This is a genomic window from Methylomagnum ishizawai (assembly GCF_019670005.1).
GTDB lineage: Bacteria > Pseudomonadota > Gammaproteobacteria > Methylococcales > Methylococcaceae > Methylomagnum > Methylomagnum ishizawai.
This window is the reverse complement of record NZ_AP019783.1, coordinates 2449712-2565054: the sequence shown is the minus strand read 5'-3', so window position 1 is coordinate 2565054 and position 115343 is coordinate 2449712. Positions and strand designations below refer to the sequence as shown.

The following is a 115343-nucleotide window of genomic DNA, read 5'->3' as shown; positions in this document are numbered from 1 at the left end:
ACCGCGGGATTGGTCCAGGAAATCGCCGCCGGTTCCGAGGAGCAGGCTTTGGGAGCGAAACAAATCTCTGGAGCCATGAACCAGCTCAACAAGACCACCCAGCAGAACGCTGCGGCCGCCGAGGAACTCTCGGCGACCGCCGAGGAAATGACCAGCCAGGCCGAGGCTTTGCAACGCACCCTGGGCTTTTTCAAAGTCGCCGACGGCGTGGCCAGGGAGCGGATACCCCACAAGGGGCCGTCTCGCCACGCGAAGGCGGCGATAAGCGTGGAGGCTTCCAAAACGGCGAGGGGCTTCGACGGACGCGGATTCACCTGTTTCTAAGCGGAAGGCGATGGGCCGGGATTCGGGCATCAACCGCCGTCCGGTCCCGGCCATCCGGCAAATAACTTCCGTAGATGTTTAGATGGATTATTTAGAGATTTTTTGTTTTCTAAATAAAGATAACTCACGGGGGGTCCGGGATAACGCGGCTCTAGGGACGGTATCTTGCGCACCCAGCCAATTGCGCATAATGGATATTATGTTAAATCATAAGGGCCTAGGGCCTGCGGCGGGATTGCCCCGCCGCGCCCGGCTACACGTTGAACCGGAAATGCACGACGTCGCCGTCGCGCATGATGTATTCCTTGCCTTCCAAACGCCATTTGCCCGCGTCCTTCGCGCCCTGTTCGCCGCGATGCGCGATGAAGTCCTCGTAGGCGATCACCTCGGCCCGGATGAAGCCGCGCTCGAAGTCGGTATGGATCACGCCCGCCGACTGTGGTGCCGTGGCCCCGACCGGGATGGTCCAGGCCCGCACTTCCTTGACGCCCGCCGTGAAATACGTCGCCAGGTGCAGCAGCTTATAGCCGGCGCGGATGACCCGGTTCAACCCCGGTTCCTCCATGCCGATCTCGGCCAGGAAGTCCGCCTTGTCGGCCTCGTCGAGCTGGGCGATCTCGGCCTCGAACGCCGCGCACACCGGCACCACCATCGAACCTTCTTCTTCGGCATAGGCCCGCACCCGGTCCAGGAAGGCGTTGTCCTCGAAGCCGTCCTCGCGCACATTGGCGATGTACATCGTCGGCTTGGCGGTGATCAGATGCAATTCTCGCAATAGCGCCTTTTCCTCGTCGGCCATGGGCAGGGTCCGCACCGGTTTGCCGCTGTCCAAATGCGCCAATACCCGCTCGAACAAGGCTTTTTTCGCCAATTCGTCCTTGTTGCCCGCCTTGGATGCCTTGGTGGCCCGCTGTAGCGCCTTGTCCAAGGTGCCGAGGTCGGCTAGCGCGAGTTCGGTGTTGATGACCTCGATATCGGATACCGGATCGACCTTGCCCGCGACATGGATCACATCGTCGTCCTCGAAACAGCGCACCACATGGGCGATGGCGTCGGTCTCACGGATATGGGCCAGGAATTGGTTGCCCAGCCCCTCCCCTTTCGAGGCGCCGGCCACCAGCCCCGCGATATCCACGAACTCGATGGCGGTGGGCACCACCCGCTCGGGCTTGACGATCTCGGCCAAAGCATCGAGTCGTGGGTCGGGCACCGGGACCACGCCCACGTTGGGATCGATGGTGCAGAACGGATAGTTCTCCGCCGCGATGGCCGCCTTGGTCAGCGCGTTGAACAGAGTGGATTTGCCGACATTCGGCAGGCCGACGATACCGCAATAAAGCGTCATAGGTTTCGTTCGATGGATGGCAGTGGATTGAAAAGCTAGGATTCCAGCCGGTTATAGCGGTCCTCGAAGCGGACGATATCGTCCTCGCCGAGGTAGCTGCCCGACTGGACCTCGATGATCTCCAGCGGGATGGCACCGGGATTCTCCAAACGGTGGCGCACGCCCAGCGGGATGAAGGTGGATTCGTTCTCGGTCAGCAGGAAGCTCTCCTCGCCCCGCGTCACCCTGGCCGTGCCCTTCACCACGATCCAGTGTTCGGCGCGGTGATGGTGCAATTGCAGGGACAGCGTGCCGCCCGGCGCGATGGTCAGGCGCTTGACCTGGTAGCGCGAACCGTTGCCGATGGATTCGTAATTGCCCCAGGGCCGGTGGACCTTGGCATGGAAGACATGCTCGGAACGCTCGGTCTTCTTCAAATGGTCGGTGATGGCCTTGACATCCTGGGCGCGGTCCTTGTGGGCGACCAGCACGGCGTCGGTGGTTTCGATCACCACCACGTCGGTGATGCCCACCGCCGCCACGAACCGGCTCTGCGAATACAGCACCGAATTGTGGGTGTCCTTGGTGAACACATCGCCGATCATGACATTGCCGTCGTGGTCGGTGGGACGCACCGAAGTCAACGCCGGCCAGGAACCCAGGTCGGACCAGCCCACATCCAGCGGCAGGACCACGGCGCGGGGCGTTTCCGACGGGAAACCAGCCAGTCTTTCCATGACCGCGTAATCGATGGAATCGCTGGGGCAACGGGAGAACGCGGCCTTGTCGGCGCGGATGAAATCGCCGTCGCGCTTGCTCAGCGCCATGGCCTGGGCGCAGGCTTCGAGGATATCCGGCCTATGGGTGGCGATTTCCTCCAGCCAGGTTTGCGCCCGCAGGATGAAGATACCGCTATTCCAGAAGTATTCGCCGGAGAACAGATACTCGGAAGCCGTGGCGGCGTCGGGTTTTTCCCGGAACCCGCCCAGGACGAAGGCGTTATCCCCCAAATCCGCCCCCCGATGGATATAGCCGAACCCGGTTTCGGGTTTGTCCGGGACGATACCGAAGGTCGCGATCACGCCGGTGGCGGCGAGTTTGATGGCTTCCGCCAAACGTTGCTGGAAACCTTCCAGGTTGGCGACATAATGGTCCGAGGGCAGCACCAATAATACCGGATTGGCCCCTTGCTCCACCGCCTGCAAAGCGGCCAGGGTCAGGGCCGGGGCGGTGTTGCGGCCCATGGGTTCCAGCAGGATCGGGCTTTTTTCCAAGCCCAATTGCCGCAATTGCTCGGCCACCAGGAAGCGGTGCATTTCGTTGCACACCACCAGGGGCGGCAGCACTTGGAACAAGCCGCTGTCCGCCGCGCCCCAATCGACCACGCGGGTCACCGTGTCCTGGAACAGGGTGCCGCTGCCGGTGAACGATAGGAATTGCTTGGGATAGGATTCGCGCGAAAACGGCCAGAGGCGGGTGCCGGACCCGCCCGATAATACAACTGCCTGGATAGCGATATTCATGTGATCCCCTATTTGAGGTGGGCAAAATCTGGCGAGGAAAAACCAGGGTCGGAGTATAGCCGAAACCCGCGCCGATTTAGGTATCGATGGTCCGGCCCGAATCCAGGCGGCTTTGTAGCAAAGCCGAGATGGGTTCCACCACACGGGCCACGGCCCCACGGTTTCCATCCACGAAAGCGGAGGCTTTGGCACCTATTTCGGACCGGGTATCGAAATCGGTTAGCCAATCCATCACGGTCGCCGCCAATCCGTCCGCATCGGCGACGGAACGGGCACCGCCGCTGTCTTCCAGCCGCCGGGCGATCTCCGCGAAATTGAACATATGCGGCCCGAACAATACCGGAACGCCCGCCACCGCCGGTTCCAGTACATTATGTCCGCCCTGCGGAATCAAGCTGCCGCCGACAAAAGCCACATCGGCGGCACCATAGAAACAACGCAATTCCCCCAGGCTGTCGAGCAGGAAAACCCCGGTCCCGGCTTCGCAAGGCAAGGATTCGCCACGGCAGCGCAGCGGGATTCCGGTTTTGGCGCACAAGGTCCGCACTTCCTGGAACCTATCGGGATGGCGCGGTGCCAGGATCAACAAGGCATCGGGCAACACCGACCGCACCTGGGCGTGGGCGGCGAGCACCTGTTCTTCCTCGCCCGGGTGGGTGCTGCCCGCGATCCACACCGGACGGCCCGGAAACAGGGTTTCCCGCAAGGCCGTGGCCTGTTCGCGCAGCGGGGCCGGGAATTCGATATCGAATTTGATATTGCCCGTGACCGCCACCTTGCGGGGATCGGCCCCGAGGGCGACGTAGCGCTTGGCGTCCAGCGACGTTTGCGCCGCGATCCAGCCCACGGCGGCGAGGCTTTCCGCCACCAGGCCGGCGATACGGCCATAGCCCCGCGCCGATTTCTCGGACAGCCTGCCGTTGACTATCGCCAAGGGAATCCCCCGGCGGGCGCATTCGCGGTAGAGGTTGGGCCAGATTTCGGTTTCGAGGACGACACCGAGACAGGGCCGGAAATGATCCAGGAAGCGGGCCACGACGCCGGGCAGATCATACGGCAGATAGACATGGGCGACCGTATCGCCCAGCACGGCTCCGATCCGGGCCGAACCCGTGGGCGTGGTGCAAGTGACCAGGATAGGAAGCCCGGGATGGCGGGCGCGGAAAGCGCGGATCAGGGGGAAGGCGGCTTCGGCCTCGCCCACCGAAACGGCGTGGAACCAAGCCATGCCCTCCCCGCCCGGAACCGGGGCATAACGGGCGAAGCGTTCGCCCCAGCGCTCCCGGTAGGCCGGCAGCTTGAGGCCGCGCCAGGCGAGGCGGCCCAGGATGAAGGGCGTGGCGGCGTAGAACAACGCCGTGTAAAGCCGCCTCACGCGGAGCCACCCGGCCAGGAATGATCGTGAAAGCCCGCACGGCGAGCCGTGCGGGATCGGCTCCGCTTACTCGGGAACCACATGCAGGGACAGCTTGGCGGCCACATCGCCGTGCAACTGCACCGTGACTTCGTACTCGCCGGTATGGCGGATCGGGCCGGCCGGCAGGCGGACTTCGTTCTTGTGGATTTCGATGCCGGCATGGCTGGCGGCGTCGGCGATGTCCTTGGTGCCGATGGAGCCGTACAAGCGGCCTTCCTCGCCCGCCTTCTGGGAAATGGTGATGATGATTTCGCCAATCGCCTGGGCTCGGGCCTCGGCGGCGGCGGTGGTCTCGGCGGCTTTGCGTTCCAGTTCGGCGCGGCGCTGCTCGAACTCGGCCAGCTTGGCGGCGGTGGCGGCCACGGCCTTGCCATGGGGGATCAGGTAGTTGCGGCCATAGCCGGGCTTCACGGTCACTTTGTCGCCGAGGTTGCCCAGGTTGGTGATTTTTTCCAGGAGAATGATTTCCATCGTCGAATGCCTCAATCTTTTTTAAACAATGAATCCGAATTAGGCCACACGGGGGCGGTTGCGCCAGTCCATCCAGGTATCGCTATAGCCGAGCAGCGCGATCAAGACGATCAAGGGCGAGGCGAACACCAAGGCCACATAGACCCCGGCCAGCCAGAATCCGCCATTGGCCTGCCGCCCGAACACCGCGTGCAACACCGAAAATCCGGTCAGCAGGAACAGCATCGAGAGCGGGAGGGCGAGGTTCCAGGCGAATTCCGCGAGGCCCCCGTCGGCGATCCCGGCCAGGGCGAACAAGCCCAGGCTGGCGTAGGCCCAGGCGGAAGCCGGGCGCAATCCTTGGAACTCGGCCCGGAAACCGCCGGGATTGAACAGGGTCGCCTGCCACCAGCGGGCCAGCAGCAGGCTGAACCCCACGGTCAGCATGGACCCCGCCGCGATACCGCCGGTCATGTAGCGGGCGAACAGTTCCACGTTTTGCCGCAGCAAAGCCTGCTCGGCGGCGGGCCTGCCACCTTCCACGAACGCCTTGGAGAACTGTCGCAATTCCTCCAGCCACAGCCGCATGGGATCGCCGTAGACCGCGTAGAGTCCCAAGACCAGCGCCATGGCGAGCAACGCGGCGGCGCCCAAGGTCCAGTCCAGCCGCGCCGTCTCGCGCAACAGCACCGCCAGCAACCAGACCGGACCCCACAGGGCCAGCGCATAACCCGCCGCCGGCAGTGGATTGCCCAGCACCAGCCCGCCGATCAACGCCATGATCGCCACCGCCATGCCCAACAGGAGACCGCCTTCGGCGGCTCCTTTACGCAAGGTCGGCAGGGCCAGGGCGGCGGCGGCGAGCAAGCTCGCCAGCGATACGATCCAGGACAATACCGTCAGGGCGCAAATGGCCGAAACCGCCTGCGCCCTGCCCCGCATGATATAGGCCGCCAATCCGCGCATGAGCGGCCTAGGACCGTGTCCGTTTAGCCGTGCGAATCGCAGAACGGGATCAGGGCCAGGAACCGCGCCCGCTTGATGGCGGTGGCGAGCTGGCGCTGATACTTGGCCTTGGTGCCGGTGATGCGGCTGGGCACGATCTTGCCGGTTTCGGAGATGTATTCGTGGAGGACTTCCAAGTCCTTGTAATCGATTTCCTGGACGCCTTCCGCCGTGAAGCGGCAGTATTTCTTACGCTTGAATTGACGAGCCATGGTGAGCCTCTTGATAACGCTGCTGTGGATTGGGCCGGGATGGGCGCGGGCGGTGGATTATTCCGCCGCTTCGCCCTCGTCGCTGTCGTCGCTGTCCGCCGCGCCGCCGCGGCGGCCGGATTCGGAATGGCCTTCCCGCGCCATCGGCGAGGGTTCGGTGATGGCGGCTTCGCGGCGGATCGTGAGGCTACGCAGGATGGCGTCGTTGAAGCGGAAACCGCTTTCCAGCTCGTCCAGGGTGGGCTGGTCGCATTCGATGTTCATCAAGACATAGTGGGCCTTGTGAATCTTGTCGATGGGATAGGCCAGTTGGCGGCGGCCCCAGTCTTCGAGGCGGTGGATTTTGCCATTGGCTTCGATCAAGGCGCGGTAACGTTCCAGCATGGCCGGAACCTGGGCGCTCTGGTCCGGGTGGACCATGAAGACGATTTCATAGTGACGCATAATCGCTCCTTACGGTTTATGCAGCCTCCCGTGGGAACGGTGAGGCAAGGAGTGGAAGGCCGGGGGGCCGTCCGGTAAAAGCCGCGAATTCTAGCGGGGGGCGGGACGGGTGGCAAGGCATTCTTTGTGCCAGTCCACCCAGGACGGACGCTTCCGGCCCGGAGGCGGAGCCCCGGGGCTTTGGCTTGCGAATCTCCGGGAATTCCAAGGATACTGCCCGCAAGGAGGTTATGCCATGCAGGTCGCCATCGTCGTAGGGGTCGCGCTGTTCATGATCGGCATCGGCGGGTTCGGGCTGGTGTCGCCGCCCGGATTGGCGCTGTTCTTGGCCCGCTGGGAATCCCGGCGGGGGCTGTGGACGGCGGCGGTGTTCCGCATCGGCTTCGGCCTGATCCTGGGCGGGATCGCCCCGGCTACCCGGACCCCGCTGGCCTTCCAAATCCTCGCCGCGCTGACGGTTTGCGCCGGGCTGGCCCTGCCCTGGCTGGGATTGGCGCGGTTCAAGCGCATCCTGGCTGGGTGGCGGGGTTTGCCGCCGGGTTGGGTCCGGTTGTGGGCGGCTTTTCCCGTGGGCCTGGGAATTTTTTTATTGTGGTCGGTGCTGGCCTGATGCGGCGGATCGCCGCCCTCCTCTTCGGACTCGCGGGTCCGGCCGCCCACGCCGCCGATCCCAGGACGTACACCGTCCTCCTCGACAAGACCGGCGATGCCGCGCTGGACCAAGCCCTCGCCGATTCCTCCATGCTCATCGGCTTGCGCGAACGGGCCCCCGTCGGTCCTTTCGCCCTGTTGGTCCGCGCCCAGGAAGACCAAGGCCGCTTCGGGACCGCCCTGCGCAGTTTCGGCTATTACCAGGGCGGGGCGCGCATGGGCATCGCCGGATATCCGCTGGACGATCCCGGTTTGGCGGAATTCCTGGAACGCAGTCCCGCCGACCCGCCGCTGCCGGTCAATATCCACATCGAGCCGGGCCCATTGTTCCATCTCGGCCAAATCGATATCCAAGGCTTGCCCGAAACCGCGGCCCGGCCCGATATCGGCATCGCCACCGGGGTCCCCGCCCGCGCTCCCCCGGTCCTGGCGGCGCGGGAAAAACTGCTGGACGGGTTGCGCGGACAAGGCTACGCCCTGGCCAAGGTCGAAGCGCCGGTGGCGTTCTTGCATGAAGACCGGCAAACCCTGGATATCGAATTCCAAACCGATCCCGGCCCGCGCCTGGATTTGGGCGCTATCGGCATCAAGGGTTTGAACCGTGTGGACGAGGCTTTCGTGCGCCAACGCCTACAGGTCCATAGCGGCGAACGCTACGACCCCGCCGCGCTGGACGCCGCCCGCCGCGATTTGGTCGCGCTCGGCGTGTTTGCGTCGGTGCGGGTGGTCGATGCCGACAAGCCGGACCCGGCCGGCCGGCTACCTATCGCCTTCGAGGTAAAAGAGCGCCCGCGCCGCGCCGCCAACCTGAACGCCGCCTACTCGACCGACCTCGGTGGCAGTTTCGCCGTGCTATGGCAGCACCGCAACCTGCTGGGCCGGGCCGAGCAACTCAACCTCACGGCGGGCATGACCCAGCTTGGCGGCAACAGCACCACCGGCATCGGCTACAACTTCCTGGCCGCGTTCCTCAAGCCGGATGTCTGGCAACGCGACCAATCCCTCCAGACCAGCCTGGGCGCGGTCAAGCAAAGCCTCACCGCCTACGACCGCCAAGCTTTGACCGGCGACCTCCTGCTCAGCCGCAAATTCGCCCAGCACTGGAGCGTCAGCCTGGGGCTGGCGGCGGAACAGGAGCGCGTCACCCAGGAAGGCGAAACCCAGGACTACACCTTGCTCGGCCTGCCCGGCACCCTGAAATACGACGATACCGACAATTTGCTCGACCCCACCCGTGGTTTCCGGGCGGCGGTGTTGGCGACCCCCACCCAACCCCTGGCCGGGCCACAGACCGAAGCCTTCCTCAGCCTACAGGTTTCCGGTTCCGGCTATTTCGACCTGGGCGAGCCGGGGCGCAGCGTGCTGGCCGTGCGTGGTCTGATCGGCGACGTGCTGGGCGCGAGCGCCGACGCGCTGCCACCCGACAAACGGTTCTATGCGGGCGGCAGCGCCACGGTGCGCGGCTACAAGTTCCTGTCGGTAGGCCCGCAATTCCCCGACCACAAACCGCGGGGAGGAGCCGCCGTGGTGGCGGGCACGGTGGAATTCCGCCAGCGTTTCTTGGATTCGTATGGGGCGGTGGTGTTCGTGGACGCGGGGCAGGTCGCCGCCAATAGCGCCCCCTTCACGGGAACGGCGGGGATGGGGGTGGGGGTGGGTGCCCGCTATTACACTTCGATTGGGCCGATCCGCCTGGACGTGGCGGTGCCGGTGGTGCAGGTGCCCAATAGCGGAAATTTCGAGATATATATCGGTTTGGGGCAGGCGTTTTAAAGCCGCGTGATGCCCGCCTGCTTGAACTTGAGTTGCCGGGCGATCCATTTGTAATCGCAGGCATGGCAATAATATTTGCGCAGGGGTTTGAACAGGGTCGATTCCGGGGCATGGCGGCCGATCGTCAGTTTGCTTGGATCGGTATTGCCACATTTGGGGCAGGCCAACAGGGGTTTGGGGTCGGCTTTGCCCTTGGGCTTGGCGGATTTGCCGGTGGCTGGCGATGGGCTGGCCGGAATACCCGCCCCGGATTCCGGCGGATTAGCCACCGGCTGGGTATCGCCGCCCGCCGCCGCCCCGGCCACGGCGGCTTGATATTTCAATCTACGCCTGACCCTCATCACATTGCGGATATGCCACCCACCCGCTAGCGCCCCCCCCAACGCCAATAACACCCCCAGCGCCGGAATCAAAGGGATTTGCTGTTCCAATAGATGGCTCCAGGAAAACTCCCAGCCCTTGGACGCGCCGTTCCCGCCGGAGTCACCGATAGGGGTATTCAGCCGCGCATAGGCCGACCATTGCTTGAACTTGGGGATGTGTTCCACCACATTCTGTAATTGGCCGATGATATCGGTGCGGTATGGATTGCTCGAATTATAAAGCGAATAAATCTTATCTTGTAGCGCGGCATCCAGTTGTTGGAAATCCTCGTCGTTCCAGTCGGCCACCGGTTTTCCATAAAGCACGCTCCGGGGCGAGGACCAGAATTCCTCCGACAAAATATTTTCCTTGTTTTCGAGGAAATCGAAGGCGTTGAAAAGAGAATGCACCTGGCTATCGGCCCAGGCGAAAGCTCCATGGATAAGCAATGACAGCAGGAGGGCGATATGGATTCTTTTCATGGGTATCTTCGTCTTGGATATGCGCCGCCGTGGATTATCCAGGCTTATCCTGAACCGCTGCCGACCGGGTTGTCATAAACCGGCGCGGGAGCGGTTCAAGCCTCGCGCCATTCGATTATTGGAGCGGGAGGCGCCTACCGTTTTCCGATGGGCCGGTAGGGTACACCGCTTCGGTACCCCCCACAAGACAGCCCGCCGGGCATCGCAGTATCGGGAACGCAAGCATGGCCCGGGCGCTAAAAAAAATCCCCAAGCCTCCTATGATCTATGGCATACGATCCCGGACAGACCGCGAGGGCCGCAAACATGAGTGTCGTGTCGGAAGAAACCGCCTATTGGAAGGAACGTTATTTCACCCTGCTCAACGAGGGCGAAAAACGGCAAACCGAACAGAACGAGTACGAAAACCTGCTGAACCGGGCCGTGATCCGCCTGACCCAGGCGGTGTCGGGATTGGACGCGGCCTTGGACCCGCATCTACGCGCCATCCGCGAAGTGATGCGCAAGGGGGAAAACAGCACCCTGCGCCGGGAGTTGGACGCCCTGCTCGACACGTTGATACGGACCCCCAAACTGGGCCATCCCACCGCGACCACCGGCCAGGGCCGGGAATTGCTGAGGTTTTTGGAAGCCCTGTGCGCGACACCGGAGGAAAAGGCCGCGTCGGAGGCGGTGTGCCGCCGGTTCGAGGCCGGCGGCTACGCCACCGAACAAGAATTATTCGACGCCGCCGCCCGCGTGCTGCGGAACCGCAAAGGCTCCTCCGCCACCGGCGTGATCGGCAAGCTGTTCGGCAAGGGCCAGGCCGCGACCGCCGACATCGACACCGCCAAGCTGCGCCGCCGCCTGGACGAACTGTTGCGGGCGCTCAACCTGTCCGCTTCCTTGCAGGAGCGCCTGGAGCAACTCAAGGCGCGCGTCGTCGACGACACGGAGGACTTGATCGCCTTGTTCGACGCGGCGGCGGCTTTGATCGCCGATATGGACGCGGGCTATTGGCAGGAGCAAAAGCAGTTCGGGGATTTCCTCGCCGCCCTGAGCGGCAAGCTGGGCGAACTGGAGGGGAAGGCCCTGCGGATGGACGCCCTCAACCAATCCTCGGCGGAGGATCGCCGCCTCACCGAAAAGGCCGTGGCGGGCGAGGTCGCGGGGCTGAGGGCCGACGCCTCGCAAGCCACCAACCTGGTGCAATTGCGCCAAATCATCAATATGCGCCTGGATATCATCTCCCAGCGCCTGGATAGCTTCGACCACGCCGAGGAAGCCCGTTTCACCGAGGTCCAGGCCCAGGTCCAGGATTTGAGCGGCCGCCTGCGGACCCTGGAGCAGGAGGCGGAGGATTTGCGCAACCGCCTGGCGCTGGCCAACCAGGCCGCCTATATCGATCCCCTGACCAAGCTCCCCAACCGCAAAGCCTATCTGGAGCGGGTGGACCTGGAGGAAAAGCGCTGGCGCCGGTTCCAACAGCCCTTGACCCTGGCGGTGTGGGATATCGATTTCTTCAAGAAGATCAACGACCGTTTCGGCCATGCTTCCGGCGACAAGGCGCTGGCGATGATCGGCCAGGTCTTGGCGGCGTCGATCCGCAACACCGATTTCGTCGCGCGTTATGGCGGGGAGGAATTCGTCATGCTGTTGTTGGGGAGCGACGATAGCAACGCCCTGGAAATCGCCGAGGGCATCCGCCAGCGGATCGAGGATTGCGAATTCATCGGCAATGGCAAACGCATCGCGGTCACGGTGTCTTGCGGTATCAGCCAGTTCAAAGGGCGGGACGGCTTCCAGGATGTTTTCGAGCGGGCGGACAAGGCCCTTTACCAAGCCAAGAAAAAAGGCCGCAACCGTTGCGAGATCATGTCGCCGGTTTGACCGGGGGGACGTCCGGGTGCCGGGATCAGATGAACCGCCGGGGATCGATTTTCCAGCGCAAGGGATTCTCGAAGCCGACGATGCGGTCGGCGCTGCCGGGGGCGGCCAGATCGATATCCTTCGGTGTGATGAAACCCTCGGCCCTGATGCTGAAGATGGCGCGGATCTTCGGGCGGAGCAAATCCTCGCGCCGCTGTTCGATCACCACCGCCAAATGCTCGCTTTCCAGCCGCACCAGGCTCCCCACCGGATAAATCCCCAGGCTGCGGATGAATTGCTGGATCAATTCCGGCTTGAAATGGCGGTCGCTCTTTTCCATGAGGAGTTGCAGGGCTTCGGTCGGTTCGCGGTGGCGTTGGTAGGCGCTATCGGAGGTCATGGCGTCGTAGCTGTCGACGATGGCGGCCATCTGCCCGTAGATCGACAGTTCCTCGCCCCGCAGCCGGTACGGGTAGCCGGAACCATCGAGGCGCTCGTGGTGCTGGCCCACCACGTCCAGCACCACGGACGATAGGCCCGTGGCTTTGCACATGAGGTCCAGGCCGTATTCCACATGCCTTTGCATGAGCTTGTATTCGGCCTCGGTGAGCTTGCCGGGCTTGGCGAGGATGTAGGAAGGCAGCCTCACCTTGCCGATATCGTGCATCAAGCCGCCGATGGCGGCTTGCTCGACGAGTTCGCGGTCCAGCTTCAAGGCGTGTCCGAAGGCGACCAGCAAGGTGGAGACGGCCACCGAGTGCTGGAAAGTGTGCTTGTCCGCCTGCTTGACCCGGAACAGGCTGATCATGGCGTCCGGATTGCGCAGCACCGAGCCGGTGATGGCGGCGATGGTCGGCTGCATGCGCTCCAGTTCGATGGTCCGGCCCAGGCGGGCGTCGATCAGCACGCTCTGCACCGTGGCGCTGGCTTCGCCGTAGATGCTCCTGGCCCGCGTCATCTCGCCGTGCAGGGAGATTTTTTCCGGTGGCAGTATCCTGCGGCGCTTGTCTGGAAGCGTGGGCGCGGACGGGGCGGACTGGGCCTCCGGCGGAGGGACGGATTCGGGTGCTGGCAGTGGCGGCGGAGCGACATCCAGTCCTTTATCGGTGTCGATATCGACGAGGGCCAGGTCCAGATCGATGATCTTCCGGAGCTGGCTCTCGGTCTTGATGAGGAAGCGCTTGCGGAAAAAGGGATGCTTGCTCCAATCGGCGTTGAGGCTATGGATATACATCCCCAGCACGAGTTCGGAGGGTTTGATTTTCTTGATCACTGGGCTGCTTCAACACTGGGTGGCATCGTTCGTTCCCGCCGGGAACCGTGCTGGATGCCCGCCCTTTCCGGGCTGGCCCCCCTAATTCTATGTGCTTTTGACCGTTTTATGCGGCTGAGGGGTCAGGCGAAAACATTGACCAGACCCAGGCCGGTGGATGGACGGGTGGATTCGATCCCCGTTGCGCCCTCCGCCATCGCCTCCCCTCCCCCTGGGTTGCCGGCGGACCGGGTACCGGAACCTTGGGGCTCGTGGCCGGGTTGGCGCTGGAAATCGAATCCCCGGCTATCGGTTTGGGCGGAAGGCTGGGGCGGCGCGACGCTGACCTCGTTCAGAGGGATCTGCTGGGTATCGAACATTTCCCTAAGGCGCGGCACCGCGGCTTCCAGGGCTTCGCGGACCCCGGCGTTCTGGGCGGTGAACTGGATCGAAGCGCCTTCCCCATCCAGTTGGATGCGGACATCCACGGGACCGAGATGCTCGGGATTGAGCTTGAGTTGGGCCGCGCCCAGCTCGCGTTGGGTCAACCATACCATTTTCTCGCCGACTTCGTCGTGCCAGCCGGGCTGCCCGAACGGCGTGGGCAGGTCGTGGGCGGTGGCCGGGGTTTTGGCCGGGGCGGTGCTGTCGCGGAGTTGCGGTGGTAGGGGCGCGGCATCGAGCGCCAGGGCGGTGGCCGGGTTGGGTCCGGGTTCGCCGCTGGCGGTTTCGAGCTTGCCGGTCCCCTCCTCCGCCGGGTTTTGGGATACGGTCCCGCCATCGATCAGATTCGCCAATCCTGCGGCGGTGGTGGCCGGGGGTGGCGCAGTGGCCGGTGTGGTGGAAGCGGCCCGTGGTTGGGTCGCCTTGCCCGCCGGATCGGGCTGGACCGGGACCGTCGATCCGGCGTCCGGGTCCGTGCCCGCTTCGGTTGGCGGCGGGACCGGGGTCGCGCCTGGGTTCTGGAAGAATTCCGCTACCATGGCCCATAGTTGTTCCGGCGTGGTCCCGGCTTGCGGCGCGGTGGTGGGTTCCGCAGCGGCCTGGGCGGTGGCCGGTTCCGCGTTATCGCTATCGGTGACGGCTTGATCCTGGACGTCCAACTTGCGCTGTAACATGGCTTGGAAATCGGTGTCGCCCCCGCCCGTGGCGTCCCTGCCCCGCCCCGCCGGATGGCCGATGTCCTGGGCGGAAGCCGACCGCGCCGCGCCGTGCGCCTGGATGGAATGGGAGGTCATGGCCCCTGCTCCTGTTCAGTAACCCATCGACAAGGCGTCGTCGCCGCGCCCGCCCCGGCGGCTGGCCCGCTCGTCCTCCTCGGCTTGGCGGCGTCTTTCTTCCAGGTGGCGTTCCTCGGTGCGGGCCTTGTCCACCACCGTTTTCATCCCCAGGGTTTGATGGCGGGTGGCTTCCCAACGGGCCCGGCCTTGCGCCAAGGCTTTTTCGACATTGCCGACGATCCTCTCCTGCTCCAGCACCGCGCCATTGATCTTGGCGAGGAACGCCCGGTATTCCAGCAATTGCCGCATCCCCAAGCCCTGATCGCCGGTGTCGCGGAATTTCTGGCTATAGTTGGCCTGGAAAGTCCTCAGGTTATCGAGGTTGCGGCGGGCGTTTTCCAGTTTGCGGGTGATCTCGCCGAGTTGCTGGGCGGCTTCTTGCTCGCGGGCTTCGGCCAGTTCGAGGATGTTGTTCAAACGTTCGGAGCGTTTCATGGGGCGTGTTCTCTGGTTTCGTTGTGCGTTGCGGTCCGCGTCCTTGTGCCGGTGCGCCCGTTTTCTCAGCCGAGCAAGGTTTCCAATTCGTCCAGGCTGCGCCGGAAATCCACCGCTTCCTCGATGCCTTGCTGTAGGAAGGCCACGATCTTGGGATTCAAGGCGATAGCCTCGTCGATGCGCGGGTCGGCACCTTGGCGGTAGGCACCGACGCTGATGAGGTCGCGGTTCTGCTGGAAGGTCGAATACAGCCGTTTCAAACGCCGTGCCAGGTTCAGATGGCGCGGTTCGGCGATGTCCTGCATGACGCGGCTCACCGAGGCTTCGATATCGATGGCGGGATAATGACCGGCATCGGCCAGGGCGCGGGATAGGACGATGTGGCCGTCGAGGATGCCCCGCGCCGCATCGGCGATGGGGTCGTTGGTGTCGTCGCCCTCGGCCAGTACGGTGTAGAACGCCGTGATGGACCCCGCGCCCCGGTCGCCATTGCCCGCCCGTTCCACCAATTGCGGCAGCTTGGCGAATACCGAGGGCGGATAGCCCTTGGTGGCGGGCGGTTCGTCGATGGCGAGGGCGATTTCCCGCTGGGCCTGGGCGTAGCGGGTCAGGGAATCCATCAGCAGCAGGACGTTCAAACCCTTGGCCCGGAAGAATTCGGCGATGCTGGTCGCCAGCAAGGCACCGTGCAACCGCATCAGCGGCGGATAATCGGCGGGGACCGCCACCACCGCCGCGCGGGTCAAGCCCTCTTCGCCCAAGATTTTCTGGACGAACTCGTTCACCTCGCGGCCACGTTCGCCGATCAAGCCGACCACGACCACATCGGCGGTGGTGTATTTGGTCATCATCCCCAACAGGATGCTCTTGCCCACGCCGGTACCGGCGAACAGCCCCAGGCGCTGGCCGCGCCCGACACTGAGCATGGCATTGATGGCCCTGACGCCCACGTCCAGGGGTTCGCGGATCGGTTGCCGGGCCAGGGGGTTGATGGCCAATCCGGTCAGGGGGACGTGGGCTTCGGTTTCGACCGGGCCTTTGCCGTCCAGGGGATTGCCCGAGCCATCGACCACCCGGCCCAACAGGCCGAAGCCCACCGGCACCGTCGAGCCGCGTTCCAGGGGAATCACCCGGCAATCCGGTTCCAGCCCGTGGATATCGCCGATGGGCATGAGGAACAGCCGCTCCCCGGAGAAGCCCACCACTTCGGCTTCCATTTCCCGGCCCTGTGGGGTCTTGACGATACAGCGGGCACCGACCGCCGCCCGGCAACCCACGGCTTCCAGGGTCAGGCCGACCATACGGTTCAGTTTGCCCTCGACCACCAGGGCGGGGGGCTCGGCGAGGCGGGCGCGGTGGGTCGCCAAGAGGTTGGCCCAGCGTCCGGTATGTCGTTGGGGGTTCAAACCGTTGTTCATAGCACGCTATCCCCTTCCCGCTCGCCGCCCAGCACCTGGGCGATGACGGCCATCAGGCGTTTTTCCAGGGTGGCGTCGATATGCGAGGTCTCGGTCAGGACACGGCAACCGCCGCGGGTCGTCAAGGGGTCTTCGACGATTTTCCAGCGCGGGCCGGAATCCCGGAGGGCCAGGGCATGGCGGACCAATTCGGCATCTTCGGGATGCAGGTGCAGATGTACCCGCCGCGCCGAAGCCGGCAGCGCCGACAAAGCTTCCCGCGCCACGGCGACGACCTGGCCCGGATCGGTCTTGAGTTCGCGCCGGATCAATTGCTTGGCGAGGGCGATGGCGAGCGTCACCAATTCTTGCTCGACCTGCTCGTCCATCAGGGCCAAGGGCTCGTCCAGGCAATCGATCAAGGGTTCGAAGCGGGCCGCCACCTCCAACATGACCTTCTGGCCTTCCGCGTGGCCTTGCTGCCAGCCTTCGTCGTGGCCCCGCTTCCAACCTTCCTCGCGGCCTTGTTGCCAGCCTTCGCCGTGGCCTTGTTTGTGTCCCGCGTCGCGGCCTTCGTTATAGCCTTGTTCCCGTCCTTCCCGGTGACCGCATTCATAGCCCTGCTCATAGCCTTCTTGGCGGCCCAGCGCCGCCGCTTCGTCGTGGGCCTGCCGTTGGATGGCCTCGATTTCCTCGGCGGTGGGCATTTTCGGCAGTTCGACCGGTTCTTCTTCGGGTTCGGGTTCCGGCTCCGGCTCCGGCGCGTCCATGACCGGCAATTGCCAGGGCGAGAGCGCTTCCAATTCCTCGCGGGTGAAAGGCTTCAGCCTGCTGGATTTAGATGAGGTCATCGCCGCCACCTAAGGAGATTTCGCCGGCTTCGGCCAAGCGGCGGGCGATGGCGAGGATATCTTTCTGGGACGCCTCGACATCGCTGAGGCGGGCGGGCGGCGCGGCTTCGAGATCGTCGCGCAGCATTTCCGCCGCCCGCCGCGACATGTTGTTGAAGACTTTTTCCTTGAGTCCGTCGTCGGCACCGCGCAGGGCCAGGAGCAGGGCGTCGGTGGAGACTTCGCGCAGCAGGGTTTGGATGCCGCGGTCGTCGATGCTCACCAAATCGTCGAACACGAACATCTTGTCCTGGATTTTCTGGCTGAGGTCGGGATTGGCCTCGGCGATCTGCTCCATGATGGAGACTTCGATATTGCTGTCGCTGAAGTTGAGGATATTGGCCGCCGCCTCGATGCCGCCTATCGTCGAAGATTTGACGTTGGTATTGCCGCTCAGTTGTTTTTCCATGATGTCGTCCAACTCTTTCAGCGCCGCCGGATGCACGCCTTGCAGGGTCGCCACCCGCATGATGACATCGGAGCGGCTGCGTTCGGGGAGGTGGGCCAGGGTTTCCGCCGCTTGGTCGCTATCCAGCAGCGAGAGGATGATGGCGATGATCTGCGGGTGTTCGAGGCGGATCAGGTCGGCGATGGCGCGGGGGTCCATCCATTTCAGCTGTTCCAAGCCTTTGCTGTTGCGGCCCAGCAGGATGCGGTCGATGATGTTGGCCGCCTTGTCCGCGCCCAGCGCCTGGGTCAGCATGTTGCGGATGTAATCTTCCGAGTTGACGCCCAGGGCGGTTTGGTTACGGATTTCCTCGATGAAGCGGCGCAATACCCCGTCGATCATGTCCAGGGTGATATTGCGCATTTCCGCCATGGCCGCGCCGATCTGCTGGACCTCTTTCGGGGTCATGTGTTTCAGCACCTCGGCGGCGCGGTCCTGGCCCACTGTGAGGAATAGCAGGGCGGCTTGTTGGGTGCCGTCCATTTTGAGGGTGTCTAGCGCTTCGGCCATGGGAGTGGTCCTAGGGTTTGGGGTTGGAACCCAGCCAGTTCTTGACGACCAGGGCGGCCCGCTTGGCATCCTGGTCGATGGCCTGTTGCACCAGCGCCATACGCTTTTCGTAGCTTTGGGCGGCGGGTTTCAGCACGGCGGGGAGCGACGGGTCGGCTTGCCGGGTGTTTTTGGTGGTAGGGGTGTCTAGCGCTTCGGCCATGGTGCTGCGTCCTGTGGTTCGGGGTTAGCTGGTGGAACCCATCCAGTTCTTGATGACTTGGGCGACCCGCTTGGAGTCCTGGTCGATGGCCCGTTGCACGAACTCTATCCGTTTCTCGTGGCTTTGGGGCGCTTCGAGCATGAGCAATTCATCCTCTTCGATGGCCTCGGTTTCCTCTTCCGACGGCTCGCCTTCCGGCCCGGTCAGGACGCCTTCCCGGGCTTCACCGCCTTCGGTAAGCGCCAGGGTTTCGGCGGCTGCGGCGGCGGCCGCCGCCGCAGCTTCGGCCTCGGCCTCGGCGGCGGCCTTCGCGGCTTCTTCCGCTTCCTTCTGCCGTTGCGCTTCCCCGGTCAAGCCCCTGATGATGGGTCGTATCACCCCGAAGATTAGCAGCAATAGCACCAAAGCGAGGGCGGCGTATTTGAGCAGTGGAATGAACCACGGTTGCTCCCAGAGCGGTACCGGCGGCGCGGCTTCCTCGGGGCGGAAAGCCGCGTGGGTGACGGTCACCCGGTCGCCGCGGGCGGCGTCGTAGCCGACGGCTTCCTTGACCAGGTTGGTGAAGCGCCCGAGTTCCTCGTCGCTATAGGCTTGGGTGGTGATGGTGCCATCGGCTTGCAAGACTCGCTTGTTGTCCACCACCACCGCCGCCGTGACCCGGCGCACCACGCCGGTGCCGAGTTTGGAATGGCTGATGGTCTTGTCCAATTCGTAATTGCGGGTGGCGCTCTTGTTGGTGGTGGTCGGGCCGGCTTGTTGGCCTGCGGTTTGACCGCCCTGCCCGCCCGGTTGTCCGGGCTGGTTGGCATTGGTAACTTCCGGGGCCACGCCGGCGGGGGGCGGTTGGTTCGACAGGGCACCGGGCACGCCTTGTGGTCCCGCGCCCCGGCTTTGTTCCTCGCGGTTTTGTTCGCTGCGGAGGGCGGGCTGGTCGGGGTTGTAGACTTCCTGGGTGCGTTCGGTGACGGTGAAATCCACATCCGCCGAAACCTGGGTCCTCATGCCGTCGCTGCCCATCACGGGGCTGAGGATGTTTTCGACCCGCTCGATCAGGTGTTCTTCGATCTGCCGTTTGAAATCGAATTGCTTGAGGGTGAGGTTGTTCTCGTTTTCTTCCGCTGTCCCCAACAACAGATGGCCGCGCTGGTCCACCACGCTGACCTGTTCGGGCTGGAGTTGCGGGATGCTGGACGCCACCAAGCGGGCGATGGCATCGACCTGGAGCGGTTCCAGCGTATGGTTGGGTTGCATGTCCAGCACCACCGAGGCGCTGGGTTGCTTGGGCTGGCGCACGAACACCGACTCCTTGGGTAGGGCCAAATGCACCCGCGCGGCCTTCACGCCCTTGATGGTCATGATGGAACGGGCGATCTCGCCTTCCAAGGCCCGTTGGTAACGGGCACCTTCCACCAATTGGCTGACCCCGAAGCCGTTTTCCTTGTCCAGTATCTCGAAGCCGGTGCCGTTTTCCTTGGGGAAACCCATGCTGGCGAGTTTGAGCCTGAGTTCATGGACCTTGTCCGCCGGAACTCGGATGCTGCCGTTGTCGGGGTCGATGTAATGCTCGACTTTGAGTTTTTCCAGGGCCGCGATTACTTCGCCCGCTTCTTTCTCTGGCATTTCGCCGAACAGCATCGCGTATTGGGGTTCCTTGGCCCAGAGCAGCATGGCGATGATGACCGCCACGGTCAGGGCCAGGATAGCGGCCAAGCCGATTTGGCGGTTGCGCGGTATCAGCATCCAGCCCCGGATCAAGGGCGGCAGGTTCTCGTATTTCTGCTCGGCGGGTGGCAGCGGTGGCGGAGACGCTTCGCCGGGAACCAATTCTTTGCTGTCGCTGGGGCTGAGTTCCATGGTGGCGGATTACATGGGCATGTTCATGATTTCTTTGTAGGCATCGACTAGTTTGTTCCTCACCTGCACCGTGGCTTGGAATGAGACGCCCGCCTTCTGCGCGGCGATCATGACTTCCGCCAAGTTCAGGCCGGGTTCGCCGCTTTCGAAGTCTTGCGCCAATTTATCGGCGTAGAGTTGGGTGTCGTTGACCTTATCCACGGATTGTTTGAGCAATTGGCCGAAATCGACCGAAGGGGTTTCCGAATGGATGCGGGTGCCCTGCTGCATTTGATCGCGCAGGCTGTGGATTTGGTTGAGGACGGTGTTGATTTCGGTGGTGTTCATGGCTTCCGCTCGTTTTTTCTTGTTAAGCATATTTGGAGCCATGTTCTTCTAAGTTTTTGTTTTTTTGATTTTTATTATTTTGGTACTGTTATCAAACAACTATATGAAAGCATTGGTTTTGATGGCGGGCCATCATGGCGACGGAATTCCGGCATGGGATCGAAGGGGAGATTACGCGGGACAGGGCCAGTGTTGTGTGTCCAGGCATTTCCGCTGGCAAACCGAGATAGGAATAATGATACTGTTATCGTAAATAAGTTAGTCAATGAGTGGCGTAGGGCGTAAGCCGCGCCGACTCAAGCCACGGGGGATTCTTCGCCGCGCAATCCGTATTTACGCAGCTTCTCGACCAAGGTGGTCCGCCGCATCCGCAGCAAATTGGCGGCATGGGCCACCACCCCATCGCATTCTTCCAGGGCCTGCTTGATGAGTTCGCATTCGAGTTGGTTGAGATGTTCCTTCAAATCCAGGCCGTTCTCGGGCAGACGGGCCAGGGACAGCGCTTCCTTGGAGTCGGCGAAACCGCCATGCTCCCCCTGCCCTTCCTCCGCGTCGTCGGGTTGCAAATGTTCCAATATCCGCTCCGGCAGGTCGGTGGTCTCCACCATTTGGTTGGGATACAGGATGGCCAGCCGTTCGACCAGGTTCGCCAGTTCGCGCACGTTGCCGGGCCAGTGATAGCGCCGCAAGGCCCGCAGGGCGGCGGGGGACAGGCGGATATCGCCGCGCCGCTCGGCCCGGAGGCGGGCGGTCAGATCGTCCACCAGGAGCGGGATATCCTCCAAGCGCTCGCGCAGGGGGGGCACCGCGATAGGGAACACATCCAGCCGGTAGTAAAGGTCTTCCCGGAAGCGGTTGAGGCGGATTTCATCCTCCAGGTTGCGGTGGGTGGCGGCGACGACCCGGACATCGCACGGGAGGGTCTTGTTGCTGCCGACCCGCTCGAAGGTGCGTTCCTGCAAGACCCGGAGCAGTTTGACCTGCATGGCCAGGGGCATGTCGCCGATCTCGTCCAGGAACAAGGTGCCGCCCTCGGCCAGCTCGAAACGGCCTTGCCGGGCGCTCAAAGCCCCGGTGAACGCGCCCTTCTCGTGGCCGAACAATTCGCTCTCCAGCAATTCGCCGGGGATCGCGCCGCAATTGACCGGCACGAAGGGCTTGTTGCGGCGGGCGGAATAATAATGGAGGTTCCGCGCAATGACTTCCTTGCCGGTGCCGGACTCGCCGAGGATCAGGACCGTGGCGTCGGACGGCGCGGCCTGCTGGATCAGCTTGCGGGTACGTAGGATGGGCGGGCTGTTGCCGGTGAGGCTGCGGAACAGCTCGGAATTGCGGGCCGGCCCTGGCTGCCCGAGCCGCTCCAGGCACTCGCTCAAACCACGATGGTTGGTGGGCCAGGCCAATACGGCGGCGGCCCGGCTTTCGAGGCCGGGCGGCATGGCCTTGGGTTTATGGCGGTCCAGCACCAGCACCAAGGGCACTTGCCGGTAGCGCTCCACGACCCGCGCCAACACCGTTTCCGTATCCTCGTCCAGGAATACGAACACCGCTTCGATTTCCTGCGGGGCCTCCCGGCCCAGTTGCGCCGGGGCGCAGTTCGCGACCTCGCATTCGACGAAGTTCAGCACGGCCTGAAGCTCGGCGCAGGGTTCGACACTGGATTGGATCAATAGGACACGGCGTGGACGCATCGTTCTAAAACTCCATCGATGGGACGGATTCGGTCGGACCGATCCGGGCCTGATTTGTTATTCATGATAGCCGTGGCCCTCCGCCATCGGGTCGCCGATAGGGCGTGGCCATCGCTCTCGGGGATGGCGCACCGGCTTGGGACGAGGTCGGATCGTTAGCGGAAACAGCCATGCCGGGTGTTTCTTTCTAAGCCATGCCTCAGAAGTTTAATCGTCAAAAATTTGTCGTCAACTTAGCAGCAGGATTTCCCAGGCGGCTCCGGCCCGCCTCCCAAAGGCAGCTTCAGCCGTATCAAAATCCGCCGCCGGAACGCGCCCATCGGGGGACACACCATCCCCGGCGGAAAGCCGGAGAATGTCGATATCCATGGCTAGACCGGCAGGCAAAGCGGCTATAATTTAGGGATGTCACGAGGAGACACCGCTCGCAACACCCCCACAACGGAACGGAACTCCATGCAACCCCACGCCCCGAACCCAGCCCGGCCCTCCCATATTTCCACGCCTCGATCCATGTCCAAACTGACCGTCACTTTCAAAGGCATCCCCCTGCAGTCCATCGAGTTGGAACGGGACGAGATCAGCATAGGCCGGAATCCCTCGAACGCGGTGCATATCGACAGCCTGGCCCTGGCCGATTTCCACGCGACGGTGAAATTCACCCAGGAGGGCTACGTCATCCAGCAGTTGCAGACGGAGTTCCCGGTCTACCTGAACGGACGGGCCGTCTCGCGGGAACGGCTGGACGATGGCGACCATATCCTGCTCGGCAAGCACGACCTCTACTTCAGCCAACGGCCCCCGGCACCACGGACGACGCCGCCGCCCGAACCCGGTCCCACCAATGTGTTCCGGGCTTTCGAGGGCAGTTTCCAGGTGATGAACGGGAAGAAGATCGGGATGGTGATCCCGTTGAAGCAAACGCTGACCCAGATCGGCAAAGGCCCGACCGGCCTCGTGGTCGTCAACAAGGGGGACAATGGCTATACCATCAGCCCCAAGGATGGCGAGGTGCTGTTGACCGTCAACGGCAATTCCCTACAGGTCGGCGAAGAAGTCTTGCTCCAGAACAACGACATCGTCAGGATCAATAGTTCCCTGTTGCTGTTTTTCCAGAAATAACCCGGAACCACCACCATGCCCGCCACCAATCCAGAACACCGCCATTTCCATCGCATCGCCCACGACGCTCCGGCGCTTATCGCCCTGGAAGATTCGTCCCTGGCGGCGCGGACTTTGGACCTTTCGCTCAGGGGTTGCCTGCTGGAGATCGACCCGGCGGTGGCGCTCGCCATCGGTGCCCCCTACCCTATCGAAATCCACTTGAGCGACGATGTGCGGATCGCCATGCGGGGGATATTGATCCATCGGCGGGAGCGGCGGGCGGGCTTCGAGTGCGAGCATATCGACCTCGACAGTATTTCCACGCTCAGGCGCTTGGTGGAATTGAACCTGGGCGATCCCGAGCTGCTGGACCGCGACCTCGAAGCCTTGGCCGCCCAGGGTCCGGTCTAGCTGGGCTTACCGTCCATAGGCTGTATGTAGCCCGTGGATGGAAAAACAAAAAAACGCCGTCGCTGTACGCTCCGCGCTTTATGGTACTGTTATCATAATACGGCAATAGCTTCGCGGAGGCTCTTCACGGGAACGACCTCCAAGCCGGGAACGGCCAGCGACCTGGGCGCGTTCTTGGCCGGGGCCAGGGCGTGCTTGAACCCATGTTTGGCGGCTTCCTTCAGGCGTTCCTCGCCGTTCTGCACCGGGCGGACCTCGCCATTCAGGCCGAGTTCGCCGAACACCACCCAATCGCGCGGCACCTGCTTATCGCGGTAGCTCGACACCACCGCCAAAGCCACTGCCAAATCCCCGGCGGTCTCGCCCAGGCGCAGGCCGCCCACCAGATTGACGAACACATCCTGGTTGAACAGCGGCACCCCGCCATGGCGATGCAGGATCGCCAGCAGCATCGCCAGCCGGTTGCCCTCCATGCCCACCGCGACCCGGCGCGGGCTGGGCAGATGGGATTCGTCCACCAAGGCCTGGACCTCGACCAGCATCGGGCGGCTGCCCTCGCGCATCACCATCACCACGCTGCCGGGCGCGTCCTCGTCGCCACGGGACAGGAAGATGGCCGAGGGATTGCGGACCTCGCGCAGGCCGGTTTCGGTCATGGCGAACACGCCCATTTCGTTGACCGCGCCGAAACGGTTCTTGAAGGCGCGGATCACCCGGAACCGGCTGCTGTCGTCGCCCTCGAAATACAGCACGGTATCGACCATATGTTCCAACACCCTGGGACCGGCCAGCGCGCCCTCCTTGGTCACATGGCCGACCAGGAACACCGTGGTCTGGGTTTCCTTGGCGTAGCGCACCAGCCGGGCGGCGCACTCCCGCACCTGGGCCACCGAACCGGGGGCGGATTGCAGCAATTCGCTGTAGGCGGTCTGGATGGAATCCACCACCAGGAATTCCGGCTGTTCCGCCTGCGCCACCGCCAAGATTTGCTCTAGGCGGGTTTCGGCGACGATCCGCACCGCCGCCGCGCCGCCGAGTTGCAGCCGCCGCGCCCTGAGGCTCACCTGACGGATGGATTCCTCGCCGGTGACGTAAAGCACCTTGTGGTCGCCACCCAGCGCGGCCACGGTCTGCAACAGCAAGGTGGATTTGCCGATGCCGGGATCGCCGCCGATCAGGATGGCCGACCCCGGCACCAGCCCGCCACCCAAGACCCGGTCGAATTCTTCCAGGCCACAGGGCACGCGGCGGATTTCCTCGGCCTCGACCTCGGCCAGGGACACCGGCGCGGCCCCCTCCCCCGCCGCCCCGGCGAAACCGGCGAACCTCGCGGCGCGGTCCTCGACGCCTTCGACCAGGGAGTTCCAAGCGCCGCAGCCGGGACATTGGCCGGCCCATTTATTCTGGGCATGGCCGCAATCGGTGCAGCGGTAGACGATTTTGCGGCCGTCCTTGGGCGGTTTCACGGCCAAGGCTTCACCCCGCCGACCAAGGCATTGACCCCTTCCCGGTAATGGCAGGTCACGGGCTGGAATCCAGCCTCCGCCATCCGCGCCAGGGCCGGTTCCAAGCGCATGATGTGGTCCTGGGATTCGTCGCTGAACAAATGCAACACCCATTGTTCCAGCAAATCGGGCCGGTCCATGGCCAGGAATTCCCGGAAATAACCGCGCACCTCGTCCTGGGTCCGCCGCAGGTGTTGCAGGCTGTCGTCGAGGGCGTAGCGGTCGCCGTTGACGAACACGCCGCCCGGCTTCAATACGCGGTGGATTTCTTCGAACACCCGGCCCCGGTAGCCTTGCAGGAAATTGTGTACGGTATAGGCGCTGGCCACGAGGTCCAGGCTGGCGGTCGGCCATTGGGCGAGGTAGGACAAGGCATCGCTCTCGACCAGGCGCAACCGGCCCTCCGCCACGGCCCCGGCCAGATGGCGGCCAGCCTGTTCCAGCATGGCGGGACCGTTGTCGAGGCTGGTGATACGCGCATCCGGGCGGTGATGCAGCAAATACGCGGTGGTCACGCCGGTGCCGGTGCCGAGTTCCAGCAGTTCCAGGTTCCCGGCGGCGGGCGCGGCCCAAGCCCCGACGAATTCGCCCACCCGGCGGCTCATGTCGGGTATCTCCGGGGCGATCCGGTGCAGCAGGTTGTATTCCTCGGCGATGGGACCATCGAACAATAGTTCGGCGGCGCAGTGGGTTTGGCTCATGGGATATCTCATTATTAGGGTTGATAGGAAATGCGGTAGATCGCGCCGCGCTTGTCGTCCGACACCAGCAAGGCCCCGTCCGGCAGCGTCAAGATATCGACGGGGCGGCCCGCCACCTGGCCATCGGCCTGGAGCCACCCCTCGGCGAAGGGTTTTTCCTCCACCGGCTTGCCATCCTGGAAGCGCACCAGCACCACCCGATAACCCTGGGGCGTGGAGCGGTTCCAGGAACCATGCTGGGCGACGAAGAGTTGGCCCCGATATTCGGCGGGGAATTGGGTGCCGGTATAGAAGCGCATCCCCAAAGGGGCGACATGGGCCGGGAAATTCCAGGCGGGCGGCGTGGTCTGGGCACAGGCTTTGAATTTGCCGAACTCGGGATCGGCGACATCCTTGCCGTGGCAGAAAGGATAGCCGAAATGCATCCCGGCCTTGGGCGCGGTATCGAGTTCGTCGGGCGGGGCGTCGTTGCCCAGCCAATCGCGGCCATTGTCGGTGAACCACAGTTCGTGGGTTTCGGGATGCCAGTCGAAACCGACCGTGTTGCGGATGCCCTTGGCGTAGATTTCCAGGTTCTTGCCGTCGGGATCGAGCCGGGTCAGGCTGGCGTAGATGTCCTGGGAGGGATTGCAGATATTGCAGGGCGCACCCACCGGCACGTACAGCTTGCGGTCCGGCCCGACCCTGAGATATTTCCAACCATGGTGGACATCCTTGGGATAGCCGTCGTAGACCGTTTCCAGCGGCGGCGGATCGGCCAGATGATGGCCGATATCCTTGAGCTTGCCGATGCGGGACACCTCGGCCACGTACAAATCCCCGTCCAGGCTAGCCACCCCGTTCGGCATATGCAGGCCGGAAGCCAGGGTATAGACCCGGTCGGCCTTGCCATCGTGGTTGTCGTCGCGCACGGCGTAGACCTTGCCCGCGTCCAGGCTGCCGACATACACGGTGCCATCGTCCCCCAAGGCCAAGGCCCGGGCGCTGGGCACCTGGTCGGTGTATAGCGCGATGTGGAATCCGGGCGGCACGCTCATCGCTCCCAGGCCGACCTCGGCCTGGACGGCCCCCGCACCGGCAAAAGCAAGCAAACAGCCTAGGTGCTTGAATCGGATATTCATGGCGACTCCTCGTGATTTGGAGGGATTGGGCTTCCTGCCCGCCGGATCGGCGTGGCGAAAAGACGGCATGGAACGGCGCTTATCGACCCAAACAACTTGATTTTTAAGCCCGAGCCTCCAAATATGGTATCACCGCCACACAGACAGGTAATCGACACCATGCGCATCTTCTTATTCCTGCTGACCAACGCCGCCGTGCTGCTACTGGTCAGCGTCATCTTCCACGTCCTCGGGCTGGGCCAATACCTGGGCCGCCAGGGCGTCCATCTCAACCTCGACCAATTGCTGCTCATGTCGGCCATCATCGGCATGAGCGGCTCGTTCATTTCACTGCTGATGTCGAAATGGATGGCCAAGCAATCCATGGGGGTCTATGTCATCGAACGGCCTTCCAATTCCACCGAGCAATGGCTGGTGGAAACCGTCGCCCGCCTCGCCCAGCAGGCCCGGATCGGGATGCCGGAGGTCGGCATCTTCGACTCCCCCGAACCCAACGCCTTCGCCACCGGCATGAGCAAGCACAGCTCCCTGGTCGCCGTCAGCACCGGGCTGTTGCACGCCATGGACGCCGACGCGGTGGAAGCGGTGCTGGGCCATGAAATCAGCCATGTCGCCAACGGCGATATGGTGACCATGGGCTTGCTGCAAGGGGTGGTGAACACCTTCGTCTATTTCTTCGCGACCCTGATCGGCCATGTGGTGGACCGCACCCTGTTCCGCTCCGGCGACGACGACCGCGGCGGCTACGGCCCGGCCTACTACATCACCCAGATGGTGGCACAGGTGCTGCTCTCCATCCTGGCGACCATGATCGTGATGTGGTTCTCGCGCTGGCGTGAATTCCGCGCCGATGCCGGGGCCGCCGGTTTGACCGGACGCGGCAAGATGATCGCGGCCCTCGAAGCCCTGCGCCGTAGCCATGACCACGAGGAATTGCCGGGCCAGCTCGCCGCCTTCGGCATCAACGGCGGCCTCGCGGAGGGCTTCCAGAAGCTGTTCATGAGCCATCCGCCGCTGGAGGAGCGCATCGCCGCCCTGCGCGACCTGCGCTGATGCCTGGGGCCGGGCGCGGCAGCCAGCCCGGCCCCCCATTTTCGGCCAATACCGCCCACGGGATAATGCCGCGAACGGTATCACACCGACACCTTTAACCACCCCAAATACCGCCGCCTGGGGTTAAGACAAGCCCCTTGCCCGGTGCTATAGTAAGTTCCGCCGAAACGATCCGGCCTGTTCGCAATATAGGATTCCAAGAGATGGCCCAACATCCTGATCACAAGCTCAACGACGATCTTGCTGTCCAGGAAGCAGAACCCAAACTCAAGCGGCCTCCCCTATACAAGGTCGTCTTGTTGAACGATGACTTCACCCCGATGGATTTCGTGGTGGAAGTGCTGAAAACCTTCTTCGGCATGAGCGAGGAAAAAGCCACCCAGGTCATGCTCCATGTCCATACGCGGGGCATCGGCGTTTGTGGTGTTTTCTCAAAAGACGTGGCGGAAACCAAAGTCCGCTTGGTAAACGACTACTCCCGGCAGCACCAGCATCCCTTGCTGTGCAGCATGGAGGAGACCTAGCAGGGTCTTGATTATGTTAAGCAAAGATCTCGAACACTCGCTGAATGTCGCGTTCCGGTCGGCCTACGAAAAGCGGCACGAATTCATCACCGTCGAACATCTGCTCCTGGCGATGCTCGACAACGCCGTCGCGGTGGAAGTCCTCAAGGCCTGCGGTGCCCGGCTCGACCCGCTCCGCAAGGAACTGATCGACTTCCTCGACGAAACCACCCCCTTGATCCCCCCCGGCGTCAAGCGCGAAACCCAGCCGACCCTGGGTTTCCAAAGGGTGTTGCAACGGGCGGCCTTCCATGTGCAATCCTCCGGCAAGAAGGAAGTCACCGGGGCCAATATCCTGGTCGCCATCTTCAGCGAACAGGATTCCCAAGCGGTCTACCTGCTGAACAAGCAGGACGTGACCCGGTTGGACGTGGTGAACTACATTTCCCACGGCATCTCCAAAGTCCGCGAGGAAGCCGAGCCCGCCGCCAAACCCGGTAGCCCGGACGGCGACGAGGGCGATGCCTCCAACGCCAACCCCCTGGATAAGTTCGCCACCAACCTCAACGAAATGGCCAAGCGCGGCAAGATCGATCCCTTGATCGGCCGCAAGGACGAAATCGAGCGCACGGTGCAGGTCCTCTGCCGCCGCCGCAAGAACAACCCGCTGCTGGTGGGCGAGGCCGGGGTCGGCAAAACCGCCATCGCCGAGGGCCTGGCCAAGAAGATCATCGACAACGAAGTCCCGGACATCCTGGCCGAAAGCACCATCTACGCCCTGGACCTGGGTGCCTTGGTGGCGGGCACCAAATACCGCGGCGACTTCGAGAAGCGCTTGAAAGCCCTGTTGGCGCAATTGAAGAAAGAACCGAACTCCATCCTGTTCATCGACGAAATCCACACCATCATCGGCGCGGGTTCGGCTTCGGGCGGGGTGATGGACGCTTCCAACCTCATCAAGCCGGTGTTGGCCTCGGGCGACCTACGCTGTATCGGCTCCACCACCTATCAGGAATATCGCGGCATCTTCGAGAAGGACCGCGCCCTGGCCCGCCGCTTCCAGAAGATCGACATCCACGAACCCACCGTCGACGAGACCTATCACATCCTGAAGGGACTCAAGACCCGGTTCGAGAAGCACCACGAGGTGAAATATTCGCTCGCGGCCCTGCGCACGGCGGCGGAACTCTCCGACCGCTACATCACCGACCGGCATCTGCCCGACAAGGCCATCGACGTGATCGACGAAGCCGGGGCTTGCCAACGGCTGCAACCGGTCTCCCGCCGCAAGAAGCTGATCGGCACGCTGGAAATCGAGGACATCGTGTCCAAGATCGCCCGAATTCCCCCGAAGACCGTGTCCACCAACGACAAGGACAAACTGCGCGACCTGGAAAAGAACCTGAAGATGCTGGTGTTCGGCCAGGACGAAGCCATCATGGCGCTCTCGGCCGCCATCAAGCTGGCGCGGGCGGGCCTCCGGGAAACCCAGAAGCCCATCGGTTGCTTCCTGTTCTCCGGCCCCACCGGCGTCGGCAAGACCGAAGTGACCCGCCAACTCGCCAAGGTGCTGGGCGTGGAACTGATCCGCTTCGACATGTCGGAATACATGGAGCGCCACACCGTGTCCCGTTTGATCGGCGCACCGCCCGGCTATGTCGGCTTCGACCAAGGTGGACTCCTGACCGAGGAAGTCACCAAACACCCGCACGCGGTGCTGCTGCTGGACGAGATCGAAAAGGCCCACGGCGATGTGTTCAACCTGCTACTGCAAGTCATGGACCACGGCACCTTGACCGACAACAACGGGCGCAAGGCCGATTTCCGCAACATCATCCTGGTGATGACCACCAACGCCGGCGCGGCGGAAGGCGGGCGGCCCTCCATCGGCTTCACCCAGCAGGACCACAGCACCGACAGCATGAAGGTGATCGAGCGCTCGTTCTCCCCGGAATTCCGCAACCGCCTCGACACCGTGATCCAATTCAAGCCGCTCAGCATCGACACCATCGGCCAGGTGGTGGATAAGTTCCTGTTTGAGTTGGAAACCCAACTGGCGGAAAAGCGGGTGTCCCTGGTGCTGGAACCCGACGCGCGGGAATGGCTGGCCGAGCATGGCTTCGACCCCAAGATGGGCGCGCGGCCCATGAGCCGCGTGATTCAGGAGAACATCAAGAAGCCCCTGGCCGAGGAGATATTGTTCGGCAGGCTGACCGAAGGCGGGATCGTCAGGATCGGGGTGGAGGAAGACAAGCTTTCGTTCGAGTTCGAAAGCGCCCGGGTGGCGCCCGAACCCGCCTGAGTTCAGCGCTGGCGGAAGGTGATGCGGCCCTTGGATAGATCGTAGGGGGTCATTTCGACCTTCACCCGGTCCCCGGTCAGGATGCGGATGTAATGCTTCCGCATCTTGCCGGAGATATGGGCGATAATGGTGTGGCCGTTATCCAACTGTACCCGGAAGGTGGTATTGGGCAGGGTTTCGATCACCTTGCCTTCCATTTCGATATGATCTTCTTTCGACATAAACCTCTTCTCTAAACGTATCAAGCCGCGTTTCGGCAAAGCGCGAATGATAGCACATCAAACCTGGGCATTGCCGCCCCCGTCCCACAAGGTCCAGCCCCCTTCCCTCAGCACCTCGAACGGCCTGAACGCATCCTTATAGGCCATCTTGCGGCATCCCGAAATCCAGAATCCCAGATATACCCAAGGCAATCCGCGCCGCCGGGCCTCGTCGATCTGCCACAGCACGGCCTGGGTGCCCAGGCTCCGGCGCGGCACCCCCGGGTCGTAAAAGGTATAAACCGCCGATAATCCGTCGCTTAGGTGGTCGACCACGGCCACCGCCCGCAATTCATCCCCTTCCAGGAACTCGTACAGCCCGGTATCGCCCCAATCGCTGCCGACGAACTGGATATAATCCTCCGGGCTGGACAGCGCCATATGACCATCGGCATGGCGCGATTCCAAGTAGCGCATATACAGCCGATAATGCCGCTCGTCGAAAACATCGTATTTCCGCACCACGCGCAAATCGGCGTTGAGCTTGGCGACACGGCGCTGGGCGCGGCTGGGCTGGAAGCGGGCCACCGGAATCCGCACCGGAATACAGGCCGAGCAATCCAGGCAATGGGGCCGGTAGACCAGATCGCCGCTGCGCCGGAACCCGCTGGCCGCGAGCCGGGTATACAACACGGGGTCCAGCGCCACCCTGGGCGACACATAGGCCATCCGCGCCCGCCGCCCTGGGAGGTAATCGCAATCGTGCTCGTAGCCGAGATAGAGGGGGATGGATTTCATCGGATGTCTTCCCTGGATGGTTGCCACGCCCCAGGCGCGGCGGCTTGTTCGCAATAGGCCTCCAGCAGGTGGACGAATTCCCGGCGCGGGATTTCCCCGGCCCCCAGGCTCGCCAGATGCTGGGTGTGGACCTGGCAGTCGATCAGCGCATAGCCCCACTCCGCCAGCCGCCCACAGGCGTGGGCGAACGCGGCCTTGGAAGCGTCGGTGGCGCGGTGGAACATCGATTCGCCGAAGAATACCCGCCCCAAGGCCACGCCATACAAGCCCCCCACCAATTCGCCTTCCCGCCAAGCCTCGAAGGAATGGGCCGACCCCTGCTCGTACAGGCGGCGATAGGCCCGCTTCATGTCGGCGGTGATCCAGGTGCCGGCCACCATCGACCGGGGTCCGGCGCAAGCCTCGACCACATCGGCGAAGCAAACATCGTGGGTGAAGGCGAATTCGCCGCGCCTGAGCCGCTTGCCGAGGCTGCGGGAAACCTTGACCCGCTCCGGCCGCAGCACCAGCCTGGGATCGGGCGACCACCACAGGATCGGCTCGTTCTCGCCGAACCAGGGGAAAATGCCATGCCGGTAGGCGTTGCACAGCCGTTCCGGGGACAGGCACCCGCCCATCGCCAACAATCCGTTGGGTTCGCGCAAAGCCTTGTCCACGGGGGGGAAGGGTTGGTGCTTATCGAAGGGATTGAGGACGGTGAGCATGGGCGGAGGATGGGCTGGACGGGTGACCGGGCGAGTATAACCGAGAAAGCCGCTGGCTTAGCGGCCTCCACTTCCGACCCGTGCCATCGCCATGACCGCCATGTGCCCACATATCGGCCTCGCTGCGAGATCGCCTCTAATACAATACATTATCACAGTATTTTGTATGTATGGCCACTTCCATATGGAAGTATGGTCACTTTGATACGGATAGGTGGTCACATTAGCTAGACTACCTATAAGGCCCAAGCTGATGGGAATATCGCATATCCACCTATGCGTGGTCGCATCGTATCGGATATGAGTCCGCATTCCAGCATATACGCCATCACATCCAAGCCCAAGCCAGAAGACAGCCTCCATCCCCACATGAGCCTTCCTATCAGCTTTGATAAGATTTATTGATTTTCCTCTACACCACCTATATGATTTTAATACAGTTCAGAGATAATAACCTTACAATCGAATCTTAACGGCGACGTAAATGCTCAGGCATTCTCGGACAGGAGGCTTTCAAACCAAGGTGGAACTATGCAACCCAAGCTCATTGTCGCATTCGACCGTCTCAGCGAGGCGGATTTTCTGGCGAAGGCCGATTTCATCGTGGCTTCGCTGACCAATAATGCCGCTTTCCCCGAACCCTGGCCCGCCCAAGCGCCCGCGCTTTCCGACATCAAGGAGGCACTGAACGCCTATCGCGACGCCTATCATGCCAGCCTGACCCGCGACACCCTCAAGATCGCCCAGCGCGAGAAGGCGCGGGATGCGCTGACCCTGTTGTTGAAACGCCTGCCCGCCTATCTGGAACTGGTGGCGCAGGGCGATACTGCCGTATTAGCGACCACCGGTTACGATCTACGCCGAGACACGGCGCGGACGGGCGGCAATGGGATTTTGGACGCGCCAGCCGATTTCCGGGTGGCGCACGGGCAGGTGAGCGGTAACTTGGAAGTGAGGGCAGCGCGGGTGGCCGGGGCACGCAGCTACGAGGTGCAAACCGCGCAGGGCGACCCGACCATCGATGCCAACTGGAAACATGCGCTTTCCTCGGCGACCTGTTCGCACATCGTCTTGGAAGGGATGGTGCCGGCGCAGACTTATTGGGTGAGGTTACGGGCGATTGGGAGCCAGGGGGCGGGGATTTGGGCGGAGCCGGTGAACATTATCGTGGTTTAAAACCCATCGATGGCTGGGGCAAGTACTGAGCCAACAAGAGGAAGCTGACTGGGCAAAATACCAACAGCCCTCAAATCGCCGTCTGAAAGCTCTCTCCGATATCAATAAGGATGTCGGCTTCCGCTTTGGTAGTAATCCTATTCAGTGGAACAACTCGTTCAATTCAACCATTCTTTCCTTAGCTTCATCTCCGAAAAAAGCATGTCAAGCCCATCAAATACCAACAACCAACCACCTCCCGGCACGGACCACGAGCTATCATTCCTGCATTTCTGCGCCGGAGTGAGTTCCGAAATATATCATTGCTCCCCGGTTGAGCAGCAAAAATACAATATCTTAGGATTATTCGTATTACTGACTTCAATCAGCGCATGGTTAACTTGTGGCTACGCCGCTTATACTTCATCGGATAGCCTGTCTGTTTCAGCACTCATCGGTCTTCTTTGGGCGGTGACGATATTCAACTTAGATCGCTTTATCGTCTCCGTGGTTGAAATCAAACCCGTCCTAATCCCGAACACAGCCACATCTCAACAAAACGGTTCCGCCATACCCAATGTCCACTATAAACCCAAAAGAACCCCTTTCCTATTGCGGCTAGTTATGGGTGGCCTTGTGAGCGTCATCGTCGCGACGCCTATCGAAGTATACTTCTTCCGAGAAAAAATCGACCTGAGAACGCATCAGAAAATGATCGAGGACCTCAAGAAATCGAAAGAGTATGTCGATTATAATGATAAAATTGCTGCCGTTAATGGCAAAATACTGGACGACCCCAAGCACATAGAGCAAGAAACCAAATCCATCGTAGACAATGAAATGGGCACCGTGAACGAAGCCTATGCCCGATTGCTACAAGAAAAAGAAACAAAACTTACGCAGCTGGATAAGGAGATCGGGGCAGCCGAACAAAAACGCGACTGCGAAGTAACCGATGGCTGCGCCCATCAAAAAACCTCCCCCGGCCCTATCTACCGTTCCTACGAGCGTGTGGTCAATGCCAAGAAGGCGGAAAGAGACAAATACAGCGCTGAATTCGATAAAAAAATCGAGGCCAAAGAAAAAGAAATCGGCTTGACCAATACCAAACTAGAGCAATTCAAAGAAAAGAAGCGCGGGGAGATTCTCGCCAATCAAGAAGAGCAAAAAAAGAAAAAGCAATCGCTTGAAAGCGAAATCAATGGATATTCCAAGCAATATGAGCAAAACTACCCTAACGATTTCACCGCACGCTTGAAGATATTCTTTGAATTGCGGAAAGAAGACCCCGTGCTGGACCGTATGGCATGGTCAATCTTCATCTTGCTGCTGTTTGTGGAAACCTTGCCGGTGTTAACCAAAATGCTAACCGGGTGCGGCGAGTACGATATTCTTTGCTATGAAATCAAGCAAAAAAAGCATATTGATGCGGTTAATGGGCTTGAAAGTTATAGGAACTCAAAATCCCACTCTAACCAAGCTAAGCAAGACGCGATCAATGAAGAAGTAGACAATACGATTAAAAAGTGGAAAGATGACTTCTCGCCAGAGAGTTATATCAATGAACTAAATGAGCGATTCAAAAACATATGGACTACAAAAGTTGCAGGATCAAATGACGAAGCACCTAATGAAATTAGTCAAAATAATAATTTTTATACCACATCTATATTCAAGATAGAAGTTATTGTGCCCGCCATCATGTGTACTGCAACTTTTATAATAATATTTTATGCATGCTCACAGCAACCTTGGCTTGAAGACATGAGAAAAAACGCGCTCCAAGGTGCTAGCTCTTTAACAGTGGCCCTTTGGATTTTATTTAATCATTACTTAACACGCAACGATAAATACATGGAAAAAATTAAATAACAGTATAAATAAAATAAGCTAATAAATTTGACAAATATAACCGCATAAATTGGCTTAGCTAAGCATTTACAAAGACCTTACCAAATTCACATAAAGCTGGAGTCTTCCATGTCTAAAGACGATCTACCCACATCTAAAAATCGGCATGATATACCGAATCAACTGTCCAACCATGACTTATTCCGGCTGTTTGGAGCCACTGCGGTTTTTATAATAATATCGATTATGCTATTAAGCTTTATTTTCTATATCGGCAAGCTGCCCCCTTCTACTCCGCCACAACCGCAATCAGTGCAATCCCCTACATCTACCCCTGCTGATGCCGCTGATGCCGCTGATGCCGCTGATGCCGCTGAAAAACAAGCCTTGCTGGGTGAAATAGAAAAACTGAAAAGCCAATTAAAACAAGTGCAAAATGGACAAGTGCAAAATGGTCTAGATTCATCTGAAAGAAATGCTTCACAATCTCCCGTTAAAACCCACTTTTTAAAAATAATACCACAACCACAATCTAAAAAGGTCAAAATCGAGTTTGACCTTTACAATGGAACCAAAACCGATCTTCTACACGATAACCACCCACCACTCGAACTTGGCACCTATAAAGTATCCATCTACAATTTCGATAAAAATAGAAAAAAATTCTTATGTTTTATCGAAGTAAAAATAACCGATCAAGATAAAGAAACCAAAGAAATCATCGTCGATCTAGATCATAGATGCTCTGTCCAACAACAATAACAACAACGGTGAGAGAAGAAGCCCTATGCAAACCTGCGTTAGGCCAGACGCAGGAACGGGTGCCCACTTATCCTTTGAACGGCGACCGCTCCCCAAGCTCCGCCATATATTCCCGCATCCCCTGCTCCTCCCGCTCCAAAAACCGGGCGATAGGCTCCTTAAACCCCGGATGCGCGATCCAATGCGCCGACCAGGTCGGCGTCGGCAAGAAACCCCGGCTGATCTTGTGTTCGCCCTGGGCACCCGGCTCGAACCGTTTCAGGCGGTTCTCGATGCAATACTCGATGCCCTGGTAATAGCACGCCTCGAAATGGAGGCCGGGCACCTCCTCCCAACAGCCCCAATAGCGGCCATACAAACACTCGGCCCCAACCAGGAAATAAGCCGCGCCGACGATGTCCCCGCCCCGCCGCGCCAGCACCAGCATCACCTGCCCGCCCAGGGTGGCGGCGACCTCGCGGAAGAACGCCTCGGTCAGCGCCGGATAATTGCCGTGTTTGGCGAAAGTCGCGCAATATAGCTCGTGGACGCTGCGCCACAATCCGGGTTCCACGGCATCGCCGGCGATCCGCTCCACAGCCACGCCCGCCTCCCGCACCAAGCGCCGCTCGCGCTGGACCTCCTTGCGCCGTTTGGCGGTGAACCCCGCCAGGAAATCGCCGAAATCCCGGTAATCCCGGTTTTCCCAATGGAATTGGCAGCCCAGCCGCCGCATAAAGCTCGGCGATTCCAGCAAAGGGGCGTCGGTGGCGAACAGCCAATGCAGCGACGACACCCCGGCCCGCCCGGCCTCCGCGATGGCCGCTTCCATGATTGCCGCCGCCAGCGCTTCCGAGCGATATTCCGGGGCGATCAACAGCCGTGGCCCGGTGGCGGGCGTGAACGGCGCGGCCACCACCAACTTGGGGTAATAGTCGAGGCCGGATCGCTCATAGGCATTGGCCCAGGCCCAATCGAACACGAACTCCCCGAAGGAATTGGACTTGAGATACATCGGACAAGCGGCGACCAAACGCCCCGCCCCATCCTCGAACAGTAAATGCCGCGGCATCCACCCGACCCGCTGACCCAAGCAACCGCATTCCTCCAAGGCCGACAGGAACTCGTGGCGCAGGAACGGATAAGTTCCCCCGGTCAGCGCGTTCCAAGCGGCGGCATCGACCTCGGCCAAGCGCCGCACGACCCGCGTTTTCATTCCACCTTCTAGCCGCATCGGCTGTTGCCCTCCATCCGCGAAACTACACGCCGTGAACCCGGCGGCGAACCGTGAAATAATATCGGTTTTCCCGCCGAAGGCATGGCATTGAAATGGCTCAATATATTTATACGATGAACCGGGTGGGCAAGGTCGTCCCGCCCAAACGCGAAATCCTCCGCGACATCTCGCTCTCATTCTTCCCCGGTGCCAAGATCGGCGTGCTGGGACTCAACGGCTCCGGCAAATCCAGCCTATTGCGGATCATGGCCGGGGTCGATCAGGATTACAACGGCGAAGCCCGCCCGCAGCCCGGCATCAACATCGGCTACCTACCGCAAGAGCCACAACTCGACCCCGCCAAGAACGTGCGCGGCAATGTCGAGGAAGCCCTGTCCCACATCAAGGACGCCTTGGCCCAATTGGACGCGGTCTATGCCGCCTACGCCGAACCGGACGCCGATTTCGACGCCCTCGCCACCGAACAGGCCCGGCTGGAAAGCATCATCCAAGCCAGCGACGGCCACAATCTCGACCGCACCCTGGAAATCGCCGCCGACGCCCTCCGGCTCCCCGACTGGGACGCCGATGTCACCAAACTCTCCGGGGGCGAAAAGCGCCGCGTAGCCCTGTGCCGTTTGCTGCTGTCCAGCCCCGACATGCTGCTGCTGGACGAACCCACCAACCACCTCGACGCCGAATCGGTGGCCTGGCTGGAACGCTTCCTCCACGATTTCCCCGGCACCGTGATCGCCGTCACCCACGACCGCTATTTCCTCGACAACGTGGCCGGCTGGATTCTGGAACTCGACCGCGGCCACGGCATCCCCTGGGAAGGCAATTATTCCTCCTGGCTGGACCAGAAGGAAAAGCGCCTCGCCGTCGAGGAAAAACAGGAATCCGCCCGCCAGAAAGCCATGAAGGCCGAATTGGAATGGGTCCGCGCCAACCCCAAAGGCCGCCACGCCAAGAGCAAGGCCCGTTTGCAGCGTTTCGAGGAACTCGCCAACCAGGAAACCCAGAAGCGCAACGAAACCAAGGAAATCTATATCCCGCCGGGGCCGCGGCTCGGGGATCAAGTGGTCGAGGTGGAAGGCTTGCGGAAGGGCTTCGGCGACCGCTTGCTCATCGACGACCTGAGCTTCAGGCTGCCGCCGGGCGGCATCGTCGGCATCATCGGCCCCAATGGTGCCGGTAAAACCACCTTGTTCCGCATGATCGCGGGCACAGAACAGCCGGATAGTGGTACCATCCGCCATGGCGAAACCGTGCAAATCGCCCATGTCGATCAAACCCGCGACCATCTCGACCCCAACAAGACCGTCTGGGAGGAGATTTCCGACGGACTCGACATGATTACCGTCGGCAATTACCAGACGCCCTCCCGCGCCTACTGTGGGCGCTTCAACTTCAAGGGCTCCGACCAGCAAAAGCGCATCGGCGACCTCTCGGGCGGCGAACGCAACCGCGTCCACCTGGCCAAGCTGCTGAAGAGCGGCGGCAACGTCCTGCTTTTGGACGAACCGACCAACGACCTGGACGTGGAAACCCTCCGGGCGCTGGAGGAAGCCCTGCTCGACTTCCCCGGCTGCGCCGTGGTGATCTCGCACGACCGCTGGTTCCTGGACCGCATCGCCACCCACATGTTGGCCTTCGAGGGCGAAAGCAAGGTGGTGTGGTTCGAGGGCAATTACGCCGACTACGAAGCCGACCGCAAGCGCCGCCTAGGCGACGAGGCCGAGAATCCGCACCGCATCCGGTATAAGCCGCTGATGGGTTGATTCCGGGACCAGGGATTCCCAGGTTTGGGCTTGGGAATCCCCTATTCCGCTCTATCGAGGAAAACCGCCATGATGACCGCCGAAGCCGTCGAACAAGCCGTCTCGCAATTGCCCCCGGAGGAATTCGCCAAGTTCCGCCGTTGGTTCGCCGAGTTCGCCGCGGATGCCTGGGACGAGCGGATCGAAGCGGACGCCGCCGCCGGTAAGCTGGATGCGTTGGCCGAAGAAGCCTTGGCCGAGTACCGGAGAGGCGAGGTCCGCGAGATTTGAAGCATTATGCGTCGAAGCGATTTTGGGTTTGCTTATCGCAACTGCCGCCGGAAATCCAAAGGCTCGCCCGCCGCATTATGTTTTGCTCAAACGCAACCTGGCGCATCCCTCCCTGCAATTCAAGCCGGTTTGTGCTGGAAAATTCAGGAGCGTGCGGGTGGGATTGAATTACCGTGCCCTCGGAGTGCCCGTTCCCGACGGGATACAGTGGTTTTGGATTGGCAGTCATGCCGAATACGACCGGCTTATCGGCTAATCGATTACGTAATGATGGATTTGGTTTCGCACCCGGCCAGCCAGTCGCTCACGGTGAATCCGGCGAGTCCGTTTTTGCCGGTGGCTTTGGCGAAAAAACTTCCCGACCCAGATACTTTTCTAGTTACGTTATGAAATTAAGCACGGAACAAGCCGAACTGTTTTTCCGATTGATGTGGCCCTTGCAATTCTTCGTCAAGGAAAAGCTTGGCCTGCTGCCGGAAATCCAGGATTTGGCAAGCTATATCAAAGCCCCGACCGAACAAAAAGCCCAAGTCCGCAACGCGCTTTACCAACACCCCGAACTGCACCAAACCTTCTTGGAACAAAATCCCCAAGGTTTCGACAAAGAAGAACTCGCCATCGTCACCGGGTGGCAAAATTTCGTCGCGGGCGATTTTTTCCTGGAGCGCTATTTAAAATCCCATGCCATCTTCATAGGCAATCACAACCAAGTCTATGGCGTGCTGGGCCTGCACCAAGGACTGGAAGAAATCATCCATAAATCCTATTTACCGTTACGCACCAAGGTGGTCTTATTGCCATTCCTGGGAAAGATTGTCTACGATGGCTTAATCGAATCCTACAATGTTTATTTCGGCGCTGGAATCACCAGAGAACTCAAGGAAACCTATCTCGCCGCCAAACAAAACGGCAGGATCATCACCGAACTCTCCCAAAATCCCGCAGCCATCCCGGACAAACGGTCCAAAATATCCAAGAACTGGGAACCGGAATTGGAACAACTCGCCGCCCTAGCCGGAAAACTCAAAAGCGGCACCGGGCAACCCGCCTTGCACGGCCCCGCCTTTTCCCTGGTCAAAGCCAGTTTGGAATTCGCCAGCCTGGCGGTGGCGGTGCCCGCCGATACCGATAAACTGCTCAAATCCCTGAAAAAGCTGGATAAGCTCTTGAACCAAGCGGAAAACGTATTGTTCAGGATGGAATAAGCTTTAACGAATTCATCGCCCGCGCCCCACGCGGCATTCCCCCTTTCCTCACTCAGCAGAAACACATGACCGACGAAACCAACCTCTCCTCCTTCGACGACCTCGGCCTTTCCCCGGAACTCCTGCAAACCATCCAGGAAATCGGCTACGAGAACCCCTCCCCCATCCAGGCCGCGTGCATCCCGCACCTTTTGGAAGGCCGCGACCTCATCGGCCAAGCCCAAACCGGCACCGGCAAAACCGCCGCCTTCGCCCTGCCCGTCCTCAACCGCATCGATATCGAGCGCCGCGCCCCGCAAGCCCTGGTGCTGGCCCCGACCCGCGAACTCGCGATCCAGGTCGCCGAGGCGTTCCAGACCTACGCCCGCCACCTCGAAGGTTTCCATATCCTGCCCATCTACGGCGGCCAGGGCATGAACCTGCAATTGCGCCACCTCGCCCGCGGCGTCCATGTCGTGGTCGGCACGCCGGGACGGGTCATGGACCATCTGCGCCGGGGCACCTTGAACCTGGATTCGCTCACCACCCTGGTCCTCGACGAAGCCGACGAGATGCTGCGCATGGGTTTCATCGAGGACGTGGAATGGATCCTCGAACACACCCCGGATAGCCGCCAGACCGCCCTGTTCTCGGCCACCATGCCGCCCGTGATCCGCAAGATCGCCGACGGCCAGTTGCGGAACCCGGTCGAGGTCAAGATCAAGGCCAAGACCGCCACCGTCGAATCCATCAACCAGCAATATTGGCTGGTGTCGGGCCTGCAAAAGCTGGAAGCCCTGACCCGTATCCTCGACGCCGAGGATATCGACGCCATGATCATCTTCGTCCGCACCAAGACCGAGACCGTGGAACTGGCCGAGAAGCTGGAAGCCCGCGGCTACGAGGCGGCGGCGCTGAACGGCGACATGAGCCAGGTCCTGCGCGAGAAGGTCATCGACCGCCTGAAGAAGGGCGGGCTGGATATCGTCATCGCCACCGACGTCGCGGCCCGTGGCCTGGACGTGGACCGCATCACCCATGTGGTCAACTACGACATCCCCTACGACACCGAAGCCTATGTCCACCGCATCGGCCGCACGGGCCGGGCCGGGCGCAAGGGCACGGCGATCCTGTTCGTCGCCCCGCGGGAACGCCGGATGTTGCGGGCCATCGAGCAAGCCACCCGCCAGCCGATCCAGCAGATGCGCCTGCCGACCTTGCAGGACATCGCCGACCGCCGTATCGAGCAATTCAAGGCGCAATTGGTCGAGGTGCTGGACAACGAGGACATCGGTTTCTACCGCGAATTGATCGACCAGATGGTGACGGAGGAACTGGGCGAAGCCGCCGATATCGCCGCCGCCATCGCCCATCTCATGCACAGGGAACGCCCCCTGGCCGCGCCGGACGAGCCGGAGCCGCCGGTACGCGAATTCCGCGATTTCGACCGGGGCGACCGCGACCGGGGTTCCGACCGCCGCCCGGAACGGCGCGACCGCGACGACCGCCGCCGCGATACCGAACCCATGCGCCGCTATACCCTCGACGTGGGCCGCGAGCATGGCGTCACCCCCAGGGACATCGTCGGGGCGCTGGCCAACGAGGGCGGCATCCCGGCCCGGCGCATCGGCCAGATCAAGCTGCACGACACCCACAGCACGGTGGAACTGCCGGAAGACCTGCCCGGCGATTGCTTCGCCCGCCTGAAAAAAACCTGGGTCCGCAACCAGCGCATCAACCTGCAACCGGAAGAAGGCGGTGGCGACCGTCCGCCGCGCAAGCCGCTGAAGCTCAAGGACGGCGACAACGCGCCCTTCCGCCCGGGCCGGAGGAAAGCCGACGTGGATGTGCATCTCCCCAAACGCAAGCCCAATAAACCGGGCCGCGACGAGGACTGATGGACGCGCTGGCCCTTTTCCTGGAAAAGGCCGCGGCGCTGGTGGACCGGCTGGAACGGCTGGTCCCCGCCGCGCCGGAAACCGTGGATTGGAACGCCTCCCCCGCCTTCCGCTGGCGGGGCGCGGCGGCCCGCCAGCCCTTGCAGGCCATCCCCAGGCCGCACCGGCTGGCGCTGGCCGATCTCCTGTGCGTGGACCGGCAGAAAGCCGAACTCGACCGCAACACCCGGCAATTCCTCAAGGGTTTGCCCGCCAACAACGCCCTGTTGTGGGGCGCGAAGGGCACCGGCAAATCCTCGCTCGTCAAGGCATTGCTGAACGAGTACGCCGCCACCGGACTCCGCGTGATCGAGGTGGACCGCCAACATCTGGTGGAACTGCCGGATATCCTGGACCTGCTCCATCCCAGGCCGGAAAAATTCATCCTGTACTGCGACGATCTGTCGTTCGAGGCCGACGACGCCGGCTACAAGGCGCTGAAGGCCATCCTCGAAGGTTCGTTCTGCGCCCCGCCGCCCAATGTGCTGATCTACGCCACCTCGAACCGCCGCCACCTGCTGCCCGAATACGCCGAGGACAACCAACAGGCCCGCTGGATCGAAGGCGAATTACACCAGGGCGAGGCGGTGGAGGAGAAGATTTCGCTGTCGGAGCGCTTCGGGGTGTGGCTATCCTTCCACGCCTTCAACCAGGACCAATATCTGGCCGTGGTGCGCCATTGGCTGGACCGGCTGGGGACGCCGCTGGAGGATTGGGAGACCGCCCGGTCCGAGGCTTTGCGCTACGCCCTGCTCAGGGGTTCGCGCAGCGGGCGGGTGGCTTGGCAGTTCGCCAAGGATTGGAGCGGGCGTTTGGGTTTGGAAAATCCCTAACCCCCTCACCCGCCCGTCGCGTTCATATGGCGGAAAATCACCGGCTCCGCCTTGAGGTCGAAATGATGGCGCTCGGGCTTGAGGTGCATGGACTCGACGATGGCCTGCCGCAGCTTGGCGGCGTCGCCGGGATTGGCCCGCAGCACCCGCTTGAGGTCCACCGAATGCTCATTCCCCAGGCACAGCAACAAGCGCCCCTCGGCGGTGAGCCGGACCCGGTTGCAGGTACCGCAGAAATTATGGCTGTGGGGCGAAATGAAACCGACCCGCGTCGCGGTGCCGACCACCCGGAAATAGCGCGAAGGCCCGCCGGTATTCTCGGGCGTGGGCAGCAGCGAGAAATGCTTGTCGAGGTCGCGGTGGATGGCGTCGCTGGAATAATATTCCTCGGCCCGGTCGTGGCCATCGACCACGCCCAGCGGCATTTCCTCGATGAAGCTGATATCCATCCGCTTGGCGACGGCATAGGCCACGAGGTCGCAGACCTCGTCGTGGTTGCGGCCCTTCAACACCACGGTGTTGAGCTTGACCTTGTCGAAGCCCTGCTCCAAGGCCGCGTCGATCCCGCGCAGCACCCGCGCCAAATCGCCGATCCGGGTCATCTGGCGGAAGCGCCCGGCGTCCAGCGAATCCAGGCTCACATTGAGGCGCCCGACCCCGGCGGCCTTGAGGTCGGCGGCGCAGCCCTCCAATTGCGAGCCATTGGTGGTCAGCGCCAATTCCCTAAGGCCCGGCAAACCGCCAATATCCCGCATCAAATCCACCGCGCCCTTGCGCACCAAAGGCTCGCCGCCGGTGATCCTGATCTTGTCCGCGCCCAAGGCCACGAAGGCCCGGCAAACGGCGGCGATTTCCTCCAGGGTCAGGATTTGGGCGCGGGGCAGGAATTCCATCTCCTCGCCCATGCAGTAGATACAGCGGAAATCGCAGCGGTCGGTGATGGACACCCGGAGATAATGGACCCGCCTACCATAGCGGTCGATCAAGGGATTGGCGTTCATGGTCATCGATTGTTTCGGCTTGATGACGCGATTCTGCCACGCCCCCCCATGACAGCCAAGTGTTTTACTGGGGAATTACCGTCAACAGGAACGCTAAAACCGCTAAGCGGGGGCCAGGGCCGCCCCCAAACCACGGCTCCAACGGATGGCGTCCAGGTACAGATGGGCCGGCACCACATCCGCCAAGCCCGCCGCGACCAGCGGGGCCGGATCGGCCCGCTCGAAGGCCAGGACCAGCCGCAAAGCCTCGCCCACCGGTCCCGCGCCTTCCAGCAAGGCGGCATCGACCGGGGCGGGCAGGTTCAGGGAGGACAGGATTTGCTCCCTGGGCAGGTCCATGACGGCGTCCAACAGGGAAAACAGGCCCGCGAGGTAATAATGTTCGGGATCGGGGCGCTTGAGGTGTTGGGCCAAGGATTCGCAGGTGCGCGCCCGCAAGGTCGCCATCGCCAGCAATTCGCGGGGTTGGTAGTCCACCGAGTTCATCAGGATCACCGAGGCCCAGTTCTTCACCCGGCCCAGCCCGAACACCAACACCGCCCGGCGGATCGACTCCACCGGCTTCCCCAGCCCGAAGAAGGCCGAATTGATCAAGCGCAGCAGCTTGTAGCTCAGCACCATATCGCGGCCGATCAGGGTTTCGGCCTCGGCGATGGAAATATCGGGGTTTTGCAGCGTGGCGAGCAATTCCAGCAAGGCCAGCCGGTTGCCCGGTATGTCGGGGCCGCGCAGCCGCCCCGGACGCTCGACGAACGCCCCCTGGAAATAATGAAATCCCAATTTGACGCAGCGCTCGAATTGGTCGCGGGTGCCGACCCCGGCGACCAAGCACCGCAGATCCAAGCCATGCCCGCCCGGCCATCCGGCCGCCCCGGCGGGGAGCCGGTCCGCATCGAACAGGCAGAGGGAAACATAGGCGGCTTCCCGGCGCAGCCAGCCAGGATCGCCGGCGGGATCGCACAAGGCGATGGCGTAGCCCAAATCCGCCAAGCGCCCGGCCACCGCGCCCAGTCCGGCCTCCCGCGCCACCGCGCCCGGCACGGCGAGGACGACCCGTTCCTTGGGCCAGCCCCATTCGGCGCAAGCGGCCAAGCCCTCGGACGGCACCCGGACCAAGGCCCGGCTCCCGCCGACCAAATCGTCCAGGGGCAGGCAATGGCTGGCCTCGCGCAGGGTCTCCGGCCCGGCCACGCCGCCACCGCCCCCGCGCAGGGCTTCCCGGCCGCAAAACCTCAGTTCATAGCCGAATATCTCCAAACCCCGGTCGAAAACCGGTAAACGCCCCACCATGCCATCGAACATATCGTTCACTCCGCTGGTCCAAGCCACGCCTTAAGGTAGGCAATGAATCGCCCCGCGACAAGGTTAGGGTCGATTTGTTTCGGCTCTAGTCCTACAATCTAAAGTAAACGTCGGACGGCCACACACCCCAATGACCCAACAGCCACGTCCCCCATCCGTTGCGCCAACCTACGCCTTTCCGACCGGTGCCCCGCACCGCCCCAGCCCCATCCCGTATCCGCGCCTGGGCCTCCGCGCAGGTGGCGCCACCACATCATACCTGCCATGGGGCCACCCCACCGGGCCACGCGGTCCCGGCCATCCATCGAAGACACCCAGTGGATATTCCAAGACGGCAATATGAACACGCTCAAATACCTATTCGAAGAGTCCTCCGCCTGCGCCGAGGATAACGTCGGTTTCCTCGAAGACCTGTACGAACGTTTCCAGCGCGACCCCGAATCGGTCGATCCCAGTTGGCGCGAGAAATTCAAGTCCATCCAGGAGCCGGTGCGGCTGCATCCCGCCGCCCAGACCGCTGCGGCGGCGCCCGCCGATATCGAGGAAGCCCTCCGCAAGCAGGCCGCCGTGGACCGGCTCATCTACCATTACCGCACCCGCGGCCACCAGGCGGCGGACAACAATCCGCTCAAGCTCGCCCCGCCCCCCACCCTGCCGGACCTGGACCCGGCCCATTACGGGCTGGACGCCGCCGACCTCGACCGCCCGTTCTACGTCGATATCATGCACGGCTCCAAGAAGCTGCCGCTGCGCGAGATCATCGCCCGGCTCAAGCGCACCTACTGCGGGGCCATCGGCTCCGAATACATGCACATCGTCGATAGCGAGATCAAGCAATGGGTGCGGGAACGGCTGGAAACCGCCACCGCCTGGGCCTTGCCCGACGCCGAATCCAAGCGCTGGCTCTTGAGGATGCTGACCGCCGCCGAGGGCATCGAGAAATACCTGCACCGCAAATACGTGGGCCAGAAGCGCTTCTCGCTGGAAGGGGCGGAAAGCCTGATCCCGCTGCTGGACGAATTGATCCAGCGCGCCGGCGACCAGGGCACGCAGGAAATCGTGATCGGCATGGCCCACCGCGGACGCCTCAACGTCCTCATCAACATCCTGGGCAAGAAACCCGGTTCCCTGTTCCAGGAATTCGAGGGCACCTACACCAGCGCCCCGCCCCATGCCAGCGCGGGCGATGTCAAATACCACATGGGCTTTTCCTCCGACCTGCAAACGCCCAAGGGTCCGCTGCACCTCGCCATGGCCTTCAACCCCTCGCACCTGGAGATCATCAGCCCGGTGGTGGAAGGCTCGGTGCGCGCCCGCCAGGACCGCCGCGACGGCGACGGCGAAACCGCGGTGCTGGCGGTGTTGGTGCATGGCGACGCCGCCTTCGCCGGGCAGGGCGTGGTGATGGAAACCCTCAACATGGCCGAAACCCGCGCCTACACCACCGGCGGCAGCATCCATATCGTCATCAACAACCAGATCGGCTTCACCACCAGCAACCCGTTCGACGCCCGCTCGACGCTGTATTGCACCGACGTGGCCAACATGGTCCAGGCGCCCGTGTTCCATGTGAACGGCGACGACCCGGAAGCCGTGCTGTTCGTGACCCAGTTGGCGGTCGATTACCGCATGAGGTTCAAGCGCGACGTGGTGATTGACCTGATCTGCTACCGCCGCCACGGCCACAACGAGGCCGACGAACCGGCGGTGACGCAGCCCGCCATGTACCGCTTCATCCGCCAGCATCCGCCGGTGCGGCGGCTCTACGCCGAAGCCTTGATCCAGGCGGGCGTCATCAGCCGCGAGGACGAACTGGGCATGGAGGAAGACTACCAAGGTTCGCTCAAGCGCGACGAGATCGTGTCGCGCCCGGTGCTGCCGGACGCCGCCAGCTACCTGAAAACCAGTTGGGACCGCTATCTGGGCGCGGAATGGAGCGTGGACTACGATTCGACCCTGGACCTCGACACCGCCCGCGAGCTGGCCGGACAGATCGCCCGCGTGCCGGAAGGTTTCGCGCTGCATTCCAGGACCGCCGCCGTCATGGACAGCCGCCGCAAGATGGCGGGCGGGGAAATCCCGATGGACTGGGGCTTCGCCGAAACCCTGGCCTACGCCTCCCTGCTCAAGGAGGGCTACAACGTCCGCATCAGCGGCCAGGACGTGGGGCGCGGCACCTTCTTCCACCGCCACGCCGTGCTGTACGACCAGGACAATGGCGCGGCCCACGTCCCGCTGCACCATCTGGACGGGCCGGGCGGCCAGTTCCATATCTACGACTCCCTGTTGTCGGAGGAAGGCGTGTTGGGCTTCGAGTACGGCTACGCCAGCTCCGAACCCGAAACCCTGGTGATCTGGGAAGCCCAGTTCGGCGATTTCGCCAATAACGCCCAGGTCGTCATCGACCAGTTCATCACCTCCGGGGAAACCAAATGGGGCCGCTTGTGCGCCCTGACCATGCTGCTGCCCCACGGCTACGAAGGCCAGGGACCGGAACATTCCTCGGCCCGGCTGGAACGCTACCTGCAACTGTGCGCCGAGCAGAACGTGCAGGTCTGCGTGCCGAGCAGCCCGGCCCAGATTTTCCACCTGCTGCGGCGGCAACTGGTGCGGCGCTACCGCAAGCCCTTGATCGTCATGACCCCGAAAAGCCTGTTACGGCACAAGTTGGCGATCTCGCCGCTGGAAGACCTGACGCGGGGCCATTTCCACAACGTCATCGGCGAGATCGACCCGCACGACCCCGACAAGATCACCCGCGTGGTGCTGTGTTCCGGCAAGGTGTTCTACGACCTGCTGGAAACCCGCCGCAAGGAACATCTGGAACATGTCGCCCTGATCCGCATCGAGCAGCTCTATCCCTTCCCGTTCGATTATTTCCTGGAACAGCTCTCCCCGTTCAACAACCTCAGGGAGCTGGTCTGGTGCCAGGAAGAACCCGAGAACCAGGGTGCTTGGCACCAGATCAAGCACCGTTTCCTATCCCTCCTGGAAAAAGACATCCTCCTCGGCTACGCGGGGCGCCCCATGTCCGCCGCGCCCGCCGTGGGCCAATTCCACCGCCACCTGGAACAGCAGAAGAAAGTCGTGGAAGACGCGCTGTTCCGGGCCGTGAACCCTCAACAATCCGTCAGGATCGTCCATGCGCATAGAAGTCACCGTCCCTAACCTCCCGGAATCCGTCAGCGACGCCGTCCTGCTCGACTGGCACAAGCGGCCCGGCGACCCGGTCCTAAAATCCGACAACCTCATCGACCTCGAAACCGACAAGGTCGTGCTGGAAGTGCCCGTGCCGGAAAACGGCGTCCTGCTGGAAATCCTCCGCCACAAGGGCGATGTGGTGGTCAGCGGCGAATTGCTGGCGGTGATCGACACCGAGGCCAAAGCCGCCGCCACGGCCCCCGTGGCAGCGGTCGCGACGCCCGCGGCCCCGGTGCCGGAACCCCCCAAGCCCAGCGCCCCGCCGCCCGCCGCCGCCCCGGAAACCCGGCCCGAATTCCCGCCGACCCTGAGTCCCGCCGTGCGCCGGATGCTGGCCGAACACGACCTCGACCCCGCCGCCATCCAGGGCACGGGCCGCGAAGGGCGGCTCACGCGGGAGGACGTGCAGTCCCATCTCGACCACCGGAAAGCCGCCCCGGCCCAACCGGCGGCGGAACCGGCCCGGCCCGCGCCCGCCCCGGCCACCCGGCCCGGCGACCGCCGCGTCCCCATGACCCGGCTCCGCGCCCGCATCGCCGAGCGCTTGATCGACGCCCAGCGTTCCACCGCCACCCTGACCACCTTCAACGAGGTCAACCTCAAGCACATCAACGACCTGCGCAAGCGCTACCGGGACAAATTCGAGCAGGCCCACAAGGTCAAGCTGGGCTATATGTCCTTCTTCGTGAAGGCGGCGGTGGAAGCCCTGAAGCGCTATCCCATCGTCAATTCCTCGGTCGAGGGCAACGACATCGTCTACCACGACTACTACGACATCGGCCTCGCGGTCTCGACCGACCGCGGCCTGGTGGTGCCGGTGCTGCGCGACGCCGACCAAAAGGATTTCGCCGACATCGAAAAGGCCGTGGTCGAATTCTCCAAACGCGCCCGCGACGGCAAGCTGACCTACGAGGAACTCAACGGCGGCACCTTCACCATCACCAACGGCGGCATCTTCGGCTCCATGCTCTCGACGCCCATCCTCAACCCGCCGCAAAGCGCCATCCTGGGGATGCACGCCATCAAGGACCGCCCGGTGGTGGAGGACGGCGAGATCGTGGTCCGGCCCATGATCTATCTGGCCCTGTCCTACGACCACCGCATCATCGACGGGCGCGACGCCGTGTCCTGCCTCTACACCATCAAGGAACTGCTGGAAGACCCCGGCCGCCTGCTGCTGGGCGTCTGAGCCACGCGCCCACGGGCATGAAAAAACCGCCGCCAGGGGCGACCCCGGCGGCGGTTTTTTACGGGCGGCGCTCAGGCCGGGGCCGTTCCCAGCATCCCCTGCCGCACGATGAAAGCCACCACCTCGTCCAGGCCCGCGCCGGTCTTGAGGTTGGTGAACACGAAGGGCCGCTCCCCGCGCATCCTGCGGGCGTCGCGGTCCATCACCTCCAACGACGCGCCCACATGCGGGGCCAGATCGGTCTTGTTGATGATGAGCAGGTCGGAGCGGGTGATGCCGGGACCGCCCTTGCGCGGAATCTTGTCGCCCGCCGACACATCGATCACGTACAGGGTGAGGTCGGCCAGTTCCGGGCTGAAGGTGGCGCTGAGGTTGTCGCCGCCGCTCTCCACCAGCACGAAATCCAGGTCGGCGAAGCGCTGGCACAGTTCCTCGACCGCCGCCAGGTTCATCGAGGCGTCCTCGCGGATGGCGGTATGGGGGCAACCGCCGGTTTCCACGCCCAGGATGCGTTCCTCGGGCAGGGCTTGGCTGCGGATCAGGAATTGCTGGTCCTCGCGGGTATAGATATCGTTGGTCACCACGCCGATCTGGTAATCGCCGCGCATACGCTTGCACAGGGCATCCACCAGGGCGGTCTTGCCGGAACCCACCGGGCCGCCGACACCTACTCTCAAGACGGGTTTGTCGGACATCTTTCATTTCCAAAGTTGAGGGGAAAAACCGTGGCCCGGAGCTGCGGCCAGTTCAAGAACGGAACAGCCGGGAATACTGGGTCTCGTGGCGGGCGCTGGCCAAGGCCAGCCCGAAAGCGCTGCCGCCGATATCGGCGTCGGCCAGGGCCAAGGCCCGTTCCACCTGGGCGGGCAAGCGGGCGGCGAGTTCCAACGACAGGCGCTGCCCCGCCACCTGCCCCAGCGGCACCAGCTTCACGGCGCACAGGATTTGATTCTCCAACCAGCCCCAGGCATAACCCAGCAGCGCCCCGCGTTGATCGATGTCCCATTCCACCGCCGCCAGCGCGAAACCATTGGCCAGCGTCGCCGCCGGATCGCGGGTCCAGGCGGCGGCGCGGGCCACGCCCAGGGCATCCAACAGCCGGGCCAGGGCCTGCCCGGTCTGGCGGTCCTCGGCCCGGAGTTCCGAGGTTTCCCGGCAAGCCTGCAAACGGCGGCTCCAATGGGCCACGGCCCCGGCATCGTCCGCCGCCCAGGCCGCGTGCAAGCGGGCCAGCACCGGCAAATCCACCCGCCCCAAACCGCGTTCCAGCACGCCGGACAGCCATTCCAAGGCGTCGGCCTCGGTCGCGATCCAGCCATCCTCGACCGCCCGCTCCATGCCCTGGGAATAGCTGTACATGCCGATGGGCAAGGCCGGGCTGGCCAGTTGCAGCAGGCGGACCAGGGCCAGATCAGTGCCCATGGCCATGATAAGCGCCGGCTTCCGGCTCGAACGGGGCGGATTCGTGGGCCGGGTCCAGCCCCAGGCCGCGCACCATCCCATCCAACACGGGATCGGCCAGATAGCGCAGTTCGCCCGGCGCGATCTGCAAAGCCACATGGCGGTTGCCCAGGTGGTAACAGGCGCGGGCGAACAACAGGGCGTCGCCGGTCTTCACGACGGACAGGGCTTCGGGCGCGGACCGGACCGCCACCACCTCACCCGTGGGTCCGGTCAGCAGGTCGCCGCCGCGCAGCACCTTCCCGCGGGGCAGGAATAAACCGACTTGCGCACCGCCGTCGGTCCGGGCCAGGAGGCGGCTTTTCTGGCGGGCGTCATAAGGCAGGGTCAGGGTATCGCCGTGGGGCGTGCCGGGCGCGGCGGATTCGGTCAGGCTGTACATCGGTTCACTCATCCGGGGCCAGATCGACCACCACGATGGCGTTGTGATCGCGCCACCGCAAGGCGATCACGAACGGACGCGCCCGCACCGCCGCCTTGATCCGCTCGCTGGGACCGCGCAATTTCACCGGCACGGAAATCTGCAACCCCGTCCCGAAATGACGCCGGGCATTCCCCGCGATGGTATTGGCGATCTCGCCCACGGCGTCCAACAGGTTGGCCTCGCTATGGTCGTATTCGCCCCAACAGCGCAGCAACTCGCGGACCATGCTATCCGCCGCCGAAAAATGCACACAGCCCCGGAAACGGCCCGAACAGGTGATCAAGCCGATATAGGATTCCGAGGGCGGAATATCCTGCGCCAAATAGGCGGAGCGGATGGTGGCGGGCTCGTCGGTGCTGGTCTGGAAATAATGGGTCACCGCGTCCACGAATACTTTCAAATCGATTTCGGCCAGCTCGGGCATCCTCGTCCTCCTGTTCTCAAGCGACCAATTCCAACAGCGCGTTGACGAGTTGCTCGTCGGTGAAGGGCTTATATAAAAACCCCTGCGCCCCGCGTTTCAGCGCGTCGATGGCCGTCGCCTTGTCGCTCAGGGCCGATACCACCAGGATTTTGACGGCGGGACAGATTTTCACCATTTCCTCCACGCAGGTATTGCCGTCCATTTCCGGCATGGTCAAATCCATGGTGACAATATCGGGCACGATTTGCCGGCAAACCTCGATGGCCTCGACCCCATTCCGCGCCAGACCCACGATACCCATGCCCTGCAATTCCGGCAAGGCCGCGACCCGGACGATGCGCCTGCGGATGATATTGGAATCGTCCACGATCAGCAGTTTGAGTTTCATGCCGTAGCTTCCTCCGCCGGTATCGGGAAACAAATACTGAACTGGGTATAGCTATATTTCTCGGTAGCGATACTCAAGCGCGCGCCCAATTCGCCGATCATATGCTTGACCACATCCAAGCCCACCCCATGCCCGGCGTCGCGGCCCACGCTGTCGGCGGTGCTGAAACCCGGCTCGAATATCTTCATGACGATTTGGTTATCGTCGAATTCCCGCAACTGGGCTTCGGTATACAACCCCCGGCGCAGCAATTCGGCGCGGATATCCTCCGCGATCAAACCCCGGCCATCGTCGCGCATCACGAATTCATATTCGTCCTCGCGCTGCTTCAAGAAAACCTGCACCGTGCCGGTCACGGCCTTATTCCAGATCAAACGCTCGCTCCGGCTTTCGATGCCATGCACGATGGCGTTCCGCAATAACTGCAAGGCGATATCGTTCAAACCATGGCGGATTCGGGGCGGCAATACCGCCATCAAAGCCAGGTCGGTTTCCAATTCCACCTGTTTGGCATGGTCCTCGGCGATACGCTGCGCCAGCGCGGTCATATTCCTGACCAACTCGGGTTCGTTGGGCTCGCTGAAAGCCGCCTGCAAATCGGATAGGCGGCGGCTCAATTCGCGCACCTGGCCGATGCGGTTCAGGAAATCGTCCAAGGGCAAGGGCAAGGCCAGCAAGTCGCGGCCCAGCACGGTGGATTTGCCGCGCAATTCGGACAGCATATCCTCGAACCTCTGCGCCAAATCCTCGAAAATCCCCAAACCCAGCGCCGCCGCCTCGCCCTTGAGGGTATGGGTTTGGCGGAAGATTTGATTGATGGCTTGACGATAATCCCGGCTGTTCTCGATATTCCGCAATTGGTCGTTGATGCCCAATAGCTCGCGCTCGGCCCGGCCCAGATAATGTTTCAAATGGGCCGGATTCACCTTGAGCAAATCCAACAAAACCTCCATTTCGGCCTTGGCTTTTTGTTTGGCCGCCGCCAATTCCTGCTCCAAACGCACCTGGGTGGTGACATCGAACACCGTCACCAGCAAATGCACGATCTTCCCGTGTTCCAATACCCGGTTGAAATACAGGCTCAAATAGCGCTGGCGGCCCTGGCCCTGGGCATCGGCCAATTGCACGGGCAGGTTGACCAAGGGATTCAGGTCTTGCACCAGCGATTCCTTGACCCGGTCGCCCAACAACAGGCCGATATACTCGGTCGCGGCCTTCAATGATTCAGGGCTGACCATATCGGCCAGGAGGGTGCGTAAATCGTCCCCCGCCTTAATCGGCTTGCCCAAAATGGCCGACAGGGAAGCCGAGTATTGCGAGCCTATCGAGAAATCCTGCCCCAGCAAGAACAAACCCTCGCGCACCGTGCCCAGGATTTCGGAAGTTTCCTGGCGGGCCTTCTCGACCCGCCGGTCGTTTTCGAGCAGGCGGCGGATGAATTTGAACAGGATGAAACCGAAATTGAGCAAGGCCAGCAAAATACCCGCCGTTTGCACTTGGCGCAGGGTATTGGCGCGTTGGTTGGCGGCGGATTCGAGCTGGTTGGTGAACTGGTTCATCAAATCCAGCAAATCCAGGTTGTAAACCTGGGCATAGCGCACGGCGGCTTCCAAGGTCAATTCCCGTTCCGCGCTTTTGTCCTGGGCTTCCTCGACCCCGATTAAATGGGCGTTGAACAGCGCCCGGATATCGTCGTTGGTGCGCTTGATCGTGATTATCCGCTGGAACAAGGGCTGCCATAGCCTATCCGCCCTGGCCAGCACGTCCTGGGCGGCGGGAATGGCGACCGCCTTCAAAGTGGCGGGCTGGTTATCGGCGCTGACGACCGTCCCGCCCTGGCGGAAGGCTTGCAGGGTTTGGTTGAACCCCAGGGCGGAGGTATATATTTTCTCGATAGACGCATTCACATCCTGGAGTTGCTGGGCATCTTGCAACCCGATCAATAACTCCTTGGTCATGCGCTGCGATAACATCCTTTGGCGTCCGGCCAAATTGATTTCGACGGCGCTTTCCGAAATCTTGTAGGAGATATAGAAATTCAGGACCAAAACGGCCAGGTCGAAAATCAGGAAGAAAGCCACCGCGACGATGATTTCACGGTACTTACCCAGAAAACGCTGCGAATCAGGGGCGCTCATCATATCGACTCCTGGTGATGGGACTTGCCGGGGGATGGCGATGGCCCGCCACCGGCGGCGGGAAGATTCCCGTCCCGATGGCGCGGCCCGGACCCCGGTCAGAACAAGAAATACCGCTGCGCCATCGGCAACACCTCGGCGGGTTCGCAGGTCAGCAAGACCCCGTCGGCCCGCACCGCATAGGTTTGGGCATCGACCTCGATCCGGGGTTGATAGGCGTTGTGTATCAAGTCCTTCTTGCCGATGTCTCGAGTATGGGAAACCACACCGATCAATTTTCCGAGTTGCAAACGCTGGGCCACACCGGACTCGAAAGCCGCCTGGGACAGGAAGGTCATGGAGGTGGCGCGGCAGGCGTCGCCCAGCGCACCGAACATGGGCCGGTAATGCACCGGCTGCGGGGTCGGGATCGAGGCGTTGGGATCGCCCATGGGCGCGGCGGCGATGAAGCCGCCCTTGAGGATCAAACTGGGCTTCACCCCGAAGAAAGCCGGGGACCACAGCACCAAATCGGCCAGTTTCCCCACCTCGACCGAGCCGACCTCGTGGGCGATGCCATGGCTGAGGGCCGGGTTGATGGTGTATTTGGCGATGTAACGCTTGATGCGGAAATTGTCATTCCCAGGATTATCTTCCGGCAGCGGGCCGCGCTGGGCCTTCATCTTATGAGCCGTCTGCCAGGTGCGGATGAGCACCTCGCCGACCCGGCCCATGGCCTGCGAATCCGAGGACAGCATCGAGAACGCACCCAAATCGTGCAATATGTCCTCCGCCGCGATGGTTTCGCGGCGGATGCGCGATTCGGCGAAGGCCACGTCCTCGGGAATCGCCGGGTCGAGATGGTGGCAGACCATCAACATATCGAGATGCTCGTCCACGGTGTTGACCGTATAGGGCCGGGTCGGGTTGGTGGACGAAGGCAGGACGTTGGCCTCGCCGCAGGCTTTGATGATATCCGGGGCATGGCCGCCGCCCGCGCCCTCGGTGTGGTAGGTATGGATGGTGCGGCCCTTGAAGGCGGCGAAAGTGTCCTCGACGAAACCGGATTCGTTGAGGGTGTCGGTGTGGATGGCGACCTGCACATCGTATTCATCGGCCACGGACAGGCAGCAATCGATGGCGGCGGGCGTGGTGCCCCAATCCTCGTGCAGCTTGAGGCCGATGGCCCCGGCCCGGACCTGCTCCACCAAGGCGGCGGGCAGGCTGGCGTTGCCCTTGCCCAGCAGGCCGATATTCATGGGCAATCCATCCACGGCTTGCAGCATGCGGTGGATATTCCACGGGCCGGGCGTGCAGGTGGTGGCGTTGGTGCCGGTGGCGGGTCCGGTGCCGCCGCCGATCATGGTGGTGACGCCAGACATCAGGGCCTCCTCGACCTGCTGCGGACAGATGAAATGGATATGGGCATCGATGCCCCCGGCGGTGAGGATTTGGCCTTCGCCGGCGATGACCTCGGTGCCGGGACCGATGACGATATCGACCCCGGCCTGGATGTCCGGGTTGCCGGCCTTGCCAATCCCGGCGATGCGCCCGGCTTTAATGCCGACATCGGCCTTGACGATGCCCCACCAATCGACGATCAGGGCGTTGGTGACGACGGTATCGACCGCCGTGGCGGAATCCTGCTGTCCCTGGCCCATGCCATCGCGGATGACCTTGCCGCCGCCGAATTTCACCTCGTCGCCGTAGACGGTGAAATCCTTCTCGACCTCCAGGAACAGGCCGGTATCGGCCAGCCGCACCTTGTCCCCGGTGGTGGGACCGAACATCTCGGCATAGGCGTGTCGCGATATCCGGCTCATGGCTGGTCCTCCAAAGCGCCCATGACTTCCTGGCGGAACCCGTAGACTGCCCGCCCGCCCGCGAACGGCACCAGCCGCACCTCGCGCTCCTGGCCCGGCTCGAAGCGCACCGCCGTGCCCGCCGGGATATCGAGCCGGTGGCCACGGGCCTTCGCCCGGTCGAAGCCAAGGGCCGGGTTGGTCTCGGAGAAATGGTAATGGGAGCCGACCTGGATGGGCCGGTCGCCGGTGTTCGCCACCGTGAGGACGAGGACGGGACGGCCCGCGTTCAATTCGATGCTGCCGTCGGCGGGGATGATTTCGCCTGGGATCATGGGAAAACCAAGGGTTGGGGTGGGTGGAAAGCGGCTATTCGATGGGATTGTGGACCGTCACCAGCTTGGTGCCGTCCGGGAAGGTGGCCTCGACCTGGACATCGGGGATCAGTTCCGGCACGCCCTCCATCACATCGGCGCGGGTCAGGAGCAAACGGCCATAGTCCATCAGCTCGGCCACGGAACGGCCATCGCGGGCTCCCTCCATGATGGCGGCGGAGAGATAGGCCACGGCTTCGGGATGGTTGAGCTTGAGGCCACGGGCCTTGCGGCGCTCGGCCAGGAGGGCGGCGGTGAAGATCAATAGCTTGTCTTTTTCTCGGGGTGTGAGTTGCATGTTTCCCTCTCGTTTGCGTTTTCGCAGCCCGGATGCGGCGCGGCGCAACCGCCCCGGACCGGGCGCGGTATGGATCAAGTCGCCCAGATACGCGGCGGGCAGGCGGGCCGATCCATCACACCGGGCCGCAGCGCCGCCCAAACCCGCTCGAAAAACCGCCGCAGCAGATCGGCCCTGGCATCCAAGCCCCGGCAGACCAACAAGCCTTCGATCAGGCTGACGCCCAGGTCCGGGCTGTCGCCGACGAGTCCGCGCACGGTGTCCATCTGCGCCACCGTGGCCGGATAGGCGAACAGGGTGCCCAAGGCCGGACGCCCGCGCAAACCCCAGTTGGCCCGGAACGCCACAGGGTCCAGCACCAGCCGTTCCCAATAGAGCGGCCGGCCTTCGAGATCGATCCGCCAATCCAGCCCGGCCTCGCCGGCCTCGAAACCTTCGCCCGCGGCGGGACGGCCCAGGGTCAGCACTTCCCAGCCCAGGAAGCGGGCACCTTCCCGCAAGTCCACCTGCGTTTCCGAAGACAGGCGGGCACCTTGGTAGACAATCGTTTCCTGCGGCAGCCATTCCAGCGCCGCGCCCGGCCCCACGTCCAGCGCCACCGCCTGCCGGGCCCAGGGTCCGGCGCTGCGGTAGAACTTGCCCGCCGCCGGGGTGGTGAGCAAAGCCGCGGCGCCCGGATCGACGCCGACCCGGATCGACAGCCGATCCCCCCCCACCACGCCGCCGGGCGGATGCAGCAGATACACATGGCAGACGCCGCCCTCGGGATGGAAAGGCCGCTGCACCGCGAGCGGACCGTGGTGCCGCCGCCGGGCCAATAGGGTCTTGCCGGACCCCGTGGCCGCGAATCCCAGTTCCAACCCGGCCCGCCAGCCTTCCGGGGCCACGGGACTCATTTCCGCTCGTAGCCGAATTCCAGGATGATGGGGCTGCCCTGGTTGTGGATGATCATTTCCTTTTTGCCATTGCCGGGATCGGTGGCGGTTTCGGTGGTCACCGCGGGGGCCTGCGGCTGGGACGGCACGGGGGCCGTGGATTGAACCGGCGGCGGGGCGGGCTTCGGGGCGGCCATCGGCGGGACCGGCGCGGACGGGGTCGCCGTTGGCTTGGGCACCGCTGGCGCTGGAACCGGCCGGACCGGGACCGTTGGCGGCGGCGCGCTGGGCGCGGACGCTGCCGGGACCGCCGGAGCCGCGACCGGCGCGGGCGTCACGGTTTTATTGCGCACCTCGACCCGCACCTCGGGGAACCACGTGTCCGAATTGGCGGGCGTCTCCGCCTTCTGGGCGGCGGGCGCGGCCTGGGTCCGCTTGATCTTCAAATCCTCCAGCAGGTTGAAACAGACCGTGGAGATATGGTCCACATAGGTCCGGGTCGAATCGGGATCGCTGATGGAAGTGTCCTTGGCGACGAAATCCATGTACAGGCTGGCGCGGTCCTGGGGCCGCGCCACCGGATAGATCACGCAATCCACCGGCAGGACGTAGGCTTTCTGGAATTCCAGCGCGCGGGGGTCGGAATCGCCCATGCTCATGGAAAAGCCGGGCGGCGTGCTTTTATGCGCCACCGGATCGATCTTGGCTTCGAGGATATGGCTGAAGTCCCCGCTCCCCGCCTCCACCGCATAACCCCAGCCGCCCAGGTTCCGGGCGGCGCGGGCGGCCATGTCCTTGAGCTTGGCGCCGTCGGCGCGGCTCCCGGCGAGCATGGGATCGATCTTGAGGCCGATCTTGTGGACCTGGGCCGGATCGGGGCGGACGCCCCGATAAGGCGCTTGTTCCGCGCAACCCGCGAGGACGGTCAGGACGGACAGGCGGAGCCACCGTGCGCGGCGCTTTCCGGGAGTGGGATTCATGGTGTTGGGTTTCCTTGGGGTTGGAGGGACCGGCCCGGCGATACCGGAATGAACCGCCAGTCCCCTGGCCTGCCCGGACTATAGCGTCGGCGATGGCGCGTCCGGCATACGTCATTTGACTGATGAGTCAGATGACTGATTGTTGAGATAGGGCGCGGAAATTTTAATGGGCCCCGTCATTCAAGCCAAACCTTCAGGGGTCGAAACCATGCATAACACCCAAACCCTAGGCGGCCGGCGCTTGGCGCTGTTGCCCGCCGCCATCACGCTCGCGTTCTCGGCGGGCTACGCGCCCCATGCGGAGGCCGGGGCGACCTTCAAGATCGACGACACCAAATGGATCAGCATCGGGGCGGGGCTGCGCACCAGCTTCAGCGCCACCGAGAAAGGCGCGGCGAACGGCACCCAATGGTCGAACGATTTCAACCTCGACAACATCCGTCTCTACATCAACGGCCAGATCTTCAAGTACCTCAAGCTCGAATTCAACACCGATTGCCAAACCTGCAACAACGGTGGCGAGATCCGGGTGCTGGACGCCATCGGCAAGATCGAATACGACCCGATGATCAACCTGTGGATGGGCCGGATGCTGGTCCCCGCCGAACGCCGCGAGATGAACGGTCCCTTCTTCAGCGCCGTGTACGACATGTTCCGCACCGGCACCCCGTTCGAGCCCTCGGACTATAACGTCACCATCCAATCCAACGGCAATTCCGCCGGTTCCTATGGCCGCGACGACGGCGCCACGATCTGGGGCGCGGTCTACGAGAACCGCTTCCAATACGCCGTCGGTTTCTTCCGGGGCCTACGCAACGGCGCGAACCAGAACGACAATATCCTCTACGCCCAGCGCTTCGCCTTCAACTTCCTCGATGTCGAGAAGAACCCCGGCTACTACACCTCGGGCACCTATTACGGCAAGGGCGGCGATATCTTCACCATCGGTGTTTCCAACCAGTACCAGGAGGACGGCGCGGGCACCGCCACCGATCCCGGCAACTTCCGCGGCACCACGGTGGACGTGCTGTATGAACAGAACCTCAACGGCGGCGACTCCGGCGTCCTCACCTTCAACGGCGAATACAAGAACTACGGCATCAGCGGCGGCTATGGCATGGCCCAGCGCCAATCCCAGACCCCCGGCTTCGACCTGTTCGAGGGCAACGCCTACGATATCAGCGCCATGTACCTGGTCCCGGACAAGGTCTGGATCGGCCAGTTCCAGCCGTACCTGCGCTATGTGGAAGCCATGCCCTTCAACAGCAGCGACCGCAACAACTGGGAAGCCGGCCTCAACTACGTGATCGACGGCCACAACGCCAAGCTGTCGCTGGTTTACAACTACAGCGACATGTTCACCAAGGGCTTGAACTACACCTCGACCGCCACCGGCAGCCATGTGAGTTCCATCCTGCTGGGCTTCCAGTTGCAAATCTAATTCCCGACTTCCAAAAAACTTCGCGGGGGCGCGCCTGGCCGTCCCCGCCCCCCATCATCACGAGGAGCATTCCATGTCCCTACCCAAACATCCCCTGCGCCGCCTGTTCCAATCCCTGGCCGTGGCCGGCCTGACCCTGGTCGCCTTCGGCGCGGAAGCCGAGGACACCATCAAGGTCGGCATCCTGCATTCCCTGTCCGGCACCATGGCCATCAGCGAAACCACGCTGAAGGACACCATGCTGATGCTGATCGACGAGCAGAACAAGAAAGGCGGCCTCCTCGGCAAGAAGCTGGAGCCGGTGGTGGTCGATCCCGCCTCCAACTGGCCCTTGTTCGCCGAAAAGACCCGCGAACTCATCAGCAAGGACAAGGTGGCGGCGATCTTCGGCTGCTGGACCTCGGTGTCGCGGAAATCGGTGTTGCCGGTGGTCGAGGAATTGAACGGCCTGTTGTTCTACCCGGTACAGTACGAGGGCGAGGAATCCTCCAAGAACGTGTTCTACACCGGCGCGGCCCCGAACCAACAGGCCATCCCGGCGGTGGATTATCTGATGAAGGATTTGAAGGTGAAGCGCTGGGTGCTGGCCGGCACCGACTACGTCTATCCGCGCACCACCAACAAAATCCTGGAAGCCTATCTGAAAGCCAAGGGTGTCAAGCCCGCCGATATCATGATCAACTACACGCCGTTCGGCCATTCCGATTGGCAGAGCATCGTGGCCGACATCAAGAAATTCGGCTCGGCGGGCAAGAAGACCGCCGTGGTCTCCACCATCAACGGCGACGCCAACGTGCCGTTCTATAAGGAACTCGGCAACCAGGGCATTTCCGCCGAACAGATCCCGGTGGTGGCGTTCTCGGTGGGCGAGGAAGAACTGTCCGGCATCGACACCAAGCCCCTGGTCGGCCATCTCGCCGCCTGGAACTACTTCATGTCGGTCGACACCCCGGCCAACGCCGAGTTCATCAAGAACTGGCACACCTTCATCAAGAACCCCAAGCGCGTCACCAACGACCCGATGGAAGCCCATTACATCGGCTTCAACATGTGGGTGAAGGCGGTGGAGAAAGCCAAGACCACCGACACCGACGCGGTCGCGAAAGCCATCATCGGCGTGGAACAACCCAACCTGACCGGCGGCACCTCCAAGATGCTGCCCAACCACCATATCTCCAAGCCGGTGTTGATCGGCGAAATCCAGGACGACGGCCAGTTCTCCGTGGTGTGGCAGACCAAGGGCCTGGTCGATGGCGACGCCTGGTCCGACTTCCTGCCGGAATCCAAGCCCATCGTGGCCGACTGGACCGCGCCCATCAATTGCGGCAACTACAACACCAAGACCAAGAAATGCTCCGGCCAGAAATATTGATGTAAGGCTTCATGGCCCCCTTCCCGTACCGTTGCGCGGGAAACCTGTCGGGGCGCGCCGCGCCCCTTCTTTTTGAATTCCCAGCTTTGGAGCGCAGGGCTTGCCCTGTGGCGGCCTGCCCATCGCAAGGCAAGCCTTGCGCTCCAACCCACGGGCACCCAAGCCCGCCCGCTACCCGGCGGGAACGAGGAACGCCTATGTCCGACATGAAACCCCACTCCAGCCCCTTGTCCGCCCTGTTGCTGCTCCTGCTGCTGGCCCTGTGCCGGATCGGGACGGCCCAGGCGGGCGATCCGGTCGCCGAAGGCTTGGCCCAGATCAAAGCGGCCCCGATGGACCAGCTGGAAGCCAGCATCCAGCAATTCGCCACGATCCAGGACGCGAGGGTGCCGAAGCTCCTGCAAGCCCTGCTCGATGGCCGTTTGCTCTACCAGAAGGCCGATGGCCGCATCGTGACGGGCGACAGCGCCGACGACGGCTACGCCATCGCCGACGCCCTGAGCGGCGAGAAGCTCGGCACGGCGGGCCGCTTCGATGTGAAGAAGATCAACCTGAACAACGCCCTGCGCGCCACCCTGCGCCAACTCATCGGGCGGCTAGAACTCAATTCCACCGACGCCCATGTCCGGCTCAAAGCCGTGGAAGCCATGAGCCTGGCCCCGGACCCGGAAACCCTCGCCCTGCTCCTGGCCCGGCTCGGCCAAGAACAAGACCCCAAGGTCCTCTCCGCCATCCGCCTCGCCCTGGCCCTGGCCGATTTGAACAGCCCCGACAAGGCCCACCGGCTGAAAGCCATCGCCACGCTACGCACCGAAGTCGGCGCGGACGTGGTGAACCATCTCAACGCCCTGTTGGAAAAGAACGAGGCGGGCGAATACCTGGAACCCGATTCCGATGTGCGCCACACGGCGGAGGCCGCGCTGACCGAGATCAAGGCCCGGCTGCAACTCTATTCCGGGGTGGAAACCGTGTTCTTCGGCCTGAGCCTCGGGGCGGTGCTGGTCCTCGCCGCCATCGGGCTGGCCATCACCTTCGGCGTCATGGGCATCATCAACATGGCCCATGGCGAACTGATGATGCTGGGCGCGTATACCACCTATGTGGTGCAGCAACTCATGCCCAACCATCTGGAACTCTCGCTGTTCGTGGCGATCCCGGCGGCGTTCCTGATTTCCGCCCTGGTCGGCATCGCCATCGAGCGCGGCATCATCCGTTTCCTGTATGGCCGCCCCTTGGAAACCTTGCTGGCGACCTTCGGCGTCAGCCTGTTCCTACAGCAGGCGGTGCGCTCGATCTTCTCGCCCCTGAACCGCAGCGTCTCCACCCCCGCCTGGATGAGCGGCTCGGTGCAGATCAACGACGCCTTGTCGCTGACCTTGAACCGCTTCTACATCCTGTTGTTCTGCCTGCTGGTGTTCGCCCTGCTCTTGCAAATCCTCAAGCGCACCCGGCTGGGCCTCGAAGTCCGCGCCGTGGCCCAGAACCGGGCGATGGCCAAAGCCATGGGCATCCCCACCGAACGGGTGGACGCGATGACCTTCGGCCTGGGTTCCGGCATCGCCGGGGTGGCCGGGGTCGCGCTCAGCCAATTGACCAACGTGGGGCCGAACCTCGGGCAATCCTATATCGTCGATTCGTTCATGGTGGTGGTGTTCGGCGGCGTGGGGAACCTGTGGGGCACCCTGGTCGCCGGTTTTTCGCTGGGGGTCGCCAACAAGTTCCTCGAACCCTATGCCGGGGCGGTGCTGGCGAAAATCCTGGTGCTGGTGTTCATCATCATCTTCATCCAAAAGCGCCCGCGTGGCTTGTTCCCGCAGAAAGGCCGGGCGGCGGAGGCTTGAGCATGACTTTCCCGTTACTCCAAAACGACAAATCCGGCCAGATCGTGCTGGCGGCGGTCGCCCTCATCACGGTGTTCGTGCCCTTGTTCAACCTACTGCTGCCGGAAAGCTCGCCCCTGCATTTCTCCACCTATACGGTGTCGCTGCTGGGCAAATACCTGACCTACGCCTTGCTGGCACTGGCGATGGACCTGGTGTGGGGCTATTGCGGCATCCTCAGTCTGGGCCATGGCGCTTTCTTCGCGCTTGGGGGCTATGCCATGGGCATGTATCTGATGCGCCAGATCGGCGACCGGGGCGTCTACGGCAATCCGGTGCTGCCGGATTTCATGGTGTTCCTGAACTGGCCGGAACTGCCCTGGTATTGGCAGGGCTTCGACCAGTTCTGGTTCGCCCTGCTGATGATCGTGCTGGCACCGGGCATCCTGGCCTTCGTGTTCGGCTGGCTGGCGTTCCGCTCGCGGGTCACGGGCGTCTATCTCTCCATCATCACCCAGGCGCTGACCTACGCCTTGCTGCTGGCCTTCTTCCGCAACGAAATGGGCTTCGGCGGCAACAACGGCCTGACCGACTTCAAGGACATCCTGGGGTTCAACCTGCAATCCAGCGGCACCCGCGCCGCCTTGTTCGCGGCCACGGGGTCCAGCGTGATCCTGGCCTATCTGGCCTGCCGCTACGTGGTGGATTCCAAGTTGGGCCGGGTCGTGACCGCCATCCGCGACCAAGAGGCGCGGGTGCGCTTCCTGGGCTACAAGGTGGAAATGTTCAAGCTGTGGATTTTCGTGTTCTCGGCGGTCCTGGCCGGGATCGCCGGGGCGCTGTACGTGCCCCAGGTCGGCATCATCAACCCCAGCGAATTCTCGCCCCTGGCCTCGCTGGAAATCGTGGTCTGGGTGGCGGTCGGCGGGCGCTCGACCCTGTACGGGGCCATCGTCGGGGCCATCCTGGTCAACTACGGCAAGACCGTATTCACGGCGATCCTGCCGGAGGTCTGGCTGTTCGCGCTGGGGGCCATTTTCGTGCTGGTGACGCTGTTCCTGCCGGACGGCCTCGTCGGACTTTGGCAACGCCGCAAGGAGGAAGCCGCATGATTTCCGGCACCCAACTCGAAGGCTCCAGCCTCGGCCCCGCCACGGGCCGTCCGGTGGTCGCGGGCCAACCCGACACCAGCCACGGACCCATCCTCTATCTGGAAGATGTCAGCGTCAGCTTCGACGGCTTCAAGGCGCTGAACAAGCTCTCGCTCTACATCGACGAAGGCGAACTGCGCTGCATCATCGGCCCCAACGGCGCGGGCAAGACCACCATGATGGATGTCATCACCGGCAAGACCCGGCCCGATGTCGGCACGGTGTTCTTCGGCCAGACCATCGACCTCCTCAAACTGGACGAACCCGCCATCGCCCAGGCCGGGGTGTGCCGCAAGTTCCAAAAGCCCAGCGTGTTCGACAAGCTCAGCGTGTTCGAAAACCTGGAACTGGCCATGCGCACCGACAAGCGGGTGTGGCCGACCCTGTTCGCCAAACTCCGGGGCGAGCATAAGGACCGCATCGGCGAAGTGCTGGACACCATCGGCCTCGCCACCCAGCGCGATTTCCGGGCCGGGGCGCTGTCGCACGGCCAGAAGCAATGGCTGGAAATCGGCATGTTGCTCATGCAGGAGCCCAAGGTGCTGCTGGTGGACGAGCCCGTGGCCGGCATGACCCACCAGGAAACCGAACGCACCGCCGAATTGCTCTTATCGCTGCAAGGCAAGCATTCGGTGGTGGTGGTGGAACACGATATGGAATTCGTGCGTTCCATCGCCAAGCGGGTCACGGTATTGCACGAGGGCACGGTGTTGACCGAAGGCAGCATGGACGAAGTACAGAACGACCCGCGGGTCATCCAGGTGTATTTGGGGGGCTGATGTTAAATGTTGCCGGTTTGAACCAGTTTTACGGCGAGAGCCATACCTTGTGGGATTTGGGGCTGGACGTGCCGAAAGGCGCGTGCCTGTGCCTGATGGGCCGCAACGGCGTGGGCAAGACCACCCTGCTCAAGACCGTGATGGGCCTGATCCCGGCCCGGTCCGGCGGCATCCGGTTCGATGGCGCGGATATCCTGGGCTTCAAGGCCGAGCGGCGGGCCGAGCTTGGCATCGGCTACGTGCCGCAGGGCCGGGAAATCTTCCCGCTGATGACGGTGGAGGAGAACTTGCGCACCGGCCTCCGCGCCGCCCGCCGCAAGGGCATCAAGGACGTTCCCGAGCAGGTGTTCGAGATTTTCCCGGTGCTGAAGAAGATGCTGAAACGGCGGGGCGGCGATCTTTCCGGCGGCCAGCAACAGCAATTGGCGATAGGCCGGGCCTTGGTGCTGGACCCGAAGCTTTTAATCCTCGACGAACCGACCGAAGGCATCCAGCCCAACATCGTCAGCGAAATCGGCGATGTCATCATCCGCCTCAACCGGGCGCGGGGCATCCCGACCCAAATCGAGAAAACCGCCCCCGACGTGGTGGACGAGATCAACGACGCCATCGTCAAGGTCAACCGGGACCTGGGGGTCACGGTGCTGCTGGTGGAACAAAAGCTACCGTTCGCCCGCAAGGTGGCCGACCGCTTCTGCATCATGGACCGGGGCCGGGCCGTCGCCACCGGGGCCATGGGCGAACTCACCGAGGACATGGTGAAGCGCTATCTGACCGTGTGAGCCTACGCGGACCCATGGTGTTGGTGCCAATGGCGGGCGATCTGCTCGCGGGTGGCGATCCACACGCCTTCCCGGTCCTTCACATGGTCCAGGAACCGCGCCAAGGCCCGCGCCCGGCCCGGACGCCCGGAAATCCGGCAATGCAGGCCCACCGACATCAAGGTCGGGCGGGCCGCGCCCTCCTCCCAATGCTGCTCGAAAGCGTCCACCAGATAGCGGTAGAAATCATCCCCGGTGGTAAAGCCGTTCGGCAGCAAGTATTTGAAATCGTTGCAATCCAAGGTGTAGGGAACGACCAGATGGGGTTTGCCCGCCACCTCCAGCCAATAGGGCAGTTCGTCGGCATAGGAATCCGAGTCGTACAGGAAACCGCCCTCCTCCGCCACCAAGCGCCGGGTATTGGCGCTGATCCGCCCCGTGTACCATCCCACCGGGCGCTGGCCGGTCAAACCGGCGATGGTATCGATGCAGCACAGGATATGCTCGCGCTCCTCGGCCTCGTCCATGCCCTGGTAGTCGATCCAGCGCCAGCCGTGGCTGGCGACTTCCCAGCCGGACGCGGCCATGGCGGCGGCCGCCGCCGGGTTCCGCTCCAAGGCCAAACCCACCGCGTACACGGTCAAAGGCAAGCCCCGCGCGGTGAACAAGCGGTGCATCCGCCAGAACCCGGCGCGGCTGCCGTATTCGTACATGGATTCCACGTTCAGGTTGCGGACGCCGACGCTGGGCGGCGCGCCGACGATTTCGTGCAGATAGCCTTCCGAGACCGGATCGCCGTCCAGCGGGGTGCTTTCGCCGCCTTCCTCGTAGTTCAGCACGAAGTTGAGCGCGACCCTGGCCCCGCCGGGCCAGGCCGGGTCGGGCGGATTGCGGCCATAGCCGATGAAATCGCGGGGGACGGCGGGCAGATCGGGTAGGTTCATGGGATGGGCTCTCTTGGTTGGATGTCGCGGGAGAATTATAAGCCAGCCCGGCCCGGCCCCAGATACGCACCAATATAGATCACAGCGCCCCAAAATAGGCCAAACCGCCCCTTACCAGCCGCCGCCGAGGACTCCCGGCCCAGCGGCGGCGACGGATGGCCCATCCACCCCCGTACCAGAGCATGGAATTTGCATAAGCCCAACAATCTTGTGGCGCGGAAACATCATTGTGGCTGAAAAGCGCCAGCACTTACCGGGCAACCCGGCGCAAAGACCGGGGCGTCGATCCTTAAGGGGCATAGCAACGCATGGCCGTCAACCGGCAAACCATCGCCAAGGTCCGCCGCGACTACAACGCCTGGGTCGCCAACGAAACCCTGGAAGACTATGCGCTGCGGTTCGCCCCGCGCAGCTTCCGCAAATGGTCGGAATTCCGGGTCGCCAACACCGCCTTCGGTTCCATTTCCTTCCTGGTGCTGGAGGCCATGGGCGGGCTGATGGCGGTCAACTACGGCTTCACCAACGCCTGCCTCGCCATCCTCGCGGTCGGGCTGATCGTGTTCCTAACAGGGTTCCCCATCAGCTATTACGCCGCCCGCCACAACATCGACATGGACCTCCTGACCCGTGGCGCGGGTTTCGGCTATATCGGCTCCACCCTCACCTCGCTGATCTACGCCTCGTTCACCTTCATCCTGTTCGCGCTGGAAGCCTCGATCATGTCGCTGGCGCTGGAACTGTATTTCCAGATGCCCCTGGCCCTGGCCCATGTGGTGAGCGCGGTGGTGGTGATCCCCTTGGTGACCTTCGGCATCACCATGATCAACCGGCTGCAATTGTGGACCCAGCCGCTCTGGCTGCTCCTCCTGGTCGCGCCCTATGTCGGGGTGTTGCTGCGCGAACCGGAAGCGCTGCGGACCCTGCCGCTGTTCACGGGCCGGGGTCCGGCGGATGGCGGTTTCGACGGGCTGATGTTCGGCGCGGCCTGCACCATGGCCTTCTCGATGGTGGCCCAGATCGGCGAACAGGTGGATTTCCTGCGGTTCCTGCCGGAAAAGACCGCCGCCAACCGCTGGCGCTGGTGGGCGGCGACCATCCTGGCCGGTCCTGGCTGGATTTTGCTGGGCGTGGCGCGGCAGTTGGGCGGCGCCTTGCTGGCCCACCTCGCCATCCGCCATGGCATCGACCCGGTCCATGCCCACGAGCCGACCCAGATGTATCTGACCGCCTATGCCTATGTGTTCGACAACCCGGCGCTGGCGCTGGCGGCGACCACCCTGCTGGTGGTGGTATCCCAGGTCAAGATCAATGTCACCAACGCCTACGCCGGTTCCCTGGCCTGGTCGAATTTCTTTTCCCGGCTGACCCATAGCCATCCGGGGCGGGTGGTGTGGCTGGTGTTCAATGTCGCCATCGCCTTGCTGCTGATGGAACTGGGGGTGTTCGGGGCGTTGGAGCGGGTGTTGGGACTGTTCTCCAATATCGCCATCGCCTGGATCGGCGCCTTGGTGGCGGATTTGGTGGTGAACAAGCCCCTGGGCCTGAGTCCCGCCCATGTCGAATTCAAGCGGGCCTATCTGCCGGACCTGAATCCGGTGGGCGTGGTCTCGACCCTGTGCGCCTCGCTGGTGTCGATCCTGGCCTATCTCGGCCTGTTCGGTGCGGGACCGAAGGCGTTCTCGGCCTTTTTGGCCTTGGGGCTGGCCTTCGTCCTGGCCCCCTTGATCGCCTTCCTCGGCGGGGGCCGGTTCTATCTGGCCCGCGACCGCGACGACTGGGGCCAGGCCACGCCCCACGCCCAGTGCTGCATCTGTGGCAACGATTTCGAGATCGAGGACAAGGCCTATTGCCCGGCCTACGCAGGCACCATCTGTTCCCTGTGCTGCACCCTGGACGCCCGCTGCCTGGACGCCTGCAAACCCGGCGTCCGCCTCAAGGACCAGTTGGAAAGCCTCGCCCGCTGGCTACCGACCGGCTGGCCCATCGCCGTCCGTTTGCGCCTGCTGCGCTTCGCCATGGTGTTCTCCTTGCTGGCGACCCTGGGCGGCTTGTTCGTGGGCGTGATCTTCTACCAGGACGTCTTGGCGGCACGGGTCGGCAATCCGGCCCTGGCCCATGCCCTGGTCGATAGCTTCGTCAAGGTCTACGCGGCCTTGTTGGTGTTCCTGGGGCTGGGTTCTTGGTGGTTGGTCCTGAACAGCGAGAGCCGCCAAGTCGCCCAGGAAGAATCGGCCCGCCAGACCCAGCGTTTGATGCAGGAAATCGAGGAACACCGCAAAACCGACACCAAGCTGAAACAAGCCAAGGACGCCGCCGAACGCGCCAACCAGGCCAAAAGCCGCTTCCTCAGCGATATGAGCCATGAAATCCGCACCCCGCTCAACAGCATCCTGGGCTACGCCCAAATCCTCGGCAAGGACCCGGCCATCCCGGCCCACCGCCGCGACGCCGTGGAGATCGTCCAGCGCAGCGGCGAGCATCTCTCGGCCCTGATCGAGGATATCCTCGATATCGCCCGCATCGAGGCCCGCAAGCTGGAACTCAAACGCGCCCCCATCGACCTCCCGGCCCTGATCGAACAATTGGCGCGGATGTTCCGGCCCCAGGCCGAGGCCAAGGGTTTGGGCTTCCGCTGCCAGATCGTCGACACCCTGCCGCGCCGCATCCGGGGCGACGAGAAACGGGTCGGGCAAATCCTCATCAACCTGCTGGGCAACGCGGTGAAATTCACCCAGAGCGGCGAAGTGCTGTTCCGGGTGGGCTACGGCGGCGAGATCGCCCGCTTCCAGATCGTCGATACCGGCATCGGCATCCCCGCCGACCAGATCGAGGAAATCTTCCAGCCGTTCCAGCGCCTCGCGGGGGCGCGGGGCAACGCCGCTTCCGGCAGCGGCCTCGGCCTCACCATCAGCAAAATCCTGGCGGAAATCATGGGCGGGGAATTGTCGGTGGAAAGCGCGCCGGGCCAAGGCTCGACCTTCTCGGTGCGCCTGTTCCTGCCCGACCTCAAGCAGTGCGGGGACATCCCCGCCGACGACGATATCGCGGGCTACCACGGCCCGCGCCGGCGCATCCTGGTCGTGGACGACCAGCCCGAACACCGGGGCTTGCTGCGCTCCATCCTCGACCCCCTGGGTTTCGACCTGGACGAGGCCGGTTCCGGGGCGGACTGCCTCGCCCAGGTCGCCCGGCGGCGGCCCGATTTGATCCTGATGGACTTGGTGATGGCGGACACCGGCGGCATCGAGGCCGCCGAACGCCTGCGGGCGCAGGGTTGCCGCAGCCCCATCATCGTGGTCAGCGCCAACGCCTACCCCTCCGACCGCCGGCAGTCCTTCGGGGCCGGTTGCGACGATTTCGTCGCCAAGCCGATCCAGATCGCCGAACTTTTGCGCAAGGTCAAGCTGCACCTGGGATTGGACTGGATCTACCGCAAGGACGGCACGGCGGCGGGCCGGACGGAAACGGAGCAAACCCTGGCCCCGCCGCCGGAAGTATTGGAGGAACTGGAATTCTGCGCCCGCATCGGCGATATGCGCGGCCTGACCGACCGCCTCAAGGATTTGATCGACGAGGATTTCAAATACCTGCCCTACGCCCGCCACCTGCAAGGCTTGGCGAAAGCATTCAGGATCGCCGATATCAAGGCCTTCCTCGGCAGCCACCCGGAGAACCCCCCATGAACCCTTCCCGACCCCAAGCGCTGGGCACCGTCATGATCGTGGACGACGCGCCCGGCAACCTGGCCTTCCTGTCCGACGCCCTGGAAGAGGCGGGCTACCGCGTCCTGGTCGCCACCGACGGCGCTTCGGCCCTGGAACAGCTGCGCTACGCCCAACCCGACGCCATCCTGCTGGACGCGGTCATGCCCGGCCTGGACGGCTTCGAGACCTGCCGCCGCCTCAAGGCCGATCCCGGCACCAGCCTGATCCCGGTCATCTTCATGACCGCCCTGAGCGAATTGGACGATTTGCTGCGGGCCTTCGAGGAGGGCGCGGTGGATTATCTGGTGAAGCCGATCCGCCACCAGGAAGTGCTGGCGCGGGTGGGCAGCCACATGGCCCAGGCCCGGCTGGTCCGCCGCTCCGAGGACGCCCTGGTCCGCAGCGGCTTCGCGGCGCTCGCCATCGACGGCGCGGGCGGCATCACCTGGCTGACCCCGGCGGGTTGCCGCTGGCTCCAGGAGCTTTCGGGCCGGCCCGGCGGCACCCCGCCCGCCAACCTGCCCCCGCCCCTGGCCGAATGGTCGCGCCAGCGCATCGCGGTGGAGGACGCCGACCCGCAGGGCACCTTCACCGCCCAGCGCGACGGCAAGCGTTTCACGGCGCGGCTGGTGCCCTGCCAGGACGGGCAGGAATACCTGCTGCTGTTGCAGGAATCCTCCGGCGACTGGAACCTGGATTCGTTGAAGAGCGCCCTGGGCCTGACTCCGCGGGAAGCCGAAATCCTGATGTGGATCGCCCGCGGCAAGACCAACAAGGACGTGGGCCAAATCCTCGGCAGCAGCCCGCGCACCATCAACAAGCACCTGGAGCATATCTTCGAGAAACTGGGGGTGGCGACCCGCGCCGCCGCCGTGGCGGTGGCGCTGGACCGGATGCGGGACGCACCGGAGGCCGCGGCCTGACGGCGCCCAGGGGAACAAGCCCGGACGCCCGGCGGAGCGGTCCGGGCGCACAGCGGCGGGACGTTAGTCGGGGGCCACCGGCAGGATTTCGACTTTGCCCAAGGCGTCGCCGCCCCAATGGGGATAGCCATGGATCGCCTGGCCATAGGCCGGATCGGCGTATTCCACATTGAACCCGGCGACGGTCTCGCCGCCGACCTGGGGATAGCTGTAGATCGCCTGGCCATAGGCCGGATTGGCATAGACGATGACGGATTCGGCGCTGGGGCGCTCGACGCCTTCGAGGCCGGGATAGCCGAAAATGGCGGGACCGTGGGCCTGGTTCACATAGCCCAGCCCGGTGGGACGATCCGCCGCGCCCCAGGCGGGCACGGCGCTAGCGCAGCCGAGGGCGAGGGCGCAACCCAGTACGATGGCTTTGGTATTCTTCGCGGTGTCCATGGTTTTGCCTCCGGGTTATTCACGTTCAGCAAACAGATTGTTCGCCGAACTATGACATCCGTCGCGGGGCATGGGTTCCAGGGATTCCAAAACCGATCCACCGGGGGCCATGGATCGTGGTGGCCAGGACATGCCCACGCACACGGCTTGCGGTATAGTTAAACGATACTCCGGTTCCATGGAGACCCACCCATGTTCGCCGCCATCAGCAGCAGCGCCAACGTCCGCAGCGCCATCCGGCTCCCCGATTGGAGCGGGGTCCGGGGCGGCGACGCCAAGGACGGCGCGGCGGCGGACCGGTCCTCCACCGCCCAAGCGGGCGGGCAGCCGGGCGGTTCCACCCAGAACCTCAGCGAAGACCAACTCAAGCAACTGGAATCGCTCAGGAAACGCGACCGCGAAGTCCGGGCGCACGAAGCCGCCCATCAGGCGGCGGCGGGCGGATTGGCGCGGGGCGGGGCCAGCTTCAGCTACCAAAGGGGACCGGACGGCCAGCAATACGCCATCGGCGGCGAGGTCAATATCGACACCTCGCCCGTGCCCGGCAATCCCTCGGCCACCCTGGCCAAGGCCACGACCATCGCCCGGGCCGCGCTCGCCCCCGCCGAACCCTCGGGGCAGGATCGGCAGGTGGCGGCGCGGGCGGGACAGATGGCGGCCCAGGCGCTGGCGGAATTGACCCTCCAGCACGCCAATCCCGGTGGCGGCGGCCAGGAAAAAACCGGCCTGTTCAAAGCGGTCGCGGCGGCGGACCAAGACCGCCCGGCCGCCATCGACCTCTACGCCTGATCCCGGCCCGGCGGGCTATTTCACCGCCGCCAATTCCACGATCAACAGTTCGACCTCGCCCTGGCCCACGTTCTCGGCGGTGGTCCACTGGCCGGATTCCCAGAACACCTCGCCCGGACCGTATTCGTGGACCTGCCCGCCCTCCTCGACCTTCACCCGGCCCCTCAGCACATAGCGCGGCCCCGGTCCTTCGTGGGTATGCAAGGGCGTCTTGTAGCCCTGCGGCAAGGCCACCCGGACCACCCGCGTGGTGAGCTTGTTGCCGGGCAATTCGACCGGCTTTTCCAGCAGCGTCTGGCGGGGCGGCACCTTGGCCTCGTCGGGTTTGGGTTCCTCGGCCCAAGCGGGGCCACCCGATACGGCCAGCGCGGCGATCCAGATGCCGAAGCACCGGGCGCGGGGGAATAACATGGATTGCTCCTGGGGATGGGGATTCGCACGGTACATTCAGGCCACCTCGACCACGTCCGGCACCTGGGCGCGGCGCTGCAACCAGATCACGCCGAGCAAATCCCAGATGCCCACCCACAGCCGGTGCCAAGTGCCGTATTTGGACTGGCCGCGCAGCCGGGGCCGGTGATCGACCTCGACCGAGACCACCTTGCCGCCCGCCCGCTGGGCCAGGGCCGGCAGGAAGCGGTGCATATGGTCGAAATACGGCAGGGCCAGGAACAACTCCCGCGAAAACACCTTGAGTCCGCAGCCGGTGTCGGGGGTGTTGTCCTGGAGCAGGGAGCCGCGCACGCCATTGGCGATCTTGGAGGAGAGCCTGCGCCATTCGGTGTCCTGGCGCTTTTTACGATAGCCCGCCACCATCGCGCCCGCCGCGCCGCCGTCGAGTTCGCCCCAGGCCGCGAGCAATCTTGGAATATCCGCCGGATTGTTCTGGCCATCGCCGTCCAGGGTGGCGACGACCCGGCCCTTCGCGGCGCGGATGCCGGTGCGGAGCGCGGTGCTTTGTCCGCAGCAGCGCAGATGCCGCAGCACCCTAAGGCGCGGGAATTCGGCCCGCAGCGCCACCAGCTTCGCCAAGGTGTCGTCGCCGCTGCCATCGTCCACATACACGATTTCATAGGCCAGGGCGGGGTCCAGCGCGGCATCGATTTCCTCGATGAGCGGGCGGACGTTGTCGGTTTCGTTATGCACGGGGACCACGACGCTCAGTTCCATGGTTTCCCCCTCAGCCTGCGGCGGCGTAGCGCACGGCGGGAGCGCCCTCGCCAGCGATAACTTCGCCGATGACGCAGGCGGTTTCGCCCGCGGCCCGCAAGGTTTCCAGCGCGGTGGCCCCGTCCTCCGGGGCCACGCAGACGATCATGCCGATGCCGCAATTGAAGGTACGGAGCATTTCCGCCTCGGCGATCTTGCCGACCCCGGCCAGCCAGCCGAACACGGCGGGCCGCGCCCAAGCCGCCGGATCGACCACCGCCGCCGTGCCCGCGGGCAAGACCCTCGGCAGGTTCTCGGTGATGCCGCCGCCGGTGATATGGGCGAAGGCGTGGACCTCGATGGTTTTCAGGAGATTCAACAGGGGTTTGACATAGATGCGGGTCGGTTCCAGCAGCCAATCGCCCAGGGGCTTGCCGTCCAGGATTTCGGCGAGGTTCCAGCCCTGGCGGTCCAACACCTTGCGGATCAGGGAATAGCCGTTGGAATGCGGCCCGGACGAGGCCAGCCCGATCAACTTGTCGCCGGGCCGGACCCGGCCACCGTCGAGGATGGCGTCCTTCTCCACCACGCCCACGCAGAACCCGGCCAGATCGTAATCCCCGGCGTTGTACATGCCGGGCATCTCGGCGGTCTCGCCCCCGACCAGGGCGCAACCGGCCAGTTCGCAGCCCCGGCCTATGCCGGCGATCACCGCCGCCGCGACTTCGACATCCAGGCCGCCGGTGGCGTAATAATCCAGGAAGAACAAGGGTTCCGCGCCCTGCACCACGATATCGTTGACGCACATCGCCACCAGATCGACGCCCACGCCGGAATGCCTGCCGGCCTCGATGGCGAGTCGGAGCTTGGTGCCCACGCCATCGGTGCCGGCCACCAACACCGGACGCCGGTAACGCTCCACCGGCAACTCGAACAGGGAGCCGAAACCGCCCAGGCCGGCCAAGACGCCCGGAATGCGGGTCTTGGCGGCCACGGGCTTGATTTTTTCCACCAGCGCGTTGCCCGCCGCGATATCGACGCCGGCGCTTTTGTAGTCTAAGGATTCGGTGTGGGTGTTGCTCAAGCGGACTCTCCAGGAAAGCTCATAGGGGAAAACGATGCGGGGCGCGGCGGGAACGGCGGCCATGGAACCGGCTCCGGCCCCAGGATTCCGCGCCTTGGGGACTGTGCTATTTTACAACGCCCCGATCCAACCTGCCGGAGGAAACTCGATGCGTCCGTTCCTGGCCTGCCTGGCCCTGGCCGTGCTGTCCGGCCCGACCGCCCCCGCCGCCGAAATCGAGGGGCTGTACCGGAGCGAAACCGCCGTGCGGAGCCGCGACGAAGCCGCCCGCGCCGAGGATATCCGCGCCGCGCTGGGCCGGGTGCTGAAACGCCTGGTCCGCCCGGACGACCTCGATTCCGCCACGGTGCGCGGCCTGCTCGCCAAACCCCAGGATTATGTGCGGGAGTTCGACTACACCCTGCGGGGCGAAGGCCCGTTGGCGACGCCGATCCTCCGGGTCGATTTCGACCCCGCCCGGCTCGATGGGGAGTTGCGCCGCCACGGCATCCCGGTGTGGGGCGCGGAACGGCCGGAACTCCTGGTCTGGCTGGCGGTGCGCGACAAACAAGGCGTTTGGTCCAGCGCCGCCGAAACCCTGACCGGAACCGACCGCCTCTTGGGCGGGTTCGCGGCGGAGCGCGGCCTGCCCCTTTCCCTGCCGCTGTGGGATTTGCCGGACCAGCAAGCGTTGAGTTGGACCGATATCGACACCGGCAACGCCGAGCGCATCCGCCTCGCCGCCCAGCGCTACGAGACCGACACCGTCCTCACCGGCAGGCTGACCCCGGTGGCGGGCACCACCTGGGAAGCGGAATGGGGGCTTTATTCCGCCAGCCACGCCCCGGAACGCTGGCACGGCAAGACCGCCGAACTCGCGGACATCCTGGCGGGCGGGATCGAAACCGCCTATGCCCGGCTCTTGACCCAGGGCGTCCCCCGCGACACCACCCCGGCCGGCGTGGAACTGCATATCACCGGACTCGAATCCCTGGACGACGCCAACCAAATCGCCGCCTACCTGGAAAAACTCTCGCCGGTCAACCGCTTGGACTGGTTGTCGGTGGGCACGGGCGAGGCCGCGTTCAAGCTGGTCGTGCGCGGCGGACGCCAAGTCCTGCGGCAAACCCTCAACCTCAGCCACCGGCTCAAACCCCTGGACGGCGAAACCACCGGGGGCACGGGGCCGCTCATCTATCGGTGGACGCCATGAACCCGAAACATATCCCCAACCTCATCAGCGTGGCCCGCATCCTCCTGGTCTATCCGGTCGTCAGCCTGTTGCTGGACCAGCGCTTCGGCGCGGCGCTGGCCTTGTTCGTGGTGGCGGGGCTGTCGGATGGCGTGGACGGCTTCCTCGCCAAGCATTACCACTGGCAATCGCGGCTGGGCTCCTACCTGGACCCCCTGGCCGACAAGTTGCTGTTGATCTCCTCCTATGTCGCGCTGGGCTGGCTGGGCTTGGTGCCGGTGTGGCTGGTGGGCTTGGTGGTGCTGCGCGATTTGGTGATTTTCGGCGGGGCGGTGGCCTATTACTTCATGCTGCGGCCCTTCGAGGGCCAGCCCACCCTGCTCAGCAAGCTCAACACCGTGCTGCAATTGGTCCTGGTGTTCGCGGTGATCGTGCGGCAGGACATCGCGCCGTTCCCGGCGGCGGTGGCCGAAGCGCTACTGTGGCTGACCGCGTTCACCACGCTGGCGAGCGGGGCGCATTACGTCCAGGTCTGGGGCAGTAGCTATTGGCGGGAAAAACAGCGCCAGGGGCCGGATACGGCGTGAGCGGACCCCGCCGGAACCGGCTGAATTCCGCCCGCACGGCGCCGGTGCTATCATCCGGCCTTCCCTATTCCTTCAAGCACTTGCCGAATCCGCCATGACCGATTCCGATATCGCCACGCGCTTCCGCCGCATCGGCCTCATCACCCTCGCCGCCGTGTATTTCCTGATCCTGGTCGGCGGCGTCGTCCGGGCTTCGGGGGCCGGGATGGGCTGTCCCGACTGGCCCACCTGCTTCGGCAGGCTGATCCCGCCCACCGAGGAATCCCAATTGCCGCCCGATTACCACGAGAAATACATCGGCTACGGCGACACCCAGTTCAATCCGGTCAAGACCTGGACCGAGTACCTCAACCGCTTGGTGGGCGTCGGGATCGGCCTCCTGGTTTTCATGACCCTGTGGCGTTCCCTTCCCTACCGCAAGCTGGACCCGCCGGTGTTCCAATTGGCGCTGGCGGTGTTCCTATTGGTGGGATTCCAGGGCTGGCTGGGTTCGCGGGTGGTCGCCAGCGACCTCAGGCCCGCGATGATCACGGCGCATATGGTGACGGCCTTCTTGATCGTGATGCTGCTGATCCATACCGTCTGCCGTTCCCAGCGGCAGTTGTTGTGGCGGGTCGATACCGCCGCGCTGCCGCCCAAGGTCCGCGCCGTGCTGCTGGCCGCCCTGGGCCTGAGCCTGCTGCAAATCGCCATGGGCACCCAAATCCGCGAGGCCATCGACGGCATCACCAACGCCAACGAGATTTTGGAGCGCGATGTCTGGCGCGAGCATTTCCCCATCATCTTCTATGTCCACCGTTCGTTCTCGTCGGTGATCCTGTTCACCAACCTGTGGCTGGTGTGGAACTTCGCGCGCCACCTGGACAGCGGGCATTTGCTGCGGCGCTTCGCCTATGCGCTGGGCGGCTTGGTCGTGGCCGCCATCCTGACCGGCGTGAGCCTGGACCGGCTGGGCTTCCCGGCCTTGGTGCAGCCGGTGCATTTGTTGCTGGCGAATTTGATCTTCGGCTGCCAGTTCTTCCTGTTCACGGCCTTGCGCTATGGCGATAACGCCGCACCGCTGGCCGACCCGGCCACGGCCAAAGCGCCGGGCTGAGCGATCCTGGATATGGAAAAGCCCGCCCGGACTGGACGAGTCCGGCGGGCTTTTTGTATCGGGGAGTCACAACGCCGACACAAATCCTCGCGCCATCCTGGACGATTTTCGGACACCCACCGCCCTAACCGCGCAATGGAAGATGCTCGACCGCCAAAGCCCGCATCGCGGCCTCGTCCCTGGCCGGTACGCTGGCCAACGCCCACAGGTCGTAATTGGGATGTTCCCTACGCGTCAGCGCTATCGAGTGGAAACCATTGCTCCTCAAACAAAGATCGAGCGTCTTGAGCGTGAATCCGCAACGGTGTGCCATGAAAAGATTCCCACTGGCCAAAGCCGGGCGGAAACCATACAGGATATCCAGGGGCGCGATGGGTCCGGCGGGACTTATATAGGCCGCCTCATCCAGTTTGTCCTCGGCGACCAACTTGCAAACCGATTGCAGGTCCGGGCAGGTGATGACCGCGAAACCCTGGGGATTCAATACACGGACGAATTCCGCCAGCGCCTTGGGCACATCATGGGGATAGAGGTGCTCGATGTTATGGCTGGAGAAAATCGCGTCCACATAGTTATCCGGCACACCGGACATATCGGTCATGGAACTGACGATATCCGGATCGACGCCCTTATCGATATCGAGCCGTAATTCCCGCCATTCGTCCGTATTAAAAGCGGGCGTAGTCATATTTTTGCGGTTATATCCACACCCCACATGGAGGAAAGTCCTGGTACTGGCAAACATAATAAAAACCTTGATATTCCAGTGTTTATAGGGACCGATAATACGTCAGAAACCGCCCCTCCCACCCGTATCCATTCAAGGACAGGCAATCGGTGCCGGGATCTTCGACTCCGGATCTTGGGTGTTGAGCAACTGCACGATCTCCTCCAGTTCGATGCGGGGCCGGTGCCAGGGAATCCGCAGCCAATAAACCTCCCCCTGCACCAGGCGCGGCGCGACCTCGGTCACGATATTCTTGTCGGTGAACTGCTTCTGGGCGGCCTCGGCCTCGGCCCGGCCCGGATACAGCCCCAGCGAAATCGCCCATTGCAGCGAGCCTTTCTCGAACACCCACATATCCGCCACCCCCTTCCCGGCCAACATGCGGCGGTTCTCGCGGGCGGCTTCGAGGCTCGGGGCTTTGGGGAACAAAATCCACCAACCGGCGGGCACCTCGCCCGGCTTGGCCACCACCTCGACCTCGCCGGTATGGCTCTTGATCAGCCCCCGCAATTCGTCCGCCCGCGCCTGGTTGGAAGGACCGATCAGGAAACAATCGCTGGGCGGCGGCGGTTTCACCTCCGGGGTGGGCGTATCGTCGGTCTGTTCGTCCTCGACCGACTTCAATTCGGCATCGCCCGGCTCCAATTCCGCCGCCTCCGAATCCGCCGCCTCGCTGCTCAGGAGGATGCGTTCCAGGTCGCTCGGGATCGCCAGTTCCTGGGGTCCGTTCCCATTGCCCCGGAAGCCGGTCTCCCACAGGAAAAACATCACATTGACGAGGATCAGCAGGTAAACGGAATACTTCATGTCGATTCGGTAGTCGCGATGATGAACAAGCCCCGCAACACCACATCGGGGGCGAGCCGGCAAAGCGGGGACAGGGCGGAGGCCAGCGCCGCCGCTCCGCCGCCGGCCAGCACCAGGGTGGGCGGGCGGTCGAAGGCGAGTCCGGCCAGGGTTTTTTCCACCAGCCCGGCGCAGGCGGCCATGATGCCGCCCGCCACCCCGGAGGCGGTATCGCGGCCCAGAATATCCAGGGCCGGTTCGCCGCCGGGCCGGACGCCCTGGGTTTCCTGGAACAAAGCCCGCCGCATCAAGGCCGGGCCGGGCGCGATCAGTCCGCCCAAATGCCGCCCCGCCGCGTCCAGCACGTCCAGGGTCAGGGCCGTGCCACAATCGACCAGGCAAGCGGGCAAGGGATAATCCCGGCGCAGGGCGACCAAACCGACCCAGCGGTCCACGCCCAGCCGCTCCGGTTCGAGATAGCCGTTGGTCACGCCATAGCCCACGGCCTGGGAACGCACGCAATGCACGGGCAGCCGCCACTGGCGGGCGACCCAGGCGGCGAGCCGTCCGGCGGTTGCGGCCCCGGCCACGTTCGCGACATGGACGGCGTCCGGCGCTTCCAGCCCGCCCCAATGGCATTCCAAATGTTCCTCCAAGCCGGCGGCGGACGAAGGAAAAGCCGGGCCGACCCGGAGTTCCCCCGCGTCCGACGCCACGGCCCACTTCAGCCGGGAATTGCCGATATCCACCAACAGGCTAGCCATGGTCCAAGGCCCGCAACCGCACATCCCCGGACGCGAATTCGCGTAGGCGTCCATCCTCGCAGCGCAGGATCAACAGCCCCGCCGCCGAAATATCCTCGATCCGGCCCTGGGTCCGGGTTTCGCCCTGGTGGATCACGGCCTCGCGGCCTTGCCAGCGGTGATGGCCGCGCCATTCCGGCAGATAGGGTTCCAAACCCACCGCCGCGTAATGGCCGAGCAAGGGCAGCAATTCGTCGAGCAGGGCCGCGACCAAGCGGTTGCGCGGCGGCGGCGCGCCATCGGTGGACAGGTCGGCCCAGGGCTGGTCGATGGCATGGCCCAGGCGCGGCGGGAGATAGCGGTTCAAGCCCAGGCCGACCACCACGGCGCAACGGCCATGGGCCTCCCCGGCCACCTCGATCAGGATGCCGCCCAGCTTGCGCCCGCCCAGCAGCAGATCGTTCGGCCATTTCAGCCCGATATCCGCCACGCCCAACCCGGCCAAGGCCCGCGCCACGCCGACCCCGACCGCGAGGCTCAACCCGGCGATGCGCGAGGTATCCTCGTAGCGCCACAGCAGGGAAAGATAGATATTGGCCCCGAACGGCGATACCCATTCCCGCCCGATCCGGCCCCGGCCCGCCGTCTGGGTTTCGGCCAGGCACACCGTGCCCGCCGCCGCGCCTTCGGCGGCGAGCCGCATCAACTGGGTATTGGTGGAATCGAGCCGGTCGTGGATCAGGAGGGAGGCGAGCGAGGCCGTGGCCTCCGGCCCCAGGTGGCGGCGGATCGCGTCGCCATCGAGCAATTCCAGCGGGGACAGCACCCGGTAGCCCTTGCCCGGCAGGGCGGCGACCTCCAGCCCCAGGGCTTCGAGTTCCCGCACCCATTTCCACACCGCGGTGCGGCTCACGCCCAACTCGGCGGCGATGGCGGCCCCGGAATGGAAACGGCGGTCCGCCAACAGGCGCAGCAGCCTATTCTGGATCGTATCCGCCATCGCTCCCCCGCCCTGGGGGCTGGCCGTTCAGTTTCTGGTCGCGCAGGAGTTGCGACTGCCGCCGCACCACATGGCGGATCAGCATTTCCCGGTCGCGGTCGCTCAGGCCGATGAAATCCACCCCGACCCGGTAGGGTTGCCCCGCCAGGGTCATATTGCGGCGGCAATAGATCACCCGGCCATAGGCGATCACGCCGACCATATTGGGCAGCAGCACCATCTTGATTTCCAACACCCGGCCCGGATCGTAGGTCTGGTCGATGGAGAACGACAGGCCCGAGGCGCTGAGGTTGACCTCCTGGGGCGGGCATTCCGCCAGATCGGGTTCCCGCGACATGAACACCCGCGTGACCAGATCGACCTTGCGCTCGATGATCCGCAAGGCTTCGGCGATATCGGGCGCGTCGCGCTCGATCTTGCGTAACAGGAAGCGCGATTCCTGCGACAGCAATTCCAGGCTGGACGCCAGCGCGAACGGATTGCAGGGCAATTCCGTCACTTCCTGGAATCCGGCCAGGTCGGGAATCTCCCTGGGCGAGATTTCCTTGAAGGACAGGATGACCTGCTCCTCGATGCGGAAATAGCGGCGGCGTTCCCGTTCGGTCCCGCCCTGGGCGTTGGGGAAGTCCGCTTCCGGGTCCAATGCTTCTTCGGTATCCATAGCGCTCGTCCGGTGGGTTTATCGGGCTTTATCCAAGGCTTTCAGCCGCGCCAGTTTTTCGGCGATCTTGATTTCCAGGCCGCGGGGCACGGGCCGGTAATAAGCGCGGGTTTCCAGTCCTTCTGGGAAATAATCCTCCCCGGCGGCATAGGCCTCCGGCTCGTCGTGGGCATAGCGGTAGCGCTTGCCGTAGCCGAGTTGTTTCATCAGGCCGGTGGGGGCGTTGCGCAGATGCGCCGGGACCTCCAGGCTCCCGGTGGCCGCCGCGTCGGCCCGCGCCGCCTTGTAGGCGGTGTATACGGCATTGCTCTTGGGGGCGCAAGCCAGATAAAGCACGGCCTGGGCCAAGGCCAGCTCGCCTTCGGGACTGCCCAGGCGCTCCTGCGCGTCCCAGGCATCGAGCGCCAGTCGCAGGCCGCGCGGGTCGGCGTTGCCGATATCCTCGCTGGCGATACGGACGATACGCCGGGCCAGATAAAGCGGGTCGCAGCCGCCGTCCAGCATCCGGCACAGCCAATACAAGGCCGCGTCCGGGGCGCTGCCGCGCACGGCTTTGTGCAGGGCGGAAATCTGGTTGTGGAATTCCTCCCCGTGCTTGTCGAAACGGCGCACCGAACCCCCGGCCAGGACCGCGCGGGCCAGTTCCGGGGTGATTTCGCGCTGGCCCGGCTCGACCAGGTCGAGGGTGATTTCCAGGAGGTTCAAAAGCTTGCGGGCGTCGCCATCCGCCGCCTGGACGTACCAACCGCGCACTACCTCCGGCATGTCCACCGCCGTGCCGCCATAGCCGCGCTCGGGGTCGGTCAAGGCCCGGTCCAGGACCAACAGCAAATCCTCCCCGGCCAAGCCGCGCAGCACGTAGACCCGCGCCCGCGATAACAAGGCGTTGTTCAATTCGAAGGAAGGATTCTCGGTGGTGGCCCCGATGAAATAGACGGTGCCATCCTCGACATGCGGCAGGAAGGCATCCTGCTGGGATTTGTTGAAGCGGTGGACCTCGTCCACGAACAGGAGGGTCCGGCGGTTTTGGGCGGCCAAGAGGCGCTTGGCCTCCGCCACCGCCTCGCGGATTTCCTTGACCCCGGACAGCACCGCCGAGATCGGCAGGAACTCGGCGTCGGCATGGTGGGCGACCAGCCGGGCCAGGGTGGTCTTGCCGGTGCCGGGCGGCCCCCAGAAGATCATGGAATGCAGCCGACCGGCCTTGATCGCCGCGTACAAGGGCTTCCCCGGCGCGAGGATATGGCGCTGGCCGATGTATTCATCGAGGCTGCGGGGCCGCATCCGGTCGGCCAGGGGTTTCATCGCATCGGCGCTCATCGTCCCACCCGCCCTATTTTTCCTCGAACACATCCACCCCGGCGGGCGGCTTGAACTCGAACAAGGCCGGGTCCAGCTTGAGCCCGGTCTTGACCTTGTCGAAATAAATCCGGGTCAGCTGGCCGAAATTGTCGCTGAGTTCCATCCCGGCCAGTTTGTCGCCTTCCAAGCCCAGCAACACATATTTGAAGCCGCTGTCCTCGGCCTTGGGCACCAGCTTGATCCAGTACAAACCCTCGTCCAGCGCCTGCTTCTCGATGCTGAAATTGGTTTCCAAAGGCACCTCGCCGCTCAACAGCAAGGCCGGGGTGGAACCGATGGCGGCGTTCAGGCGCTTGGCGGTGACTTGTTCCAGGTCCACATCGTAGAACCAGACCTTGCCGCCGCTGGACACGATTTCCTGATGGTAGGGCTTTTGGTAATCCCAGCGGAATTTGCCCGGCCTTTCCAGGTAGAACACCCCGTTGCTGCGCTTGTCGGTGCCGCCCTTGCCATCGACCAGCACCTGGCTGAATTCGGCCTGCAAGGTATGGGCATGGGCCAGGAAATTACGCAGATGCTGGACCGGCTCGTCCCCGGCCCGGACCGACGCGGACGCCGCCGCCAGGATCAGCGCTGGCAAAACTTGTTTGAACATGGAACCTCGGCGGGTGGGTTAAATCTGTCGCGCCAGCGTTTCCGCATAGCCGGTATAACTGGCGGGCGTCAGCGCCAACAAGCGCTGTTTGGCGTCGTCGGGCAACTCCAAACCCGCGACGAAGGCCGCCAGCGCCTCGGCGTCCATGCGCCGCCCGCGGGTGAGTTCCTTCAGCTTTTCGTAGGGCTTCTCGATGCCATAACGGCGCATCACGGTCTGGATCGGCTCGGCCAGCACTTCCGGGTTGGCGGCCAGGTCGGCCTCCAGCACGGCGGGCGCGATTTCCAGCTTGGACAAGCCTTTCAGCGTGGCCTGGGCGGCCACCAGCGTGTAGGCGATGCCCAGCCCGATATTGCGCAGCACGGTGGAATCGGTCAGGTCGCGCTGCCAGCGCGAAATCGGCAGTTTCTCGGCCAGATGGGCCAGGACCGCGTTGGCCATGCCGAGATTGCCTTCGGAATTCTCGAAATCTATCGGGTTGACCTTATGCGGCATGGTGGAGGAACCCACTTCCCCGGCGATGGTTTTCTGGCGGAAATACCCCAGCGAGATATACCCCCAAACATCGCGGTCGAAATCGACCAAAATGGTATTGAAACGGGCCAGGGCATGGAAGAATTCCGCCAGATAATCATGCGGCTCGATCTGGGTGGTATAGGGATTGAACACCAGCCCCAGCGATTCCACGAAGTTTCGGGCCAAACCCGGCCAATCCACTTCGGGATAGGCCACAGCATGGGCGTTATAATTGCCCACCGCGCCATTGATCTTGCCCAGCAATTCCACCGCCGCGATGGATTTGAGTTGGCGTTCCAAGCGCACCGCGACATTGGCGAATTCCTTGCCCATGGTGGTCGGCGTGGCCGGTTGGCCATGGGTGCGGGACAGCAGGGGCTGGGCGGCATAGGCCCCGGCCTGGGTTTTGATCTCGGCGACCAATTCCCGCAATTTCGGCACCAGCACGCCATCGCGCGCCTCCCGCAACATCGCGGCATAGGCCAGGTTGTTAATATCCTCGGAAGTACAGGCGAAATGGATGAATTCGCCGACCCGGACCAATTCCTCGCTGGCGGCGATCTTTTCCTTGAGGAAGTATTCGACCGCCTTCACATCGTGGTTGGTGACGCGCTCGATCTGCTTGACCCGCTCGGCGTCCTCCACCGAAAAATCCACCAGGATACTTTCCAATAGAGCCTGGGCTTCCCCGCTCAAAGGGGGCACTTCGGCGATGGCGGATTCCTGGGCCAAAGCTTGCAGCCAGCGGATTTCCACCAACACCCGGTAACGGATCAAGCCGTATTCGCTGAGGATGGAGCGTAGGGAATCGGCCTTGTCGGCATAACGGCCATCGATGGGGGACAGATTGGTTAAAGTCATGAGGGTAACTGCTATCGACAATGGTTCATCCGGGATGGGTACCGCCTCGATCAATCAGGCTGGCGATCCCCGCCTTGCAAGGTTCATTGAAACTCCACCGGCAGCCTAGGCACGGGATTGGAATACTCAGGACAGCATCGCGATAAACCGCCGCACATCCTCGATTTCCACGCGCCAACTGGATTTAAGGGAAGCCTCCTTGGGATCGGTGGGCATCCCTATTAGATAATATAAATCATGCTGCGCGTGCAGCGCGATTTGCCCCTGGAGAAAACTGAGATTGGCGCTGGACTGTAATACGCCGACACGGGTACCGGGACGGCAAAACACGGTGTTATGCATTCCCAAGCCACATTCCCCCGCCACCCGCGCCAATTTTTTGATTTGTTCGACAAAAGGCCAGTGTTCCGGCCTGAAAATCTCGAAGCCCTGGTCCGCGAACACCGCTTCGACCGCATCCCGGTTGGCGAGTTGCCGATTGCCCCCTTCCGCCCGCGCAATAAACAGCCTATCGGTCGCCGGCTTGTCCAGTTCGGGCGCGGCGTGTTTTTCCCGCAAGAAGATATGGACGGCCATGAACTCCTCGTGGAGTTCGCTGCTAATCCTGGCGAAAGTGGGGACGACCAAGCGCTCGGCTTCGAGCCGATATTGCCGCGCATCCCAAAATAACACCTTATCTCCGGCAATATCCAAGGCTTCCAGAATAGCGGTTTGCCATGGTTTTTGCGTTTCGCCCATGACATACCGATCGATAGCCAATCCATGGCTCAAGGTTCTATACACCCTTGGGAGGACATCGACGATCCAGTGGCCGTAGATACGCGCCCCTGGCAACCCGATATTACAAAGGGTTCCTGCCACCCGTAGGGTTTCTTCCGGTATATCCACCCGATAGGCTCCGGCCATGGCAGGGTCTTTGGCGGCCAACGAGACCATGGGCGTTGGGGGGAAACTTTTGGGATTCAACATCAAGCCACGACCCAACAATATCCTATCGTCGCCGGTCAAGGTCAATCCCTTGGCGATTATGGTGGCGTCCCGCAGGCTCACGAAACCCGACCAAGGCGTGGCGGGCGGGGTTTGGGACCATTTGGCGACCACCGCTCCCGCTTGCCCGGTCCCCGGCCCGCAGATACCCAGGGGCTGTTTCCTAGGATAAACCTGCCCCGGCGCGGCTTGATAGCCCATGGGCCGGGATTGGAACACCAGATTCTGGCCGTCGCAAGGACTTTTATCCAGGCTATCTATATCCAGGGGCAAAACTTGGTGGAAAGCCATATTTTCACCGCTCCGCCATCATGCGGCTTGGTTTTCCAACCCGGTTTTCCGTGGGCTTGCCATCCTCCCCACCTAGGCGCGGCCAGGAAGGAAATCCGGGTCGGCGATATTCGCCCAACCATAAGGTCGGCACCCCGGAAAAACGCTTTCCTCGAACCCGGTTTCCCTGGCGGCCAGGATCATGGCATCGCCAGCTGTTGAGTCCAGGCATAGCAATCGCGATCATGCAGATGGGCGTTCATGGTTCACTACGCATTGTAAGCCCGCTCGATCACCCCGCCGCCCAAGCATTCCTCCCCACGATAAAACACCACCGACTGCCCCGGCGTCACCGCCCGCTGCGGCTGGTTGAACACCACCCGGCAGCGGCCATCCTCCAAGGGTTCGACCCGGCAAGGCTGGTCGGGTTGGCGATAGCGGGTCTTGGCGGCGCAGCGCAGGGGCTCGCGCAAAGGCTGGTTGTCGCACCAATCCAAAGTGCCCGCTTCCAAAGCGCCGGTGAACAGCCAAGGATGATCGTGGCCCTGGCCGACCACCAGCACATTGCGCTCCAAATCCTTGCGCAGCACATACCAAGCCTCCGGGTCCGCGCCCTTGATACCGCCCACGCCGAAACCCCGGCGCTGGCCCAGGGTGTAATACATCAAGCCCTCGTGGCGACCGACCGTAGCGCCATCCGGGGTTTCAATGGCACCGGGCTGGGCGGGCAGATAACGTTGCAGGAAATCCTTGAAGCGGCGCTCGCCGATGAAGCAAATGCCGGTGCTGTCCTTCTTGCGGGCGTTGTCGAAGCCCAGGCGGGCGGCGATGCGGCGCACCTCGGGCTTGTCGAGGTGGCCGATGGGAAACAAGGTGCGGGACAACTGCGGCTGGCCCAGGGTGTAGATGAAATAGCTCTGGTCCTTGTTGCCATCCCAGCCCTTGAGCAGATGGAAGCGCCCGTCCCGTTGCTCGACGCGGGCGTAATGGCCGGTGGCGATGAGGTCGGCCCCCAAGTCCTGGGCATAGTCGAGGAAGGCTTTGAACTTGATTTCCTTGTTGCACAGGATGTCCGGGTTGGGTGTGCGCCCGGCACCGTATTCGTGCAGGAAAATCTCGAACACATGGTCCCAGTATTCGGCGGCGAAATTCACGGTCTTGAGCGGAATCCCGAGCCTATCGCACACGCCCTGGGCATCGGCCAAATCCTCGAGGGCGGTGCAATATTCGGTGCCGTCGTCCTCTTCCCAGTTCTTCATGAACAGGCCCACGACCTCGTAGCCCTGTTCCAGCAGGATATGGGCGGCCACGGAGGAATCCACCCCGCCCGACATGCCCACCACGACCTTGTGCGCCATGCCCATCAAGCCGCCAACATCGATTTCAACACCGACAGGGGATGGCGCTCGCCCGCCAGATAATCCTCCAGGCAGCGCCGCACCATGGGACTACGCAGCGCATCCTCCCGCCCGGCCAGTTCCTGGGGCGTCAACCACAAGGCCCGCTGGATGCCGGCGTCCAAGGGCGCGGCGGGATCGTGGCTTTCGGCCCGGCCGGCGATGGCGACCCGGCAATAGCTGGCCGTGCCGTCGGGCCGGTTCCATAGGTAGATGCCGACCAGGTGCTCGGGTTGGATATGCCAGCCGGTTTCCTCGAAGGTTTCGCGGCGGGCGGCTTCGACCAGGGTTTCGCCGCCTTCGACATGGCCGGCCGGTTGGTTGATGACCAAGCGGCCTCGGGGGTCGATTTCCTCGACGAACAAGAAGCGCCCTTCCCGCTCGACCAGGGTCGCGACGGTGACGCGGGGCCGTTGGGCCTGGATTTCCGATGTGTGCATGAAGTTTTTTCTACCGGGATAAGCGCCTGGGAAGAGCGCTATGCTATAAAACCGCCCTTCCCTCAACGCCTTAGGAACCGCCCGGAACCTGCCGGACGGCGACGCGGGGCACGCCAGCCATGGAGCCGAATCGATGCCATTGAACCTTAGCAATCTGGGATTTTCGATCAAAATGCTATTTTCCGGGTATTTGATAGTCATCGCAATCGGCTATGGGGTGGCCGTCATGCAGGTGCTATTCACGCACGGGATGGCCGATGGCAAGTTCGGCCTGTCCATCGAGGACATCGTCTACAGCTATTACGGCAACCGCTCGGGCTCGGTGTTGGAGAGCAAGCTGAACGGCTCCATGAAGAACAACGCCCCCGACAGCGAGCGCTTCAAGATCATCCAATGGGTGCGCGATGGCGGCGACGCCAAGACCTACGAGAAGGATATCAAGCCGATCATCGAATTGCGCTGCATCATGTGCCATAACTCGGAGGCGGCGGGGCTGCCCGATTTCACCCAGTTCGAGCATATTCACCAACGCGCCCAATCCGACCAGGGCGCGACCTTCGCCTCGCTGGCGCGGGTGTCGCACATCCATTTGTTCGGGATCGCCTTCATCTTCATGTTCGTGGGATTGATCTTCGCCCTGGCCTCGGGAGTGCCGTGCAAGCTCAAGGGCGCGGCCATCGTCATGCCGTATGTGTTCCTGCTGCTGGATATTACCTCGTGGTGGCTGACCAAGCTCAATCCGAATTTCGCCCTGCTGGTGATCCTGGGCGGCGGCGGCATGGCGATGGCCTTCGTGTTCATGTGGGTGGTGTCGATGTACGAGATGTGGATATTGCCGGGGAAGCTGCCATTCCCGGACCGGCGGAGCGCCTTGACGCGGTCTTGAGCGGCGGGGGTTTTGGATCGGCGGCATCCACCGCCGATCCGGCCCACGCCCCCACGGCGGAAGCCCGATGAAATAAGGCCAAACCCATGCAAAGCCCGCCCCGATTCATGCGACAATGCGCCTCCCTTCAAGCTCTGCGAGACCCAAGCATGAATAAATCCGAACTGATCGACGCCATCGCCGACGCCTCCGGCCAGACCAAGACCGAAATCGGCAAGACCCTGGACGCCCTGCTCGAAACCGTCACCGCCACCGTCGCCAAGGGCGAACCCGTGGCCCTGGCGGGCTTCGGCACCTTCAAAGCGACCCACCGGGCGGCGCGGGAAGGCCGCAACCCCGCCACCGGCGCGGCCATCCAAGTCCCCGAAAGCACCGTGCCCAAATTCCAACCGGGCGCGACCTTCAAGAACCGGGTCGCCAACAAAGGCTGATCCCCCATTCCCGCGCCGATTCGCTTCCTTTCGATTCCGTGGGTGCCCCGATCCGGGGCCGGGCGGCGCTCCGGGCAATCCCGCCCGGAGCGCCGCCCGCAAGGCGCGGGCCAAGCCCGCAGCCTGCCCCGGAATCATCGTCCCGGCGCAAGATAGCGCCCGCCCAGCCCCCTCATCCCGCCAGCAGCGTCCAGCCATAGGCCAAGGCCAAGCCCAGATAGGCCAGGAAGCTCACTCCCAGCAACCAGGGATTCGCCCCACCGGGCCGCGCCCAGGCCGGCAAATGTGGGGCCAACACCCGGTAATTCAGCAGGTACAACGCCACCGGGAAAATCACCGTCCCGGCGAAGCCGATCACCGCGCTGGTCAGGATCAAGCTGCCTGGGGTATCCAACAGCATGGTCAGGCAGGTGACGAGGGTCATCAGCCCCAGGAAGCCGTAATACCACACCCGCAACGACCAGCGACGGCTCCGGGGAAACAGCACATGGACGATATCGGCCTGCATCCGGCTCACCGCGTCCGCCGTCGCCAGCCAGGTATCGGCCAGGAACGCCGCCGCCACGATCAAGAACAGGATGCGCCCGATCTCGCCCCAGCCCACCTCGAAGAACTTGGCCTGCACCACCGCCAACTCGTATTCCTGCGGCAGCAAACCCTTGGGATAGAGCAAGGCATAGGACAATAGGCAGGTCATCAGCGTGGTCAGCACGTTGCCGCCGATCCCGACCCAGGCGTCGGCCCCGAGATAGCGCCGCCACAGCCGCCAGCGCCCGGCGTTCTCGGCGTTGTCCTCCGGCAGGAAACCCTCGCTGGTCACCACCTCCGGCTTGTCGGCGACCACCCCGGTGATGCGCCCCATATGCGCCGCCATCCCCGCCCCCTTGTCCCGCAGCCAATAGGAATAGAACAGGATCCAAAAGCCCCCCAGCCCGGCGAAGGCGATGGCGGTCAGTAGTTTGGTGGCGTCGGCGGTTTCCCAGGGCCGGGGCATCGGTCCGGTCGGGCCGAGCAAACCGCGCAGGAATCCCGGCAAGGCCGCCGCCACCTCCGGCTGGGCGCAGGCCCACAACAAACCCACCACCGTGGTGATGGCGACGAACTTCATGAAGCGCTCGACCAGCACATAGACGACCTGGCTGAACAGCAAGGCGACCAGGAACACCGCGATGGTGAGATAGCCCCAGAACAGCGATTGCCCCCGCGGGGTCCAGCCTTCCGGGAAATGGGTCAGCGCCGCCAACGAAGTCCCGCCCGCCGAGGCGAACGCCCCGAACCAGAAGAACGACACCGACATCAGCACCCACAGGAAAATCCCGAAGCCCCGGTGCAGGCGGATGAAACCATGGAAGATGCTCTCGCCGGTGAGGAGGGTGTAGCGGCCGATCTCGATATTGAGCGGATATTGCAGCAAGCAGGCCGGGAGCAGCAGGCAGAGGAAAGTCAGCCCGTACTTGGCGATCATATACGGCCACCAGATCAATTCGCCGCTGCCCTGGGCCAAGGCCATCCAGACGATGCCGGGACCGAGCGCCACGGCCCAGCCGGGAAACGCGGGCAGGGGTTTGCGCTCCAGCCCGGAAAGTTCTTTATTATTCATCGAGTTATATTATAAAAAGGCCATTGGAGTCCAAAGCTGGCTTTGGACTCCATCAAGTCAGTTGGCAACCTCAGCGCGCCGCCCCCGCCGCGATCCGCAACACGTCCAGCACATCGAACACCCTGGCGATGTAATGATCCCGCACCCGGTAATCGCCGCCTTCGCCGCCCGCGAGTTGGGCACCCAGGGCATCGACGAAACCCAGCAAGCGCCGCCGGTGCAGGCCGGTCTTGGCGAGCAAAGGGTCCAGCACGATCCAGGACAGCGCGGCCAAGACCCCGACCGCCGCCAGCAAAGCCCCCGTGGTCGCCACCACCAAACCCGCCGAGGCCGTGGCCGGGAACACCGCGTAATACCAAGCCCCCACGGTCGAACCCAGCCAGAAATTGGCGATGGCGAGTTGCTGGGCGATGACCGCGGCGGCGGCGGACCCCGCCGACAAGGCGCCGGGCGTCACCTGTTGCGATACCGCGTAGCCGGTGGCGAGGGTGATGAGGCTGCCCGCCAGTTCCGACACCCCGGCGCGGGTCTTGCCGTATTCCGCCAGTTTGGTTTCCAGCGCGGCGCGGAAACCGGGCCGGTCGGCCTGGTCGCCCAGTATCCGCAGATATTCGCCGCACAGGGCGGCGATTTCGGGCTGGGCCAGGAGGGTTTCCATCAGGGCGTCGTGGCGGGATTCGCGGCCTTCGTCGGCGTAGGGCAATTCCAGCAATTCGGTATGCAGCAGCCAGCGCAATTCCCGGTCGAGCCGGGTGGGGATGCCCGGCGGGACGCGGTGCAACCAAGCGGCGGCGCGGTCCGCCCCCATCCGCCCGGCCAAGCCCGCCGCGCCCTGGGTCAGCGCCCAAGGCAAGCCCCATAGCATATTGAGCGGATGGCGGTAGAAATCCCGGCCCAGGGTGGCGCGGTGCAATGCCCAAGCCCCGCGCAGGGAAAAATGCCGTTCGACGAATTCCGGCACCTTGTCGCGCCGGGATTCGATATACGCCTGGATGCCGCGCTGCACGGCGGCAGCGATTAGGTCCCGCGTCGGCCCGTCCACCGCCCGGCCCCGCGCTAAACCGTTGCCGCCAAGGCCGCCAGGATGCGGCCGGACGCCCGCCCATCCCAGAATTCCGGCCTGCGTCCCTGCTTGCCGCGCCCGGCCAGGATGGCTGTCGCTTCCGCCACGATCCGCGCCGGATCGACCCCGACGACGGTGTTGGTGCCCTCGTCCACCGTGACCGGGCGTTCGGTGTTCTCGCGCAGGGTGAGGCAGGGCACACCCAGGGCGGTGGTTTCCTCCTGCAAGCCGCCGCTGTCGGTCAGCACCAGCTTGGCATCCTTGAACAGGTTGAGGAAATCCATATAGGCCAAGGGCTCGGTCAGCACGACGCTGTCGGGGATGGCGATGCCGAATTTATCGAGGTTGCCACGGGTGCGTGGATGCACCGGGAAAATCAGCGGCAGCCGCTGGGATACCTCGGCCAAAGCCGCCATGATGCCGCCGAACACCTGGGGATCGTCCACATTGGAAGGCCGGTGCAGGGTGACGACGCCATACCCGGAAAAACGCTGCTTCAGCGGGGTGGTGCCCAGGGCGGCGGGTGGCAGGGCGGCGAGCTTTTCCACTTGGTGGAACAGATTGTCGATCATCACATGGCCGACGAAATGGATGCTGTCGCGGGGCTTGCCCTCGGCCAGCAGATGTTCAAGGCCGCTATTCTCGGTCACGAAGAACCAGTCGCTGATGGCGTCGGTGACGAGGCGGTTGATTTCCTCCGGCATGGCGCGGTCGCCGCTCCGAAGGCCGGCCTCGACATGGGCCACGCCGATATGCAGTTTCTTGGCGACGATGGAACAGGCCAGGGTGGAATTGACATCGCCCACCACCAGCACCAGATCGGGCCGGTCCCTGAGGCAGATTTCCTCGAAGCGGGTCATGATCCGGGCGGTCTGCTCGGCGTGCGAGCCGCTGCCAACCTCCAGGTGATAATCGGGCCGGGGGATTTCCAGCTCCTCGAAGAAGACATCGCTCATCGCCTTGTCGTAATGCTGGCCGGTATGCACCAGCTTGGCCTGGAACGGATAAACGCCGCGCCGGAGTTCCCGCAGGATCGGGGCGATCTTCATGAAATTGGGGCGGGCGCCGGCGACGATGAAGAGTTTTTTGGCAGCGGGGTTCACGGGTTTGCGCTCCTGGTGGGCGGACAAAAAGGAATCCGGTCATCGTACCGGAAAAATAGGGTTTTTCGAGCAGGGCCGGGTGTGGGTCGGCTTGGTTAGGACCGGGCCAGGGCTTGCAAGCGTTCCAGCCAGCTTGAAAAATGGGGGCAGGCCGCCCGGATGGCGGGGACACCGATCTTGTCCAGCAAGATCGGGCCGTCGGAGGTTTCCTTATAACCGATATCGAAGCTTTTCATACGCGCTTTGGGATGGGTATTCACGCCGTGATTGATGAGTTCCGGTTCGCCGGCTTTTTTCACAATCCCATCCATCGCCTTGGCCAAACGGCGCTGCCCGAAATGTTCGGCGACAATCTCCGGCGCGGAAAACAGCCAGGACTCGAACTCATGCAGCGCGAAAAAGGGGAGCAACTTGGGATGCTTGAATTCCGCCTTGAACCGCTCTTGCAGCGCGGCCACCTGGGCACGCGGGTCGCCAACCCCGCATATTTCCCCATACCCTGGAAAATCCTTGGGCCACCCATAGAAATCGAATAGGGTCGTAATCCAAGCATCGGAGTCGCGGGCCAATAACTCCATATTCTTACGCACCTCCCTCCACCGGCTGACGCCGCCTTGCTCGATGGGTTTTTGCATATACACCCCATGCCCGCGCAGAAAAGGAATCAAGGTCCGTTCGACGAAAATCCATTCGGAAGCTCCTTCCACCAAGATCAATACCCGGCTCACGGTTGGCCTCCGAGTACATTCTTGGTCCAAAGCTCGCCGAGGCTGTATTCATCGAGCCAGCCCCGTAATCCGTCCTCGTCCAAACGCCGGAAAGTCGTCTGTTTTCCATCGTTCTCGGCCACGATGATATCCTTGGGCGAAAACTGATCGAGCAGGTTGACCGATTGGGTCGCCAATATCACCTGTGACCTGTGGGAAGCGGCTTCTAGCATTTCCGCCAACAGCCGGATGGCGAAAGGATGCAAGCCCAATTCCGGCTCGTCCAGCAAAATCAAGGCGGGCGGGGTTGGTTGCAGCAGCAATGTCGCGAGGCAAATAAACCGCAAAGTCCCATCGGACAGGGAATAGGCGTCGAAATAGGCATCCGAACCTTTATGCCGCCATTCCAATTTGATTTTGCGTTCGTTCAGCCTCGACGGGGCCAGGACGAAACCTTCGAAGAACGGGGCCACGAGGCGGATATGTTCCTCGATATGGCGGAATTCGACCGGGTGCTTTTCTTGCAACCAATAGAGATAGGCTGCGAGATTCGCGGCATCGGGGCGGAGATAGCGATTATCGTCGATGTTGCAGATTTGCTTGGCGGGAGAAGCATCGGAGGTATCGTGGAAATGATGGATCAGCCAGTTCCATTCGAGTGGGAAGAAATGCTCAGCCGACCTATTTTGGAAAAACAAGCCTGATTCGCCTAGCGCTGTTTCCAAATGCTTTCGTGAAGCAGGTTCTTCCCAGAAATCCTCGCCGAACCAAACTTGTTCTTGCTCGAAAACCAAAACATCCCGCTCGGCCTTGAGCCTGATTTCATAGCGGTTCTGGCCTAGTTCCAAACCCACGGCTAGGAAAGGCGTCACCTTCCGGCCATGGTGCAGCAAACGGTCGGGTTCGCCCGCGACGAATAGCTGAAGATTCCTCGACCAAATCCGCTCCAACAGCCGGAACACCCCGATGAGATTGGATTTACCCGAACCATTGGCACCGATCACGACATTCAAATCGCCGAGTTCCAATTCGGCACCGGCAATCGACTTGAATCCTTCAATCTTGATCCTGCGCAAAGCCCGCATCGCCGTCCCTACCCTATCGCCAAAAGAAAAGGGATAACACCCGCGAAAGATGTTATCCCCGATGCGCGGGAAACCGCTATCCCTTAGAACAAACCGGAAATCCGCCCATTCCCATCCACGTCGATATGCTCCGCCGCCGGGACTTTCGGCAGGCCCGGCATGGTCATCATGTCGCCCGCGATGGCGACGATGAAACCCGCCCCGCTGGCGAGCCGCACCTCGCGGATATGGACATTGTGGCCGCTGGGCGCGCCCCGGACCGTGGCGTCGGTGGAAAACGACATCTGGGTTTTCGCCATGCACACCGGGAACCGGCCATACTCGGCGTTCCAGGCGTTCAACTGTTCGCGCACCTTGCCTTCGTAGCTCACGCTGCCCGCGCCGTAGATTTTGGTGGCGATGGCCTCGATCTTCTCGCACAACGACAAGCCGCCGTCATAAACAAACCGGTGCTGGCCCGGCGCGTTATCGACGATATCCGCCACCGCATGGGCCAAGTCCTCGGCCCCCGCCCCGCCCTGCGCCCAGTGCTTGGCCAACACCACCTTGACACCCAAGCTTTCGCATTTCTGGCGCAATAGTTCGATCTCGGCCTCGGTGTCGAAGGTGAAATGGTTGATCGAGACCACGCAGGGCAGGTGGTAATGGGTCTGGATATTGCGGACGTGCTTTTCCAGGTTGGCGAAGCCTTTTTCCAGGGCCGCCAGATTCTCCTGGTTCAGGTCTTCCTTCTTCACGCCGCCATGGAATTTGAGCGCCCTGAGGGTCGCCACCAGCACCACCGCCGAAGGTTCCAGCCCCGCCATGCGGCATTTGATATCGATGAACTTCTCCGCGCCCAGGTCGGCCCCGAAACCGGCTTCGGTCACGACATAATCGGCCAGTTTGAGGGCGGTCCGGGTCGCCATCACGGTGTTGCAACCGTGGGCGATATTGGCGAAGGGACCGCCGTGGATGATGGCGAGATTGTTTTCCAGGGTCTGCACCAGATTGGGCTTGATGGCGTCCTTGAGCAGGGCCGCCATCGCCCCATGGGCCTTGAGGTCGCGGGCATAGATCGGGGTTTTGCCGTCGGCCTTGTAGCCGATGACGATACGGCCCAGGCGCTCCTTCAAATCCTCGATGCCGCTGGCGAGGCAGAGGATCGCCATGACTTCGGACGCCACCACGATGTCGAAACCGTCCTCGCGGGCGTAGCCGTTGCCGGGACCGCCCATGCCGATGACGATCTTCCTGAGCGCCCGGTCGTTCATATCGACCACGCGCTTCCATTGCACCCGGCGCGGGTCGATGTGCAGTTCGTTGCCGTGGGTGATGTGGTTGTCGATCATCGCGGCCAGGAGGTTATGGGCCACGCCGATGGCGTGGAAGTCGCCGGTGAAATGCAGGTTGATATCCTCCATCGGCACCACCTGGGCATAGCCGCCGCCCGCCGCCCCGCCCTTGACGCCGAAGCACGGCCCCAACGAAGGCTCGCGGAGGCACATGATGGCCTTCTTGCCGATGCGGTTGAGCGCGTCGCCCAGGCCCACGGTGGTGGTGGTCTTGCCCTCGCCCGCCGGGGTGGGGCTGATGGCGGTGACCAGGATCAGTTTGCCATCCGGGCGGTCGCCGAGCGACTGGATGTAATCCAGCGACAACTTGGCCTTGTAATGGCCGTAGGGGTCGAGATGCTCCGCCGGGATGCCCAGCCGGTCTTGGGCCAGGTCGATGATGGGGCGCATTTGGGCTTGCTGGGCGATTTCGATGTCGGACATGGATTTCCTTCGTGCGATGGCCGCGCTGGGATGGCGCGTGGGGAAAACGGTGGGAATGCGCCCGGATGGGCGCTCCGGTTGAGGCCGAAGTTTAACAAGTTGGGGGGGGCAATTGATACCGAAGGGGGGTGTTGGCCGCGCCGTCCATGGCCCGTCGCCGGATGGGGGGATTCAAGGATTGGACCGGACTTTGACGAACCCGATACGGGTATTGTTGTCGGGATTCGGGTCTTGCTTCACGCCGAATACCCTGGCTTGGATGGATAGCGGGCCCTTCCGCTTGGGAACCACCGTGAACATCTGCTTGAGCTTCCTCCTCCGTTCGAGGGCGACCCCCACATCCTCGGGAAAAGCCCCGTCGTGAACGGCCTGGACCACATCGTTGAACAGGCAGGCCATCGAGATTCCCGGCTCCACCGGCCTACATTGATACAAGGCATCGGCGCCCGACAGGAAATCGACCTGTTTGGAAAAAGTGTATAGCACCCCCATGATCCCGGTCTGGCTTTGCCGGGGATTGACGAAGCGGGCGACGATGCGCACCGGCCTCCCCGCCCGGGGGGCTTTGGGGAAAGCCCCTATTTTCATGGCGAACGCGAGATCGTTCGCATCCTGGGTGCGATTGGCCGACCCCGCCGGGGTGGAAGCGTCCAGCGCCGTCCCGGGCAATAGATAAAGATCGGGGGTTTCAACCCGGCTGTCGTTATTGGAAGTATCGGTATCCACTTGGTCCGAACTGACCGTGGCGCGGATATAGGACGTGGCGCCCCGATAGAGCTGGTCGAAATCCATGTGGTAAACCCTGGTTTCGCCGGCGGCCAAATCGCCCAAGGGGCATTCGATCCAATCATATCCCGGCAAGGAAGCAAGGGCCCGGTGCGTGCATTCCGCCGGCAGATCGCTGGAAACCTCCCGCAGCAGGCCGATCCATTCGATATGCAACACCGTCCCCTGCGCGGCGGTGGAGCTATGGTTGGATAGGGTGACGGTATAGCCCAGGGTATCCTGGAACAAGGCGGGATCGTAATCGGTTCGCCCGGCCACCGACAAATCGGTCGTTATATTGGTATAGGCCGCCATCGCCCAAACCGCGTCGATAGGTGCCATCCACAGGCCGGCCAGGGTAATCATCATAGTGATGGATCGTAGCAACATCGTCTTCCCTACGGAAAATAGAGCCGACGCCACAAGGATATTCGTGATCGCCGGGTTGATCGCTTGGGACATCCCCCGCCATGGATTGTAACGGTCGATCCCGTTCCGCCGGACCGAACCAGACAGATTCCACCGGTCCCGCGCCCGGCTTCCCCGCGGTGGCAATTTAAGCCTCCAACCGCTATAAATAGCGTCGCCTCGACCCAGCCAAGACAGGGCCGGACAGGCCATGCGACCGACCGCGCCCGGTGGCGGACCTGCCGGCAAGGCCCGGCCCGCAGCCCAGGACGCCCGCACAATTCCAGGAAACGGCCTTGCATCCCTCCGATATCCGCCTCGCCCCTTCCCCGTGGACCGCCCGCTCCGGCTTGGCCTGCGCCTTGGCCCTCGCGCTGGGCGGGTGCGCCGCCCCGGAATCCCCCCCGGTCCTCCTGTCCGATGACATCCGCCCACCCCAGGCCGCCCCCGCGTCCAAGGCCCGGCCCGCCCCGACCACGTCTCAGGCGCAAGACACCCCGCTCACCCTGGACCGCGCGGTCCAGACCGCGCTGGCCGCCGATCCGCAAATCCGGGCCGGGTTCGAGAACGTGCGCCAGGCCGAGGCCGATCTGGTGACGGCGGGACTCCTGCCCAACCCGGAAGTGACCGCCGACCTGCTGATGATGCCCTGGGGCCAGCCGTTCCGACCGACCAAGCAGGGCGGCCCGGCCCAGACCGATGTGCTCGTGGGCTTCCCCATCGACTGGTTCCTGTTCGGCAAACGCGCCGCCGCCATCGTCGCCGCGCAAAAAGGCGTGGACGTGGCGACCGCCCAATTCGCCGACCTGGTGCGCCAGCGCATCGCGGGCACCATCGCGGCCTACTACGATGTGCTGGAAGCGCGGGAACAACTGGCCCTGGCGCGGGAAGACCTCGCCGACCTGTCTCAAGTACAAAAGGTCGTCGCCAACCGGGTGGCCTTGGGCGGGGTCGGCACCATCGAACTGGACCGGGTGCAAGTGTCGATCTATGGTGCCCAGCGCGAGGTGCGCTCGCGGGAAACCGCGCTGGCCGGGGCGCTCAGCCGCTTGCGGGCCTTTTTGGGGATGGCCGGGGAAGCCCCGGTCGAGGTGGCGGGCGATCTGGACGTGAACGCCCCCGCCGCGCCGCTCGCGCCGGAAGCCGCCTTCGCCCTGGCCGAGGACAACCGCCCCGACCTCGTGGCCCTGCGCCGCCAAATCGCCTTCGCCACGGCGGGCGTGGACCTGGAGGAAACCCGCGCCTATCCCGAGGTGCGGCCCAGTTTCGGCTATACCAACCAATTCCAGCACGAGATGGGTTTTCCCAACGCCGACTCCTGGAACATCGCCCTGCAAATGACGGTGCCGGTATTCGACCGCAACCAGGGCAATATCGCCAAGGCCCGCTCGGCGAAGACCCAGGCCGAACTCAGCCTGGGAGCCCAACTGGTCGCGCTCCGCGCCGAGATCGACCAGGCAGTCAAGGCCTACGCCGCCGCCCGCGACGCCCTCTTGCTGGACGATCCCGGCCAGCTCGAAGCCGCCAAGAACGTCCGCGACAAAATCCGCGCCGCCTACGAACTGGGCGGCAAACCCCTCATCGAAGTGCTGGACGCCCAACGCGCCTACCGCGAAACCTACCGGCTCCATATCGCCAGCCGCTCCGGCTATTGGCATTCCCTGCACGGGCTCAACGCCGCCGTCGGCAAACAGGTATTGCAATGATCCGTCCCACTGTCAAAGCGGCGACCGCGCTGGCCGTCCTGGCGCTCGCCACCGGCCTGTTCTGGCACTTTCCCAGCCTCGAAGCCAACGCGCCGCCCGCCGCGCCCCCGGTCGCCAATCCAGATAATCCGGCGGTGAGCCTGGCCGGGCCGGGCTTGGTGGCGGTGCGGCCAGGGAGCCTCCTGGAAAAAAAGCTGGAAATCGCGAAAGTGCGCCAGGAACGGCTGACCACGCCCCTGTTGTCGGTGTCGGGCGCAGTGATGGCGCGGCTCAGGGCCGGGGCGGGACCGATGGAGGACCGCTGGCAATTCAGCGGCATCGAACTGTCCGGCATCTACGCCGATTGGCAGAAGACCGGCACCGAGATGGAATTCGCCGCCAAGCAATTGAGCAAGACCCGCGAACTCACCGCCGCCCAGTACAACTCCCAGGCGCGGGTGGTGGACCGCCTGCGCAAGCTGGTCGCCACCGGCACCGAGGCCGTGCGCGACCTCACCTCGGCGGAAGCCAACCTCCTGCAAATGCAGCTCGAAGGCGAGAAAGCCGTGTTCGACGCCGAAAGCGCCCTGACCCAGGCCACCCACGCCCACGCCGACCTGGAACGCCGTTTGCTGCAAGCCGGCGTGGACCCGGATTTGTTGGAAAAAGAACCCGCCGGGGCGTCCCTGGTCATGGCCGACGTGCCCGAGGTCAGGATCAGCCAGGTCGCGGTGGGACAAGCCTGCGAAGCCCGGTTCTATGGCCTGCCGGGCCAGGTGTTCAAAGGCGTGGTGCGCAGCCTCGCGCCCGCGCTCTCCCCCGAACGGCGGACGCTCCGGGTGTTCTTCGCCCTCATGGACACGGAAGGCAAGCTCAAGCCCGGCATGTACGCCGAAATCGGCCTCGGCACCGACCCCCGTTTGGCGGTCCTGGCCCCCTCCGACGGCGTGCTGCACATCGGCGATACCGACTACGTGCTGAAGGCGGAAAACCCCGGCATCTGGCGGGTCAACCCGATCCAGGTCGGCGAGCGGGCCGGCGATTATGTGGAAATCCTGGGGGGGCTCAAGGGCGGCGAAACCATCGTCGGCACCGGGGCCATCCTGCTGAAACCCCTGGTGGTGCAATCCCTCTTGGCCGGACTGCGCGAAACCGAACACGGCGCGGTGGGGCAGCGATGATTCCCGCGCTGATCCGCGCCGCGCTGCGCTACCGCTGGATCGTCCTGATCGGCGTGGTGGCCCTGTCCCTGCTGGGGGTCTGGACCTTCACCCAGATGAAGATCGACGCCTACCCCGATATCTCGGCCCAGATGGTCCAGGTCATCACCACCTATCCGGGCCGCGCCCCGGAGGAGGTCGAGCGCCAAGTCACCCTCCCGGTCGAGATCGCCATGCGCAACGTGCCCAGGGTGGAAACCATCCGCTCGCGCACCATCTTCGGGCTGTCGGTGGTGCAGATGATTTTCGAGGAAGGCACCGAAAGCTATTGGGCGCGGCAACGGGTGCAGGAAAAGCTATCGAGCCTCGGCCTGCCCGACGGGGCCGATGCCGAGATGGGACCGCTGGCGACCGCCTATGGCGAGGTGCTGCGCTACGAACTGGTGTCGGATGGCCGCTTCGACCTGATGGAACTGCGCACCCTCAACGATTGGGTGGTGATTCCGCGCCTGCTGCGGGCGGCGGGCGTGGCCGAGGTCGCCAATTTCGGCGGCTATGCCAAGCAGCACGGCGTCCTGCTCAACCCGGCGCAGTTGCAGCGCTACGGGCTTTCGGTCAACGACGTGGTGGACGCCATCCAGACCAACAACCAGAGCGCGGGCGGCAGCGTGTTGTCGCGGGGTAGCATGTCCTTCGTGATCCGGGGCCGGGGGGCGCTACAGGACGAGGACGAAATCGGCTCGATCTTCATCAAATCCATCGGCGGCACGCCCATCTATGTGCGCGACGTGGCCGAGGTGCGGCTGGACGCCAAGGTGCCCGCCGGTATCTTCAGCAAGGACCGCACCGACGAGGCGGTCGAGGGCATCGTGCTATTGCGCAAGGGCGAGAACCCGTCGGAAGTGCTGGCGCGGGTGGAAACCGCCATCGCCGAACTCAACGGGGAAGGCTTGCCGGAAGGGGCCAAGGTCGCGCCCTATTACGACCGCAGCCATCTCATCGACAGCACCTTGCACACGGTCGGCCATAGCGTGGGCTTAGGGGTAGGCCTGGTGTTGTTGGTGCTGCTGGCCTTCTTCGGCCGCCCGTCCCTGGCCTTGCTGGTGGCCTTGACCATCCCGTTCTCGTTGCTGTTCGCCCTGGTGATGATGTATATCGCCGGTATCCCCATCGGCCTCCTGTCCATCGGGGCCATCGATTTCGGCATCATCGTCGATGGCGCGGTCATCATGTGCGAAAGCATCGCCCGCCGCCTGGACCTCCGGGAACACCAACCCGAGTCCGAACGCGCCAGCGTGCCGCAAACGGTGCTGGCCGCCGCGCTGGATGTGGAACGCCCGGTGTTCTTCTCGATCCTGATGATCGTCGGCGCCTTCCTGCCGCTGTTGACCCTGACCCGCATCGAGGGGCTGCTGTTCCGGCCCATGGCCTTGACCCTGGTGTTCGCCTTGGCGGGCGCGGCCTTGTTCGCCCTGTTGGCGGTGCCGGTGCTGTCGGCCTTCCTGTTCCGCAAAGGGTTCCGGGAATGGGAAAACCCGGCGCTGCATTGGCTGTCGGAACGCTACGGCGCTTTGCTCGGAATCCTGCTGCGCCAGCGCTGGCCGACCGTGGCCGGGGCCGGGTTGCTGCTCGTGGCCGTGTTGGTAAGCGTCGTGCCGCGCCTCGGCACCGAATTCCTGCCCTATATGGACGAGGGCGTGGTCTGGGTCCGCGCCAATTTCCCGGAAGGCACCTCGCTGCAAATGACCGCGCATTTCGGCCAGCGCCTTCGGGAAATCGCCCTGGAATTCCCCGATATCGAATTCGCCGCCGCCCAGACCGGCCGCAACGACAGCGGCACCGACCCCTATCCCCCCAGCCGCATCGAGATGATGGTGGGACCGAAACCCCGCGACAGCTGGACCCAATTCCACCGCAAGCAAGAACTGGTGGCGGCGCTGGGGGCGCGGTTCCGCGAGGAATTCCCCACCACCCGTTTCAATTTCACCCAGCCCATCATCGACAGCGTGACCGAGGACACCAACGGCACCTCGGCCAATATGGCGATTGAGTTCTCGGGCTCCGATTCCGACGTGCTGCTGGACTTGGCGCGGCAGGCGGAAACCTTGCTGAAACAAGTACCCGGCGCGGTGGACGTGAACATCGAGCAGGAAGGCCCGCAGCCGCAATTGGTGATCCAGCCCGACCGCTCCCTCTGCGCCCGCTACAACGTCCGCATCGAGGACGTGACCCGCTTGATCGACACCGCCATCGGCGGAGCGCCCATCGGCAGCTTGTTCGAGGGCGAGCGGCGCTTCGATATCGTGTCGCGCTTCGCCCCGGAATACCTCCGCTCGCCGCAGGCGCTCGGGCGCTTGCCGGTCTACAACGCCGATGGCATCCCGATTCCCTTGGCCCAGGTCGCCCGCATCGATATCGTCGATGGCCAGACCATGATCGCCCGCGCCGATGGCCGCCGCCGCCTGACCGTGCGCAGCGATATCGTGGGCCGCGACCAGGGCGGTTTCGTGGCCGAGGCGCAGCGGAAGTTCGAGGGGCAAATCCAGGTGCCGCCGGGCTACCGCGCCACCTGGCTCGGCATGTTCGAGAACCTCAAGCGGGCGGGCGGGCATTTCGCGCTGCTGGTCCCGGTCACCATCGCGGTGATCTACGTGCTGCTGCTCGCCATGTTCGCCTCGCAGCGGGCGGCGTTGATCCTGCTGCTGGCGATCCCCTTCGCCTTCGTGGGCGGGGCCGTCGCTTTGCACCTCCGGGAGATGAACCTAAATGTCTCGTCGGGGGTGGGTTTCGCCGCCGTGTTCGGGGTATCGATCATGAACGGGGTGTTGATCGTGCGGACCATCACCGATTTGCGGCTCCAGGGCACGGCGTTGGAAGACGCCATCCTGCGCGGGTCGGTCCGCTGCCTCAGGCCCATCCTGATCGCCTCGCTGGTGGCGATCCTGGGGCTGGTGCCCGCGTCCTTGGCGACCGGGCTGGGCTCGGATGTGCAACGGCCCTTGGCGACGGTGATCGTCTGGGGCTTGTTCAGCGCCACGGTGATGACCTTGCTGTTGGTGCCGGTGTTGTACCGGCTGTTCGTGCCGCGGTTGCCGGTGGCGGACAACGGGCGCGGGGAATGGGAAGGGATTTAAGGGCGGACCCATCCGCCCGGTAGTAACCCCGCCTCGATTATTTCCCGCCACCGACTAAACTACTATAGGCCCGGCCTCCGTGCCCGCCCCGGATACCAGCCCCCTTCAAGCACGCCAGCCCCGAACCCATCCCCATGTCGAAGCCACCGCCCCAATCCACCCTCTTGGTCGTCGACGACACCCCGGACAACCTCAGCCTGATGGGCGGCATCCTCGAAGCCCATTACAAGGTCAAGGTCGCCAACCGCGGCGACCGGGCGCTGCGGATCGCCCGCTCGCAGCCCCCTCCCGAGTTGATCCTGCTCGATATCATGATGCCGGAGATAGACGGCTACGAAGTCTGCCGCCAACTCAAGGCCGACCCCGCCACGGCGGACATCCCCGTCATCTTCCTCACCGCCAAGGACGGGGCCGAGGACGAGGCCCACGGGCTGGAACTCGGCGCGGTGGACTATATCGCCAAGCCCATCAGCCCGCCCATCGTGCTGGCGCGGGTCAAGACCCATCTGGCCTTGAAGCAGGTGCGGGATTTCCTCCGGGACCAGAACGAATTCCTGGAACAGGAAGTGAAACGGCGCATCCAGGAGGTGGAAACCATCCAGGATGTCACCGTCCAAATCCTGGCCTCGCTGGCCGAGACCCGCGACAACGAAACCGGCAACCACATCCGCCGCACCCAGCACTATGTGAAGGCCCTGGCGGAACAACTCCGCGCCCATCCCCGCTTCGCCACCGCCCTCGACGACGACAAGGTCGTCCACTTGCTGTTCAAGTCCGCGCCGCTGCACGATATCGGCAAGGTCGGCATCCCCGACCGCATCCTGCTCAAACCGGGCAAATTCGAACCGGAGGAATTCGAGATCATGAAGACCCACACCACCCTGGGCCGCGACGCCATCGCCCAGGCCGAGCGCGCGCTGGGCGCGGAAATCCCCTTCCTGCGCTACGCCAAGGAAATCGCCTACAGCCACCAGGAAAAATGGGATGGCAGCGGCTACCCGGAGGGCTTGAGCGGCGAGGCCATCCCGGTCTCGGCCCGCCTGATGGCGCTGGCCGATGTCTACGACGCCTTGATCAGCCGCCGGGTCTACAAGGCGGGAATGCCCCACGCGGAGGCCAAGGCCATCATCGTGGCCGGCCGGGGCGGCCATTTCGACCCCGCCGTGGTGGATGCCTTCCTCTCGATAGAAGACGAATTCCGGGCCATCGCCGAACGCTACGCCGATCCTCCGCCGGAACCCGCGCCACCGTGACCGCCACGCCGGCTACAGGCCCGCCTGCCGCAATTGTTCCAGGAACCCGTCGCCCTCGATGACGATCCGGCAGCCGCGCAGCGAAACCTTGCGCTGGGTCGAGGACTCGATCTCCTGGGCGCAGTCCCGCGCCTCGCCCGGATCGGAGAAGCAAACCACCACGGCACCCGCTTTCTCGTCGATGCTGCCGTGGAACCTATGGGCCAACCGGTCGATGGATGTGTACATAGCGAATACCTGTGGAGTGGAGGAAGCCCCGGCCGGATATCGATGGCTGCGGCCCTAACGGATTCGACCATTGGGTTGGCGGTTTGCGCCCATCCACCGCCCAGAAAAATCGCCCCGCCGCCACCAAACCGGGTCCGGCCAAACCTTAGGATTTCCACCCTTACACCCGGCTTTGACATCCCCGTTACGCCGACTAGAATCTTTCGCCATTACCCCATTCCCCCAAGGAAACCCCCAACCATGGATACCCCCCACCCGACCGCCCTGGCTTGGTGCGTCCCGGAAGCCTGCCTTTCCCTGGCCGACGCACAACGCATCCTGGCCCCCATGGGCTTGGTCCCGATTCCCTATGTTCCCGCCGAACCCTATGAAAACCCCTCCGAATTGCTGGTTTTGCATACGGCGGCCGCGGGAAGCCTGGACGGCCTGGTCCACGCCTTGGAGCGCCTGGCCAAGCCGGGCCTGGTCGTCGTGGACTCGGAGACGGAAGAAACCCAGGTATTGGCCTGGGGTTTACCGCCCGAGCTGGATATTTGCCGGGCCGGGGTTTTGGCGGCGCAATTGGGCCACCGCCTGCAACGGGTATTGACCGGGCTGCGGCTGGGATTCGGCGGCGGCCTGGATACCACCCTGGGTCCGGTCCAGCATAAGCAAATCCATAACCGGGGCTATCTGGACGCCCGGCTGCCCAGGGAGTTCGACAGCGCCCGCAAACATTGCCGCTCGCTGACCCTGGCCTGGATCAACCTGACCCGGCTCGACACCCTCGCCAAGACCGAGGGCGAAGCCGTGGTCCGGCAATGGATCGCCCATTTCGGCCGGATCGTGTTCGCCAACATCCGCATCACCGATTGGCTGGCCCGCTATAGCCGCGACGAATTCTGCCTCGCCATGCCCGACACCTGGCTGGAGGAAGGCCGCGGCGTGGCCGCCCGCATCGAGCGCGCCCTGGAAACCGCGCGGCTCCAGGCCGATGCCGCCGCCGCTCCCGCGCCCGGCATCTCCATCGGCGTCGCCGAATTGACGGACCACGAGGCGGGTTGCGAAGACCTGATCCATGCCGCCGCCGAGGCCGCGCTGATGGAAACCCTCTTGGCACGACCCACCCGGTGAAAAACTCCAACCCCGCCACCCCCCCTCCCTGGAGGCCGGCCCTGTTGCTGGCCGCGCTAGCCCTACCCTGCGCGTTCCTGGTTTCCAAGCCGACCCAAGGACCTTTCGGGCTGGCCGGGGGCGCGGCCGCCCTCATGGCCACGCTGGGGCTGTGGCGCGGCAAATCCCCGACGGAGCCGCCACGGGACGGCACCGGCCCCGATCCCGCCGCCGATCCGCCCCCCTTCGATTTCCAGCGGGCCTGTATCGAGCAAGCCCTGGAGCCCATCCTGTGGATGGACGCCCAAGGCCGTCTGCTGGATGCCAACCTGGGCGCGGCGCGGATGCTGGGCTACGACCAGGAAAAACTCAGGACCCTGCACCTCGCCGATATCGACACCCATTTTTCCGAGGAGCGCTGGCAACGCCATTGGGACTACCTGCGCCGCCACCACCATATCCGGGTGGAGACCGAGCAGCGGCCCAAGGAAGGCCCCCCCATCCCGGTCGAGATGGCCTATAGCCTCGTGGTCCATGCCGAGCGGGAATACGGCTGCGCCATCGTGCGCGACCTCCGCATCCGCAAGCGCCTGGAACGGGCCTTCTATGTCGAGAACCTGCGCAATTCCCTGTTGCTGAAAACCGCCAGCGACGGCATCCACGTCCTCAGCGAGCAGGGCCAATTGGTGCTGATGAGCGATGCCTTCTGCCGGATGCTGGGCTATAGCCGGGGCGAGATGAAAGGAATGCACGTCTCCCAATGGGATGCGCGGTGGACCCGCCCGGAACTGATGGAAAAGCTCCGCCAATTGCTGTGCCAGCCCGCCGTGTTCGACACCCAGCACCGGCGCAAGGACGGCAGCCTGTTCGAGGTCGAGGTCAGCGCCACCGCGATCCAGATGGGCGAGCGCTGGCTGTTGTTCTGCGCCTCGCGCGACGTGTCCGAGCGCAAGGCGGCGGAGCGGGCCTTGCGCGAAAGCGAGGCGCGGTTCCGGGAATTGAGCGACGCCGCCCCGGTGATGATCTGGACCACCGACACCCAAGGCCGGCGCGATTATTTCAACCGGGGCTGGCTGGAATTCCGCGGCCGCCCCCTGGAGGCGGAGGCGGGCGACGGCTGGCGGGCGGGGCTCTACCCGGAAGACCGGGCCGCCAGCCTCGCGACCCACCGCGAATACCTCGCCCAGCCCCGGCCCTACCGGATGGAATACCGCCTGCGCCGCCACGACGGCACCTACCATTGGCTGGTCGAGACCGCCCGGCCCCGCAGCGACGAACGGGGCCGGTTCCTGGGCTTCGTCGGCTGCTGCATCGATATCAGCGACATGAAGCGCGCCGAATTGGAACTGCGCCTGGTGGCCTCCGCCTTCGAGGCCAACGAGGCCATCATCATCACCGATGCCCAGGGCGTGATCCAACGCGCCAACCGCCGCTATTGCGAAAGCACCGGCTACGCCCTGGAGGAAATCGTCGGGCAGCACTCCAACCTGGTGAAATCCGGGCGGCACGATACCGCCTTCTACCGCGAGATGTGGCAGGGATTGGCCGAACGCGGCTTCTGGCAGGGGGAAGTGTGGAACCGGCGCAAATCCGGCGAGGTATACCCGCAATGGCTGTCGATCAGCGCGGTCAGGAACACCGACGGCGACACCACCCATTACGTCGGCGCCTACCTCGACCTGTCCCGGCAAAAACAAGCCGAGGAACAAGTGCGCCGGCTGGCCTATTACGACACCCTCACCGGGCTGCCCAACCGGCGCCTGCTCTACGACCGGCTACAGCAGATTTTCGCGGCCTCGGCCCGGCTGGAACAATACGGCGCCCTGCTGTTCATCGACCTGGATAATTTCAAGGTCCTCAACGACACCGCCGGGCACGACGTGGGCGACGCCCTGCTGATCCAGGTGGCCGAAATCCTCTCGCGCACCGTGCGCTCCGAGGACACCGTGGCCCGGCTGGGCGGGGACGAATTCGTGATCGTGCTGGAACGGCTGGGCCATGACGGCCTGGACGCCGCCGCCCGCGCCGAACAGGTCGCGGCCAAGGTGATCGCCACCATGGCCGACCCCTACACGCTGGCCGGGCACGAACACCATGTCACCCTGAGCATCGGCGTGGCCTTGTTCAAGGGCAACGAGGAACGGCCCGAATCCTTCCTCAAACGCGCCGACGCCGCCATGTACCAGGCCAAGGCCGCCGGGCGCAATACCGCCTGCTTCTTCGATCCGGCGATGGCGGCGGCGATGGAGGCCAGGGTGGCGCTGTTGGCGGAACTGCGCAAAGCCCGCGTCCAGGGCCAATTGCAGTTGCACTGCCAGCCGGTGGTGGACGCCGCCGGACGGATCGCGGGCGGGGAAATCCTCTTGCGCTGGGACCATCCCGAACGCGGCTGGATCGGTCCCAGCGATTTCATCCCCCTGGCCGAGGAAAGCGGACTCATCATCGACATCGGCACCTGGGTGCTGGAAACCGCCTGCGGCCTGATCCGGGCCTGGGAAGCGCGCGACTGGCTGTCCCCCGATTTCTTCCTGTCGATCAATATCAGTCCGCGCCAATTCCGCCAGCCGGATTTCCCCGGCATCGTCCACGCGGCGGCGGAACGGGCCGGGATTTCGCCGCACCGGCTCAAGCTGGAAATCACCGAGGGGATGCTCATTTCCAAGCTGGACGATGTCGTGCCCATCCTCGCGGGGCTCCGGGCCGCGGGCGTGCGCTTCTCGCTGGACGATTTCGGCACCGGCTATTCCTCGCTGGCCTATCTGCAAAGGCTGCCGCTGGACCAGCTCAAGATCGACCGCTCCTTCGTGCTGGACCTGCACCACGACGCCAACGACGCCGTGATCGTGCGCACCATCATCAGCATGGGCCAGAGCCTGGCGCTGGAGGTGGTGGCCGAGGGCGTGGAGACCCTGGCGCAGTTCGAGTTCCTCAAGGAACATGGTTGCGGGCTGTTCCAAGGCTACCTGTTCGGCCAGCCGGTCGATACCGACAGCTTCGGCGCGAAACTCCGGGCCAGGGCGCACCCGCTCCCATAGCCGGACGCGGCGCAGCGGAAACCGGAGGCCGACGCCTTCCCATCCCAACCGGATTACATTACGCTCCCGGCCCATCCCGCCCACTTCCCGACGGACCCGGCCATGCCCCAACCCGATCCCCCATCCCCCGGCGACGCGATCCAGGCCGAAGCCCTGCGCATGGCCCGCTCCATCCAGACCCCCGGCCAGACCAAGGAACACACCAAACTCATCGCCCAAGGCATCGCCAAGGGCATCGAGCTATACAAGAAGCAGCAAAGCGCCAAGGCCCGCGAACGCGACAAACTGCGGAAGCGCCTGCTGAAACAAAAGCAAACCACCACCAGCGGAGCGGCCTTGGAAGCGGAAGCCAGCCCCGCCATGGACCCGGACCAGCGCCCGGCCCTGCTCGCGGGCGGCGGCGTGTTCGGGCTGATGGCGCTGGCCCATCTGCTCCGGGCGCTGCTGGGCTGGGAGGTGGCGATAGGAACGTGGACGGTGCCGGTCCGGGTTTCCGTCGTGGCGGCCCTGGCGCTGGCGGGGCTGTCGGCCTGGCTATTCCGGGCCGCGCACCGGTCCGATTAAGACGGAGGTTCCGATGCGTCTTCCTTCGATATGGGCGGCCTGCCTGCTCCTGGCCGGCTGCGTGGGGGCCCCCGCGGGCGTGACCGCCGTGGACGGCTTCGAGCTACGCCGCTACCTCGGCACCTGGCATGAAATCGCCCGGCTGGACCACGCCTTCGAGCGCGGCCTGTCGCGCGTCACCGCCGAATACAGCCTGCGCGAGGACGGCGGGGTCCGGGTGGTCAACCGGGGCTTCGACGCGGAGCGGGGCATATGGCGACAAGCCGAGGGCAAAGCCTATTTCATCGGCAGCCCGGAAGTGGGCAGCCTGAAGGTCTCGTTCTTCGGGCCGTTCTATGGCGGCTACCACATCCTGGCGCTCGACCGCGCGGGCTACGGCTATTCGCTGGTCGCGGGGCCGAGCCGGGACTATCTGTGGATATTGGCCCGGAACCCACGGCTGGACCCGGAAATCCTGGCCCGCTTGACCGCCCAGGCCAAAAGCCTGGGCTTCCCGGTCGGGCAGTTGATCTATCCCCGGCAGGAATAGGCGGAATCCGGGCCGGGCCCACGCCTACCACCTTCCAAATCCCGCGTCAATTGTGAATATTCACGTTTTTGGAACGGCTTCACCGGCTTTTTTCCCGGATACAATTTATATCGATCCCAGGGGCAAACCGGAGGGAACCGACCGCCAACGTCATACCCCCCGCCCCGAGAAACCAAAACGCCGACCGCCAAGTAAGGCTCCGACCTGGACAAGCAGGGGTTAACACGGTTTTTTACTTCTCAGATTGTTTGGCTTCCCCCAAAGGCCGGACAAGGGATACTTGGCGACCCACACGGTTTCCATGCGAAAAAGGCGCGGCCTAGGCCGCGCCTTTTTTATGCACCGCCGGGCGGGGTCACTCCACCAGGAAATCCCGCATCATGCCCATGTCCTCATGCTCGATGTTGTGGCAGTGGTAGACGAACAAGCCCTTGAAATCCTGGAAGGGCTTGATGATGCGGACCTTCTCGCCAGGCATCACCAACACGGTGTCCTTGAGTCCCGAATCGACGAAGCCGTCCTTGACCGTGGCGTAGTCCTCCGCCTCTTCGGCCCCGATGCCGCGGCTGATGGTCTGGAACTGCTGGCCATGCAGATGGATGGGATGCGCCATGGACAGCATCATGCCGCCGCCCATACCGCCCATCATGCCCATGCCGCCGGATTGCCCGCCGCCATGGTCCATCCCCCCCATGCCACCCCCCATCATGCCGTGGCCCATGCCGCCCATCATCCCACCGCCCATGCCGGCTTGGGGTTTATCGCCATGGCCGCCTTCGGCTTGGGCGGCGGCACCATGGCCCCCGCCTTCGCCACCATGGGCGTGGAAGATTTCCAGCAGTTGGACGCTATCGACCGGGATGCGCTCGTTGGGCTGCACATCGTCGAATTTATACGGCCTGCCATTGAGCAGCATCGCCATCGGCGCTTCGGAAATACCGATGGGGATGGGCTTGGCGGGATTGGCGACCTCGGCCAGGGTGTAGCGCTTGAAGCTGGACAGGTGGCCGGGCAGCTTGGGACTGTCGTCGGTGGTCCGGGTGACGCGGACCTTGAAGATGGGGAAATCGCTGCCGACCGGCAAGGCCATGCCCGCCATCATGCCACCGCCCATGCCGTGGCCCATCCCGCCACCGCCACCCATCATCCGGCCCGCCATCTTCGGCAACACGCCCTGGAACGGCAGGCTACGCAGCGTGAACTCGGAACCCTTGGCCCTACCGCTGAAATCGGCCCAGACATCCAGGCGCTCGCCCGGTGCCAGCATGACGTAGGGCAGGGTTTCCGGGGTTTCCAACAAACCGCCATCGACGCCGATCACGGTGATGGGGGTGCCGTCGCTCCAGCCCAGCTTGTAGATGCGGGCGTTCGAGCCGTTGAGGAAGCGCAGGCGGTAGGCCCGGCTCGCCACGTCCAGCGCCATCTCAGGCCGTCCGTTGACCAGGATGCGGTCGCCGTAATAGCCCATCATACGGTCGTGCATAGTGGGGGCGTAGGCCATCCGGTTCTGGGCGTCGAAACGGCGGTCCTGGATAACAATGGGGATTTCGTATTCGCCCGCGGGCAGTTCCAGCTTGGCCTCCTCCTCGTCGTTGACGATGATGCCGCCGGCCATGCCCTGGTACAGCTGCTTGCCTAGCAATTCGTGCGGGTGCGGGTGGTAGATGTGCAGGCCGGCCCGGTTCAGCACCTCGAATTCGTAGACATAGGTTGCGCCCTGGTCGATGACGCGCATCGGATGGCCGTCCATCACGGCGGGCACATGCAGGCCATGCCAATGGACGATGGTGGGTTCCGCCAGCTTGCTGCGGAAGTTGATGCGGACCTTCTGGCCCTTTTGCAGCCGGAGCAGCGGTCCCAAATAGCTGCCGGGCAGTTCGGTCACGGTGCCGTCCGGTCCCTTGACCCGTTGGGCGACATATTGCACGACCTGGGTGGACGGTCCCGGCAGGATCGACACCAGCCCCGGTTGGGCCGCCATATCGATCTCGACATCGGGATTGAAACCGGGCGAGGCGCGGTTGGGGGCCAGCCTGGGCATGGCCTGCATTTCCATGGCGCGGACCCATCCGGGCAAGGCGGAAACGGCCAACGCCCCCCAACCGGCCTGGCACATGAAACGGCGGCGCGAGCGATCAATTCGGTTGTGCATAGAACTCTCCTCGATTTTCTTATCTTGGGCGCGGAGGCCGTCCCGGCCCGTTCGCCTGGGTTCGGCCGTGACGGCCAATCCCCCGCGCGGATGGTGATGCTTCCCCAAACCCTGGAAGCCCCGGCCTGGCTATTTTGCCGGCCCAGCCTAACTATAGGCCCAAAAGAAAATTAGCGGTTCCTGATTTATCAAACTTTAACGATCCCGCCCCGACCCCGCCGCCGGGTTACAATGGCCCTTTTCCCACACCTTCCCTCCCGATGCGCGTCGCAGACTTCCGCACCGCCCTGCTCGATTGGTTCGACCGGCATGGCCGCAAACACCTCCCCTGGCAAACCGGCCGCGATCCCTACCGGGTCTGGATTTCCGAGATCATGCTACAACAAACCCAGGTCGCCACGGTGATCCCCTATTTCGAGCGCTTCATGGCGCGGTTCCCGGACGTGGCGGCGCTGGCGGCGGGTTCGGTGGACGAGGTGGTCGCGCTGTGGGCCGGGCTGGGCTATTACGCCCGCGCCCGCAACCTGCACCGGGCGGCGCGGATGGTGGTGGAGCAACACGGCGGGCACTTCCCGGCCAGCGTCGATGAACTGAAGGAGTTGCCGGGGATAGGCCGTTCCACCGCCGGGGCCATCCTCAGCCTGGGCTCGGGACTGCGCGCCCCGATCCTGGACGGCAACGTCAAGCGGGTGCTGTGCCGCTACGCCGGGCTGGAAGGCTGGCCGGGCGCGCCCCAGGTGGAACGGGAACTGTGGCGGCTCAGCGAGGCCTTGACCCCGGAATTCCGGGTGGCCGACCACAACCAAGCCATGATGGACCTCGGGGCCACGGTCTGCGCCAAGCGCGGCCCGGCCTGCGGGGTTTGCCCCTTGCGCGGCGGCTGCGCGGCGCTGCGGCTGGGACTGACCGACGCCATCCCCGCGCCCCGGCCCAAACAGGCCCAGCCGGTACGGGAATGCCATATGCTGATATTGCGCGACGGCAACGGGGCGGTCTATCTGGAAAAACGCCCGCCGGCCGGCATCTGGGGCGGACTCAGGAGCCTACCGGAATTCGACGGGCTGGACGCCCTGTTGGGGTGGTGCGCGGAACGGGGGATCGATGTTTCCCGGCTTGAGCGGCTCCCCCGGCGCCGGCATACTTTCACGCACTTCCGGCTGGACTTCGTGCCGGTGCTGATCCGGGCCGAAGGCTTGGCGTCCTGGGTGGCCGAGGACACCGGGCCGGGCTGGTTCGGCCCGGACGCGGCGGTGGGACTGCCCGCGCCCATCGCCCAATTGCTGCGGGACATCGCCGGCGGCAACGCCACGCGGGGCCAGCTCGCCCTGGACCTATAAAACACCAACCGGGACGATCCCACCCATCCCCTGAAAACACGAGGATAACCATGACACATCTGGTGCAATGCGCCCGCCTGGGCACCGAGGCCGAAGGCTTGGACAAACCGCCCTTCCCCGGCACGGAAGGACAGCGGATTTACGAGAACGTCTCCAAGGAGGCATGGCAGGGCTGGCTGAAACTGCAAACCATGCTCATCAACGAACACCGCCTGACGCCGTTCGAACCCGCCGCCCGTGAATTCCTGGCGGCGGAACGCAGCAAATACCTATTCGGCGGCGCGGACCGCACGCCGGAAGGCTACGTGCCGCCCAAAGCCTGACCCGCCTCCCGCCTGCCGCCCCAATAAAAAAGCCCGCCAAGAGCGAACCCTTGGCGGGCTTTTCCAATGGGGGATTATTGTTCTTCCTCCTCCTCTTCCGTCGGCGCGAACGGGTCGGGCATGGCGGAGGAAGACGGGGTGCCCCGCTCGGAGCCATAGGATTGCGTGGCCGGCGGGCGGG

107 protein-coding genes (2 of these 107 running past the window's edge) are annotated in these 115343 nt (G+C 63.6%); 43 read left to right on the top strand and 64 right to left on the bottom strand.

Annotated features, from left to right (window positions below):
- On the top strand, positions 1–324 hold the final stretch of the coding sequence (locus tag K5658_RS11660) for a methyl-accepting chemotaxis protein (protein ID WP_221063304.1). It extends 2934 nt beyond the left edge of the window; only the last 324 of its 3258 coding nucleotides appear in the window; its start codon lies beyond the left edge, outside the window; the stop codon is at positions 322–324.
- A 253-nt stretch (positions 325–577) separates the two neighbouring features.
- Here K5658_RS11660 and ychF read toward each other — a convergent pair whose 3' ends face one another.
- The 7 genes from ychF to rpsF form a co-directional block, all read right to left on the bottom strand.
- Positions 578–1669 carry a redox-regulated ATPase YchF gene (ychF, locus tag K5658_RS11655; RefSeq protein ID WP_221063303.1) on the bottom strand — a complete coding sequence of 364 codons (1092 nt, stop codon included), beginning with the start codon at positions 1667–1669 and terminating at the stop codon, positions 578–580.
- A 35-nt stretch (positions 1670–1704) separates the two neighbouring features.
- Positions 1705–3171, bottom strand: coding sequence for a mannose-1-phosphate guanylyltransferase/mannose-6-phosphate isomerase (locus tag K5658_RS11650; protein WP_221063302.1), 1467 nt, complete (start codon positions 3169–3171; stop codon positions 1705–1707).
- A gap of 76 nt (positions 3172–3247) precedes the next feature.
- Positions 3248–4546, bottom strand: a complete 1299-nt coding sequence (gene waaA / locus K5658_RS11645) for a lipid IV(A) 3-deoxy-D-manno-octulosonic acid transferase (protein ID WP_221063301.1) — start codon at positions 4544–4546, stop codon at positions 3248–3250.
- A gap of 66 nt (positions 4547–4612) precedes the next feature.
- Positions 4613–5059, bottom strand: a complete 447-nt coding sequence (gene rplI / locus K5658_RS11640) for a 50S ribosomal protein L9 (RefSeq protein WP_221063300.1) — start codon at positions 5057–5059, stop codon at positions 4613–4615.
- A gap of 39 nt (positions 5060–5098) precedes the next feature.
- On the bottom strand, positions 5099–6004 hold the full coding sequence (locus K5658_RS11635) for a YybS family protein (protein ID WP_221063299.1): 906 nt from the start codon (positions 6002–6004) through the stop codon (positions 5099–5101).
- Positions 6005–6027: 23 nt separating this feature from the next.
- Entirely contained in the window at positions 6028–6255 is a 228-nt protein-coding gene (gene rpsR / locus K5658_RS11630; protein WP_221063298.1) for a 30S ribosomal protein S18, read from the bottom strand.
- A 57-nt stretch (positions 6256–6312) separates the two neighbouring features.
- Positions 6313–6699 carry a 30S ribosomal protein S6 gene (gene rpsF / locus K5658_RS11625; protein WP_221063297.1) on the bottom strand — a complete coding sequence of 129 codons (387 nt, stop codon included), beginning with the start codon at positions 6697–6699 and terminating at the stop codon, positions 6313–6315.
- 235 nt (positions 6700–6934) lie between these two features.
- Between rpsF and K5658_RS11620 the strand changes: the two genes are divergently transcribed.
- Both K5658_RS11620 and K5658_RS11615 read left to right on the top strand, forming a co-directional pair.
- Positions 6935–7309, top strand: coding sequence for a hypothetical protein (locus K5658_RS11620; RefSeq protein ID WP_221063296.1), 375 nt, complete (start codon positions 6935–6937; stop codon positions 7307–7309).
- Complete coding sequence (locus K5658_RS11615; RefSeq protein ID WP_221063295.1) at positions 7309–9123, top strand: autotransporter assembly complex protein TamA; 1815 nt, start codon at positions 7309–7311, stop codon at positions 9121–9123. Before K5658_RS11620 ends, K5658_RS11615 begins: the two co-directional genes overlap by 1 nt.
- Here the strand turns inward: K5658_RS11615 and K5658_RS11610 are convergent.
- On the bottom strand, positions 9120–9968 hold the full coding sequence (locus K5658_RS11610; protein ID WP_221063294.1) for a hypothetical protein: 849 nt from the start codon (positions 9966–9968) through the stop codon (positions 9120–9122). The two genes, K5658_RS11615 and K5658_RS11610, sit on opposite strands and share 4 nt — an antisense overlap.
- A 306-nt stretch (positions 9969–10274) precedes the next feature.
- Here K5658_RS11610 and K5658_RS11605 point away from each other — a divergent pair, with 306 nt between their 5' ends.
- Positions 10275–11837, top strand: coding sequence for a diguanylate cyclase (locus K5658_RS11605; protein WP_221063293.1), 1563 nt, complete (start codon positions 10275–10277; stop codon positions 11835–11837).
- A 25-nt stretch (positions 11838–11862) separates the two neighbouring features.
- Here K5658_RS11605 and K5658_RS11600 read toward each other — a convergent pair whose 3' ends face one another.
- From K5658_RS11600 to K5658_RS11555, 10 genes are all read right to left on the bottom strand, one after another.
- Positions 11863–13089: an HD-GYP domain-containing protein gene (locus K5658_RS11600; protein ID WP_221063292.1), complete on the bottom strand. Its 1227-nt coding sequence runs from the start codon at positions 13087–13089 to the stop codon at positions 11863–11865.
- 122 nt (positions 13090–13211) lie between these two features.
- Positions 13212–14306 carry a flagellar hook-length control protein FliK gene (locus tag K5658_RS11595; RefSeq protein WP_221063291.1) on the bottom strand — a complete coding sequence of 365 codons (1095 nt, stop codon included), beginning with the start codon at positions 14304–14306 and terminating at the stop codon, positions 13212–13214.
- Between the two features lie 15 nt (positions 14307–14321).
- Complete coding sequence (fliJ, locus tag K5658_RS11590) at positions 14322–14783, bottom strand: flagellar export protein FliJ (protein ID WP_221063290.1); 462 nt, start codon at positions 14781–14783, stop codon at positions 14322–14324.
- 65 nt (positions 14784–14848) lie between these two features.
- Entirely contained in the window at positions 14849–16201 is a 1353-nt protein-coding gene (gene fliI / locus K5658_RS11585) for a flagellar protein export ATPase FliI (protein WP_221063289.1), read from the bottom strand.
- Positions 16198–17031, bottom strand: a complete 834-nt coding sequence (locus tag K5658_RS11580) for a flagellar assembly protein FliH (RefSeq protein WP_221063288.1) — start codon at positions 17029–17031, stop codon at positions 16198–16200. Before K5658_RS11580 ends, fliI begins: the two co-directional genes overlap by 4 nt.
- The gene (gene fliG / locus K5658_RS11575; protein ID WP_221063287.1) at positions 17018–18028 is read right to left on the bottom strand and encodes a flagellar motor switch protein FliG; all 1011 of its coding nucleotides are present in this window, start codon (positions 18026–18028) and stop codon (positions 17018–17020) included. The genes K5658_RS11580 and fliG overlap by 14 nt, the downstream gene beginning before the upstream one ends.
- A 10-nt stretch (positions 18029–18038) precedes the next feature.
- The gene (locus K5658_RS11570; RefSeq protein WP_085213759.1) at positions 18039–18230 is read right to left on the bottom strand and encodes a hypothetical protein; all 192 of its coding nucleotides are present in this window, start codon (positions 18228–18230) and stop codon (positions 18039–18041) included.
- A gap of 24 nt (positions 18231–18254) precedes the next feature.
- Positions 18255–20084, bottom strand: coding sequence for a flagellar basal-body MS-ring/collar protein FliF (fliF, locus tag K5658_RS11565; protein WP_221063286.1), 1830 nt, complete (start codon positions 20082–20084; stop codon positions 18255–18257).
- Between the two features lie 9 nt (positions 20085–20093).
- Positions 20094–20411, bottom strand: coding sequence for a flagellar hook-basal body complex protein FliE (gene fliE, locus K5658_RS11560; RefSeq protein WP_221063285.1), 318 nt, complete (start codon positions 20409–20411; stop codon positions 20094–20096).
- A gap of 296 nt (positions 20412–20707) precedes the next feature.
- Positions 20708–22102, bottom strand: a complete 1395-nt coding sequence (locus K5658_RS11555) for a sigma-54 interaction domain-containing protein (protein WP_221063284.1) — start codon at positions 22100–22102, stop codon at positions 20708–20710.
- Between the two features lie 513 nt (positions 22103–22615).
- Here K5658_RS11555 and K5658_RS11550 point away from each other — a divergent pair.
- Positions 22616–23224, top strand: coding sequence for an FHA domain-containing protein (locus K5658_RS11550; protein WP_221063283.1), 609 nt, complete (start codon positions 22616–22618; stop codon positions 23222–23224).
- A 15-nt stretch (positions 23225–23239) separates the two neighbouring features.
- Complete coding sequence (locus K5658_RS11545) at positions 23240–23617, top strand: PilZ domain-containing protein (protein WP_221063282.1); 378 nt, start codon at positions 23240–23242, stop codon at positions 23615–23617.
- A gap of 92 nt (positions 23618–23709) precedes the next feature.
- Here the strand turns inward: K5658_RS11545 and radA are convergent, their stop codons facing one another.
- From radA to K5658_RS11530, 3 genes are read right to left on the bottom strand one after another with little or no spacing between them, the layout of a single operon-like run.
- Positions 23710–25056, bottom strand: a complete 1347-nt coding sequence (radA, locus tag K5658_RS11540) for a DNA repair protein RadA (protein WP_221066971.1) — start codon at positions 25054–25056, stop codon at positions 23710–23712.
- Positions 25057–25079: 23 nt separating this feature from the next.
- Positions 25080–25823, bottom strand: a complete 744-nt coding sequence (locus K5658_RS11535) for a class I SAM-dependent methyltransferase (RefSeq protein WP_221063281.1) — start codon at positions 25821–25823, stop codon at positions 25080–25082.
- 14 nt (positions 25824–25837) lie between these two features.
- Positions 25838–26944, bottom strand: coding sequence for a PQQ-dependent sugar dehydrogenase (locus K5658_RS11530; RefSeq protein WP_221063280.1), 1107 nt, complete (start codon positions 26942–26944; stop codon positions 25838–25840).
- Between the two features lie 159 nt (positions 26945–27103).
- On the opposite strand from K5658_RS11530, the gene htpX reads away from it, so the two are divergent.
- The 3 genes from htpX to clpA all read left to right on the top strand — a co-directional run bounded on the left by htpX (position 27104) and on the right by clpA (position 30802).
- Complete coding sequence (gene htpX / locus K5658_RS11525) at positions 27104–27997, top strand: protease HtpX (RefSeq protein ID WP_221063279.1); 894 nt, start codon at positions 27104–27106, stop codon at positions 27995–27997.
- A gap of 203 nt (positions 27998–28200) precedes the next feature.
- Entirely contained in the window at positions 28201–28521 is a 321-nt protein-coding gene (gene clpS / locus K5658_RS11520; protein ID WP_085213742.1) for an ATP-dependent Clp protease adapter ClpS, read from the top strand.
- Between the two features lie 13 nt (positions 28522–28534).
- Complete coding sequence (clpA, locus tag K5658_RS11515) at positions 28535–30802, top strand: ATP-dependent Clp protease ATP-binding subunit ClpA (protein WP_221063278.1); 2268 nt, start codon at positions 28535–28537, stop codon at positions 30800–30802.
- A 2-nt stretch (positions 30803–30804) separates the two neighbouring features.
- Here clpA and infA read toward each other — a convergent pair whose 3' ends face one another.
- From infA to aat, 3 genes are read right to left on the bottom strand one after another with little or no spacing between them, the layout of a single operon-like run.
- Positions 30805–31023 (bottom strand): translation initiation factor IF-1, encoded by a 219-nt coding sequence (infA, locus tag K5658_RS11510; protein ID WP_085213738.1) that lies wholly within the window; start codon positions 31021–31023, stop codon positions 30805–30807.
- 57 nt (positions 31024–31080) lie between these two features.
- Complete coding sequence (locus K5658_RS11505; protein ID WP_221063277.1) at positions 31081–31800, bottom strand: arginyltransferase; 720 nt, start codon at positions 31798–31800, stop codon at positions 31081–31083.
- Complete coding sequence (gene aat / locus K5658_RS11500) at positions 31797–32504, bottom strand: leucyl/phenylalanyl-tRNA--protein transferase (protein WP_221063276.1); 708 nt, start codon at positions 32502–32504, stop codon at positions 31797–31799. The genes K5658_RS11505 and aat overlap by 4 nt, the downstream gene beginning before the upstream one ends.
- Positions 32505–33035: 531 nt before the next feature.
- Here aat and K5658_RS11495 point away from each other — a divergent pair.
- The 3 genes from K5658_RS11495 to K5658_RS11485 all read left to right on the top strand — a co-directional run bounded on the left by K5658_RS11495 (position 33036) and on the right by K5658_RS11485 (position 36272).
- Complete coding sequence (locus K5658_RS11495) at positions 33036–33680, top strand: fibronectin type III domain-containing protein (RefSeq protein WP_221063275.1); 645 nt, start codon at positions 33036–33038, stop codon at positions 33678–33680.
- 201 nt (positions 33681–33881) lie between these two features.
- Positions 33882–35531 (top strand): DUF4407 domain-containing protein, encoded by a 1650-nt coding sequence (locus K5658_RS11490; RefSeq protein ID WP_221063274.1) that lies wholly within the window; start codon positions 33882–33884, stop codon positions 35529–35531.
- A 108-nt stretch (positions 35532–35639) separates the two neighbouring features.
- Positions 35640–36272, top strand: a complete 633-nt coding sequence (locus tag K5658_RS11485; RefSeq protein WP_221063273.1) for a hypothetical protein — start codon at positions 35640–35642, stop codon at positions 36270–36272.
- 67 nt (positions 36273–36339) lie between these two features.
- On the opposite strand, the gene K5658_RS11480 is transcribed toward K5658_RS11485, so the two are convergent.
- Positions 36340–37467 (bottom strand): GNAT family N-acetyltransferase, encoded by a 1128-nt coding sequence (locus tag K5658_RS11480; RefSeq protein WP_221063272.1) that lies wholly within the window; start codon positions 37465–37467, stop codon positions 36340–36342.
- A 113-nt stretch (positions 37468–37580) separates the two neighbouring features.
- On the opposite strand from K5658_RS11480, the gene ettA reads away from it, so the two are divergent.
- The 5 genes from ettA (at position 37581) to K5658_RS11455 (ending at position 43472) form a co-directional block, all read left to right on the top strand.
- Positions 37581–39248, top strand: a complete 1668-nt coding sequence (gene ettA / locus K5658_RS11475) for an energy-dependent translational throttle protein EttA (RefSeq protein WP_221063271.1) — start codon at positions 37581–37583, stop codon at positions 39246–39248.
- A gap of 69 nt (positions 39249–39317) precedes the next feature.
- Positions 39318–39518, top strand: a complete 201-nt coding sequence (locus K5658_RS11470) for a hypothetical protein (protein ID WP_221063270.1) — start codon at positions 39318–39320, stop codon at positions 39516–39518.
- Between the two features lie 227 nt (positions 39519–39745).
- Positions 39746–40723 (top strand): hypothetical protein, encoded by a 978-nt coding sequence (locus tag K5658_RS11465; RefSeq protein WP_221063269.1) that lies wholly within the window; start codon positions 39746–39748, stop codon positions 40721–40723.
- A gap of 65 nt (positions 40724–40788) precedes the next feature.
- Entirely contained in the window at positions 40789–42600 is a 1812-nt protein-coding gene (locus tag K5658_RS11460; RefSeq protein WP_221063268.1) for a DEAD/DEAH box helicase, read from the top strand.
- Positions 42600–43472 carry an ATP-binding protein gene (locus K5658_RS11455; RefSeq protein WP_221063267.1) on the top strand — a complete coding sequence of 291 codons (873 nt, stop codon included), beginning with the start codon at positions 42600–42602 and terminating at the stop codon, positions 43470–43472. Before K5658_RS11460 ends, K5658_RS11455 begins: the two co-directional genes overlap by 1 nt.
- Positions 43473–43477: 5 nt before the next feature.
- Here the strand turns inward: K5658_RS11455 and moaA are convergent, their stop codons facing one another.
- Complete coding sequence (gene moaA / locus K5658_RS11450; protein ID WP_221063266.1) at positions 43478–44479, bottom strand: GTP 3',8-cyclase MoaA; 1002 nt, start codon at positions 44477–44479, stop codon at positions 43478–43480.
- 96 nt (positions 44480–44575) lie between these two features.
- Entirely contained in the window at positions 44576–45775 is a 1200-nt protein-coding gene (locus K5658_RS11445; RefSeq protein ID WP_246628641.1) for an EAL and HDOD domain-containing protein, read from the bottom strand.
- 339 nt (positions 45776–46114) lie between these two features.
- On the opposite strand from K5658_RS11445, the gene K5658_RS11440 reads away from it, so the two are divergent.
- Together K5658_RS11440 and odhB are read left to right on the top strand one after the other, a co-directional pair.
- A complete protein-coding gene (locus tag K5658_RS11440; protein WP_221063264.1) occupies positions 46115–48943 on the top strand; it encodes a 2-oxoglutarate dehydrogenase E1 component in 2829 nt (942 codons plus the stop codon).
- A complete protein-coding gene (odhB, locus tag K5658_RS11435) occupies positions 48918–50165 on the top strand; it encodes a 2-oxoglutarate dehydrogenase complex dihydrolipoyllysine-residue succinyltransferase (RefSeq protein ID WP_221063263.1) in 1248 nt (415 codons plus the stop codon). The genes K5658_RS11440 and odhB overlap by 26 nt, the downstream gene beginning before the upstream one ends.
- A 71-nt stretch (positions 50166–50236) precedes the next feature.
- Here odhB and ureG read toward each other — a convergent pair whose 3' ends face one another.
- The 11 genes from ureG to K5658_RS11380 form a co-directional block, all read right to left on the bottom strand.
- Positions 50237–50860: an urease accessory protein UreG gene (gene ureG, locus K5658_RS11430; RefSeq protein ID WP_221063262.1), complete on the bottom strand. Its 624-nt coding sequence runs from the start codon at positions 50858–50860 to the stop codon at positions 50237–50239.
- Positions 50861–50912: 52 nt separating this feature from the next.
- Positions 50913–51593, bottom strand: coding sequence for an urease accessory protein UreF (locus tag K5658_RS11425; protein WP_343223241.1), 681 nt, complete (start codon positions 51591–51593; stop codon positions 50913–50915).
- Positions 51577–52020: an urease accessory protein UreE gene (gene ureE / locus K5658_RS11420; RefSeq protein WP_281425885.1), complete on the bottom strand. Its 444-nt coding sequence runs from the start codon at positions 52018–52020 to the stop codon at positions 51577–51579. Before ureE ends, K5658_RS11425 begins: the two co-directional genes overlap by 17 nt.
- A complete protein-coding gene (locus K5658_RS11415) occupies positions 52013–52474 on the bottom strand; it encodes a chemotaxis protein CheX (RefSeq protein WP_221063261.1) in 462 nt (153 codons plus the stop codon). Before K5658_RS11415 ends, ureE begins: the two co-directional genes overlap by 8 nt.
- Positions 52475–52490: 16 nt before the next feature.
- The gene (locus K5658_RS11410) at positions 52491–52862 is read right to left on the bottom strand and encodes a response regulator transcription factor (RefSeq protein ID WP_085213708.1); all 372 of its coding nucleotides are present in this window, start codon (positions 52860–52862) and stop codon (positions 52491–52493) included.
- Positions 52859–55003, bottom strand: coding sequence for an ATP-binding protein (locus tag K5658_RS11405; protein ID WP_221063260.1), 2145 nt, complete (start codon positions 55001–55003; stop codon positions 52859–52861). The genes K5658_RS11410 and K5658_RS11405 overlap by 4 nt, the downstream gene beginning before the upstream one ends.
- Before the next feature lie 95 nt (positions 55004–55098).
- Entirely contained in the window at positions 55099–56802 is a 1704-nt protein-coding gene (ureC, locus tag K5658_RS11400; protein WP_221063259.1) for an urease subunit alpha, read from the bottom strand.
- A complete protein-coding gene (locus K5658_RS11395; protein WP_221063258.1) occupies positions 56799–57116 on the bottom strand; it encodes an urease subunit beta in 318 nt (105 codons plus the stop codon). The genes ureC and K5658_RS11395 overlap by 4 nt, the downstream gene beginning before the upstream one ends.
- Positions 57117–57150: 34 nt before the next feature.
- Positions 57151–57453: an urease subunit gamma gene (gene ureA / locus K5658_RS11390; protein ID WP_085213701.1), complete on the bottom strand. Its 303-nt coding sequence runs from the start codon at positions 57451–57453 to the stop codon at positions 57151–57153.
- Between the two features lie 74 nt (positions 57454–57527).
- Positions 57528–58349: an urease accessory protein UreD gene (locus K5658_RS11385; protein ID WP_221063257.1), complete on the bottom strand. Its 822-nt coding sequence runs from the start codon at positions 58347–58349 to the stop codon at positions 57528–57530.
- The gene (locus K5658_RS11380) at positions 58346–59308 is read right to left on the bottom strand and encodes a hypothetical protein (RefSeq protein ID WP_221063256.1); all 963 of its coding nucleotides are present in this window, start codon (positions 59306–59308) and stop codon (positions 58346–58348) included. The genes K5658_RS11385 and K5658_RS11380 overlap by 4 nt, the downstream gene beginning before the upstream one ends.
- A 208-nt stretch (positions 59309–59516) precedes the next feature.
- Here K5658_RS11380 and K5658_RS11375 point away from each other — a divergent pair, with 208 nt between their 5' ends.
- From K5658_RS11375 to K5658_RS11350, 6 genes are all read left to right on the top strand, one after another.
- Entirely contained in the window at positions 59517–60749 is a 1233-nt protein-coding gene (locus K5658_RS11375; RefSeq protein WP_221063255.1) for a hypothetical protein, read from the top strand.
- Between the two features lie 73 nt (positions 60750–60822).
- Entirely contained in the window at positions 60823–62121 is a 1299-nt protein-coding gene (gene urtA / locus K5658_RS11370; protein WP_221063254.1) for an urea ABC transporter substrate-binding protein, read from the top strand.
- 197 nt (positions 62122–62318) lie between these two features.
- Entirely contained in the window at positions 62319–63962 is a 1644-nt protein-coding gene (urtB, locus tag K5658_RS11365; protein WP_221063253.1) for an urea ABC transporter permease subunit UrtB, read from the top strand.
- A 2-nt stretch (positions 63963–63964) separates the two neighbouring features.
- Positions 63965–65053: an urea ABC transporter permease subunit UrtC gene (gene urtC, locus K5658_RS11360; RefSeq protein WP_221063252.1), complete on the top strand. Its 1089-nt coding sequence runs from the start codon at positions 63965–63967 to the stop codon at positions 65051–65053.
- Positions 65050–65871 (top strand): urea ABC transporter ATP-binding protein UrtD, encoded by an 822-nt coding sequence (urtD, locus tag K5658_RS11355; RefSeq protein WP_221063251.1) that lies wholly within the window; start codon positions 65050–65052, stop codon positions 65869–65871. Before urtC ends, urtD begins: the two co-directional genes overlap by 4 nt.
- Positions 65871–66653, top strand: coding sequence for an ABC transporter ATP-binding protein (locus K5658_RS11350; RefSeq protein ID WP_221063250.1), 783 nt, complete (start codon positions 65871–65873; stop codon positions 66651–66653). Before urtD ends, K5658_RS11350 begins: the two co-directional genes overlap by 1 nt.
- A gap of 2 nt (positions 66654–66655) precedes the next feature.
- On the opposite strand, the gene puuE is transcribed toward K5658_RS11350, so the two are convergent.
- The gene (gene puuE, locus K5658_RS11345; RefSeq protein WP_221063249.1) at positions 66656–67576 is read right to left on the bottom strand and encodes an allantoinase PuuE; all 921 of its coding nucleotides are present in this window, start codon (positions 67574–67576) and stop codon (positions 66656–66658) included.
- Positions 67577–67884: 308 nt separating this feature from the next.
- Between puuE and K5658_RS11340 the strand changes: the two genes are divergently transcribed.
- Both K5658_RS11340 and K5658_RS11335 read left to right on the top strand, forming a co-directional pair.
- Positions 67885–71259: an ATP-binding protein gene (locus K5658_RS11340; RefSeq protein ID WP_221063248.1), complete on the top strand. Its 3375-nt coding sequence runs from the start codon at positions 67885–67887 to the stop codon at positions 71257–71259.
- A complete protein-coding gene (locus tag K5658_RS11335) occupies positions 71256–72203 on the top strand; it encodes a response regulator transcription factor (RefSeq protein ID WP_221063247.1) in 948 nt (315 codons plus the stop codon). The genes K5658_RS11340 and K5658_RS11335 overlap by 4 nt, the downstream gene beginning before the upstream one ends.
- A gap of 63 nt (positions 72204–72266) precedes the next feature.
- Here K5658_RS11335 and K5658_RS11330 read toward each other — a convergent pair whose 3' ends face one another.
- Entirely contained in the window at positions 72267–72644 is a 378-nt protein-coding gene (locus K5658_RS11330) for a hypothetical protein (protein WP_221063246.1), read from the bottom strand.
- 192 nt (positions 72645–72836) lie between these two features.
- On the opposite strand from K5658_RS11330, the gene K5658_RS11325 reads away from it, so the two are divergent.
- Positions 72837–73433, top strand: a complete 597-nt coding sequence (locus K5658_RS11325; protein WP_221063245.1) for a putative metalloprotease CJM1_0395 family protein — start codon at positions 72837–72839, stop codon at positions 73431–73433.
- Between the two features lie 15 nt (positions 73434–73448).
- Here the strand turns inward: K5658_RS11325 and K5658_RS11320 are convergent, their stop codons facing one another.
- Genes K5658_RS11320 through purM form a run of 3 tightly spaced genes read right to left on the bottom strand, consistent with a single transcriptional unit; the run spans position 73449 to position 75666 of the window.
- Positions 73449–73844, bottom strand: a complete 396-nt coding sequence (locus K5658_RS11320; RefSeq protein WP_221063244.1) for a cupin domain-containing protein — start codon at positions 73842–73844, stop codon at positions 73449–73451.
- 36 nt (positions 73845–73880) lie between these two features.
- Entirely contained in the window at positions 73881–74603 is a 723-nt protein-coding gene (locus K5658_RS11315; protein ID WP_221063243.1) for a glycosyltransferase family 2 protein, read from the bottom strand.
- Positions 74604–74613: 10 nt separating this feature from the next.
- The gene (gene purM, locus K5658_RS11310; RefSeq protein WP_246628640.1) at positions 74614–75666 is read right to left on the bottom strand and encodes a phosphoribosylformylglycinamidine cyclo-ligase; all 1053 of its coding nucleotides are present in this window, start codon (positions 75664–75666) and stop codon (positions 74614–74616) included.
- 148 nt (positions 75667–75814) lie between these two features.
- On the opposite strand from purM, the gene K5658_RS11305 reads away from it, so the two are divergent.
- From K5658_RS11305 to K5658_RS11295, 3 genes are all read left to right on the top strand, one after another.
- Positions 75815–76858, top strand: coding sequence for a DUF2066 domain-containing protein (locus tag K5658_RS11305; protein ID WP_221063241.1), 1044 nt, complete (start codon positions 75815–75817; stop codon positions 76856–76858).
- A complete protein-coding gene (locus tag K5658_RS11300) occupies positions 76855–77424 on the top strand; it encodes a CDP-alcohol phosphatidyltransferase family protein (RefSeq protein ID WP_221063240.1) in 570 nt (189 codons plus the stop codon). Before K5658_RS11305 ends, K5658_RS11300 begins: the two co-directional genes overlap by 4 nt.
- 94 nt (positions 77425–77518) lie before the next feature.
- Positions 77519–78520: a COX15/CtaA family protein gene (locus K5658_RS11295; protein WP_221063239.1), complete on the top strand. Its 1002-nt coding sequence runs from the start codon at positions 77519–77521 to the stop codon at positions 78518–78520.
- Positions 78521–78644: 124 nt separating this feature from the next.
- Here K5658_RS11295 and K5658_RS11290 read toward each other — a convergent pair whose 3' ends face one another.
- The 11 genes from K5658_RS11290 to K5658_RS11240 all read right to left on the bottom strand — a co-directional run bounded on the left by K5658_RS11290 (position 78645) and on the right by K5658_RS11240 (position 88865).
- On the bottom strand, positions 78645–79208 hold the full coding sequence (locus K5658_RS11290; protein WP_221063238.1) for a class I SAM-dependent methyltransferase: 564 nt from the start codon (positions 79206–79208) through the stop codon (positions 78645–78647).
- Positions 79209–79340: 132 nt separating this feature from the next.
- Positions 79341–80054 carry an SPOR domain-containing protein gene (locus K5658_RS11285; RefSeq protein WP_221063237.1) on the bottom strand — a complete coding sequence of 238 codons (714 nt, stop codon included), beginning with the start codon at positions 80052–80054 and terminating at the stop codon, positions 79341–79343.
- Entirely contained in the window at positions 80051–80797 is a 747-nt protein-coding gene (locus tag K5658_RS11280) for a type III pantothenate kinase (protein ID WP_221063236.1), read from the bottom strand. The genes K5658_RS11285 and K5658_RS11280 overlap by 4 nt, the downstream gene beginning before the upstream one ends.
- The gene (locus K5658_RS11275) at positions 80790–81776 is read right to left on the bottom strand and encodes a biotin--[acetyl-CoA-carboxylase] ligase (RefSeq protein ID WP_221063235.1); all 987 of its coding nucleotides are present in this window, start codon (positions 81774–81776) and stop codon (positions 80790–80792) included. Before K5658_RS11275 ends, K5658_RS11280 begins: the two co-directional genes overlap by 8 nt.
- A complete protein-coding gene (locus K5658_RS11270; protein WP_221063234.1) occupies positions 81754–82437 on the bottom strand; it encodes a PilZ domain-containing protein in 684 nt (227 codons plus the stop codon). The genes K5658_RS11275 and K5658_RS11270 overlap by 23 nt, the downstream gene beginning before the upstream one ends.
- Positions 82438–82455: 18 nt before the next feature.
- Positions 82456–83757: a replication-associated recombination protein A gene (locus K5658_RS11265; RefSeq protein WP_221063233.1), complete on the bottom strand. Its 1302-nt coding sequence runs from the start codon at positions 83755–83757 to the stop codon at positions 82456–82458.
- A gap of 13 nt (positions 83758–83770) precedes the next feature.
- Complete coding sequence (gene lolA, locus K5658_RS11260; protein ID WP_221063232.1) at positions 83771–84394, bottom strand: outer membrane lipoprotein periplasmic chaperone LolA; 624 nt, start codon at positions 84392–84394, stop codon at positions 83771–83773.
- Positions 84395–84412: 18 nt separating this feature from the next.
- The gene (purB, locus tag K5658_RS11255; RefSeq protein ID WP_221063231.1) at positions 84413–85771 is read right to left on the bottom strand and encodes an adenylosuccinate lyase; all 1359 of its coding nucleotides are present in this window, start codon (positions 85769–85771) and stop codon (positions 84413–84415) included.
- A gap of 126 nt (positions 85772–85897) precedes the next feature.
- The gene (locus tag K5658_RS11250) at positions 85898–87049 is read right to left on the bottom strand and encodes a glycosyltransferase family 61 protein (protein ID WP_221063230.1); all 1152 of its coding nucleotides are present in this window, start codon (positions 87047–87049) and stop codon (positions 85898–85900) included.
- A 248-nt stretch (positions 87050–87297) separates the two neighbouring features.
- Positions 87298–88386, bottom strand: coding sequence for a tRNA 2-thiouridine(34) synthase MnmA (gene mnmA, locus K5658_RS11245; protein WP_221063229.1), 1089 nt, complete (start codon positions 88384–88386; stop codon positions 87298–87300).
- 5 nt (positions 88387–88391) lie between these two features.
- Positions 88392–88865 carry an NUDIX hydrolase gene (locus tag K5658_RS11240; protein ID WP_221063228.1) on the bottom strand — a complete coding sequence of 158 codons (474 nt, stop codon included), beginning with the start codon at positions 88863–88865 and terminating at the stop codon, positions 88392–88394.
- Between the two features lie 133 nt (positions 88866–88998).
- Here K5658_RS11240 and K5658_RS11235 point away from each other — a divergent pair, with 133 nt between their 5' ends.
- Entirely contained in the window at positions 88999–89751 is a 753-nt protein-coding gene (locus K5658_RS11235; RefSeq protein ID WP_221063227.1) for an elongation factor-1 alpha, read from the top strand.
- Between the two features lie 86 nt (positions 89752–89837).
- On the top strand, positions 89838–90182 hold the full coding sequence (locus K5658_RS11230) for an HU family DNA-binding protein (protein ID WP_343223240.1): 345 nt from the start codon (positions 89838–89840) through the stop codon (positions 90180–90182).
- A 172-nt stretch (positions 90183–90354) separates the two neighbouring features.
- Here K5658_RS11230 and K5658_RS11225 read toward each other — a convergent pair whose 3' ends face one another.
- From K5658_RS11225 to K5658_RS11195, 7 genes are all read right to left on the bottom strand, one after another.
- A complete protein-coding gene (locus K5658_RS11225) occupies positions 90355–91782 on the bottom strand; it encodes an Nramp family divalent metal transporter (protein WP_221063226.1) in 1428 nt (475 codons plus the stop codon).
- Positions 91783–91852: 70 nt separating this feature from the next.
- Positions 91853–92788: a DUF6635 family protein gene (locus tag K5658_RS11220; protein WP_221063225.1), complete on the bottom strand. Its 936-nt coding sequence runs from the start codon at positions 92786–92788 to the stop codon at positions 91853–91855.
- Positions 92789–92838: 50 nt separating this feature from the next.
- A complete protein-coding gene (gene wecB / locus K5658_RS11215; protein ID WP_246628428.1) occupies positions 92839–93948 on the bottom strand; it encodes a non-hydrolyzing UDP-N-acetylglucosamine 2-epimerase in 1110 nt (369 codons plus the stop codon).
- Positions 93949–94043: 95 nt separating this feature from the next.
- Positions 94044–94676, bottom strand: a complete 633-nt coding sequence (locus K5658_RS11210; protein ID WP_221063224.1) for a DUF4276 family protein — start codon at positions 94674–94676, stop codon at positions 94044–94046.
- Positions 94673–95740: an AAA family ATPase gene (locus K5658_RS11205; protein WP_221063223.1), complete on the bottom strand. Its 1068-nt coding sequence runs from the start codon at positions 95738–95740 to the stop codon at positions 94673–94675. The genes K5658_RS11210 and K5658_RS11205 overlap by 4 nt, the downstream gene beginning before the upstream one ends.
- An 83-nt stretch (positions 95741–95823) precedes the next feature.
- Positions 95824–97497: a formate--tetrahydrofolate ligase gene (locus tag K5658_RS11200; protein ID WP_221063222.1), complete on the bottom strand. Its 1674-nt coding sequence runs from the start codon at positions 97495–97497 to the stop codon at positions 95824–95826.
- Positions 97498–97668: 171 nt separating this feature from the next.
- Positions 97669–98652, bottom strand: a complete 984-nt coding sequence (locus K5658_RS11195) for a DUF11 domain-containing protein (RefSeq protein WP_221063221.1) — start codon at positions 98650–98652, stop codon at positions 97669–97671.
- 314 nt (positions 98653–98966) lie between these two features.
- On the opposite strand from K5658_RS11195, the gene K5658_RS11190 reads away from it, so the two are divergent.
- The 4 genes from K5658_RS11190 to K5658_RS11175 all read left to right on the top strand — a co-directional run bounded on the left by K5658_RS11190 (position 98967) and on the right by K5658_RS11175 (position 105902).
- A complete protein-coding gene (locus K5658_RS11190; protein ID WP_246628427.1) occupies positions 98967–100376 on the top strand; it encodes a TolC family protein in 1410 nt (469 codons plus the stop codon).
- The gene (locus K5658_RS11185) at positions 100373–101536 is read left to right on the top strand and encodes an efflux RND transporter periplasmic adaptor subunit (RefSeq protein ID WP_221063220.1); all 1164 of its coding nucleotides are present in this window, start codon (positions 100373–100375) and stop codon (positions 101534–101536) included. Before K5658_RS11190 ends, K5658_RS11185 begins: the two co-directional genes overlap by 4 nt.
- Positions 101533–104649: an efflux RND transporter permease subunit gene (locus K5658_RS11180; RefSeq protein ID WP_221063219.1), complete on the top strand. Its 3117-nt coding sequence runs from the start codon at positions 101533–101535 to the stop codon at positions 104647–104649. Before K5658_RS11185 ends, K5658_RS11180 begins: the two co-directional genes overlap by 4 nt.
- Positions 104650–104783: 134 nt before the next feature.
- Positions 104784–105902: a response regulator gene (locus tag K5658_RS11175; protein WP_221063218.1), complete on the top strand. Its 1119-nt coding sequence runs from the start codon at positions 104784–104786 to the stop codon at positions 105900–105902.
- Between the two features lie 12 nt (positions 105903–105914).
- Here K5658_RS11175 and K5658_RS11170 read toward each other — a convergent pair whose 3' ends face one another.
- A complete protein-coding gene (locus tag K5658_RS11170; protein ID WP_221063217.1) occupies positions 105915–106130 on the bottom strand; it encodes a hypothetical protein in 216 nt (71 codons plus the stop codon).
- A gap of 240 nt (positions 106131–106370) precedes the next feature.
- On the opposite strand from K5658_RS11170, the gene K5658_RS11165 reads away from it, so the two are divergent.
- The 4 genes from K5658_RS11165 to K5658_RS11150 all read left to right on the top strand — a co-directional run bounded on the left by K5658_RS11165 (position 106371) and on the right by K5658_RS11150 (position 111350).
- Positions 106371–107243: a GGDEF domain-containing protein gene (locus tag K5658_RS11165; protein WP_221063216.1), complete on the top strand. Its 873-nt coding sequence runs from the start codon at positions 106371–106373 to the stop codon at positions 107241–107243.
- On the top strand, positions 107240–110257 hold the full coding sequence (locus K5658_RS11160; RefSeq protein ID WP_221063215.1) for a bifunctional diguanylate cyclase/phosphodiesterase: 3018 nt from the start codon (positions 107240–107242) through the stop codon (positions 110255–110257). Before K5658_RS11165 ends, K5658_RS11160 begins: the two co-directional genes overlap by 4 nt.
- A 102-nt stretch (positions 110258–110359) precedes the next feature.
- Positions 110360–110821 (top strand): DUF2956 domain-containing protein, encoded by a 462-nt coding sequence (locus K5658_RS11155; RefSeq protein ID WP_221063214.1) that lies wholly within the window; start codon positions 110360–110362, stop codon positions 110819–110821.
- 13 nt (positions 110822–110834) lie between these two features.
- Positions 110835–111350 (top strand): lipocalin family protein, encoded by a 516-nt coding sequence (locus tag K5658_RS11150; protein ID WP_221063213.1) that lies wholly within the window; start codon positions 110835–110837, stop codon positions 111348–111350.
- Between the two features lie 355 nt (positions 111351–111705).
- Here the strand turns inward: K5658_RS11150 and K5658_RS11145 are convergent, their stop codons facing one another.
- The gene (locus tag K5658_RS11145; RefSeq protein ID WP_221063212.1) at positions 111706–113502 is read right to left on the bottom strand and encodes a multicopper oxidase family protein; all 1797 of its coding nucleotides are present in this window, start codon (positions 113500–113502) and stop codon (positions 111706–111708) included.
- Positions 113503–113762: 260 nt separating this feature from the next.
- Between K5658_RS11145 and mutY the strand changes: the two genes are divergently transcribed.
- Both mutY and K5658_RS11135 read left to right on the top strand, forming a co-directional pair.
- Entirely contained in the window at positions 113763–114839 is a 1077-nt protein-coding gene (gene mutY / locus K5658_RS11140) for an A/G-specific adenine glycosylase (RefSeq protein WP_221063211.1), read from the top strand.
- Between the two features lie 50 nt (positions 114840–114889).
- Positions 114890–115162 carry an oxidative damage protection protein gene (locus tag K5658_RS11135; RefSeq protein ID WP_221063210.1) on the top strand — a complete coding sequence of 91 codons (273 nt, stop codon included), beginning with the start codon at positions 114890–114892 and terminating at the stop codon, positions 115160–115162.
- 74 nt (positions 115163–115236) lie between these two features.
- Here K5658_RS11135 and K5658_RS11130 read toward each other — a convergent pair whose 3' ends face one another.
- Positions 115237–115343, bottom strand: partial view of a L,D-transpeptidase family protein gene (locus K5658_RS11130; protein WP_246628426.1) — the 3' end only. It continues 1597 nt past the right edge of the window; only the last 107 of its 1704 coding nucleotides appear in the window; its start codon lies off the right edge, out of view; it ends in the stop codon at positions 115237–115239.

Bases quoted from the DNA above. Each gene is read 5' to 3' on its own strand.
- ychF (WP_221063303.1), bottom strand. From the start codon at position 1,669: ATGACGCTTTATTGCGGTATCGTCGGCCTGCCGAATGTCGGCAAATCC.
- K5658_RS11650 (WP_221063302.1), bottom strand. From the start codon at position 3,171: ATGAATATCGCTATCCAGGCAGTTGTATTATCGGGCGGGTCCGGCACC.
- rplI (WP_221063300.1), bottom strand. From the start codon at position 5,059: ATGGAAATCATTCTCCTGGAAAAAATCACCAACCTGGGCAACCTCGGC.
- K5658_RS11635 (WP_221063299.1), bottom strand. From the start codon at position 6,004: ATGCGCGGATTGGCGGCCTATATCATGCGGGGCAGGGCGCAGGCGGTT.
- rpsR (WP_221063298.1), bottom strand. From the start codon at position 6,255: ATGGCTCGTCAATTCAAGCGTAAGAAATACTGCCGCTTCACGGCGGAA.
- rpsF (WP_221063297.1), bottom strand. From the start codon at position 6,699: ATGCGTCACTATGAAATCGTCTTCATGGTCCACCCGGACCAGAGCGCC.
- K5658_RS11620 (WP_221063296.1), top strand. From the start codon at position 6,935: ATGCAGGTCGCCATCGTCGTAGGGGTCGCGCTGTTCATGATCGGCATC.
- K5658_RS11615 (WP_221063295.1), top strand. From the start codon at position 7,309: ATGCGGCGGATCGCCGCCCTCCTCTTCGGACTCGCGGGTCCGGCCGCC.
- K5658_RS11610 (WP_221063294.1), bottom strand. From the start codon at position 9,968: ATGAAAAGAATCCATATCGCCCTCCTGCTGTCATTGCTTATCCATGGA.
- K5658_RS11605 (WP_221063293.1), top strand. From the start codon at position 10,275: ATGAGTGTCGTGTCGGAAGAAACCGCCTATTGGAAGGAACGTTATTTC.
- K5658_RS11595 (WP_221063291.1), bottom strand. From the start codon at position 14,306: ATGACCTCCCATTCCATCCAGGCGCACGGCGCGGCGCGGTCGGCTTCC.
- fliJ (WP_221063290.1), bottom strand. From the start codon at position 14,783: ATGAAACGCTCCGAACGTTTGAACAACATCCTCGAACTGGCCGAAGCC.
- fliI (WP_221063289.1), bottom strand. From the start codon at position 16,201: ATGAACAACGGTTTGAACCCCCAACGACATACCGGACGCTGGGCCAAC.
- K5658_RS11580 (WP_221063288.1), bottom strand. From the start codon at position 17,031: ATGACCTCATCTAAATCCAGCAGGCTGAAGCCTTTCACCCGCGAGGAA.
- fliG (WP_221063287.1), bottom strand. From the start codon at position 18,028: ATGGCCGAAGCGCTAGACACCCTCAAAATGGACGGCACCCAACAAGCC.
- K5658_RS11570 (WP_085213759.1), bottom strand. From the start codon at position 18,230: ATGGCCGAAGCGCTAGACACCCCTACCACCAAAAACACCCGGCAAGCC.
- fliF (WP_221063286.1), bottom strand. From the start codon at position 20,084: ATGGAACTCAGCCCCAGCGACAGCAAAGAATTGGTTCCCGGCGAAGCG.
- fliE (WP_221063285.1), bottom strand. From the start codon at position 20,411: ATGAACACCACCGAAATCAACACCGTCCTCAACCAAATCCACAGCCTG.
- K5658_RS11555 (WP_221063284.1), bottom strand. From the start codon at position 22,102: ATGCGTCCACGCCGTGTCCTATTGATCCAATCCAGTGTCGAACCCTGC.
- K5658_RS11550 (WP_221063283.1), top strand. From the start codon at position 22,616: ATGTCCAAACTGACCGTCACTTTCAAAGGCATCCCCCTGCAGTCCATC.
- K5658_RS11545 (WP_221063282.1), top strand. From the start codon at position 23,240: ATGCCCGCCACCAATCCAGAACACCGCCATTTCCATCGCATCGCCCAC.
- K5658_RS11535 (WP_221063281.1), bottom strand. From the start codon at position 25,823: ATGAGCCAAACCCACTGCGCCGCCGAACTATTGTTCGATGGTCCCATC.
- K5658_RS11530 (WP_221063280.1), bottom strand. From the start codon at position 26,944: ATGAATATCCGATTCAAGCACCTAGGCTGTTTGCTTGCTTTTGCCGGT.
- htpX (WP_221063279.1), top strand. From the start codon at position 27,104: ATGCGCATCTTCTTATTCCTGCTGACCAACGCCGCCGTGCTGCTACTG.
- clpS (WP_085213742.1), top strand. From the start codon at position 28,201: ATGGCCCAACATCCTGATCACAAGCTCAACGACGATCTTGCTGTCCAG.
- clpA (WP_221063278.1), top strand. From the start codon at position 28,535: ATGTTAAGCAAAGATCTCGAACACTCGCTGAATGTCGCGTTCCGGTCG.
- infA (WP_085213738.1), bottom strand. From the start codon at position 31,023: ATGTCGAAAGAAGATCATATCGAAATGGAAGGCAAGGTGATCGAAACC.
- K5658_RS11505 (WP_221063277.1), bottom strand. From the start codon at position 31,800: ATGAAATCCATCCCCCTCTATCTCGGCTACGAGCACGATTGCGATTAC.
- aat (WP_221063276.1), bottom strand. From the start codon at position 32,504: ATGCTCACCGTCCTCAATCCCTTCGATAAGCACCAACCCTTCCCCCCC.
- K5658_RS11495 (WP_221063275.1), top strand. From the start codon at position 33,036: ATGCAACCCAAGCTCATTGTCGCATTCGACCGTCTCAGCGAGGCGGAT.
- K5658_RS11490 (WP_221063274.1), top strand. From the start codon at position 33,882: ATGTCAAGCCCATCAAATACCAACAACCAACCACCTCCCGGCACGGAC.
- K5658_RS11485 (WP_221063273.1), top strand. From the start codon at position 35,640: ATGTCTAAAGACGATCTACCCACATCTAAAAATCGGCATGATATACCG.
- K5658_RS11480 (WP_221063272.1), bottom strand. From the start codon at position 37,467: ATGAAAACGCGGGTCGTGCGGCGCTTGGCCGAGGTCGATGCCGCCGCT.
- ettA (WP_221063271.1), top strand. From the start codon at position 37,581: ATGGCTCAATATATTTATACGATGAACCGGGTGGGCAAGGTCGTCCCG.
- K5658_RS11470 (WP_221063270.1), top strand. From the start codon at position 39,318: ATGATGACCGCCGAAGCCGTCGAACAAGCCGTCTCGCAATTGCCCCCG.
- K5658_RS11465 (WP_221063269.1), top strand. From the start codon at position 39,746: ATGCCGAATACGACCGGCTTATCGGCTAATCGATTACGTAATGATGGA.
- K5658_RS11460 (WP_221063268.1), top strand. From the start codon at position 40,789: ATGACCGACGAAACCAACCTCTCCTCCTTCGACGACCTCGGCCTTTCC.
- K5658_RS11455 (WP_221063267.1), top strand. From the start codon at position 42,600: ATGGACGCGCTGGCCCTTTTCCTGGAAAAGGCCGCGGCGCTGGTGGAC.
- moaA (WP_221063266.1), bottom strand. From the start codon at position 44,479: ATGACCATGAACGCCAATCCCTTGATCGACCGCTATGGTAGGCGGGTC.
- K5658_RS11445 (WP_246628641.1), bottom strand. From the start codon at position 45,775: ATGTTCGATGGCATGGTGGGGCGTTTACCGGTTTTCGACCGGGGTTTG.
- K5658_RS11440 (WP_221063264.1), top strand. From the start codon at position 46,115: ATGAACACGCTCAAATACCTATTCGAAGAGTCCTCCGCCTGCGCCGAG.
- odhB (WP_221063263.1), top strand. From the start codon at position 48,918: ATGCGCATAGAAGTCACCGTCCCTAACCTCCCGGAATCCGTCAGCGAC.
- ureG (WP_221063262.1), bottom strand. From the start codon at position 50,860: ATGTCCGACAAACCCGTCTTGAGAGTAGGTGTCGGCGGCCCGGTGGGT.
- K5658_RS11425 (WP_343223241.1), bottom strand. From the start codon at position 51,593: ATGGCCATGGGCACTGATCTGGCCCTGGTCCGCCTGCTGCAACTGGCC.
- ureE (WP_281425885.1), bottom strand. From the start codon at position 52,020: ATGAGTGAACCGATGTACAGCCTGACCGAATCCGCCGCGCCCGGCACG.
- K5658_RS11415 (WP_221063261.1), bottom strand. From the start codon at position 52,474: ATGCCCGAGCTGGCCGAAATCGATTTGAAAGTATTCGTGGACGCGGTG.
- K5658_RS11410 (WP_085213708.1), bottom strand. From the start codon at position 52,862: ATGAAACTCAAACTGCTGATCGTGGACGATTCCAATATCATCCGCAGG.
- K5658_RS11405 (WP_221063260.1), bottom strand. From the start codon at position 55,003: ATGATGAGCGCCCCTGATTCGCAGCGTTTTCTGGGTAAGTACCGTGAA.
- ureC (WP_221063259.1), bottom strand. From the start codon at position 56,802: ATGAGCCGGATATCGCGACACGCCTATGCCGAGATGTTCGGTCCCACC.
- K5658_RS11395 (WP_221063258.1), bottom strand. From the start codon at position 57,116: ATGATCCCAGGCGAAATCATCCCCGCCGACGGCAGCATCGAATTGAAC.
- ureA (WP_085213701.1), bottom strand. From the start codon at position 57,453: ATGCAACTCACACCCCGAGAAAAAGACAAGCTATTGATCTTCACCGCC.
- K5658_RS11385 (WP_221063257.1), bottom strand. From the start codon at position 58,349: ATGAGTCCCGTGGCCCCGGAAGGCTGGCGGGCCGGGTTGGAACTGGGA.
- K5658_RS11380 (WP_221063256.1), bottom strand. From the start codon at position 59,308: ATGAATCCCACTCCCGGAAAGCGCCGCGCACGGTGGCTCCGCCTGTCC.
- K5658_RS11375 (WP_221063255.1), top strand. From the start codon at position 59,517: ATGCATAACACCCAAACCCTAGGCGGCCGGCGCTTGGCGCTGTTGCCC.
- urtA (WP_221063254.1), top strand. From the start codon at position 60,823: ATGTCCCTACCCAAACATCCCCTGCGCCGCCTGTTCCAATCCCTGGCC.
- urtB (WP_221063253.1), top strand. From the start codon at position 62,319: ATGTCCGACATGAAACCCCACTCCAGCCCCTTGTCCGCCCTGTTGCTG.
- urtC (WP_221063252.1), top strand. From the start codon at position 63,965: ATGACTTTCCCGTTACTCCAAAACGACAAATCCGGCCAGATCGTGCTG.
- urtD (WP_221063251.1), top strand. From the start codon at position 65,050: ATGATTTCCGGCACCCAACTCGAAGGCTCCAGCCTCGGCCCCGCCACG.
- K5658_RS11350 (WP_221063250.1), top strand. From the start codon at position 65,871: ATGTTAAATGTTGCCGGTTTGAACCAGTTTTACGGCGAGAGCCATACC.
- puuE (WP_221063249.1), bottom strand. From the start codon at position 67,576: ATGAACCTACCCGATCTGCCCGCCGTCCCCCGCGATTTCATCGGCTAT.
- K5658_RS11340 (WP_221063248.1), top strand. From the start codon at position 67,885: ATGGCCGTCAACCGGCAAACCATCGCCAAGGTCCGCCGCGACTACAAC.
- K5658_RS11335 (WP_221063247.1), top strand. From the start codon at position 71,256: ATGAACCCTTCCCGACCCCAAGCGCTGGGCACCGTCATGATCGTGGAC.
- K5658_RS11330 (WP_221063246.1), bottom strand. From the start codon at position 72,644: ATGGACACCGCGAAGAATACCAAAGCCATCGTACTGGGTTGCGCCCTC.
- K5658_RS11325 (WP_221063245.1), top strand. From the start codon at position 72,837: ATGTTCGCCGCCATCAGCAGCAGCGCCAACGTCCGCAGCGCCATCCGG.
- K5658_RS11320 (WP_221063244.1), bottom strand. From the start codon at position 73,844: ATGTTATTCCCCCGCGCCCGGTGCTTCGGCATCTGGATCGCCGCGCTG.
- K5658_RS11315 (WP_221063243.1), bottom strand. From the start codon at position 74,603: ATGGAACTGAGCGTCGTGGTCCCCGTGCATAACGAAACCGACAACGTC.
- K5658_RS11305 (WP_221063241.1), top strand. From the start codon at position 75,815: ATGCGTCCGTTCCTGGCCTGCCTGGCCCTGGCCGTGCTGTCCGGCCCG.
- K5658_RS11300 (WP_221063240.1), top strand. From the start codon at position 76,855: ATGAACCCGAAACATATCCCCAACCTCATCAGCGTGGCCCGCATCCTC.
- K5658_RS11295 (WP_221063239.1), top strand. From the start codon at position 77,519: ATGACCGATTCCGATATCGCCACGCGCTTCCGCCGCATCGGCCTCATC.
- K5658_RS11290 (WP_221063238.1), bottom strand. From the start codon at position 79,208: ATGACTACGCCCGCTTTTAATACGGACGAATGGCGGGAATTACGGCTC.
- K5658_RS11285 (WP_221063237.1), bottom strand. From the start codon at position 80,054: ATGAAGTATTCCGTTTACCTGCTGATCCTCGTCAATGTGATGTTTTTC.
- K5658_RS11280 (WP_221063236.1), bottom strand. From the start codon at position 80,797: ATGGCTAGCCTGTTGGTGGATATCGGCAATTCCCGGCTGAAGTGGGCC.
- K5658_RS11275 (WP_221063235.1), bottom strand. From the start codon at position 81,776: ATGGCGGATACGATCCAGAATAGGCTGCTGCGCCTGTTGGCGGACCGC.
- K5658_RS11270 (WP_221063234.1), bottom strand. From the start codon at position 82,437: ATGGATACCGAAGAAGCATTGGACCCGGAAGCGGACTTCCCCAACGCC.
- K5658_RS11265 (WP_221063233.1), bottom strand. From the start codon at position 83,757: ATGAGCGCCGATGCGATGAAACCCCTGGCCGACCGGATGCGGCCCCGC.
- lolA (WP_221063232.1), bottom strand. From the start codon at position 84,394: ATGTTCAAACAAGTTTTGCCAGCGCTGATCCTGGCGGCGGCGTCCGCG.
- purB (WP_221063231.1), bottom strand. From the start codon at position 85,771: ATGACTTTAACCAATCTGTCCCCCATCGATGGCCGTTATGCCGACAAG.
- K5658_RS11250 (WP_221063230.1), bottom strand. From the start codon at position 87,049: ATGGCTTTCCACCAAGTTTTGCCCCTGGATATAGATAGCCTGGATAAA.
- mnmA (WP_221063229.1), bottom strand. From the start codon at position 88,386: ATGGCGCACAAGGTCGTGGTGGGCATGTCGGGCGGGGTGGATTCCTCC.
- K5658_RS11240 (WP_221063228.1), bottom strand. From the start codon at position 88,865: ATGCACACATCGGAAATCCAGGCCCAACGGCCCCGCGTCACCGTCGCG.
- K5658_RS11235 (WP_221063227.1), top strand. From the start codon at position 88,999: ATGCCATTGAACCTTAGCAATCTGGGATTTTCGATCAAAATGCTATTT.
- K5658_RS11230 (WP_343223240.1), top strand. From the start codon at position 89,838: ATGCAAAGCCCGCCCCGATTCATGCGACAATGCGCCTCCCTTCAAGCT.
- K5658_RS11225 (WP_221063226.1), bottom strand. From the start codon at position 91,782: ATGAATAATAAAGAACTTTCCGGGCTGGAGCGCAAACCCCTGCCCGCG.
- K5658_RS11205 (WP_221063223.1), bottom strand. From the start codon at position 95,740: ATGCGGGCTTTGCGCAGGATCAAGATTGAAGGATTCAAGTCGATTGCC.
- K5658_RS11200 (WP_221063222.1), bottom strand. From the start codon at position 97,497: ATGTCCGACATCGAAATCGCCCAGCAAGCCCAAATGCGCCCCATCATC.
- K5658_RS11195 (WP_221063221.1), bottom strand. From the start codon at position 98,652: ATGTTGCTACGATCCATCACTATGATGATTACCCTGGCCGGCCTGTGG.
- K5658_RS11185 (WP_221063220.1), top strand. From the start codon at position 100,373: ATGATCCGTCCCACTGTCAAAGCGGCGACCGCGCTGGCCGTCCTGGCG.
- K5658_RS11180 (WP_221063219.1), top strand. From the start codon at position 101,533: ATGATTCCCGCGCTGATCCGCGCCGCGCTGCGCTACCGCTGGATCGTC.
- K5658_RS11175 (WP_221063218.1), top strand. From the start codon at position 104,784: ATGTCGAAGCCACCGCCCCAATCCACCCTCTTGGTCGTCGACGACACC.
- K5658_RS11170 (WP_221063217.1), bottom strand. From the start codon at position 106,130: ATGTACACATCCATCGACCGGTTGGCCCATAGGTTCCACGGCAGCATC.
- K5658_RS11165 (WP_221063216.1), top strand. From the start codon at position 106,371: ATGGATACCCCCCACCCGACCGCCCTGGCTTGGTGCGTCCCGGAAGCC.
- K5658_RS11155 (WP_221063214.1), top strand. From the start codon at position 110,360: ATGCCCCAACCCGATCCCCCATCCCCCGGCGACGCGATCCAGGCCGAA.
- K5658_RS11150 (WP_221063213.1), top strand. From the start codon at position 110,835: ATGCGTCTTCCTTCGATATGGGCGGCCTGCCTGCTCCTGGCCGGCTGC.
- K5658_RS11145 (WP_221063212.1), bottom strand. From the start codon at position 113,502: ATGCACAACCGAATTGATCGCTCGCGCCGCCGTTTCATGTGCCAGGCC.
- mutY (WP_221063211.1), top strand. From the start codon at position 113,763: ATGCGCGTCGCAGACTTCCGCACCGCCCTGCTCGATTGGTTCGACCGG.
- K5658_RS11135 (WP_221063210.1), top strand. From the start codon at position 114,890: ATGACACATCTGGTGCAATGCGCCCGCCTGGGCACCGAGGCCGAAGGC.